This window comes from Chryseobacterium ginsenosidimutans (assembly GCF_039536845.1).
Classification (GTDB): Bacteria; Bacteroidota; Bacteroidia; order Flavobacteriales; family Weeksellaceae; genus Chryseobacterium; species Chryseobacterium ginsenosidimutans_B.
In genome coordinates this window covers 1-115,343 of sequence record NZ_BAAAZJ010000003.1, presented here as the reverse complement: position 1 = coordinate 115,343, position 115,343 = coordinate 1, and the positions used below count along the sequence as shown (strand labels likewise).

Annotated in this window: 107 protein-coding genes and 1 tRNA gene (1 of these 108 running past the window's edge); 54 read left to right on the top strand and 54 right to left on the bottom strand. The window is 34.1% G+C overall.

What is annotated here, in order from left to right:
- The 5 genes in view from ABD745_RS00640 to pyk are tightly spaced (at most 34 nt apart) and all read left to right on the top strand, a layout consistent with a single transcriptional unit that may run on beyond the window.
- A protein-coding gene (locus tag ABD745_RS00640; RefSeq protein WP_002976354.1) for an acyl carrier protein crosses the window boundary here: on the top strand, window positions 1-62 show its end. Its footprint begins 178 nt before the window's first position; only the last 62 of its 240 coding nucleotides appear in the window; the start codon falls outside the window, past its left edge; the stop codon is at window positions 60-62.
- 34 nt (window positions 63-96) lie between these two features.
- Window positions 97-1,341, top strand: coding sequence for a beta-ketoacyl-ACP synthase II (gene fabF / locus ABD745_RS00635; RefSeq protein WP_344823635.1), 1,245 nt, complete (start codon window positions 97-99; stop codon window positions 1,339-1,341).
- Window positions 1,342-1,350: 9 nt separating this feature from the next.
- A complete protein-coding gene (gene rnc, locus ABD745_RS00630; RefSeq protein ID WP_344823631.1) occupies window positions 1,351-2,112 on the top strand; it encodes a ribonuclease III in 762 nt (253 codons plus the stop codon).
- On the top strand, window positions 2,090-2,563 hold the full coding sequence (locus tag ABD745_RS00625; RefSeq protein ID WP_344823628.1) for an IPExxxVDY family protein: 474 nt from the start codon (window positions 2,090-2,092) through the stop codon (window positions 2,561-2,563). Before rnc ends, ABD745_RS00625 begins: the two co-directional genes overlap by 23 nt.
- Complete coding sequence (gene pyk, locus ABD745_RS00620) at window positions 2,556-4,001, top strand: pyruvate kinase (protein WP_047399327.1); 1,446 nt, start codon at window positions 2,556-2,558, stop codon at window positions 3,999-4,001. The genes ABD745_RS00625 and pyk overlap by 8 nt, the downstream gene beginning before the upstream one ends.
- Window positions 4,002-4,073: 72 nt before the next feature.
- On the opposite strand, the gene ABD745_RS00615 is transcribed toward pyk, so the two are convergent.
- From ABD745_RS00615 to ABD745_RS00600, 4 genes are all read right to left on the bottom strand, one after another.
- Window positions 4,074-5,366, bottom strand: coding sequence for an aldehyde dehydrogenase family protein (locus ABD745_RS00615; protein WP_344823622.1), 1,293 nt, complete (start codon window positions 5,364-5,366; stop codon window positions 4,074-4,076).
- A 139-nt stretch (window positions 5,367-5,505) separates the two neighbouring features.
- Entirely contained in the window at window positions 5,506-6,426 is a 921-nt protein-coding gene (gene hutG / locus ABD745_RS00610) for a formimidoylglutamase (RefSeq protein WP_344827167.1), read from the bottom strand.
- 89 nt (window positions 6,427-6,515) lie between these two features.
- On the bottom strand, window positions 6,516-7,739 hold the full coding sequence (gene hutI, locus ABD745_RS00605; protein WP_344823620.1) for an imidazolonepropionase: 1,224 nt from the start codon (window positions 7,737-7,739) through the stop codon (window positions 6,516-6,518).
- Window positions 7,740-7,773: 34 nt separating this feature from the next.
- Window positions 7,774-8,142, bottom strand: coding sequence for a four helix bundle protein (locus ABD745_RS00600; protein WP_344823617.1), 369 nt, complete (start codon window positions 8,140-8,142; stop codon window positions 7,774-7,776).
- 177 nt (window positions 8,143-8,319) lie between these two features.
- Here ABD745_RS00600 and ruvB point away from each other — a divergent pair, with 177 nt between their 5' ends.
- From ruvB to coaE, 4 genes are read left to right on the top strand one after another with little or no spacing between them, the layout of a single operon-like run.
- Window positions 8,320-9,342, top strand: coding sequence for a Holliday junction branch migration DNA helicase RuvB (gene ruvB, locus ABD745_RS00595; RefSeq protein ID WP_344823614.1), 1,023 nt, complete (start codon window positions 8,320-8,322; stop codon window positions 9,340-9,342).
- Window positions 9,343-9,345: 3 nt separating this feature from the next.
- On the top strand, window positions 9,346-9,957 hold the full coding sequence (locus ABD745_RS00590) for an FMN-binding negative transcriptional regulator (protein WP_344823611.1): 612 nt from the start codon (window positions 9,346-9,348) through the stop codon (window positions 9,955-9,957).
- A gap of 23 nt (window positions 9,958-9,980) precedes the next feature.
- On the top strand, window positions 9,981-10,847 hold the full coding sequence (locus ABD745_RS00585; protein WP_344823608.1) for an MBL fold metallo-hydrolase: 867 nt from the start codon (window positions 9,981-9,983) through the stop codon (window positions 10,845-10,847).
- Window positions 10,848-10,856: 9 nt separating this feature from the next.
- Window positions 10,857-11,492, top strand: a complete 636-nt coding sequence (gene coaE / locus ABD745_RS00580) for a dephospho-CoA kinase (protein WP_344823604.1) — start codon at window positions 10,857-10,859, stop codon at window positions 11,490-11,492.
- Window positions 11,493-11,642: 150 nt separating this feature from the next.
- Here the strand turns inward: coaE and ABD745_RS00575 are convergent, their stop codons facing one another.
- The 12 genes from ABD745_RS00575 to ABD745_RS00520 all read right to left on the bottom strand — a co-directional run bounded on the left by ABD745_RS00575 (window position 11,643) and on the right by ABD745_RS00520 (window position 33,121).
- Entirely contained in the window at window positions 11,643-18,098 is a 6,456-nt protein-coding gene (locus ABD745_RS00575; protein ID WP_344823601.1) for a GEVED domain-containing protein, read from the bottom strand.
- Window positions 18,099-18,418: 320 nt separating this feature from the next.
- Window positions 18,419-21,433: a reprolysin-like metallopeptidase gene (locus tag ABD745_RS00570; protein WP_344823598.1), complete on the bottom strand. Its 3,015-nt coding sequence runs from the start codon at window positions 21,431-21,433 to the stop codon at window positions 18,419-18,421.
- Window positions 21,434-21,603: 170 nt separating this feature from the next.
- A complete protein-coding gene (locus tag ABD745_RS00565) occupies window positions 21,604-24,594 on the bottom strand; it encodes a reprolysin-like metallopeptidase (RefSeq protein WP_344823595.1) in 2,991 nt (996 codons plus the stop codon).
- A gap of 178 nt (window positions 24,595-24,772) precedes the next feature.
- Window positions 24,773-25,432, bottom strand: coding sequence for a DUF6048 family protein (locus ABD745_RS00560; protein WP_344823592.1), 660 nt, complete (start codon window positions 25,430-25,432; stop codon window positions 24,773-24,775).
- Window positions 25,398-25,880, bottom strand: coding sequence for a DUF6452 family protein (locus tag ABD745_RS00555; protein WP_344823589.1), 483 nt, complete (start codon window positions 25,878-25,880; stop codon window positions 25,398-25,400). Before ABD745_RS00555 ends, ABD745_RS00560 begins: the two co-directional genes overlap by 35 nt.
- 33 nt (window positions 25,881-25,913) lie before the next feature.
- The gene (gene rlmD, locus ABD745_RS00550; RefSeq protein ID WP_344823586.1) at window positions 25,914-27,323 is read right to left on the bottom strand and encodes a 23S rRNA (uracil(1939)-C(5))-methyltransferase RlmD; all 1,410 of its coding nucleotides are present in this window, start codon (window positions 27,321-27,323) and stop codon (window positions 25,914-25,916) included.
- A 110-nt stretch (window positions 27,324-27,433) separates the two neighbouring features.
- Window positions 27,434-29,005: a TlpA family protein disulfide reductase gene (locus ABD745_RS00545; RefSeq protein WP_344823583.1), complete on the bottom strand. Its 1,572-nt coding sequence runs from the start codon at window positions 29,003-29,005 to the stop codon at window positions 27,434-27,436.
- A gap of 96 nt (window positions 29,006-29,101) precedes the next feature.
- On the bottom strand, window positions 29,102-31,192 hold the full coding sequence (locus ABD745_RS00540; protein WP_344823580.1) for a peptidase domain-containing ABC transporter: 2,091 nt from the start codon (window positions 31,190-31,192) through the stop codon (window positions 29,102-29,104).
- Complete coding sequence (locus tag ABD745_RS00535; protein WP_344823577.1) at window positions 31,179-31,703, bottom strand: TlpA family protein disulfide reductase; 525 nt, start codon at window positions 31,701-31,703, stop codon at window positions 31,179-31,181. Before ABD745_RS00535 ends, ABD745_RS00540 begins: the two co-directional genes overlap by 14 nt.
- A gap of 158 nt (window positions 31,704-31,861) precedes the next feature.
- Window positions 31,862-32,365: a hypothetical protein gene (locus ABD745_RS00530; RefSeq protein WP_344823574.1), complete on the bottom strand. Its 504-nt coding sequence runs from the start codon at window positions 32,363-32,365 to the stop codon at window positions 31,862-31,864.
- 403 nt (window positions 32,366-32,768) lie between these two features.
- Window positions 32,769-32,927, bottom strand: a complete 159-nt coding sequence (locus tag ABD745_RS00525; protein WP_344823570.1) for a hypothetical protein — start codon at window positions 32,925-32,927, stop codon at window positions 32,769-32,771.
- A gap of 8 nt (window positions 32,928-32,935) precedes the next feature.
- Entirely contained in the window at window positions 32,936-33,121 is a 186-nt protein-coding gene (locus ABD745_RS00520) for a hypothetical protein (protein WP_344823567.1), read from the bottom strand.
- A 174-nt stretch (window positions 33,122-33,295) separates the two neighbouring features.
- Here ABD745_RS00520 and ABD745_RS00515 point away from each other — a divergent pair, with 174 nt between their 5' ends.
- Window positions 33,296-33,538, top strand: a complete 243-nt coding sequence (locus tag ABD745_RS00515; RefSeq protein WP_344823564.1) for a helix-turn-helix domain-containing protein — start codon at window positions 33,296-33,298, stop codon at window positions 33,536-33,538.
- Between the two features lie 66 nt (window positions 33,539-33,604).
- Here the strand turns inward: ABD745_RS00515 and ABD745_RS00510 are convergent, their stop codons facing one another.
- The 5 genes from ABD745_RS00510 to ABD745_RS00490 all read right to left on the bottom strand — a co-directional run bounded on the left by ABD745_RS00510 (window position 33,605) and on the right by ABD745_RS00490 (window position 39,521).
- On the bottom strand, window positions 33,605-34,372 hold the full coding sequence (locus ABD745_RS00510) for a succinate dehydrogenase/fumarate reductase iron-sulfur subunit (protein ID WP_344823561.1): 768 nt from the start codon (window positions 34,370-34,372) through the stop codon (window positions 33,605-33,607).
- A 24-nt stretch (window positions 34,373-34,396) separates the two neighbouring features.
- On the bottom strand, window positions 34,397-36,409 hold the full coding sequence (locus ABD745_RS00505; protein ID WP_344823558.1) for a fumarate reductase/succinate dehydrogenase flavoprotein subunit: 2,013 nt from the start codon (window positions 36,407-36,409) through the stop codon (window positions 34,397-34,399).
- A 15-nt stretch (window positions 36,410-36,424) separates the two neighbouring features.
- Window positions 36,425-37,087, bottom strand: a complete 663-nt coding sequence (locus ABD745_RS00500) for a succinate dehydrogenase cytochrome b subunit (protein WP_344823555.1) — start codon at window positions 37,085-37,087, stop codon at window positions 36,425-36,427.
- 143 nt (window positions 37,088-37,230) lie between these two features.
- Window positions 37,231-39,000, bottom strand: coding sequence for a ComEC/Rec2 family competence protein (locus ABD745_RS00495; protein WP_344823552.1), 1,770 nt, complete (start codon window positions 38,998-39,000; stop codon window positions 37,231-37,233).
- Between the two features lie 155 nt (window positions 39,001-39,155).
- Window positions 39,156-39,521 carry a helix-turn-helix domain-containing protein gene (locus ABD745_RS00490; protein ID WP_344823549.1) on the bottom strand — a complete coding sequence of 122 codons (366 nt, stop codon included), beginning with the start codon at window positions 39,519-39,521 and terminating at the stop codon, window positions 39,156-39,158.
- A gap of 129 nt (window positions 39,522-39,650) precedes the next feature.
- Here ABD745_RS00490 and ABD745_RS00485 point away from each other — a divergent pair, with 129 nt between their 5' ends.
- Together ABD745_RS00485 and ABD745_RS00480 are read left to right on the top strand one after the other, a co-directional pair.
- Entirely contained in the window at window positions 39,651-41,036 is a 1,386-nt protein-coding gene (locus ABD745_RS00485) for a hypothetical protein (RefSeq protein WP_344823546.1), read from the top strand.
- A 20-nt stretch (window positions 41,037-41,056) separates the two neighbouring features.
- On the top strand, window positions 41,057-41,620 hold the full coding sequence (locus ABD745_RS00480) for a DUF6705 family protein (protein WP_344823543.1): 564 nt from the start codon (window positions 41,057-41,059) through the stop codon (window positions 41,618-41,620).
- A 92-nt stretch (window positions 41,621-41,712) separates the two neighbouring features.
- On the opposite strand, the gene lpxB is transcribed toward ABD745_RS00480, so the two are convergent.
- The gene (gene lpxB, locus ABD745_RS00475) at window positions 41,713-42,816 is read right to left on the bottom strand and encodes a lipid-A-disaccharide synthase (protein ID WP_344823540.1); all 1,104 of its coding nucleotides are present in this window, start codon (window positions 42,814-42,816) and stop codon (window positions 41,713-41,715) included.
- 165 nt (window positions 42,817-42,981) lie between these two features.
- Here lpxB and ABD745_RS00470 point away from each other — a divergent pair, with 165 nt between their 5' ends.
- Both ABD745_RS00470 and ABD745_RS00465 read left to right on the top strand, forming a co-directional pair.
- Complete coding sequence (locus ABD745_RS00470; protein WP_344823537.1) at window positions 42,982-43,491, top strand: DUF2480 family protein; 510 nt, start codon at window positions 42,982-42,984, stop codon at window positions 43,489-43,491.
- Between the two features lie 124 nt (window positions 43,492-43,615).
- Window positions 43,616-44,275 (top strand): DUF937 domain-containing protein, encoded by a 660-nt coding sequence (locus ABD745_RS00465; protein ID WP_047399309.1) that lies wholly within the window; start codon window positions 43,616-43,618, stop codon window positions 44,273-44,275.
- 58 nt (window positions 44,276-44,333) lie between these two features.
- Here ABD745_RS00465 and ABD745_RS00460 read toward each other — a convergent pair whose 3' ends face one another.
- Both ABD745_RS00460 and ABD745_RS00455 read right to left on the bottom strand, forming a co-directional pair.
- Complete coding sequence (locus ABD745_RS00460; RefSeq protein WP_344823532.1) at window positions 44,334-44,453, bottom strand: 30S ribosomal protein THX; 120 nt, start codon at window positions 44,451-44,453, stop codon at window positions 44,334-44,336.
- A gap of 83 nt (window positions 44,454-44,536) precedes the next feature.
- Window positions 44,537-45,931 (bottom strand): MATE family efflux transporter, encoded by a 1,395-nt coding sequence (locus tag ABD745_RS00455; protein ID WP_344823529.1) that lies wholly within the window; start codon window positions 45,929-45,931, stop codon window positions 44,537-44,539.
- 158 nt (window positions 45,932-46,089) lie between these two features.
- On the opposite strand from ABD745_RS00455, the gene ABD745_RS00450 reads away from it, so the two are divergent.
- The 4 genes from ABD745_RS00450 to aspS all read left to right on the top strand — a co-directional run bounded on the left by ABD745_RS00450 (window position 46,090) and on the right by aspS (window position 51,102).
- A complete protein-coding gene (locus tag ABD745_RS00450) occupies window positions 46,090-46,686 on the top strand; it encodes a DUF2975 domain-containing protein (protein WP_344823526.1) in 597 nt (198 codons plus the stop codon).
- 3 nt (window positions 46,687-46,689) lie between these two features.
- The gene (locus tag ABD745_RS00445) at window positions 46,690-46,896 is read left to right on the top strand and encodes a helix-turn-helix domain-containing protein (protein ID WP_039365153.1); all 207 of its coding nucleotides are present in this window, start codon (window positions 46,690-46,692) and stop codon (window positions 46,894-46,896) included.
- Window positions 46,897-47,028: 132 nt separating this feature from the next.
- On the top strand, window positions 47,029-49,206 hold the full coding sequence (locus ABD745_RS00440) for a S41 family peptidase (protein ID WP_344823522.1): 2,178 nt from the start codon (window positions 47,029-47,031) through the stop codon (window positions 49,204-49,206).
- Window positions 49,207-49,347: 141 nt separating this feature from the next.
- Window positions 49,348-51,102 (top strand): aspartate--tRNA ligase, encoded by a 1,755-nt coding sequence (gene aspS / locus ABD745_RS00435; RefSeq protein WP_344823519.1) that lies wholly within the window; start codon window positions 49,348-49,350, stop codon window positions 51,100-51,102.
- A gap of 102 nt (window positions 51,103-51,204) precedes the next feature.
- On the opposite strand, the gene ABD745_RS00430 is transcribed toward aspS, so the two are convergent.
- Window positions 51,205-51,645 (bottom strand): hypothetical protein, encoded by a 441-nt coding sequence (locus ABD745_RS00430; RefSeq protein ID WP_344823516.1) that lies wholly within the window; start codon window positions 51,643-51,645, stop codon window positions 51,205-51,207.
- Window positions 51,646-51,772: 127 nt separating this feature from the next.
- Here ABD745_RS00430 and ku point away from each other — a divergent pair, with 127 nt between their 5' ends.
- From ku to ligD, 3 genes are all read left to right on the top strand, one after another.
- Window positions 51,773-52,558, top strand: coding sequence for a non-homologous end joining protein Ku (gene ku, locus ABD745_RS00425; RefSeq protein WP_344823513.1), 786 nt, complete (start codon window positions 51,773-51,775; stop codon window positions 52,556-52,558).
- The gene (locus tag ABD745_RS00420) at window positions 52,558-53,157 is read left to right on the top strand and encodes a DNA polymerase ligase N-terminal domain-containing protein (RefSeq protein ID WP_344823510.1); all 600 of its coding nucleotides are present in this window, start codon (window positions 52,558-52,560) and stop codon (window positions 53,155-53,157) included. The genes ku and ABD745_RS00420 overlap by 1 nt, the downstream gene beginning before the upstream one ends.
- An 80-nt stretch (window positions 53,158-53,237) precedes the next feature.
- Window positions 53,238-55,124, top strand: a complete 1,887-nt coding sequence (gene ligD, locus ABD745_RS00415) for a DNA ligase D (protein ID WP_344823507.1) — start codon at window positions 53,238-53,240, stop codon at window positions 55,122-55,124.
- A gap of 93 nt (window positions 55,125-55,217) precedes the next feature.
- Here the strand turns inward: ligD and ABD745_RS00410 are convergent, their stop codons facing one another.
- The 4 genes from ABD745_RS00410 to ABD745_RS00395 all read right to left on the bottom strand — a co-directional run bounded on the left by ABD745_RS00410 (window position 55,218) and on the right by ABD745_RS00395 (window position 57,998).
- Window positions 55,218-55,952 (bottom strand): SDR family NAD(P)-dependent oxidoreductase, encoded by a 735-nt coding sequence (locus tag ABD745_RS00410; RefSeq protein ID WP_344823504.1) that lies wholly within the window; start codon window positions 55,950-55,952, stop codon window positions 55,218-55,220.
- Between the two features lie 247 nt (window positions 55,953-56,199).
- Window positions 56,200-56,568 (bottom strand): preprotein translocase subunit YajC, encoded by a 369-nt coding sequence (yajC, locus tag ABD745_RS00405; protein WP_425549775.1) that lies wholly within the window; start codon window positions 56,566-56,568, stop codon window positions 56,200-56,202.
- Window position 56,569: 1 nt separating this feature from the next.
- Complete coding sequence (locus ABD745_RS00400; RefSeq protein WP_344823501.1) at window positions 56,570-57,079, bottom strand: DUF1573 domain-containing protein; 510 nt, start codon at window positions 57,077-57,079, stop codon at window positions 56,570-56,572.
- Between the two features lie 13 nt (window positions 57,080-57,092).
- On the bottom strand, window positions 57,093-57,998 hold the full coding sequence (locus tag ABD745_RS00395; protein ID WP_344823498.1) for a transcription antitermination protein NusB: 906 nt from the start codon (window positions 57,996-57,998) through the stop codon (window positions 57,093-57,095).
- Between the two features lie 91 nt (window positions 57,999-58,089).
- On the opposite strand from ABD745_RS00395, the gene ABD745_RS00390 reads away from it, so the two are divergent.
- Together ABD745_RS00390 and ABD745_RS00385 are read left to right on the top strand one after the other, a co-directional pair.
- A complete protein-coding gene (locus ABD745_RS00390; protein WP_344823495.1) occupies window positions 58,090-59,751 on the top strand; it encodes an ABC transporter ATP-binding protein in 1,662 nt (553 codons plus the stop codon).
- Between the two features lie 99 nt (window positions 59,752-59,850).
- Complete coding sequence (locus tag ABD745_RS00385; RefSeq protein WP_034701927.1) at window positions 59,851-60,186, top strand: DUF3276 family protein; 336 nt, start codon at window positions 59,851-59,853, stop codon at window positions 60,184-60,186.
- 181 nt (window positions 60,187-60,367) lie between these two features.
- On the opposite strand, the gene ABD745_RS00380 is transcribed toward ABD745_RS00385, so the two are convergent.
- The 11 genes from ABD745_RS00380 to ABD745_RS00330 all read right to left on the bottom strand — a co-directional run bounded on the left by ABD745_RS00380 (window position 60,368) and on the right by ABD745_RS00330 (window position 70,863).
- Window positions 60,368-60,443, bottom strand: a tRNA-His gene (locus ABD745_RS00380).
- Between the two features lie 35 nt (window positions 60,444-60,478).
- The gene (gene bshB1 / locus ABD745_RS00375; protein WP_344823491.1) at window positions 60,479-61,198 is read right to left on the bottom strand and encodes a bacillithiol biosynthesis deacetylase BshB1; all 720 of its coding nucleotides are present in this window, start codon (window positions 61,196-61,198) and stop codon (window positions 60,479-60,481) included.
- Between the two features lie 81 nt (window positions 61,199-61,279).
- Window positions 61,280-62,929: a tetratricopeptide repeat protein gene (locus tag ABD745_RS00370; protein WP_344823487.1), complete on the bottom strand. Its 1,650-nt coding sequence runs from the start codon at window positions 62,927-62,929 to the stop codon at window positions 61,280-61,282.
- A 95-nt stretch (window positions 62,930-63,024) separates the two neighbouring features.
- Window positions 63,025-63,897 carry a PstS family phosphate ABC transporter substrate-binding protein gene (locus ABD745_RS00365; RefSeq protein WP_344823484.1) on the bottom strand — a complete coding sequence of 291 codons (873 nt, stop codon included), beginning with the start codon at window positions 63,895-63,897 and terminating at the stop codon, window positions 63,025-63,027.
- Complete coding sequence (locus ABD745_RS00360) at window positions 63,887-64,084, bottom strand: C4-dicarboxylate ABC transporter (RefSeq protein WP_185100026.1); 198 nt, start codon at window positions 64,082-64,084, stop codon at window positions 63,887-63,889. Before ABD745_RS00360 ends, ABD745_RS00365 begins: the two co-directional genes overlap by 11 nt.
- A gap of 77 nt (window positions 64,085-64,161) precedes the next feature.
- Window positions 64,162-65,004: an energy transducer TonB gene (locus ABD745_RS00355; RefSeq protein WP_344823477.1), complete on the bottom strand. Its 843-nt coding sequence runs from the start codon at window positions 65,002-65,004 to the stop codon at window positions 64,162-64,164.
- 24 nt (window positions 65,005-65,028) lie between these two features.
- Window positions 65,029-65,601, bottom strand: coding sequence for an ExbD/TolR family protein (locus tag ABD745_RS00350; protein ID WP_344823473.1), 573 nt, complete (start codon window positions 65,599-65,601; stop codon window positions 65,029-65,031).
- 12 nt (window positions 65,602-65,613) lie between these two features.
- Window positions 65,614-66,222 carry an ExbD/TolR family protein gene (locus tag ABD745_RS00345; protein WP_344823469.1) on the bottom strand — a complete coding sequence of 203 codons (609 nt, stop codon included), beginning with the start codon at window positions 66,220-66,222 and terminating at the stop codon, window positions 65,614-65,616.
- 59 nt (window positions 66,223-66,281) lie between these two features.
- Window positions 66,282-67,145, bottom strand: coding sequence for a MotA/TolQ/ExbB proton channel family protein (locus ABD745_RS00340; RefSeq protein ID WP_047399289.1), 864 nt, complete (start codon window positions 67,143-67,145; stop codon window positions 66,282-66,284).
- A gap of 240 nt (window positions 67,146-67,385) precedes the next feature.
- On the bottom strand, window positions 67,386-70,199 hold the full coding sequence (leuS, locus tag ABD745_RS00335) for a leucine--tRNA ligase (RefSeq protein WP_344823462.1): 2,814 nt from the start codon (window positions 70,197-70,199) through the stop codon (window positions 67,386-67,388).
- A gap of 190 nt (window positions 70,200-70,389) precedes the next feature.
- Window positions 70,390-70,863 (bottom strand): lipocalin-like domain-containing protein, encoded by a 474-nt coding sequence (locus tag ABD745_RS00330; RefSeq protein ID WP_344823459.1) that lies wholly within the window; start codon window positions 70,861-70,863, stop codon window positions 70,390-70,392.
- Between the two features lie 198 nt (window positions 70,864-71,061).
- Between ABD745_RS00330 and ABD745_RS00325 the strand changes: the two genes are divergently transcribed.
- The 3 genes from ABD745_RS00325 to ABD745_RS00315 are packed head-to-tail and all read left to right on the top strand — an operon-like array spanning window position 71,062 to window position 73,457.
- Entirely contained in the window at window positions 71,062-72,039 is a 978-nt protein-coding gene (locus ABD745_RS00325) for an acyltransferase family protein (protein WP_344823455.1), read from the top strand.
- Between the two features lie 23 nt (window positions 72,040-72,062).
- Complete coding sequence (locus ABD745_RS00320) at window positions 72,063-72,821, top strand: glycosyltransferase family 2 protein (RefSeq protein ID WP_344823452.1); 759 nt, start codon at window positions 72,063-72,065, stop codon at window positions 72,819-72,821.
- Window positions 72,822-72,830: 9 nt separating this feature from the next.
- Window positions 72,831-73,457, top strand: a complete 627-nt coding sequence (locus ABD745_RS00315; protein ID WP_344823448.1) for a deoxyuridine 5'-triphosphate nucleotidohydrolase — start codon at window positions 72,831-72,833, stop codon at window positions 73,455-73,457.
- Here ABD745_RS00315 and ABD745_RS00310 read toward each other — a convergent pair.
- The 6 genes from ABD745_RS00310 to ABD745_RS00285 form a co-directional block, all read right to left on the bottom strand.
- A complete protein-coding gene (locus tag ABD745_RS00310; protein WP_344823445.1) occupies window positions 73,449-74,678 on the bottom strand; it encodes a 3-deoxy-D-manno-octulosonic acid transferase in 1,230 nt (409 codons plus the stop codon). The genes ABD745_RS00315 and ABD745_RS00310 overlap by 9 nt on opposite strands.
- 12 nt (window positions 74,679-74,690) lie before the next feature.
- Window positions 74,691-75,029 carry a cupin domain-containing protein gene (locus ABD745_RS00305; protein WP_344823441.1) on the bottom strand — a complete coding sequence of 113 codons (339 nt, stop codon included), beginning with the start codon at window positions 75,027-75,029 and terminating at the stop codon, window positions 74,691-74,693.
- Window positions 75,026-75,493 carry a DUF1648 domain-containing protein gene (locus ABD745_RS00300; protein WP_344823438.1) on the bottom strand — a complete coding sequence of 156 codons (468 nt, stop codon included), beginning with the start codon at window positions 75,491-75,493 and terminating at the stop codon, window positions 75,026-75,028. Before ABD745_RS00300 ends, ABD745_RS00305 begins: the two co-directional genes overlap by 4 nt.
- 17 nt (window positions 75,494-75,510) lie before the next feature.
- Window positions 75,511-76,227 carry a C40 family peptidase gene (locus ABD745_RS00295; RefSeq protein WP_344823434.1) on the bottom strand — a complete coding sequence of 239 codons (717 nt, stop codon included), beginning with the start codon at window positions 76,225-76,227 and terminating at the stop codon, window positions 75,511-75,513.
- A gap of 88 nt (window positions 76,228-76,315) precedes the next feature.
- A complete protein-coding gene (locus ABD745_RS00290; RefSeq protein WP_344823430.1) occupies window positions 76,316-76,963 on the bottom strand; it encodes an O-methyltransferase in 648 nt (215 codons plus the stop codon).
- A 390-nt stretch (window positions 76,964-77,353) separates the two neighbouring features.
- A complete protein-coding gene (locus ABD745_RS00285; protein WP_047399279.1) occupies window positions 77,354-78,187 on the bottom strand; it encodes an OmpA family protein in 834 nt (277 codons plus the stop codon).
- 85 nt (window positions 78,188-78,272) lie between these two features.
- Here ABD745_RS00285 and tilS point away from each other — a divergent pair, with 85 nt between their 5' ends.
- The 6 genes from tilS to ABD745_RS00255 all read left to right on the top strand — a co-directional run bounded on the left by tilS (window position 78,273) and on the right by ABD745_RS00255 (window position 84,603).
- Window positions 78,273-79,610: a tRNA lysidine(34) synthetase TilS gene (gene tilS, locus ABD745_RS00280; protein WP_344823426.1), complete on the top strand. Its 1,338-nt coding sequence runs from the start codon at window positions 78,273-78,275 to the stop codon at window positions 79,608-79,610.
- Between the two features lie 6 nt (window positions 79,611-79,616).
- Entirely contained in the window at window positions 79,617-81,686 is a 2,070-nt protein-coding gene (locus ABD745_RS00275) for a protein-disulfide reductase DsbD family protein (RefSeq protein WP_344823422.1), read from the top strand.
- Between the two features lie 215 nt (window positions 81,687-81,901).
- Window positions 81,902-82,435, top strand: coding sequence for a biopolymer transporter ExbD (locus tag ABD745_RS00270; RefSeq protein WP_344823419.1), 534 nt, complete (start codon window positions 81,902-81,904; stop codon window positions 82,433-82,435).
- Window positions 82,436-82,498: 63 nt separating this feature from the next.
- A complete protein-coding gene (locus ABD745_RS00265) occupies window positions 82,499-83,008 on the top strand; it encodes a hypothetical protein (RefSeq protein WP_344823416.1) in 510 nt (169 codons plus the stop codon).
- Between the two features lie 11 nt (window positions 83,009-83,019).
- The gene (locus ABD745_RS00260; protein WP_344823411.1) at window positions 83,020-83,802 is read left to right on the top strand and encodes an alpha/beta fold hydrolase; all 783 of its coding nucleotides are present in this window, start codon (window positions 83,020-83,022) and stop codon (window positions 83,800-83,802) included.
- A gap of 3 nt (window positions 83,803-83,805) precedes the next feature.
- Entirely contained in the window at window positions 83,806-84,603 is a 798-nt protein-coding gene (locus tag ABD745_RS00255; protein ID WP_344823408.1) for a patatin-like phospholipase family protein, read from the top strand.
- Window positions 84,604-84,808: 205 nt separating this feature from the next.
- Here ABD745_RS00255 and ABD745_RS00250 read toward each other — a convergent pair whose 3' ends face one another.
- The gene (locus tag ABD745_RS00250; protein WP_344827161.1) at window positions 84,809-85,816 is read right to left on the bottom strand and encodes a DHH family phosphoesterase; all 1,008 of its coding nucleotides are present in this window, start codon (window positions 85,814-85,816) and stop codon (window positions 84,809-84,811) included.
- Window positions 85,817-86,056: 240 nt separating this feature from the next.
- On the opposite strand from ABD745_RS00250, the gene rpmH reads away from it, so the two are divergent.
- Window positions 86,057-86,215 (top strand): 50S ribosomal protein L34, encoded by a 159-nt coding sequence (rpmH, locus tag ABD745_RS00245; protein ID WP_039365072.1) that lies wholly within the window; start codon window positions 86,057-86,059, stop codon window positions 86,213-86,215.
- 153 nt (window positions 86,216-86,368) lie between these two features.
- Complete coding sequence (locus ABD745_RS00240; RefSeq protein ID WP_344823389.1) at window positions 86,369-87,079, top strand: cell division ATP-binding protein FtsE; 711 nt, start codon at window positions 86,369-86,371, stop codon at window positions 87,077-87,079.
- Window positions 87,080-87,149: 70 nt separating this feature from the next.
- Here the strand turns inward: ABD745_RS00240 and ABD745_RS00235 are convergent, their stop codons facing one another.
- Genes ABD745_RS00235 through ABD745_RS00225 form a run of 3 tightly spaced genes read right to left on the bottom strand, consistent with a single transcriptional unit; the run spans window position 87,150 to window position 89,887 of the window.
- Window positions 87,150-87,845 carry a tRNA1(Val) (adenine(37)-N6)-methyltransferase gene (locus tag ABD745_RS00235; protein ID WP_344823386.1) on the bottom strand — a complete coding sequence of 232 codons (696 nt, stop codon included), beginning with the start codon at window positions 87,843-87,845 and terminating at the stop codon, window positions 87,150-87,152.
- Window positions 87,845-89,299 carry a sensor histidine kinase gene (locus ABD745_RS00230; protein ID WP_344823383.1) on the bottom strand — a complete coding sequence of 485 codons (1,455 nt, stop codon included), beginning with the start codon at window positions 89,297-89,299 and terminating at the stop codon, window positions 87,845-87,847. Before ABD745_RS00230 ends, ABD745_RS00235 begins: the two co-directional genes overlap by 1 nt.
- 3 nt (window positions 89,300-89,302) lie before the next feature.
- Entirely contained in the window at window positions 89,303-89,887 is a 585-nt protein-coding gene (locus ABD745_RS00225) for a riboflavin synthase (protein ID WP_344823380.1), read from the bottom strand.
- 48 nt (window positions 89,888-89,935) lie between these two features.
- On the opposite strand from ABD745_RS00225, the gene pdxA reads away from it, so the two are divergent.
- From pdxA to ABD745_RS00160, 13 genes are all read left to right on the top strand, one after another.
- Window positions 89,936-91,027, top strand: a complete 1,092-nt coding sequence (gene pdxA / locus ABD745_RS00220) for a 4-hydroxythreonine-4-phosphate dehydrogenase PdxA (RefSeq protein WP_344823377.1) — start codon at window positions 89,936-89,938, stop codon at window positions 91,025-91,027.
- An 84-nt stretch (window positions 91,028-91,111) separates the two neighbouring features.
- On the top strand, window positions 91,112-91,627 hold the full coding sequence (locus ABD745_RS00215; protein WP_344823374.1) for a YceD family protein: 516 nt from the start codon (window positions 91,112-91,114) through the stop codon (window positions 91,625-91,627).
- Window positions 91,628-91,686: 59 nt separating this feature from the next.
- Complete coding sequence (gene rpmF / locus ABD745_RS00210; protein WP_007843326.1) at window positions 91,687-91,890, top strand: 50S ribosomal protein L32; 204 nt, start codon at window positions 91,687-91,689, stop codon at window positions 91,888-91,890.
- Between the two features lie 127 nt (window positions 91,891-92,017).
- The gene (accB, locus tag ABD745_RS00205) at window positions 92,018-92,500 is read left to right on the top strand and encodes an acetyl-CoA carboxylase biotin carboxyl carrier protein (RefSeq protein WP_047399267.1); all 483 of its coding nucleotides are present in this window, start codon (window positions 92,018-92,020) and stop codon (window positions 92,498-92,500) included.
- A gap of 98 nt (window positions 92,501-92,598) precedes the next feature.
- The gene (gene accC / locus ABD745_RS00200) at window positions 92,599-93,954 is read left to right on the top strand and encodes an acetyl-CoA carboxylase biotin carboxylase subunit (RefSeq protein WP_047399266.1); all 1,356 of its coding nucleotides are present in this window, start codon (window positions 92,599-92,601) and stop codon (window positions 93,952-93,954) included.
- Window positions 93,955-94,196: 242 nt separating this feature from the next.
- Entirely contained in the window at window positions 94,197-94,652 is a 456-nt protein-coding gene (locus tag ABD745_RS00195) for a hypothetical protein (RefSeq protein WP_344823364.1), read from the top strand.
- Window positions 94,653-94,782: 130 nt separating this feature from the next.
- Window positions 94,783-95,292 carry a hypothetical protein gene (locus ABD745_RS00190; protein WP_344823361.1) on the top strand — a complete coding sequence of 170 codons (510 nt, stop codon included), beginning with the start codon at window positions 94,783-94,785 and terminating at the stop codon, window positions 95,290-95,292.
- Window positions 95,293-95,465: 173 nt separating this feature from the next.
- Window positions 95,466-96,713, top strand: coding sequence for an ornithine--oxo-acid transaminase (gene rocD / locus ABD745_RS00185; RefSeq protein ID WP_344823358.1), 1,248 nt, complete (start codon window positions 95,466-95,468; stop codon window positions 96,711-96,713).
- A gap of 3 nt (window positions 96,714-96,716) precedes the next feature.
- The gene (locus ABD745_RS00180) at window positions 96,717-97,502 is read left to right on the top strand and encodes a glycosyltransferase family 2 protein (RefSeq protein WP_344823354.1); all 786 of its coding nucleotides are present in this window, start codon (window positions 96,717-96,719) and stop codon (window positions 97,500-97,502) included.
- Between the two features lie 95 nt (window positions 97,503-97,597).
- Window positions 97,598-98,263 carry a polysaccharide deacetylase family protein gene (locus ABD745_RS00175; protein ID WP_344823350.1) on the top strand — a complete coding sequence of 222 codons (666 nt, stop codon included), beginning with the start codon at window positions 97,598-97,600 and terminating at the stop codon, window positions 98,261-98,263.
- Window positions 98,264-98,292: 29 nt separating this feature from the next.
- A complete protein-coding gene (locus ABD745_RS00170) occupies window positions 98,293-99,054 on the top strand; it encodes a glycosyltransferase family 2 protein (RefSeq protein ID WP_344823345.1) in 762 nt (253 codons plus the stop codon).
- 4 nt (window positions 99,055-99,058) lie between these two features.
- A complete protein-coding gene (locus tag ABD745_RS00165; RefSeq protein WP_344823339.1) occupies window positions 99,059-100,042 on the top strand; it encodes a WaaS/CpsH family glycosyltransferase in 984 nt (327 codons plus the stop codon).
- Window positions 100,039-100,977 carry a glycosyltransferase family 2 protein gene (locus ABD745_RS00160; protein ID WP_344823334.1) on the top strand — a complete coding sequence of 313 codons (939 nt, stop codon included), beginning with the start codon at window positions 100,039-100,041 and terminating at the stop codon, window positions 100,975-100,977. The genes ABD745_RS00165 and ABD745_RS00160 overlap by 4 nt, the downstream gene beginning before the upstream one ends.
- A 3-nt stretch (window positions 100,978-100,980) precedes the next feature.
- Here ABD745_RS00160 and ABD745_RS00155 read toward each other — a convergent pair whose 3' ends face one another.
- Complete coding sequence (locus ABD745_RS00155) at window positions 100,981-102,243, bottom strand: glycosyltransferase (RefSeq protein ID WP_344823328.1); 1,263 nt, start codon at window positions 102,241-102,243, stop codon at window positions 100,981-100,983.
- A 123-nt stretch (window positions 102,244-102,366) separates the two neighbouring features.
- Between ABD745_RS00155 and gmd the strand changes: the two genes are divergently transcribed.
- Window positions 102,367-103,401, top strand: a complete 1,035-nt coding sequence (gene gmd / locus ABD745_RS00150; RefSeq protein ID WP_344823323.1) for a GDP-mannose 4,6-dehydratase — start codon at window positions 102,367-102,369, stop codon at window positions 103,399-103,401.
- A complete protein-coding gene (locus tag ABD745_RS00145; RefSeq protein WP_344823318.1) occupies window positions 103,385-104,278 on the top strand; it encodes a GDP-mannose 4,6-dehydratase in 894 nt (297 codons plus the stop codon). The genes gmd and ABD745_RS00145 overlap by 17 nt, the downstream gene beginning before the upstream one ends.
- A 4-nt stretch (window positions 104,279-104,282) precedes the next feature.
- Here ABD745_RS00145 and ABD745_RS00140 read toward each other — a convergent pair whose 3' ends face one another.
- Both ABD745_RS00140 and ABD745_RS00135 read right to left on the bottom strand, forming a co-directional pair.
- Window positions 104,283-105,095 carry a class I SAM-dependent methyltransferase gene (locus ABD745_RS00140; RefSeq protein ID WP_344823315.1) on the bottom strand — a complete coding sequence of 271 codons (813 nt, stop codon included), beginning with the start codon at window positions 105,093-105,095 and terminating at the stop codon, window positions 104,283-104,285.
- Between the two features lie 128 nt (window positions 105,096-105,223).
- Window positions 105,224-105,568 carry a phosphomannose isomerase type II C-terminal cupin domain gene (locus ABD745_RS00135; RefSeq protein ID WP_047399258.1) on the bottom strand — a complete coding sequence of 115 codons (345 nt, stop codon included), beginning with the start codon at window positions 105,566-105,568 and terminating at the stop codon, window positions 105,224-105,226.
- 123 nt (window positions 105,569-105,691) lie between these two features.
- Here ABD745_RS00135 and gltX point away from each other — a divergent pair, with 123 nt between their 5' ends.
- Together gltX and ABD745_RS00125 are read left to right on the top strand one after the other, a co-directional pair.
- Complete coding sequence (gene gltX / locus ABD745_RS00130) at window positions 105,692-107,416, top strand: glutamate--tRNA ligase (protein ID WP_344823310.1); 1,725 nt, start codon at window positions 105,692-105,694, stop codon at window positions 107,414-107,416.
- Between the two features lie 48 nt (window positions 107,417-107,464).
- Complete coding sequence (locus ABD745_RS00125; protein WP_344823307.1) at window positions 107,465-108,421, top strand: acetyl-CoA carboxylase carboxyltransferase subunit alpha; 957 nt, start codon at window positions 107,465-107,467, stop codon at window positions 108,419-108,421.
- Window positions 108,422-108,484: 63 nt separating this feature from the next.
- Here the strand turns inward: ABD745_RS00125 and ABD745_RS00120 are convergent, their stop codons facing one another.
- Window positions 108,485-109,192, bottom strand: a complete 708-nt coding sequence (locus tag ABD745_RS00120) for a DUF6759 domain-containing protein (RefSeq protein ID WP_344823304.1) — start codon at window positions 109,190-109,192, stop codon at window positions 108,485-108,487.
- A gap of 145 nt (window positions 109,193-109,337) precedes the next feature.
- Between ABD745_RS00120 and tsf the strand changes: the two genes are divergently transcribed.
- From tsf to ABD745_RS00105, 3 genes are all read left to right on the top strand, one after another.
- The gene (gene tsf / locus ABD745_RS00115; RefSeq protein WP_047399252.1) at window positions 109,338-110,165 is read left to right on the top strand and encodes a translation elongation factor Ts; all 828 of its coding nucleotides are present in this window, start codon (window positions 109,338-109,340) and stop codon (window positions 110,163-110,165) included.
- 195 nt (window positions 110,166-110,360) lie between these two features.
- A complete protein-coding gene (locus tag ABD745_RS00110) occupies window positions 110,361-113,705 on the top strand; it encodes a T9SS type B sorting domain-containing protein (protein WP_344823296.1) in 3,345 nt (1,114 codons plus the stop codon).
- 80 nt (window positions 113,706-113,785) lie between these two features.
- On the top strand, window positions 113,786-115,343 hold a 1,558-nt coding region (locus ABD745_RS00105), incomplete at its 3' end, for an IgGFc-binding protein (protein ID WP_344823293.1).

The window sequence follows — 115,343 nt, the reverse complement described above, 5'->3', positions numbered from 1 at the left end:
CTGAAAAAATTACTACTGTAGGTCACGCTATCGCTTATATCGAAGAAGTAGTAAATAAATAATATTCTTCAACAAAAAAGAAATTAAACAAAGTTTATGGAATTAAAAAGAGTAGTTGTAACCGGTTTTGGAGCAATAACACCGATTGGAAATAATGCAAAAGAATACTGGGAAAATCTTCTAAAAGGTGAGAGCGGTGCCGCTCCGATTACTCTTTTTGATGCCACAAACTTCAAAACAAGATTCGCTTGTGAAGTAAAAAATTTCAATCCATTAGACCATTTCGATAAGAAAGAGGCTAAAAAAATGGATAGAAATACACAACTCGGGCTTGTTGCTGCAAGAGAAGCAGTATCACATTCAAGAATTATTGAAGACGGTGTAGATAAAAACAGAGTCGGAGTAATCTGGGGATCAGGAATCGGAGGTTTAGAAACTTTTGAAACTGAAGTTTTAGGATGGGCAAATACGGAAATTCCGAGATTCAACCCTTTTTTTATCCCTAAAATGATTGCTGATATCACTCCTGGACATATTTCTATTGAATATGGTTTCCATGGACCGAATTATACAACTGTTTCTGCATGTGCCTCTTCAGCAAATGCTTTAATTGATTCCAAAATGCTGATCCAACTAGGAAAAGCAGACGTAATTGTATGTGGAGGCTCTGAAGCAGCCGTTACAGCAAGTGGTGTCGGTGGATTCAATGCAATGATGGCACTTTCTACAAGAAATGACGACCCTAAAACAGCTTCAAGACCTTTTGACAAAGACAGAGATGGTTTTGTATTGGGTGAAGGAGCAGGAACGATCATTCTTGAGGAGTATGAGCACGCAATAAAACGCGGTGCTACAATCTATGCAGAATTAAAAGGTGGAGGTCTTAGTGCTGATGCACATCACATGACAGCACCTCATCCTGAAGGTTTAGGAGCGTATCTGGTAATGAAAAGTTGTCTAGAAGATGCAGGGTTAACTGCTGATGAAGTAGATCATATCAATATGCATGGTACATCTACTCCATTAGGAGATATTGCAGAATCTAATGCAATTTCGAGATTATTAGGAGAGCACGCTTACGACATTCAGATTAATTCTACAAAATCAATGACAGGTCACCTTTTGGGTGCGGCCGGAGTTATTGAAGCTATTGCTGCGTTGGGAACTATTATTCATGGTATTGTTCCTCCTACCATCAACCATTTTACTGATGATGAAAATATCGACAGCAGACTGAATTTTACATTCAACGAAGCTGCGAAAAAAGATGTAAAAGTAGCCATGAGCAATACTTTCGGGTTTGGTGGGCATAACGCTTGCGTTCTATTTACGAAAATCTAAATTTACTGAATGGAGTTAAAGAAATACTTTTCTAAATTCCTTCTCAAAAAAAGAAAAAGAAAATTATCCGAGAGAGATTACTTTCTCAGTGCAGAACTCAGTAAAATAATTGGTACTGAGGTGCAGAATGTTGCGCTTTACCGCGAAGCTTTTTCTTTAAAAAACTCTTCTAAAAATAAAGACAGTAATTACGAAAGACTTGAATTTTTAGGAGATTCTGTTTTGGGTACGATTATTTCTTGTCATTTGTTCCATACTTATCCTCAAGCTAATGAAGGATATTTGACACAAATGAAATCTAAGATTGTTAATAGGAAAAATCTTAATAAATTAGGAGAAGATTTAAGACTGACAGATCTTTTGCAGAAGCAAAATTCTGTAGCTTTAGGTGAAAATATCTCCGGAAATTTATTCGAAGCTTTAATCGGTGCTATTTACTTGGACTTTCAATATGAAGCCTGTAAAAAGATCATTTTGGAAAGACTTCTGACGGCTACCGAAATCAACAAGCTTGAGAATAAAATTGTAAGCTACAAAGGTCTTCTGCTCGAATGGAGCCAGAAGAAAAAAGTGAATATAAAGTACGAGACTTGTGAAGAAATTCAGGTGAATAAATCAATTGTTTTCCGTTGTCATGTGTGGCTTGGAGAAGAAAAAATTGCGAATGCTACTGAAACTTCCAAGAAGAAAGCAGAAGAAAAATCAGCACAAAGAGCATTTTATATTTTAAACAAAAAGGAAAATATACTTGGAAATTCAAAAGCTTTATGATTTTGATGATATAGAATTTGAAGATATTGCCATAACGTTGGTAAGATTAGCAAAAAATGTACCCGATCATGAGTTTTTTTACCAAGTAAATAAGATAAACGACCTTACTTTTAAAAGAATTGAAGATCTCATTTTTCACGGATCTTATTATGATTATTATTTTCCGAGATTTGAGGCTTACCACAAGTTTACAAAAACATGTTTTACTTTCATTTCAAACAAATCTTCTGAAAGTAAACAAAAAAAATTACAGACTGAACTCTTCTCACAAGAAGAAAACATTAAATTTTTATTAAATAATCAGGTAGAAGTGCAATATATTTTGCATAGTTCGGAACAGTTTCCTGATTTTTCCGTAATTTTGCTCCCTGAAAATCTTGTGTTTCCAATTCAAGACTACATACTAGGTTCTGAAGAAGAACTTTATCAAATTATCCAGTATTATGAATAAGTATTTAAAGAAGACAAAAATTATCGCAACACTTGGACCGGCTTCATCGTCGAAGGAAGTAATGTTAGGGTTAATGAGAGCAGGTGTTGATGTTTTTAGAATAAATTTCTCACACGCAGATTACGACTTGGTTCGTTCAAATATTGAAATCATCAGAGAGCTTAATAAAGAATATGGCTTTTCTGTTGGTATTTTAGGAGACTTACAAGGTCCGAAACTAAGAGTAGGTGTAGTAAAAGAAGGTTCTTACCTTAATCCTGGAGACATTCTTACTTTTACTAATGAAAAAATAGAAGGAGATTCTACAAAAGTTTTCATGACTTACCAACAATTTCCACAAGATGTAAAAGTTGGTGAAAGAATCCTTATTGACGATGGTAAGCTTGTTTTAGAAGTCACTGAAACCAACGCAATAGACACTGTAAAAGCAAAAACAATTCAGGGGGGACCTCTAAGTTCTAAGAAAGGGGTAAACCTTCCGAATACAAACGTTTCTCTTCCTGCTTTAACGGAAAAAGACATTCAGGATGCTAACTTCATGCTTGATCAGGAAGTTGACTGGATCGCACTTTCTTTCGTTCGTCACGCTCAGGATATTATTGATTTAAAAGAATTAATTTCAAAACATCCGAACGGTAAATTCAAAACTCCTATTATTGCGAAAATTGAAAAACCTGAAGGGGTAAAAAATATCGACGAAATCTTATTGGAATGCGACGGATTAATGGTTGCCCGTGGAGATTTGGGTGTTGAAGTTCCGATGGAAGAAGTTCCGGCGATTCAGAAAACTTTAGTTGAGAAAGCAAGATTCTATTCTAAGCCTGTAATCATTGCAACTCAGATGATGGAAACAATGATCAATAGCTTAACGCCTACAAGAGCAGAAGTAAATGACGTTGCTAACTCTGTATTAGACGGTGCAGATGCGGTAATGCTTTCAGGAGAAACTTCTGTTGGTAGATATCCTGTTCAGGTTGTTGAAAATATGTCAAAGATTGTTAAGAACATCGAAATGACAAATTTCTATCAGCACAAAAACGAACCGATCGAAAAAGACTTCAATTGTATTGATGAGAGATTCATTACGAACAGAGTTTGTCTTGCTGCTGTAAGAATTGCTAAAACTACAAATGTTGCAGCGATTGTTACTTTAACAAGTTCAGGATACACAGCGTTCCAGCTTGCTGCTCACAGACCAAATTCTCACATCATTGTATACAGCGGAAATAAAAAAGTAATTACAATGCTGAATCTTCTTTGGGGTGTTCATGCTTATTATTACGATATGAACAAATCTACTGATGAAACGATTATCCAGGTAAATATGCTTACTCATAACTATGGATTTATCGAATCCGGAGATTTTGTAATCAACATCAATGCTACTCCATCTTACGAAGGCGGAAAAACAAATACATTGAGATTAACGAATGTGTAAACAGCAAATTGCTTTTATATAAAACAAAAACTCCCGAAAATTTTCGGGAGTTTTTTATGTTTAGATTAAAAATTAATTTCCAACAATAGTCTTTGCAGTCACAAATTCTTTTAAAGCCAATAAAGAAAGCTCTGTTCCATAACCGGAAGCCTTTGTTCCACCGAAAGGAAAACGAGGGTCAGAACTCGTCATTCTGTTAATATTCACCGTTCCCGATTCTAGGTTTTCGATAAAGAATAACTGACGGTCTTTATTTGCTGTCCAAACAGAATTTGAAAGCCCAAAAGGAATATTATTTGCCATTTGTAAAGCTTCATCATCATTTTTAGCGGTCATGACAATTCCAAGAGGACCGAAAAGCTCTTCCTGCAAAATTGGATTCCCCTGTTGTACTCTTATTAAGCCTGGCTTAAATTCATTATCAGAAATTCTTTCTAAAGGAATAATGATTTCCGCTCCGTTTTCTAATGCTTTTGTAAATTGTTTTTCCAATTCATCTGCCAAATCCGGTCTTGCCATTCCTGCAATAACAGTATCCTTGTTCATAGGATCTCCCAAAACATACGTTTGATATTCTGCAATGAATTTCGGAAGAAATACATCTTCAATTTTTTCATCAATGATAAATCTTTTTGCGGCAGTGCAAGTTTGTCCACAATTTTGAAGTCTGGACTTCACTCCAGCCGCTGCAGCTTCATCCAAGTCTGCATCATCTAAAATAATAAAAGCATCACTTCCACCCAATTCAAGTAAAGACTTTTTGATGTTCAATCCGGCTATTGAAGCCACTTCACCTCCTGCTTTTCCGCTTCCGGTTAAGCTTACACCTTTTACAGTATCATGTTCAAGAATCTCCTTTACTTCCTTATGTCCGACTTCAAGATGCTGGAAAACACCTTCCGGAAAACCTGCTTCCAAAAGAACTTCTACAATAGCATTTCCGCTTCCGAAACAAATGGAAGCGTGTTTCAAAACTATTGTATTTCCTGCTAACATTGCGGGAACAGCAAACCTCAAAACCTGCCAAAAAGGAAAATTCCAGGGCATTACTCCCAAGATTACACCTTTTGGAACATAATGAACTTCAGAGTAATTAAATTCAGAATCAATTTTTTCCGGCTTCAGAATATTTTCAGCGTCTGCATAATAATTCATCATTAAAGCGCACTTTTCCACCTCAGCAATCGACTGCGAAATCGGTTTGTTCATTTCGGTTGTAATGATTGTACCAAATTTTTCAGAATTATTTTTTAAGATTTCCGCTGCCTTTGCAATGAGTCTCTGTCTGTCTTCGAATGGTACTTTTTTCCATTCTGAAAATGCCTTATCTGCTTTAATAAGTTTATTTTCAATTGATTGTTCCATAATGTAATTTCTATTTTAAATTCAAAAAAAATTGAATTTATTAATGCTTTATATAAAGCATTTTTAGAGCTACAAAATTAGTTCCTTTATATGAAATAAAATAATGATTTTCTCTATGAAAAAAATATAATTTTTCGGTTTAAATCATAAACCATTCATTCATAAGACATGCCGCCAATCTCGCCGTCCTGTCCTCAATATCGTAGCTTGGATTAACTTCTGCCACATCTAAGGCTAATAATTTTTCATTTTTTAAAATATGTCTGTAAAAATGCATAAATGTTGCATCCGCAAAAATCCCGTTGTAAGCCGAAGCCGAAACTCCCGGAGCAATTGAAGCATTAAAAACATCCATGCAAATCGTTAAATAGGCATAATCTACATTCTCCAGCAATTCATCGATCCGTTGATAAATTGAAGCTAGATTTTCAAAAAAAAGCTCGTCTGCAAGAATATATTTCATTCCATATTGATGAGCGGTATCAAATAATTTCAGCGTATTAGAATTTCTTTGAATTCCGATATGTAAAGAATTAATTTGATCTTCCTGAGCAATCTGCCAAAATCCGGTTCCGGAAGTCGCTCCTACTCCATTTTCAGGCTGCCTGTTATCAAAATGGGCGTCAATATTGATGATCCCTATTTTCTGTTCAGGAAAAGCAGTTTTTACCCCTAAATAATGAGCATAGGTAACTTCATGTCCGCCACCTAAAACCATTGACTTTCCACCTTTCAATAAAACTTTTGAAACATTTTTGGCAAGATTATTTTGAGTGTTCTCCAAATTTCCGTCATCACAGGTAATATTTCCAAAATCAAGTAATGAAAAATCAGGCAGAATCACGGGAAAATTCGACATATTTTTCCTGATAATATCCGGAGCATCTTTTGCACCCTTCCTTCCTTTATTTCTTCGAACACCTTCATCCACGGCAAATCCGTGTAAAACGAAATCATTAGTTGAAATCGCATCGTAATTATTCTCTTCTCTTACTCTTTGAAACATCCTGTGATAAAGAAGCTCTTCACCATCTAATCTTCCTTGCCAAATATTATTCATCATTAATTTTATTTTGTGTGTAGTTTATGCTGAAATATTAAAAAAATTCTAGAAACGATAATGTATAATTTGTTTACGCATAATTTATTTTAAATTTTATTTCCATCAATATAAACATTCTCAGTCTTCAAACTTCCTTGATTATAAAGAACATTCTGGAAATTATTTGTTTTAAAAGTTACAAAATCTGCCTTCAAACCTTCTTCTAATTTCCCCCTGTCTTCCAAATCCAATGCAAAAGCCGAACGGAAAGTCATTCCAGCTAAAACTTCTGCGGTTGTCAGTTTTTCAAAAGTTGCTAAAATGGAAGCTTGTGTAATCAAATTTCCCATCGGTGCAGAACCGGGATTCCAGTCGCTTGCAATGGCTACAATTGCTCCTGCATCCAATAATTTTCTTGCCGGAGTAAATTTTTCACCTAATCCTAAACTTGCACCCGGTAAAGCTGTCGCCACTGTATCTGATTGTGCTAAAAACTCAATATCTTCATCAATTGTTGCTTCCAAATGATCCGCAGATTTTGCACCGACTTCCACTGCAATTCTTGAACTTCCCGGCGTGAACTGGTCTGCATGAACAGTAATATCAAAACCTAAATCTTTAGTTTTAAGTAAGAACTCTTTACTTTCTTCAGGCTGAAATGCTGATTTTTCAATAAAGATATCAACACGTTTTGCTAAGTTTTCTTCTTTTACTTTTGGTAAAATTTCAGTCAAAATATATTGTAAATATTCTCTATTATTTCCCTCAAAATCTCTTGGCTTCAAATGCGCAGACAGACAAGTCGGAACCAAAGTTGCTTTTGTCTTTTCCTGTGCTTTCCTGATAATCTGAAGCATTTTCAGTTCGTTTTCTACATCCAAACCATAACCGCTTTTTACTTCAATCGTTGTTATTCCTAGAGAAATTAAAAAATCAATTCTTTCCAGTAACGTTTTTAATAATTCCTCTTCCGAAGCATTTCTTGTATGCTGAACAGAACTCCAGATTCCCCCTCCACTTTCAGCAATTTCGAGATACGTTTTGCCAGCATTTCGCATTGCAAAATCATTGGCGCGGTTTCCCCCAAAACAAATATGCGTATGAGAATCTACGAAAGCAGGCAGAACGATTTGCTCTTCTTCAATCGTTTCAATTTCTATATTTTGATTTTCAGATTTTAATGTTTCAAAGTTTCCTACTTTCTGGATTTTATCGTTATTAACTAAAATTCCACCATCAACAATAATTTCAAGTTGTTCGTCAGAAAGTTTTCCTCTTAACGGAAGATTGGCAAGTGTTATGACTTGTTTGAAAGGACCAATTAATTTCATGAATTTAAGATTTAGATTAAGGCTAAGGTTTAGATTAAGGTTGAATGGTATTATTGAGACGATTGGTGATTTTATTCAAATCATGTATAACTTCTCCTATCAACTTTATTATTTCTGAACAATCTCCTTCCGAAAAATATTTTATTCTATTTCCGTATAACAAATGACTTTTTGTTTCAAAAGCAGAACCTCTGGAAATATCATAGAATCTACTTTTATCTTTTGCAGTTCGTCTTCCAAAACCTTCAGCAATATTAGCAGAAATACTTTGTGCAGCTCTTCTTAATTGTGAGGTAAGTGCATAATCTTCCTTTTTGGGTAGGCTTTCAGACATATGGAAACATTTCTCAGCAATATCCATTGCTTTTTGCCAAACAGGCATTTCAGTGAAATCTTTTATCAATTTGTTATTACTAATTTTTCCTCTCAAAAATACTTAAAATATCTCAATCTATTAAATCATTAAAAGCTTCACTTTTAACCTTAGCCTTAATCTTATCCTAGACCTGAAATTAATCTCATCCTCAACCTCAATCTTAACCTCAATTTTTCTATCTTTACAGTAAATGAAATTGAATTAATGCCTGATTTTTTACATCCAGACAAAGACAATTATTCCCGTGAAGAGCTCATACAGGAAGAAAAGATTCGTCCCCAGAGCTTTAAAGATTTTGCAGGACAGAGAAAAACTTTAGAAAATCTTGAAGTTTTCGTGACTGCTGCCAAGAAACGTGGTGGAGCGCTTGACCATGTTTTGCTGCACGGCCCTCCAGGTTTAGGTAAGACAACTTTGGCGAATATCATTGCGAATGAATTGGGTGTAAACTGCAAAATTACATCCGGTCCTGTTTTGGATAAACCCGGAAGTTTAGCTGGCTTATTAACCAATCTGGAAGAAAACGACGTGCTTTTCATCGATGAAATTCACCGTTTGTCGCCTGTTGTGGAAGAATATCTGTATTCCGCAATGGAAGATTATAAAATTGATATTATGCTGGAAACCGGTCCGAATGCAAGAAGTGTTCAGATTGGTTTAAATCCTTTTACACTGGTTGGAGCAACGACAAGAAGCGGAATGCTGACAAAACCGATGTTGGCAAGATTTGGAATCCAAAGCAGACTGGAATATTATACGATTGAGCTTTTATCAATGATTATTATCCGAAGTGCAAGGGTTTTAGGCGTAAAAATTTATGAAGATGCAGCGATTGAAATTGCAAGAAGAAGCCGCGGAACTCCCAGAATTGCCAATGCCCTTTTGAGAAGAGTCCGGGATTTTGCTGAGATAAAAGGTAATGGAGAAATTGAAATTAACATTACAAAATATGCTTTAAATTCTTTGAATGTTGATGAATTCGGATTAGATGAAATGGATAACAAAATCATGCGGGTAATGATTGAAAATTTCAAAGGAAAGCCTGTCGGAATTTCAGCTTTGGCAACATCTATTGCAGAAAATCCTGAGACATTGGAGGAAGTTTATGAGCCGTTTTTGATTCAGGAAGGATTTATTATCAGAACTCCAAGAGGCAGAGAAGTTACTGATAAAGCCTACAAACATTTGAATATTGCAATACCTAGAAATCCGGGAGAATTATTTTAAATTATGTTTATTCCCAAATTATATAAAAGTGAAGATTACCATTTGATGAAAGAAATCATCAGAGAAAATTCTTTTGCTTTATTAATTTCTTCAGTTGATAAAATCAGAGCCACCCATTCAATGATGCTGCTGAATGAAGATGATACAGAAAATGTTTATATTGAAACTCATATTTCGAGAGCAAATCCGCAAGCGAAAACTTTGAAAAACGGAGATGAAGTTCTTTGCGATTTTTTGGGAGCGCATACTTATATTTCGAGCAGTTGGTACGATCACATCAATGTTTCAACCTGGAATTATGAAGCTGTCCAGATCTATGGGAAAGTTGAGTTGATGAATTCGGAAGAACTGTACAGTCATTTAGATAAATTAACTTCCAAATACGAAAAATTTCAGCAATGTCCGATGATGGTGAAAGATATGGGAAAAGAATTTGTAGAGAAAGAAATGAAAGGAGCTTTTGGATTAAAAATTATTCCGACTGAGATTTTCATTAAACAAAAACTTTCTCAAAACAGAAAAGAACACGACTTCCAAAATATCATTTCAAATCTTGAAAATGGAGATGAAAACGGAAAGAAAATTGCTGAGAAAATGAAACTATTAAATAAATAATACGTTATAAAACTTAATATTATATGAAATTATATCCAATACAATGTGGGAAATTTAAACTGGATGGCGGCGCCATGTTTGGAGTCGTCCCAAAGAGTTTGTGGGAAAAAACCAATCCTGCAGACGAAAAAAACTTAATCGAACTGGGAACACGTTCCCTTCTTGTGGAAGACGGAAAAAAATTAATACTGATTGATTGCGGCCTTGGAAATAAGCAAGACGACAAATTCTTCGGTCATTATTCTCTTTGGGGAGACGATAATTTAGACAAAAACCTAAAAAAATATGGTTTTGTAAGAGAGGATATCACAGATGTTTTTCTTACTCACCTTCATTTCGACCATTGTGGTGGTGCCATCGAATGGAATGATGAAAGAACAGGCTACAGACCCGCTTTCAAAAATGCACAATTCTGGACAAATGAGAATCATTGGCAATGGGCAACAGAACCCAACCCAAGAGAAAAAGCAAGTTTCTTAAAAGAGAATATTTTTCCGATCCAGGAAAGTGGGCAATTGAACTTTTTACCTCTTCCTAAAAACGGAAATTATGGTTTTGCCCCGGACTTGAAAATGGATGTAATCTTCGTTGACGGTCATACAGAAAAACAAATGCTTCCGGTGCTTCAATATCAGGATAAAACGATTGTTTTTGCAGCCGATCTGATTCCTACTTCCGGACACATCAATCCGGTTTACGTGATGGGATATGATACGAGACCCCTTTTAACAGTAGAAGAAAAAGGGAAATTCCTGAAACAATGTGTGGATAATGAATATCTGTTGTTCTTTGAACATGATGCACACAATGAATTAGCAAGTCTTAAAATGACCGAAAAAGGCGTAAGACTTGATGAGACTTTCAGTTTTAATGATGTTTTTGGATATTAATTTTTAGGTATGGAAGAATTACACCCAGAAACCCAGAAAGCAGAACCTGACCCATTATCAACACCAAAAATCATTGGTTTAACAGGCGGAATAGGTTCCGGAAAAACTACGGTTGCTAAATTCATTGAAGATTGCGGATTTCCGGTTTATTATTCGGATGACAGAGCAAAAGATATTGTGAATGACAGCGATGATTTGAAGGTAAAAATCAAAGAACTTTTAGGAGAAGAAGCTTACGATAAAAACGGTCTTTACGACAGAAAATATGTCGCTGAAAAGGTTTTTAACAATAAAGATTTACTTCACGAATTAAATGAGATTATTCACCCTGCTGTTCGAATTGATTTTGAAGATTGGACAAAAAAACAAACCAAGTATTTAATTTTTAAAGAGACAGCATTGTTATTTGAGTTAAAATTAAATAAGCAATGTTACAAATCTATTTTGGTGACCGCCGAAGATAATATCAGAGCTAAAAGAGTGATGGATCGGGATGGCAAAACCTACCGGGAAGTAGAAGCTATCATGGAAAAGCAGATGCCTGAAAAAGACAAGATAAAACTTGCAGACTGCATCATCCACAACAATACAAATTTAGAAGATCTAAGGGAACAAACTGAAAAAATAATCTTCGATATCGAATAAAATTAAGCTCGTTGGATTGACTTCTAACGAGTTTTTTTTGCCTTAAATCTCAACTTTCATTTCATTAATCTTTATTTTTTATCATATTAAAAAGAAAAATAGGCTCCCATTTCTGAGAGCCTATTAGTGGATTAATGATTAAATGTTATATTATTCTTTGATAAATTTCTTCTGAACAGAAATTGCATCTCCATCCTGAATGTCTATTACATAAACACCATTTATCAATGCGTGTACATCAATCTTGTTATTTAAGATGATTCCGCTTGACGTTAATTGTCCTGCCGAATTGTAGATCTTATAATTAGCTTTTTTGCTAATATTTTTCACATACAATACTGTACTAACCGGGTTAGGATAGATTAAAATATCCGTTTGGTTAAGTGGGTTAGGAACAATTGTCTTAGATATTCTCACAGTATAATCTTCAACCTCTCCATTAGGGAAACTTGTACAACTTACCGGGATAGCATCTTTCGCCATTGCAACTCTCATTACTACATATTTGTAGTCTGTTAAGCTGATGAACGCATCTGCAGGTACAGTAAATGTTCCGCTGGCAGTAGCATCTGCATTTGAAGGAGCAGCAAGGATTCTTTCATTGATATCAAAATATCCATTTCTGTTGAAATCGATCCAAACAGCAACTCCTGCCTGAGCGTTACCCGTAAGTTTTTTATCAATAGTGATCTTATTGTTCGCAGAACCCTGAACCAATTCGATAAACTTATTAGTAACACCAGTATAATCTGTATAGTTTGAAGCCAATGATGGGTTCGTCATTTCAGGTTTACCATTTGGAGTAACGGTAACTTTTGAAATATACTCTGTAGTTGCAGTTGTAGATCCCATCTGACAATAAACGACAGTAGATGTTGTGAAGAAATACGGTAGTGTATATGTTCCCGGTGTACCGCTACATACATTTGCTACCTGCATTTCATACTGTGTCAACTCTGTTAAATTTGTTAATGTATAAGTATTTGTAGAAACAGGAATTGATGTCCAGCTCGGAATACCTACTTTTCTATATCTCAAGATATAAGTTGCTCCCGGGAACGGATCCCAAACAACTACAGCAGTAGTCGGAGTAAGATTTGTGATTGTTAATCCCGGAGGAGGTAATTCACAAGTTCTTTCCGTAGTAAATACTTTAGGATTAGACCAAGGGTTTACCGTAGTCTCACCATTACAAATATTTGCAACCTGTACTTCATATGTAGTATATGGAGTTAAGGTTGTAAGTGTATAAGTATTTAGAGGAGCTGCTGTAATATTTACTGTAATCCAAGTTGCAGTTCCTACTACTCTATATCTCAATACATATGTTGCACTTGGTACAACCGGAGCCCAAGTTACCACTGCAGAGTTTGTAGTAACAGTACCAATTGTAACTGTCGGAGGTGTAGGATCACATCTCGTCGTGAATGTCTGAATAGGTGTAAATGTTCCAGAAGTAGTGCCACAACTTGCTGCGATTTGCACATCGTAAGTTGTTGCAGGAGTTAAACCTGTTAAAGCCAATGGTGGATTTCCAGTTAATGTTGAAGCAACAACATCTGTCCATGTACTAGTACCGGAAACTCTATATCTGACAATAAATGTAAGACCACCTGCAGGTACAGTCCAAGTAACATTAGCAGAATTATGAGTAATCGTGTTGAATGCTAAGTTTGTCGGCACGGTTGTAGAACAAGGCCTTAATTTCACCGCATAGTCTTCAACTTCCCCATTTACTGCATTCTGACACATTACAGGAGCACTTGTACGCTTAAGAACAACTCTCATTGTAGTTGTTAAAGGTCCGTTATATGCTGTTGCAGGTACATTAAACAACGCCGTAACAGGAGTCGTTGTACTTGCTGCAGAAGTCATAATTTGCTCTGTAGTTTCGAATACACCGTTTCTGTTAAAGTCTATCCAGGCAGATACAGCATCACTCTGCGTACCTGTAGACCAACCTTTAGATACAGAAAGCTTATTATTATTAGAACCAATTTCTAAGTTAATAAGTGTAGCCGGAGTTGTATAACTAATATAATTCGTTTGAACTGATGTATTACTCATCGGAGGAATACCTGGATTCACTGAAGTCATTGTAACATTTGAAATGAAATCAGTTGTTCCGGTACCTGTCATACTACAATAAGTAATCGGTGTAGTTGTAAATAGCGTAGACGTAGACCATGGTCCTTGAGTTCCACCACAAATTGTAGCAACCTGTACTTCATATGCAGTTTGTTCTGTAAGACCCGTAATGTTGTAAGTGTTACCAGCAACTACAGGAGAAGTAATCCAAGCTCCAACTGGGCTAGTTGTTCTCCATCTTACTAAATAAGTAGCACCTGTAGAAGAGATCCAAGACACTGTAGCTGTAGTAGCAGCAATGTTCGTCATTGTGATACCTGTAGGAGCTGCCGTAGTACAAGGCTGAATATCTACAAATTTCACTTGATAATCCTCAACTTCTCCGTCACTTGTAAGCGGTGAACATGCATTGGTAGGCGTCAAGAAATACACAATTACACGCATTTTCACTTTATTCGTTCCAGAATAAGCACTAGCCGGAATAGCAAAAGTAGCAGTAACAGGCGTAGTAGAAGAATATCCTAATGCCATGATTCTTTCACCGGCTCCAGTACCAATTGGATTATTATCAAATACTCCATCTCCATTAAGATCAAGCCAAGCATAAGTAGAATATGTACTAGACAAGATTGTTCTACCTACTGAAAGTATATTACCTGTAGAGTTACGAGCTAATGTGATAATTTTTGTAACATCATTAGAGTAATCTGTATAAGTACTAGGACCTGAGTTGTTAGACATCATTGGTGTGTTAGTACCTGTTACAGTAATATTATTAATATAACCATTACTAACACTAGTAGTAGTTGGTGTACAATAAGTACTCGCAAGAGTTGTAAAGTTTACTGAGCTAGACCAAGCACCTGTAGTACCACCACAAATAGTTGCTACCTGCACTTCATATGTAGTAGAAGCATTTAGGTTAATAATAGTATAAGGGTTGGTTGCTGCAACAATAGTTGTCCAAGCACCTGTCCCTGTTCTATATCTTAATGTATAAGTAGCACCTGTAGCATTGATCCAGGAAACCAAAGCTGTAGAAGCAGTAACGTTAGCAACAACAATCGGAGATGGTGGAGCTGTTGTACAAGGCGCAAGATCAATAATCTTAACCGCATAATCTTCAATTTCACCGTTAGCAACTGTTGCACAAGGGTCACTAATTGTAGTTGTAGAGAAAATTACTCTCATTCTAAGCGTTAACGGACCATTGTAAGAAGTCGCAGGAACCGTAAACGTAGCAGCGATAGGTGTTGTTGTACTCGCTGTAGTATTTATTACTCTTTCAGTTGTTTCAAAAATACCATTTCTGTTAAAATCTATCCAAGCACCAACAGCTAATGAAGATGTAGTGGTTGTTAACCAAGATTTAGCAACAGAAATACTGTTATTTGTAGAGTTACGAACCAATGTAACTAATTTCGCAGGATCAGCAGAATAGTTAGTATAAGTATTCGCTCCCGTATCATTGCTCATCACATAAGAATTCGTAGGAGCAATCGTTACATTAGAAATATAACCGTTCGTATTATTAGTAGAAGTGATATTACAATAAGTAACTGCAGGAGTAGTAAACTGATAAGGAGCAGTAAACGTACCCGTTGTACCAGAACAAACATAAGCTACCTGAACTTCATACTGACTCTGTTCTGTTAAACCAGTAATAGTATAAGCACTGGTTGTTAAAGGAACTGTAGTCCAAGTTGGAGAACCTAGAGGTCTGTACTGTAATATATATGTAGCACCTACAGCAGGATCCCACATTACATATGCAGAAGTTGCTGTAATATTTGTAACAGAAAGGTTTAATGGAGCATTACTTGTACAAGGAATCGGCTGAATTAACTTTACAGCATAATCCTCAACTTCTCCGTCACCAAAACTTGTACACATTACAGGAGAAGAGAAATATTGCATTGCAACTCTCATTCTTGTCGTCGCAGGACCGTTATACGCAGTTGCAGGAACATTGAAAGTAGCTGAAACAGGAGTTGTCGTACTAGATGGCGAATTCATCACCTGCTCTGTTGCTTCAAATACTCCGTTTCTGTTAAAGTCAATCCAAACACCAACTGCTTCACTCCAGATTGTACTAGGGAAGAATTTGGTAACAGAAACTGTATTTCCTGTAGATCCGATTACCAAGTTTACTAAAGCACTTGGTGTAGCAGAATAATCAGTATAAGTGGAACCTACAGAATTATTACTCATTACCGGAGCACCTACGGGAGTTACGGTAACATTAGAAATATATTCTGAAGCAAAATTACTAGACGTCATTGTACAGTAAGTAAGACCTAAAGTGGTAAAGTTCGTAGAAGCAGAGAAAGGTCCCTGAACACCTGAACAAACTGTAGATACCTGTACTTCATATTGAATACCGTCATTTAAACCTGTAAGGTTTATCGTATTTGCTGTTGCAGGAACAGTAATCCAAGTCGTACTTCCTAACGGACGATACTGAACCACATAAGTTGAGTTAGCAGTAGCCGTCCAAGTAACTGTTGCCGTACTTTGTGTAATCGCTGAAACAACAATACCTGTTGGAGCAGCACCTGTACACGCCGTCAAAGAAGTTATTGTAGCACTGCCAATCGCATAGAATACGTTTCCAATTGAGCTTACTCTGATTTTCACAGTACCCCCAACTGTAAGACCAGTTAAGTTTAACGCTTCAGTTCCATCATTAGCTGTAGAAGCAGAAGCTACTGTCCAGGTTACACCGTTATCAATTGTATAGTCAATTTTTACATTTGCAACACTATAAGGAGCAGCTGTAGTATTTACAACATCCCAGGTTACATTGGTAGGACCATTATTATAAGCCGTAGTAGTAGTCACTTTGAAAGGACCGTCATTCCCAACAATAATCTGCTGATTTGCAAATTGAGTTTGTTGTTGAGTTGCTACCGGATTATTGTCTCTAACTGTTACTCTGAAATTTGTAGTTCTTGCAAGGGTAGAAACAGATTCCCAACCATTATTCGAATTATTTAAAACTCCAGCCAACACAGAGGCTAATTTAGGGAAATATCTTGTTGGGCTTGTCGTCGGATTGAATGATCTGAACGTAGCACCAGTTGAAGTTGTTCCTAAATTATTTTTATTAATTGTAACACTTGCGTTGTCTACTTCTTCCCAACAATAAGTCATCGGATCATTCTCAGCATCTGTTGCGGAAGCTGTTAAAACAAATGCCGTTCCTTTAGGAATATTATAAGTAGGTAAAGCAGCAATTACTGGAGGATTGTTTGTAATTGTAGTTTCAACATCACATGTTTTACTCGTAAGATTATTTTGTACCTGAGTAATAGTTACTGCATGAAAATAAGGATCAGAGTGCGCCTGAATATCAGTATTTGCACCTGTGATACCTGCATAACCCATAATAGTTGAACCAGACCCAGGTTCAACGTTCATTCCTGAGCCTTCAAGAGCGTGAGAGAATGTGTGGTTACCTCCTAATTGGTGACCAATTTCGTGGGCAACATAATCTATATCAAAATTATCTCCTTGAGGAATACCATCTGCAGGAGAAGTAAATCCTGAACCTTTACCTTTTGGCACACCGGTAGTAGGATCTACACATACACAACCAATACAGCCGGCATTACCACCACCTCCACTGGCACCAAATAAGTGACCAATGTCGTAATTAGCATTTCCTACATTGGCAGTCAAAGTACTCTGTAATTCTGTATTCCAGGCTCCGGCAACACCAGCCGCTGCAGCCGAATAAGGGTCAGTAGCAGGGTTTGTGTAAATTACCCCTGGATAGTTTTGTAAATTTAGGTGTAGTGCAAAATCTTTTTCAAATACACCATTTACTCTTGTTAATGAAGCATTGATTGCTACCAAAGCATTTGCAACAGTTCCCCCAAAATATTGAGTGTATTCTCCTGTTACAGACATTGCCAATCTCATCGTTCTGTATTTCTTGTCAGAAGATTTCGCAAAATTGGTTGTTTGATTAGCGAACGCCTTTCCTGTTGTGTAAAGATTTGCTATCTCTTGTTTAGATAGTCTATCTTCGTTCATAGAGCATAGAAAGCCTTCATTACTTTTATCAGTTTTTGGGTGCACTCCATAAACAGTTTTGTTCTTGTCGGCAGGTTCTATGAATTCGTATACACCATCTTTGATGATCATCGACTGAAAATCATCTGGTGCCAAACTAAATCTCAGATATTTGCCGGGATCGTCGACCCCTACACCTACATAAGATCCTAATTGATACTCATTTGCCAGTTCCTTCACTACCACAGGGAAGCTGTAAACGGCAAATTTTTCAATTTTCCCTTCTAAAGTTGGCAAAGAAATCGTGACGGGTTTTGCATTTTTTCCCGTCTCTTGTGCTTTTGCCAATTGAGACTTTAGTAGAGAAATGTCTAGAGAGTAATAATTCCTAATATCGGAATTTGCTCTGGATTTTTCTCCTCTGAATGTTGTCGGACTCCATTGTGCACTGGTTATCGCAAACAGAAAGAGGAAAAAGAAAGAAGTAAAATTTTTCTTCATAACTTTCTCAATATATTATATTAATTATACAAATCTAACGATTTTTTGTTATTAATTTATAAATATATTTAATTTTTACATACAAATTTCACAACAATTCAAATTAAGCAGTTAGAATAAAAAAATAACAAATAATATATGGGCGCTCTATTATTTAAAGTGTTTTTTTACTGTTTTTAATTATTTCAGAAGTAAATACATCTTTTTCTATTGCCTAAAAAAATTTCCGATAACATTTCTTTACATCTAAATAAATACAAAAAAAATCCTCAGGTTAACCTGAGGATTTCTTAATATTAAAAATATTTTTAATTATTTCTTTATTTCTTGATAAATTTAGAAGTGAATGGTTCTCTTCCTTTATCTTCAATTGTAATCACATATCCGCCTTTAATTAGCTCAGAAACATTAATCTGTCCGTTAGAAATATTTCCTTGTTTTACCAACTGACCAACTGCACTATAAATTTTGTAAGTCGATTTATCAGAAACTTTAGTAATGTTTAAGATATCTGATACTGGGTTTGGATAAACTTGAATATCATTTTTAGGACCTGCTACATCACTTGTTGCTAATGGTGTTGATGTAATTAAAACATTGTAATCTTCTACTTCCCCGTATCCATAAGTACCACAACCTGCAAATGTTGAACCTAAAGAAAGACCAGCATTAGCAGCACCAGCATAATAAAGAACAACTCTCATTCTTAACGGCTGATTGGCTACAGCTGTAGCCGGAACAGTAAAGTTTCCAGAGATAGGACCGGTTGGAAGCGCTACAGGATAATTATATACTCTTTCTGTAGATTCAAAAGTTCCATTGTTATTATAATCAATGAATACCAATGCCGTATCATAATCAGCATCCGTAATAGTCATTGAGAATGCATATGATGTATTTAAAACTAAGTTTGGCTGAAGAGCTGTACTTATTGTATAATCTGTATAGGTAGAAGGACCGCTAGAATTATTCAATACAACTGCGTTTGTAACATTGTTAGTAATTTTCACATTAGAAATATATTCAAATTGTGGAGAATTAGTAGCTGAAAGCGTACAGTAAGTAACCGCTGCCGTAGTAAAAGTAACACTAGCCGAAAATGGTCCTTGTGTACCACAAACTGAAGCTACCTGTACCTGATAAGCCGAATTAGCTATAAGGCCAGATAAATTCACATTGGTAGTTGTAGACGTTGTTTGCTGCCATGAAGCGTCAGTTGTTTTTTTATACTGAATTAAATATGATGTTGCTCCAGTAACAGGCGCCCAGTTTACAGTTGCCGCTCCCGAAGTTATAGCCGTAACATTTACCCCTGTTACTGCAGCTCCACAAGCAGCTTGTGTAGTTACCATCATTTTTTTAATTGCATAGAATACATTTCCTATTGAAGATATTCTCACTGCAACAAACTGTCCGTTCAATGATGCAGGAACGCTAATAGTCTCTGAACCGTCATTAGCCGTACTTGCTAGTAGAGTCGTCCAGTTTACCCCATTATCTACAGAATAATCTATCTTAACATTTGGAGAATTATACACTCCTGTTGCAGTATTTGCAACATCCCAAGTTAAAGTATTACTAACATTAGAATATAAATATGCAGAAGTATTTGATACTCTAAATGGACCGTCGTTTCCTACAATAATCTGTTGTGTCTTAGAACTTGTTTGCTGCTGATTGCCGAATGTATTATTATCTCTTGCAGTAATAGCAAAATTTGTAGTTCTAGCAACTTGAGAAACAGCCTCCCAAGTATTATTGCTATTATCTAAATATCCATTAATTACAGATTCTAATTTAGGGAAATAACGAGTTGGACTTGTACCTGGATTTACAGATCTAAATGTAGCACCACTTGTAGTTGTACCTAGATTAGTTTTATTGATAACAACACTTGTATTGTCTACTTCTTCCCATGTATATGTCATAGGATCATTTTCAGGATCTGTAACAGCAGCAGTTAATACAAAAGCAGTTCCTTTAGGTATATTATATGTTGGCAGATCAGCAATTACCGGAGGATTATTAGTAGTGGAAGTTTCTACATCACACGTTTTAGCAATTAAATTAGTTTGAACCTGATCAATACTTCCTTTAAAGAAATAAGGATCTGAATGAGGCTGAACATCTGTAGTTGCCCCTGTAATACCTGCGTATCCCATAATTGTTGAACCCGATCCCGGCTCCATTTGTACAGGACTTCCTTGCATTGTATGTGCAAATGTATGATTTGCTCCTAACTGATGTCCCATTTCATGAGCAACATAATCAATATCGAAATTATCTCCTGATGGAGGATTTGCTGCCGTAGGGTTTACACTACCTGTAGCCGGAGAAGTAATACCAGATCCTTTACCATAACCCACAACAGAGTCATAACCAGTACCTATAGGACTCATACAAACACAACCAATACATCCCGCGTTACCCCCACCTCCGGAAGCTCCGAACAAGTGACCTATATCATAATTAGCTTGTCCCACATTGGTAGCCAAAACATCACGAAGAGAAGTATTCCATGTTGATGGTGGCTGAGCTGCATTTGTAACCGCATCATAAGGATCTGTTGCTGGATCAGCGTAAATAAGTCCAGGATAACTTAATAAATTTAAATGGACTCCAAAATCCTTTTCAAAAACACCGTTTACCCTAGTTATTGTTGCATTAACCTGAGCTAAAGCACCCGCAACACCTCCAAAAAACTGAGTATATTCACCCGTAGTAGACATTACCAATCTTAATGTTCTGTATTTTTTATCAGAATTTTTAGAGAAGTTTGTCGGCTGATTAGTAAAAGACTGGCCTGCTTTTAGCATCTGATCGATCTGTTGTTTAGCTGTCGGACCTTCTTCTGTAGAACATACAAATCCGTTTTCATTCTTATTGCTTTTAGGATGAACCCAATAAACAGTTTTATCACCTTTTGTAGGTTCAATAAATTCATATTGCCCCTTATTAATTACCATAGACTGGAAATCATTTGGTGCAAGAGAAAACCTTAGATATTTTGAAGGATCATCAATTCCCACACCTACGTAAGATCCTAGCTGATATTGATCTGCAAGATCCTTAGACATTACTGGAAAACTATATACAGCAAATTTTTCAATTTTCCCTCTTAAAGTAGGCAGAGAAATTTCGATTGGTTTTGCGTTAGGACCCATTTCCTGAGCACCTCTCAGCTGACCTCTAATTTGATTGATATCTAGCTTGTAATAATTTTGCTCGAGAGAAATCTCATTTTGAGAACTTCTCTTTTGTATTGATGGAGACCACTGTGCAAAGGCAGTACCTCCAACTACACTACACATTAAAAGAGTAATAAGTTTCTTCATACTTCAAATAAATTTACGCGCCAAATATAAGTATTTTAAGCTATGAATATCATATTTCATCAATAATTAATTAAAAAAGGTATTTTCTCTATCATAATTCTATAAAAAACAAATAATCCTCAGGTTTTCCTGAGGATTATTTTATCATTTAAAATTCGATTAAATAATTGTTACTTTTTGATGAATTTAGAAGTGAATGCTTCTCTTCCTTTATCTTCAATTGTAATTATATAACCTCCTTTAATTAATTCAGAAACATTAATTTTTCCGTTGTTAATATTTCCTTGTTTTACCAATTGACCAGGAGCGCTGTAAATCTTGTAAGCAGCTTTATCCGAAACTTTAGTAATATTTAAAATATCTGAAGTAGGATTTGGATATAGCTGAATATCATTTTTAGGTCCAGCTACATCATTTGTTGCTAGTGGGTTCCCAGAAATAACAACGTTATAATCTTCTATTTCACCATAATCAAAGTTGTCCCCACATACATAATCTGCAGGTAATGATGCTCCTGCACTACTAGAACCAACATAGAATGCTACAACTCTCATTCTTAAAGGCTGTCCTTCTACCGCATTAGTTGGAATTGTAACCGTTCCACTAACTACAGTTCCTGGTGGTGTTAATGTTACAGGATAATTTAATACTTTTTCTGAATCACTGAAAACACCATCTTTATTAAAGTCAATGAAAGCTGCTACTACGTCATAATCGGCAACATCAGGATTACCAACAGTAACAGAAATAGGATAAGCAGTCCCTTTTACTAAGTTAACTTGAAGTGCTGTATTTGTAGTATAATTAGTATATGTACTACTTGCTGAAGAGTTGTTCAAGTTTCCAACTGTTACATTTGCAATATATTCATAGCTTGAATCAGTCGTACTTGCAGCACAATACGTAACTGCCGGTGTACTAAAGTTTACTGAAGCAGAATATGTTCCTACAGTAGTACCACAAACTAAAGCAACCTGTACTTCATAAGTTGTACCGTCTAGTAAGTTACTTATGTTAATTGAAGGAACAGTTGTATCAAATTCTGTCCATACAGTTGTACCTGTTTTTCTGTAACGTACTTTATACGTAGCACCCGTATAAGACATCCATGATACACTCGCTGTAGATACAGTGATATTACTTACTACCACATTTGTTGGTGCAGCACTACTACAAGCAGCAAGAGGTCCTATTGTCACAGGTCCAACTGCATAAAATACATTTCCTATAGAAGAAATTCTCACTTTAATAGTTTGTCCGTTCAAAGAGGTAGGAAAAGTAAAGTTTTCAGTTCCGTCATTTGGAGTTGAAGCTGACAATACCGTCCAAGTTGTTCCGTTATTCGTAGTATAATCAATCTTTACATTAGCTACATTATAAGGAGCAGCATTAGTATTTGCTACAATCCACTGAATTGGGGTTGGCGTATTCACATCAGCATATTGATTCGCTAATCTGAAAGGACCATTATCTCCAACAATAATCGTTTGAACTTTAAAGTCTGATTGCTGTTGAGCAACATTTGGATTATTATCTCTTACAGTTACTGCAAAGTTCGTAGTTCTTGCTTTAGTTGATACCGCTTCCCATGTATTGTTTGAGTTATTTAACACTCCATTCATTACAGAAGTAAAGTTAGGGAAATATCTTGTTGGGTTTGTACTTGGAGCAGCAGATCTGAATGAAGCACCTGATGTAGTATTCCCTAAGTTATATTTATCAATAGAAATTGATGCATCATCTACTTCTTCCCAAGAATAAGTTATTGGATCATTTTCAGGATCTGTAGCCGAAGCCGTTAAAACAAAAGCAGTTCCTTTAGGAATATTATAAGTAGGCAAAGCTGCAATTACAGGTGGATTATTGGTGATTGTAGTTTCTACATCACAAGTTTTAGCGATTAGGTTGGCTTGAACTTGACCGATACTTGCTTTATGGAAATAAGCATCAGAATGTGCCTGAACATCCGTATCAGGTCCTGTAATACCCGCATAAGCCATAATAGTAGTACCAGAACCTGGCTCCATATTTACTCCGCTTCCCTCTATGTTGTGCGAAAAAGTATGGTTTCCTCCTAATTGATGCCCCATTTCGTGAGCAACATAGTCGATATCAAAGTTATCTCCCTGAGGAATTGCATCTGCAGGAGAAGTAAATCCTGAACCTTTTCCTAAAGGCACAGCTGTTGTAGGACTAACGCATACACATCCGATACATCCTGCATTTCCTCCACCTCCTGATCTACCGAACAAGTGACCTATATCATAATTAGGATTACCAACATTCGTTGTAAGTGTTTGCTGGAGCTGCAAATTCCAATCTGGGCTTCCTCCACTTGAAGCCGGTGAATAAGGATCTGTAGATGCATTCGTATAAATTATACTCGGAAAGTTCTGCACATTCAAATGTAATGCAAAATCTTTTTCGAAAACTCCGTTTACTCTGGTCATAGTAGCATTAATCGCAGTTAAAGCACCTGCAACTGTCCCACCAAAATAAGCTGTATATTCTCCCGTTACAGACATTGCCAATCTCATGGTTCTGTATTTCTTATCAGAACTTTTAGCAAAATTTGTTGGCTGATTAGAGAATGACTGCCCTTTTATCAATAAATCATCTATTTGCTTTTTAACAGCAGGAGATTCATCTGTTGAACAATAGAAGGCACTTCCATTCTTTTTTGTTTTGGAATGAACAGCATATACTGTTTTATCCGTAGAAGTTGGTTCAATGAATTCATATTTACCTCCATCAATGATCATCGATTGAAAATCATTAGAAGCAAGACTGAATCTTAAATATTTATTAGGGTTATCAACACTTGCTCCAACATAAGACCCTAGCCCATACTGATCTGCCAGTTCTTTTACAACAACTGGAAAACTGTATACATTAAATCTCTCAATCTTCCCATCTATAGTAGGAAGAGAAACTACAACGGGAGTAGCATTTGCTCCCATTTCCTGTGCATTCTTCAACTGAGATCTTAGTAAGTCCAGGTCTAGTTTATAGTACCCATTAGCTCTTACATTTGATCGATTTACGTTAAATTCTGTACCTCTTTTCTTGTCGTCTGCTTTTTTAAAGGAAGTTGGTGTCCATTGACCGAACACAGCTCCCCCTACCAAAGTAAACATTAAAGTAGTAAGTAATCTTTTCATAAATTAATTTAATTATAATTTCCTCCAAATGTAGCCATTTTAGACATTATATCATTAAAAATTATTGTATTTTTTTATAATAACCCTGTTAAAATAAAGTTTATCATTAAAAAAATAAAAACTCTAGCACAAACTAGAGTTTTATTATATGTATATTTTTTAAACTAATAATGTCTATTTAAAACTTATATGCAAGATTCCATGCAAAGCCCATATTGAATTTAGAGGAACTTTTTCCGAATCCCGGTACGATCATAGGTTGAATATCATCTTGCTTTGTAGTGAAAACCATATATCTGGGCTGAAGATTTACGTCAATATAAAAATTAGATTCAAATAATTGAACCCTGCCTCCAATTGTTCCTTCCAGCCAATATGAAGATTGTGAAGCTGAAGGAAAAGATACAGAAGAGCTGCTTCCTCCATAACCACGAACCGGAACAGCCATGTATTCCTGCTTATAAAATGATCCACCTACTTTTCCACCTGCGTAGAAACCATTAAACTCATTTTCAGGATCTTTTGCCAACATATAAAATGCTCCTAATTTTAGAAAAGGACCATTCGCTTTTGCATCATAACTGTTTTTCTGATAAACATTAGACTCAAAACCAGCTTCGATAATACCATGAATATTATCTTTTACTTTTGAGGAAATAAATCCCTGAAGAAGCTGTCTGTCTGAAAAAAAAGAAACACCGCCGTTAAGAACGTCAAAACCAACCATAAAATTCGGTTCATATTTCCATTTTTCCTTTTTGGTTTCCTTATTTTCCTGAGCCAAACTCAAAAAACCAATTAAACTAAAAAAGAAGGTAAAGATTAGTCTTGTCTTCATTCTCTATAAAATTTTGTCCGGGTTCTATACTTTTCACCGGAGTAGTTGTTGTAGGATCTAATATCGAATTTAGGTTCTCATAAGTCTTTTTGACTCCACATCCGGGTGAAACATAAATAGATTTTGTTGTATAATTTATTCTGACTTTAGATTCTGCTCCTTTGTTTGTTATTCTAAAATAAATATCTGTATATGGAGAATCATCCACTCTTAAAGGAATTATTCTTGAAGTAATCTTTGCCTGCCCTCCTAGCTGAACTTTTCCGGAACCGTAATCTACTGCCACATACAAAGAATCCACAGTCTTTTCTTTTCCTGTATCAGCATTTAAGAAAGAGACTTTCATTCTGGGAGTTCCTTCACCACTTTCGCAAATATCATCGTCTCCACCACATGAAAGCAGCAAACCTAGAAAGCATACAGCTATAAATAATTTAAAATATTTCATATTAAGATTTGATCGTATTCAAATTTAAATAAATTATTTCTTAATTAACAACGCAATATTTTCAACATGATGCGTTTGCGGGAACATATCTACGGGAAGAATTTTCACTACTGTATAATGTTCTTTCATCAAAGCCAGATCTCTTGCCTGAGTTGCAGAATTACAGCTTACATAGACTACTTTTTCAGGAGCAAGTTTTAAAATCTGTTCCACAACTTTCTGGTGCATTCCGTCTCTTGGAGGATCTGTAATCAAAACATCAGCTTTTGGGTGGTTTTCCATAAATTCGTCATTAAAGACATTTTTCATGTCACCACAATAGAAAGTTGTATTCGTAAGACCGTTCAATTCCGCGTGTTCAATAGCTGCATCGATGGCCTCCTGAACAGATTCAATACCGATTACATGTTTTGCATTTCTAGCAACATATTGAGCGATCGTTCCTGTTCCTGTATATAAATCGTAAACCACTTCATCGCCTTTTAAATCAGCAAATTCAAGGGTTTTTCTATACAATTCTAAAGCCTGTTTATAGTTGGTTTGAAAGAAAGATTTCGGACCGATTTTAAACTTCAGCCCATCCATTTCTTCCATCAAAAACCCTTCTCCAAAGTAAGTATTAACATTTAAATCGTAGATAGAATCATTTTGTTTTGGATTAATTGCATATACTAAAGTCTTGATCTGCGGGAATTTATTCAGTAAGAATTCAAAAAGCTTTTCTCTGTTTTCTTTTTCTTCTCTGTAAAGCTGAAAAAGAACCATCCATTCTCCTTTTGAGTTTTGTCTCATCATTAAAGTCCTCAAAAAACCTTCCTGATTTCTTACATCAAAAAAGTCTAATCCGTTATCAACCGCATAATTTTTAACGGCCAAACGAATTGCATTTGAAGGATCTTCCTGAAGAAAACACTCTTTAAGATCCAAAATTTTGCTCCACATTCCCGGAATATGGAAACCTAGCGCGTCTTTGCTCCCGAAATTCTCTTCCGAGCTGATTTCATATTGTGTAAGCCAACGAGCATTGGAAAAAGAAAACTCCATTTTATTTCTGTAGAAGTATTGTTCTGCAGAGCCTAAAATCGGTAAAGTTTCGAAGTTTTCAATACCGCCGATTCTTTTAATATTATTGTAAACTTCTTCCTGTTTGAAATCCAATTGCTTTTCATAGCTCATATTCTGCCATTTGCAACCACCGCAAACTCCAAAATGAATACATTTAGGCTCCACTCTGTAAGGCGATTTTTGCAAAATTTCTGCTGCTTCACCTTCATAATATTTTGATTTTGACTTCTTGACCTTTACATTTACAATATCTCCGGGAATCGCTCCGGAAACCATTACTGTCTTTCCTTCCTCGGTTCTCCCTATTGCAATACCTTTTGAGCCTGCATTTAAGAGTTTGATATTTTCAAGAACTATATTATTTTTCTTCTTTCTCATTAAAGCTAATTTCTATTTTTTCTAATTGGAAACCTTACGTTTCAGTTTGCAAAAATACAATAAAAAAAACCTTATCCGAAGACAAGGTTTTAATCTATAATTATTTTAAATTATTTTGTCGGAGCAGGAGCAGGCTGTGGATTTGCCTGTTGCTGAGCAGCTTGCTGCTGAGCCGCCTGTTGTTGAGCTACTACGGCAGGATCCATTCCCATCCCTTGTTGCAATTGAACGTTAGGATTTACTTTTGGAGCAGAAAGACCTGTTTGTTTGTCTAAAACAACTACCAATTCTGGATCTCCTAAGTTGAAGAATGGCTTACTAGCAATTTTACCGTCTTTATCTACAACGATGAAGCAAGGTAATTTGAATCCGTAAACACCGTATTTTTTAGCAATATCAGAATTTAATCCGCCTTCACCATATACCTGAGTTCCTGCGATTCCTTTTAATAAAGAGTTGCTTGTTTTTACAAACTGATCTTTTGTATCATCAACGTTTACAAAAACAAAGTTCATTTTAGATTTGTAGAAATTTACAACTTCTTTCAATACAGGGATCGTAGATTCTCCGATGTAAGGATTCCAAGAAGCGTAGAATGATAAAAGATAAGGTTTTCCTTTATTTTCAGAAAGGTTGTAAGCTTTCCCGTCTTGTTTTACCAATGTTCCTTCAGGAGCTAATTCTCCAATTTTGAATCCGTTGATAGCAAACTGGATTTTTTTCAAATCTTCTTTAATTCCAGCATCTTTAATATCTGTATCAATAATCTTTTTGATTTTTTCAACAGTTTTATCAGGGGAACCCGGGTGAATATCTGACTGAGCCATTACAAAAGCCAATAAATAATCTTTAGCTGTTTGTGAAAGATCTTTTTGATTTTTCTTTAAATATTCAGTGAATAATTCTGAAGTAGTAAGATCTGTTTTTCCGGCACCGTTTGCCTGAGCATACTTTTGGAAATCAGGGCTCATCTTACCTAGAAGGTATTGTCTGTAGTAAGGATTTTCCTTTACCATAACATCTTTATTCTCCTGAAGTTTATTTTCAAAATCTGTGAAAGCTTTAGTCACTTTGAAAGATGGATTACCCATTTGCTTGTGGCTTAGCTCATACTGATTAAGAATTGTAAGCAATGTACTTGAAACATCATTTTTCTTCCAGTTAACAATTTCGTTATCAGGATTGAATTTTTTAACGTTTTCCTCGATATTCTTATTAATATCAGCCTGAACTTTTTCAATTCCTTTTAAGAACGTTTTTTCATCTTTCATAATTAGCTCGTTCATATTAACAGTCTGAGCATATGTAGAAAGATATTTTTGAGTTGCTGTAAAGAAATCGTTGTTGTTCTTCGCATCTCCAGTGATCACATATTCTGATGGGAAAGTCATTCCATTACCTGAAATCTCAAGTTTCTGACCTCCTTTCAAATAAATTAAATTTTGTTTTCCAGCATAAGACATCACATACATCCCGCTTTTAGGAGCATCAAAACTTCCTGTGAAAGTTCCGTCCTTATTAATACCAATATTAATTAAAGGTAAAGTGGCAACTCCTGAAGCCTCAATAAATTCGATTCTCTCTAATGGAGAACCTCCGGTGATTTTTCCTTTTACTTCTACTTTTTTAGAGCAAGACATCGCAAAAACCGCGATGATAAACAATAAAAGATATTTTTTCATTTTGAATTTTATAATTACGCAAAAATAGTTTTTTTAGGTACAGAAAAAAATTAATTAAACAGTTTTATTATCTTTTTAACAAAAACTGAGCTTAAACTATTGTTTTATCAGCTTTTTATTTTTTAAATGAAAAATATGATTAGAAATTATTTCCAAACTTTCCAAATTATGACTAATAATTAATATAATTTTATCTTTTTTAATTTGTTCAATCAAACTATAAATGAAATTTCTATTTTCTCTATCTAATGAAGATGTAGGCTCATCAAGAATTAAAAATTGCGGATTATGATATAGCGCTCTCATCCATCCCAATAATTGTTTCTGCCCTCCTGACAAATTAATTCCCTCTTCGCCCACAATAGTCATTACATTTTGCGGAAGAGAATTGATAAATGGCTCAAAACCTAAATTTATAACATTTTTCAGTCTATGCTTGTCTAGATTTTCCTCCAAAATAATATTATCTAAAAAAGTTGCATTAAATAACTGTATGTTTTGTGGAACAATAGAAATTTTGCATCTCCAATTGGCAGTAGAAATATCCTTCAAAAAAATCTGATTATTAATGATAACTTTTCCACTTTCTTGCTCGTAATTTTTTTGTAAAATCTCCGCAAATGTTGTTTTGCCGCTTCCACTTTCACCTAAAAGACAGGTAATTTCGCCTTTTTTCAATGTTAATGTAATATTGTCTAATAATTTGCTTCTTCCCTTAAATCTAAAGTCTAATTGTTGAACTTCTACTTTTTCTATATCCTGAATTTCTAATCCTTCTAATTTCTCTTTTGGTATTGATGAATATTCGAACATCCTGTCGAAAGCCACTTTTGCTTCCTGAATAGGAATGCTTACTAATGCCAGATTGGTAATTGAACTCAGCAAAGAACTAGAAATCCCAATAATAGCCATTAACTCACCAATTTTCATTTCATTATTGAGAACATTATAAGATGAAAAACTCAGAATAGTAATAAGAAAAATAACTAATGCTAAACCAGCAGAAAGTCCGATTTTTAAATTAAGTTTTCCAAGATCAAATATTTTGGTTTGAAAACCTCCAAAGATTAAGAAATTTCTCTTAAGAAATAAATCTTGTTTTCCAAAACCTTTTATAACATCTATACCTCTTATACAGTCAATATAATTTGCTTCATTGATGCTGTAAGATTGCATTACATTTTTTTGAGATACTAAAATTTGCCTATTGAATCTAAAAATGAGGTAAAAGATTATTGGAGAAAAGAGCAAACATACCAAAGCTAATTTCCAAGAATAATAGAATAGAAAACCTATAGAAATCAGTACTCCCAAAATATCTACGGTAGTATTTGTTATCAAATGCTTTATTACACTTTGTATTCTTTGGGTATCGTTTAGTCTTGCGACAAAATCTCCAATTTTTCTGGTATCGAAAAATATTTTCGGCAAAAATAACAATGAAGAGAAAAAGCTTTTATTAATTCTTTGGTTAAACTCTTTATTTTGTTTTATGATATAGAAATCTCGCAGAACTTGTATGATAACTCTTGCAAACAAAAGGAAACTTAAAAACCCAATGCTTAATAAAAGAATATTCAGTTTCTTTTTTGGTAAAATATCATCTATTAATTTCTGAGAAAAAATAGACATAGACATCCCCAGTAATGTAAATATAACACCTAAAATTATAATCGTGTAGATTGCTTCTTGGTCTTCTTTAACTAAATTTAAAAGCCATTGCTTTTTCTCGGAAACAATTTTGTCTTTTTTTTCGAAATTTTCGTTGGGATAGAGTGTGAGACAGGTTTTAGAAACCCACATATCTTGTAATTTCTCTTCGCTCCAATATTCTAAATCTTTGCCAGGGTCCCCAATAAGAAATTGATTATTTTTAGCAGAATCTCTATGATAACAGACCACATAATGTTCGTATTTATTTTCTAAAGTTATATGTAAAATTACAGGCTGATTGTGCTCTACCAATGCATCAATATCTGCTTCACAACCTTCCGCATCAAAGCCAATTTCTTTGGCACATTGGTAAAGCCCTAAAAGCGTAGTCCCTGTTTTGCTTGTTCCGCTTTTTTCTCTTAAAGATTCTATAGAAATATCTCCCCCATAATACCTTACCAAAGACTGAAGACATCCTACGCCACAATCTGTTTGGTCTTTTTGAAGGGAAAAGGTTTTTCTAATGTTTTTCATAGGTATTTTCTAATAGCTTTGTAAGTTTAATGGCTCCTGAATTCCTATTTATAAGATGATTCTTTTCATCATATACTAAAAAATAGGGAACACTTTTCATTTGAAATCTCCTGTAAAAATTTGCCTTATCATCATAGCACCAATGAATATTTTTATAATTATGTAGTTTATACTTTTCCGCAAACGTTTTTATCTGCTTCAAAGGTTCACTGGCAATCCAAATCCATTCTGTGTTTTTATAATTCTTATACATTACACTTAGCTCCTCCGCTTCTGCCTTACAAAAATGGCAATCTGGGCTGAAATAAATAATGACTTTATGATTTTCGCTATTTAGATTTTGAGATGTAAAAGAACTTCCATCAATAGTTTGTAGTGTAAATGAAGGAATATTTTCTAACTGTTTTATTTTTTCTTTTTTCTCTTGAAAATTAAAAAATAGATAAACAATTATTCCTATCACCAAAACAGGAATAAGAATTGCAAATATTTTTAAATATTTATTTTCCATTTTTACGATAATTGAGATAGTATATTAATGAGAGTAAAAAAAAACATATAGATGTTAAAAGCCTCCAAATATTAAAGTTATCGCTTGATAGGTTAAGAATTAAATAGAAAAAAGAAATTGTAAAAAAAAAATAAGCAAGATTTCTTTTGTATTTCATTCTAGTATTGTGCATTAAGGATTAAAAAACATACTGTCGCTGTCCAGAATAATAAACCTATACCGTAAGTTACAGCAACCAAACCAAATGACTTTAAATAGTTTATTTTCTCTTCCAAAAATTCTCTTACACCCCAAGCAAGAAGAACCCAATAAAATAGTTCGAAAAGATTGACTAACTGTAAAGGATATGCTAACCATTTTTCTGTAGAAATATTTTCCTTAAAATTTAATAATGATAATGGATAATATGTCTGTACGTCTTCCAAGGTATACTCTGTATTAATCCAATAGAAGTAAATAAACTTATAAAAACCGCCGATTACAAAAACAGATTCTGCAAGGAGCGCAAGAAAAAGAAAATCTCTAAATTTGACCTGATCAACTTTAGGAAGATCAAATAATTTTAAAAAATTAAGACAGAAAGCTACTAATAACACTTTAATACCCACAAAAAAAGGTGTTATTACATATGCCAACCACCACCATTTTTTCTGGCTATCCATATAGTTTTGTACTATATCACTAGGATAATCTTTTGAAAGAAAATCAAAAATTTTAGAGTTGGTTGTAACGAAGTGTTTATCTAAATATGTTAATAATGAATAACATAAAAAAATAACTATAAAGATTGTAAAATTTTTCATCATTAATGTAAAAGAGAGGTAAAAACCTCTCCACTATATTATTAATCAAGTATAAATAGTTCTATTTATTTTTTTCCATTTTTTCTCTTAGACTCTATTATTATAAAAAATAAGAATAAAACACTTGTAAAAAATGATAAATATTTCTTTGTTCCATCATTAAAAATTTTAAAGCAAATATCAGCTAATAAAATTATAGTCAGTAATGCAATACAGATAATATAATAAATAGTTCTTTTATTACCTTTCATAATTTAATGTCTTACGAATTCCAACATTTAACAGCATATGCGCCAGAAGCAACTCCTACGATCCATGCAGGTCCAGTTATTGCGAACAATCCAAGTCCAGCTGCAAAGCACAATGCTCCATTCACTCCTCCTGAAATTTTTTCCATTTTATTTAATTGTAACTGTTTCATGTGATAAATTATTTAAAACATCCATTTGTATTTCCAGCATAACCTCCAGCAACAGCCGCCGCAGCTCCTACTAATGGTCCTCCGATAGCAAAACCAATTCCTATTCCCAAACCTGTCAGTATACCATCAATTAAGCACGTTCTGTTATTACCTCCTTGCAAATTTTCCATTTGCGAAACATTTAATTTTTTCATAACATTTATAATATTTTTTGTTTATGGCTTTCACTCTGAAAACCTTTGACAAATTTGTATAGAAATTTACAAACAACCTATTCTATTTTAGAATATTCGTTTATAAACAGAAAAAGATTTTTGGGGGATTGAAATTAATTTTTATTTTTGCAATACACAAATGATGATAAAAAAATGACAGATAAAGATCTCGGTTTTAAGCTTAGAAAACTCCGTGAAGAAAATGGAGTTTCTCAACAAACATTGGCGATAGATTTAGATATTTCCCAAAGCAAAATTTCTAAAATAGAAAATGGAACAGAAAAACTAACCGTACCTTACTTTCTTAAAGTTTTAACTTACTTCTCTTTATCAGCTGATGAAATCGTACAATTCTTAGAAAATACAAAAAATAATAAGCCCTTACCTCATATTTAATCATGGGATAAATAAAAAAGCTTCAAAATATTTTTTGAAGCTTTTTAAGTTTATTAAGTGATTACATTATCCTCTGTCAGCAAGAGCCGCCATATATTCTCTATTCATTCTAGCAATGTTTTCAAGAGAAATTCCTTTAGGACATTCCACTTCACAAGCACCAGTGTTTGAACAGTTTCCGAATCCTTCTTCGTCCATAGCTTTTACCATGTTCAGAACTCTTCTTTTCGCTTCTACTCTACCTTGTGGTAAAAGGGCGTACTGAGAAACTTTAGCTCCAACGAATAGCATTGCAGATCCGTTTTTACAAGTAGCCACACAAGCTCCACAACCGATACAGGCTGCAGCATCCATTGCTTTGTCTGCATCTTCTTTAGGAACCAGAATTGCATTGGCATCCAAAGTATTACCTGAAGTGTTCACCGAAATGAAACCACCTGCAGCCATTACTCTGTCGAATGCGCTTCTGTCTACCATTAAGTCTTTAATAACCGGGAAAGCAGCACTTCTCCAAGGTTCAATAACGATGGTTTCACCGTCTTTGAACATTCTCATGTGAAGCTGGCAAGTCGTAATACCTGTATCCGGACCGTGCGCTCTACCGTTGATGTAAAGAGAACACATTCCGCAGATACCCTCACGACAGTCGTGGTCGAAAGCTACCGGCTCTTTTCCTTCGTTAATAATATTTTCGTTCAGGATGTCTAACATTTCTAAGAATGAAGAATCTGTAGAAACATCCGATATTTTATAGGTCTCAAACTGACCTTTAGTTTTACTATTCTTTTGTCTCCAAATTTTCAGCGTAAGATGTAAGCCTTTTTTTGCACTCATAATGTTATATTTATAGGTTGGAGATTATTTATAACTTCTAGTTTTAACCTCGATGTTGTCATATATCAAGTCTTCTTTGTGCAACACCTCATTTTTGATGTCTTCACCTTGATATTCCCAAGCTCCGACGTATTTGAAGTTTACGTCATCTCTTTCTGCTTCACCATCCGGTGTAGAGTGGTCTTCACGGAAATGTCCACCACAAGATTCATTTCTATGCAGTGCATCGATAGCCATTAATTGTCCAAGTTCAATAAAGTCTGCTACTCTGAATGCTTTTTCAAGCTCAGTGTTCATACCTTCTGCATCTCCGGGAACTTTTACGTTTTTCCAGAAATCTTTTTTCACTTCGTCAATTTCTTTGATTGCTTCTCTTAAACCTTCAGGAGTTCTTCCCATTCCTACTTTATTCCACATAATGTGTCCTAATTGTTTGTGGAAATGATCTACTGAATGCGTTCCTTTATTATTTAAGAAGAAATCAATTTTATCTTTAATCCCCTTTTCAGCCTGATCAAAATCTGCTGAATTTGTAGGAATCGCTCCCGTTCTGATATCTGCAGAAAGATAATCTGCGATAGTATAAGGAAGTACGAAATATCCGTCTGCCAAACCTTGCATCAAAGCAGAAGCTCCCAATCTGTTTGCTCCGTGATCCGAGAAGTTAGCTTCACCAATTACGAAACATCCCGGGATTGTAGACTGAAGATTATAATCAACCCAAACACCACCCATTGTGTAGTGAACTGCAGGATAAATCTTCATCGGAGTTTTGTAAGGATCATCAGCAGTAATTTTTTCGTACATAACGAATAAGTTACCATATTTCTCCTCTACCCAACTCTTACCTAAGTCATACAATTGCTGATCTGTAGGATTATGAATATGTTTTTCAATAGCGGCTTCTTTACCTTTTTTCATGATCTCTGTAGAGAAATCCAGGTAAACACCTTCTTGTGTATCATTATTTTCAATTCCGAAACCAGCATCACATCTTTCTTTAGCAGCTCTCGACGCAACGTCTCTAGGTACTAGGTTTCCGAATGCAGGATATCTTCTTTCCAAATAATAATCTCTATCTTCTTCTTTGATATTTTCAGGTCTTAATTTACCTTCTCTGATCGCTACTGAATCTTCAATTTTCTTAGGAACCCAGATTCTTCCTGAGTTTCTTAATGATTCAGACATTAAAGTAAGTTTAGACTGCTGTGTTCCGTGAACAGGAATACAAGTCGGGTGAATCTGTACATAACAAGGATTTGCGAAATACGCTCCTTTTTTATGAATCTTCCAAGCTGCAGAAACGTTTGATCCCATTGCGTTTGTAGAAAGGAAATATACGTTTCCGTATCCTCCCGATGCAATTACAACTGCGTGTGCTGAATGTCTTTCTACTTCACCTGTTACAAGGTTTCTTGCAATGATACCTCTTGCTTTTCCGTCAACAATCACAAGATCAAGCATCTCATGACGGTTGTACATTTTAATTCTACCTTTACCGATCTGACGGCTCATTGCAGAATAGGCACCTAATAATAACTGTTGCCCAGTCTGTCCTTTTGCATAGAAAGTTCTCTTTACCTGAACCCCGCCAAATGAACGGTTATCTAATTGACCGCCGTAATCTCTTCCGAAAGGAACTCCCTGAGAAACGCACTGATCGATAATATTTGCAGAAACTTCAGCTAATCTGTAAACGTTTGCCTCTCTTGCTCTGTAGTCACCACCTTTGATCGTGTCATAGAATAATCTGTAAGTAGAGTCACCGTCTCCCTGATAATTTTTAGCAGCGTTGATACCTCCCTGAGCTGCGATAGAGTGTGCTCTTCTTGGAGAATCCTGATAGCAGAATGCTTTTACATTATATCCTTGCTCAGCTAAAGTAGCTGCAGCAGAACCACCTGCCAAACCTGTACCAACAACAATAATATCAATCTTATCTCTGTTGTTTGGTGCAACAAGGTTCATATGATCTTTATGATTTTTCCATTTATCCTTTAAAGGACCTGCCGGAATTTTAGAATCTAATTTACTCATACTATTATATTGATATTATTGAGTTACAAAGTGAAAAATTGCAATTAAAACAAAACCTGCAGGAATAAGAATAGAATACCATTTTCCCAAAGCTTTAATTACCGGAGTATATTTTGGATGTCTTGCTCCAATAGATTGGAAAGACGACTGAAAACCGTGAGCCAAATGTAATCCTAATAAAACAAAAGCAATTACATATAAAGCCACTCTCCAGATATCCGCAAACTTCTCGTGAAGTTCCGGCCAGAAACGTTCTGCATCAGGAGAAATACCTTCTACATACTTGTAATCAATTTCATGCCACCAGAAATCATAAAAGTGAAGTGCCAAGAAAGCTAAAACAACAGCTCCGGAAATAATCATATTTCTAGACATCCATGATGAGTTCACAGAAGGATTGTTTGCAGCGTACTTTACAGGACGCGCATTTCTATTCTTAATTTCCAATACAAATCCCATAATGAAATGGAAAAAAACTGCAAAACCAAGAATAGGCTGCATTAAGAACTGCACAAAAGGATTATAGCCCATAAAATCTGATGCCGTATTGAACGCATCACGATTCAGGACTGATAACAAATTGGTCGTCAAATGCAGTATAAGAAAGATCAGCAAAAATAAAGCTGATAATGCCATAGCATATTTTCTACCTATCGTAGAACTCGTTAAACCTGCCATATAAGTTTAAATTTGAATTTCCACAAAATTAAGAAATGTTAACTATATCAAAAAGTGAGAAATCTCACAATTAGACAGTTTGTAATCTTTCTAAATAAGAGCACAAAAGGTTATAAATAAAGGAAATCTGAAAAAATTTACAATTATTCTAAGTTGTAAATTTTGTTCTTATAAACGATCGTTACGGTAGAATCTGGAAAAGTCTTTATTTCAAAATTATTTAATCGTCTTGCAGAACAGTAAGGATTGATAATAAATCGGGTAATTTTCTCTTTGTCTGAATTTTCTTTAATCCAAAAACATGCTTGATTTCCTTTTTTTATCGATAAAACTTTATTCTTAGAAAAATTATGCAGTAAAATTTCTGTTTTCTGATTTTCATAAAAATTAAAACCTACCCTTACAATAAAGAATCCCAAAATTGCCATTGCCAACCTTGCCGAACTTTTAAAGTCGAGTTTTAAAATGGCAAACCTCATCAGATAAGCAATTAGAAATAACGAGAAAACTTCAGAAAGATTCATTGGGATGTTTTCAAAAAACAAAGTATTAAAATCTGCAAACCAATGAATGACTTTCAATAATATTTGAATAATGAAATCGTAAACCTTATTTATTAATCCAAAATCAAGCTTAAAAGCAATTAAAGTGGTCATTAAAAACGAAAAAACAATGATAGTTTCAGAAAACGGAACAATAAAAAAATTAGCTATAATTGAAATAAAAGAAAACTGATGAAAATAATACAGAACTAATGGAAGTGTCGCTAATTGAGCAGAAACCGATATCGAAATCGTGTTGAAAATTAACTTTTTAAACCAATTATCCTGTCGTGGGAAATAATTTAAAATCGGCTGATTCAACCAGAAAATTCCAAGAACTGCAAGAAAGCTCAATTGAAAACCTACATCAAAAATCTGCCGGGTATCAAAAATTAAAATAATAAAAGCTGATAATGCCAAAGAATGTAACAAATCGGGTTTTCTTTGAAGCAATACATAGATAAAATACACCGTTAACATGATACTGGAACGAACAACCGAACTTCCAAAACCAATAAAACTTGTAAAAAACCAGATGAAAATTAAGCTCGAAATAATTGCATATTTTCTAAATTTTAATGGTAAAATTTTAATCAATAAAAAATAAAACAATCCAAAAATCACAACAATATGCGTTCCCGAAATTGCCAGGAAATGCACCAATCCAGACCTATTAAAATCCTGAACAGTTTGCGAATCAATTTCCGTACGGTCGGCGAGAATAATTCCTTTTAGAAACTCTCTTGATTGAAAAGAGATTTCCGTTTTATCAATATTTTGAAGTACTTCCACTCTTTTTTGCAAAAATTTTTCGTTAAAACTAAGATCATTTCTTTCTGCAAAAGAAATCTCACCATTTATATAACATTGGTATTCAATATGTTTTCGTTTCAGATATTTCGCATAGTCAAACTGAAAATTATATTGTGGAGATTCCGGTTTTGAAATATAAGTTTCAGCTTTATAAAAATAATTAAAATCCAGTTCTTTGTCACCTTTCGGAACATATAAAATGGCATTAAAGCTTTCTTTTCCTACTTGAGCAACTGCTTCATACTTTTTATTTTTCTCATTGGAATTCAGCTTCCTGGAAATTTTGAAAACAATCGTTTCATTTTTAGAAAAAGAAATATTCTGAGGAGAAAAAGAATTAAAAAAATGCAGAACAACTCCGATTCCGAAAAACATCAAACCCAGCAAATACGGTTTTGTTTTATGTAAAAAATAGCTTTTGAAAAACGTGGAAATTAAGATAACGAAACAAGCTCCGACAATCGGATAAATAAATTTTTCATCCAAAGAAAACCCATCCTGGAAGAAAATCCCAATGATAAAGCAAATGACAAGAATAAGAAGCGGTTGTTTATTCAATTCCAAAATTTGTGTGATCCAAAAATATCTATTATGATAAAAATTTGCAAATCAATATCTTGAAATTTTCAAAAACAGGCTCAATCCTTCGTAGAAAAGAAAAATCGTAGAAAATTTTTCTACGATTCTTTATAATTGGTTTAAATTTTTAAGTTTTATTTTTTCAGAAGTGCTTCAATTAATTTATTTTGAGATTCCATTAATTTTGCCATCTGTTCCTGGTTTTTTAATAAGCTTTCTATTAATTCCGGTGATTGCATATTAACAGTACCATTAACAAGGTTAACATCTGCCTCAATCTTTTCTATATGGTTGTAATTTGTGAATTTTTCTTCAAACAATTCATTCATATCGATTTCCAATTCTTTTGCAATTCCACTTAACAATAAAGAATTAGGAACACTTTTATCTGATTCTATATTCGAAATCGTACTTTGTGTAACATCTAAACGTAAAGCTAAATCGTCCTGAGATAATCTTTTTGCTTCTCTAAATTGTCTCACCTTTGTTCCTAAACTCATAATATTAAAATTTTAATCAAAAATATTAAAATATTGATGATGTTGAGAAAAAATTTATTTTAGTTTTGTCCTGATCATATATAGATCGAATTTTTTTATATATTTAACCCATAAAACAAACAAATGATTATGACGAAAAAATTTATTTCGTGGCTGTCGTTCATGGCAGTCTTTTTCTGTCTTTATTCCTGCAAACAGGAGCTTCTTTCAACAGAAGATTCCAACTCTGTAAATAGAACAAAAATAGAATGGATTAGCAAAAGCCAGATCGAGCAAAACCCAAACCTGTCCGGAAAATTACAGAGTCTTTCTAAAAAAGATCCGAAATCCGATATCAGAAAGATCTATACGGATCAGGAAAACGGCTTCACGATCGATACCGAACGTGCTCTTCTTATGGAAGATGAAAAAAGAAAGAAAACATACACCTTCAAAATTGATAGAGAAATAAACGGAGCACTGGCACTGGAAAATCTTGTCCTTACGGAATCCGGCAACGGATATTTTGATGCAGCTATCATAAAATATGCGCCCCAATTATTAAACAGCAAGCAGAATCTTACCAATGAGCAGGTAAATCAGTACATCACGATCGATTATCTTGGGAAGAAATCTTCTGCAGAGATTTTTTCAAAGATACAGACCTGCTATACTACTGTACAGCAGCAAATGTATGTTCCGGGTAGTACATGTGCATCAAGCGATCATCACCAGTACGGTGATTCGTCTTGCCAGCTGAGCGGATGGCAGGCTGCAAGCCCCGGATATTGGACGACGAGCTATACTTTCATAATGTATTCCTGTGATGACGGAATGCCGGGAGGAGGCTTTGTAACAATTCCCACCGGAGGCGGTGGAGGAGATCCTAACAGCTCGGGATTAGATGATCTTTGTGTACAATTAGAATCTACTAGTCTTGGTATTGCGGACAAGATTACTGATCTAAAAGGCAAGGTAACCTTAAAAACGGAAACAGGATATATAGAAAAAACTGATGGTAGTTTCGACTATAAAGACATTGCAGCAACAAACTCAAATTCTAATTCACTTACGTTAGGTGATCCTACCGCGGATATGACGGGCTATTTGCATACCCATGTTAATGATTTTGAAGATTCTGAGGGAAGAATGAGAATTGGCTTTAAAATATTTTCCCCTGCAGATGTTATTTATTTTAACCAGATGGTTGGTCTTGCACAACAGAATGGTATTCCGTTAAATAGCATTTATGCCGTCATGGTTTCAGCTAATGTGAACTATCAGATACGTTTTACAGGAAATGTGAATCAGATAAAAACGATGTATACCAACACAAAAGAACAGTATAATGAGATGTATCTAAATTATTTTAAAGCAAATTCTAAAGCATCTAATGAACTAAATTTTCTTAAATTTATCGATGAACAAATGTATGTGAAAGGCATTACCTTAGTTAAAATGAATAGTAACGGAACTTTTACGAAAAAAACATTGAATGCTGATAAAACCCAAGTAATTGACACAGATTGTCCTTAATTTTAAATACAAATAATATTATGAAAAATAAAATAATTTACACTTTCTTATTTTTAACAACAATTCTTTCATGCAAAGCTCAGACAATATCTTTAGATCAACTTTCCCAGTGTGAAAACAAACCTGATTGTCCTGATTATATTTATCTTAAAGACACCAATAATCGCCTAGATAAATTTGTAGGAGTTTGGAAAGGGACTTATACAGATGGTCGGACTTATGAATTTCATTTTACTAAGAAAGAAAACAATTATACATTTGGCAAATATTGGGATATAATTAAGGGACGTTTATTAATTAAAACCCCAAATGGTCAAGAATTAGCCAATACACTTTCTGCTTCTGACGATAATACATTATTTGGAGGTTTCATATTTGATAAAAATCTTATAAGATATCAAATGTATTATTCCGGCAATGCAGAATGTAATGATAAGGGATATGTTTATCTTTCTATAGATCCTAACAATATTAACCAGATGAAACTGTATTTTATGCAGGATATGGATATTATCGCAAGTTGTCCTAATGGTTATAAAACGGTGATACCGGATGCAAAAACACTGACATTAACAAAACAATAAGTAAGAGCCTCTAAAATTTATGATATTTCCGTAAAAGAACAATTTAAAATAAGTACAAAAAAGACTGCTTGTTATTGGGCAGTCTTATATTTTTACACCTTCAAAATCACCTCCGCCGCATTTTCACTCGCTCCTTTTCCTCCAAGCTTTTCCCGCAACAATTCGTAATCTTTCAAAAGCTGGGATCTTTTTTTGCCTTCCAGAACCTTTTTCAATTCTTCAACGAGGTTTTTAGTATTCAGATCATTTTGGATTAATTCCTTTACGACTTCTCTGTCCATTATCAAATTTACGAGAGAAATATATTTGATATTTTTAACCAGTCTTTTCGCAATAGCGTAGGAAACCTTACTTCCTCGATAGCAAACCACTTCGGGAATTTTCAATAAAGCGGTTTCCAAAGTTGCAGTTCCGGAAGTTACTAAAGCTGCCTTTGAACACCTCAGCAAATCATAGGTCTTATTGGAAACAAAATGCACATTATCATCGACATAACTTTGATAAAATTCTTTAGGAAGACTTGGAGCTCCGGCAATCACAAACTGATATTCCTTAAAATAAGGTCTCACGGAAAGCATTATTTCCAGCATTTTTTCAACTTCCTGTTTTCTGGAGCCCGGTAATAATGCAATAATTTCTTTATCGTTTAAACCATTTTCTGCTTTAAAATTTTCAACAGAAATATCCTTAAGTGTCGAAATCGCATCCAACAACGGATGTCCTACAAAATGCGAATGAACACCATGTTTTTTATAGAAATCTTCCTCAAACGGAAGAATCACCATCATTTCATCAACATACTTTTTGATGATTTCCACTCTACCCTCTTTCCAGGCCCAAAGTTGTGGAGAAATGTAATAAACGACTTTTATGCCCAGTCCTTTAGCGAATTTTGCAATCCTTAAATTGAATCCCGGGTAATCAACCAGAATCAAAACATCCGGTCTGTTATTTTTTATATCTTCTTTACAAAATTTAATATTATTCAGGATGGTTCGCAGATTTTTGGCAACTTCCAAAAATCCCATAAAAGCCAGATCACGGTAATGTTTCACTAATGTTCCGCCTTGTGCAGCCATCAGATCACCACCCCAAAATCTGAATTCTGCGTTGGGATCTTTGTGTTGTAAAGCTTTCATTAAATTACTTCCGTGCAGGTCTCCGGATGCTTCTCCAGCAATAATATAATACTTCATTTCTTCTGAAATCTTTTATTTTTTTAATGCCATCAGTAACCTCCTTTTAAATTTTTACTTTACCGACAAGCGTAAGTTATGGGAGGTTTCTATAACAGGAATAGAGAACAAATAAGACGTTGTACGATCTTAATTTGTAAATTTGTTCAAAGATAATGATAAAAAATGTCAGAAGAATTTGAAATCCGAAATAAAGTTGCAGAAAGCGGTCTTATCAATTTTGATCTTACAGACCTTATTCCTAAAGGGGTAAGAAAAGGGATCGACCTTAAAGATTTTCTTTTTATGGAAATGATCTTAAAAGAGAAAGATTTCCGCGAAAAAGTAGCAGCTATTGATGTTGAAGAATATCGTGATACTTATGTTTATATTTACAATTCAGCGGATGCAATCGTTCCGTTGTGGGCATATTTTTTAATCACCGCCAGACTTACCGAGGTAACTAAAAAGATCGTTTTCGGAAACCGCGAAGATTTGGAAGTAATCTTAATGCACAATGCTGTTCAAACGCATGATTTTGAGGAAATGAGAGGTAAAAGAGTTTTGGTAAAAGGCTGTTCAGATAAAGAAATTCCCGAAAACGCTTATATTGAACTGGTAGAGCAATTAAAACCGATCGTAAAGTCTTTAATGTTCGGGGAAGCTTGCTCAAACGTTCCTATTTTGAAAAATTAAGCATTAAAAATCAACAACTTATAGAAAACAACAAAATTTCTTTCAAATTTTAATTAAAAAAAATTATTGGGGAATATTTTTTGATAACTTTGGTGTACTTTAACAATTAAAATAAACACAAACTATGAGTTTAATTGACCTACTTACAGGTAACACCGGCAATCAGGTTGCTGAACAGGCTGAGAACAAATTCGGGATCAGCAGAAATCAGGTTATTGCGCTACTTGCCGTAGCTGCACCGTTAATTATTTCGTACCTTAGGAACAAGTCACAGGATTCCAACGAAGCTGAAGCGCTGAACAATGCTTTAGATAAAGATCACGACGGAAGTATTCTGGATGATGTTTCTCAGGCAGATGCAAGACAGACAGAAGGAGGATCAATTCTAAGCCACATTTTTGGTGGGGACAAACAAAATGTAGAAAACCAGTTATCTCAAAACACAGGAATTTCTATTGACAAGATCGGTCCGATTTTATCAATGTTAGCTCCGGTTATCATGGGATATATCGGAAGAGAAAAACAACAGAATAATGTTGGAGCAGGAGGTTTAGGAGATCTTTTGGGAGGAATTCTCGGAAATGCCTCTAATCAGGCTCAAGCTCAGCAATCAAGCCCACTAAATGATATTTTAGGAAGTGTTCTTGGAGGAGGGCAGTCTCAATCTTCAGGCAATCCTTTGAATGATATTCTGGGAAGCGTTCTTGGTGGCGGAGGTCAGCAGAAGCAACAAGGCGGAGGCGGACTTGGAGATATTCTTGGAAGCTTTTTAGGCGGAAAATAATTTAATTTGTAATAACAAAAAAGACCGGAGATTAATTTCTTTGGTCTTTTTTATTTTATTACGCTTTAGGTTTCTCTGAGGATGCTACAAAAGATTTTGAAGCTTTTCTCGGCCTCTTTTTACCGTAGCTCCCTGAATTGATTTTGCCTTTTCTTGATTTTTTGTCGCCTTTTCCCATAATGATAAATTTTGTTGATTTTAGCTAATTTAGGAAATATGCATTAGAATTCAATCAATTATGATGTTAAAATTTATATAAAGCTAAACTTTCACGGTTTTCCATTTCCCTCTTTTAAACAAGATAAAAGCAACAATCGTAATTAAGGTTTCCGCGGCTGGAATTGATATAAACACACCTTTCGGACCCATCTCTAAATATTTTGAAAGAAAATAAGCCAACGGAATCTGAAACAGCCAAAACCCGAAAAGATTCACCCAAGTCGGTGTCCATGTATCTCCCGCCCCATTGAAGGCATTAATCATCACCATTCCGATTCCATAGAAAATAAATCCTACAGCCATTATATGTAATGCATTGGTTGCAATATTTTTAATTTCAATTTCATTCGTGAAAAACCCGACTAGAAAATCACCCATAAAAAAGAAAATTACACTTACTGTCACCATAAAAATTACATTATATTTTATAGTTTTCATGACAGACTGTTCGGCTCTCAACATTTCGTTAGCTCCCATGTTTTGTCCGACTAATGTTGATGCAGCGCCACTCAATCCCCAAGCTGGAAGCATAAAGAACATCATTAATCGTAAAGCCGTCTGATATCCGGCAGAAGCATTTTCCCCGCCTGTTGTGGCAACCAGTTGAGCAAGGAAGATCCAACTGCAGGAAGCAATGACAAACTGAAAAATTCCTGGAGTTGCAATTTTTATGATTGATTTTATTAAGTCGAATTTTGGTTTGAAATACTTTAACTGAATTCTCACCTGCGTATCTGCAATCAAAAGATGGTACAACTGGTAAATTACCCCAATACTTCTTCCGATCGTCGTTGCTAGCGCCGCTCCCGTTAAACCCATCGCCGGAATCGGACCAAAACCTTTAATTAAAACCGGACAAAGAATAATGTTGGCAATATTGGCAATCCAAAGAGATTTCATAGCGATTGCAGCATTTCCCGCTCCCCTGAAAATCCCGTTGATTAAGAATAAAAGCATGATAATAACACTGCTTCCCATCATAATTCTTGTAAAATCTTTCCCGAAAGCTGCTGCTTCAGGTTTAGAACCCATCAGAATCAACATATCTTCGGCATAAATCACTCCGAATAAGCTTAAAATAAAAGTAACAACAAAAGAAACCAATAAAACCTGCGCTGCACTTCTGGAAGCCTGCTCAGGATTTTTCTCTCCGATTCTTCTGGCTACTAAAGCCGTTGCCGCCATACTCATTCCGATCGCAATAGAATACATGACAGAAAGCACAGATTCCGTCAAACCAACCGTCTGAATCGCAAAACCACTTTCTTTCAAATGTCCTACAAAATATAAATCTACTAATGCAAATACAGATTCCATCGCCATTTCCAGCATCATAGGAATCGCCAGAAGAAGCACTGCACTTCTTATGCTTACTTTCGTGTAGTCGACATCTTCTCCGCTTAAAGCTTTCTTAATAAATTTTATATACTTAGACATTTGTGTCATTTTAGTTTACAGCAAAAGTATTAATTCAAAAATGATTCAAACTTGGCATATGAAAAGTTTTGGAAAATAAGTGAAAATAAAAATTTCGATAAAATTATATCGTAAAACAATAATTAATTATATATTTGCAATAATAAAATAGTAAACACATGAAAATTATCGGAAAAAATTCTGTTTCTCAGTACATCAGTTATCTTCTTTTATTGCTGGCTGTTCTTTTTGCAATTCAACTTATTTATATCATGATTGGCTTTACCGTTTCTTTTTATAATTTTAAAACAGGAAACAATATCCTTTCAGATTTTTTTATCATCGGAACAGATGTCGGCTGGTCGAAAAATGAATGGACACAACAGGTAGATCACATGATGAAATTTAAATTTTTTGTTCCTTTTACCGAGCAGAATGTTCTTACTGGCATGTTTAATTTAGGAAGTGTCTTAAATCATATTTTTGGAGCAATTTTTATAACGTTGTTTTTTTACATCAGTTATAAATTTTTAAAAGAAATCAGTAAAGAAAACGTATTTAATGCCAATGCTTTACTTTGGCTGAAAAGATTCGGATGGCTTAATATTATTTATACTGCAGTTACATTGGCTACAGTTCCTTTTACTACAAAGAATATATTTGCAGTAACATATTCTGTTATCATATTCTTATTTTTCGGAGCATTAATATTATTCATTGTCGAATTCTTCAAAAAAGGACTGGAACTTCAGGAACAAGTAGATCTAACAATTTAAACTATGCCAATAATAATCAACGTAGACGTCATGTTGGCGAAAAGGAAAATGCAGTCGCAGGAACTTGCCGAAAAAATAGGCATCACGCAAGCCAATCTTTCAATTTTAAAGACAGGAAAAGCCAAAGCGGTAAAACTTTCAACATTGGAAGCTATCTGCAAAGCACTGGATTGTCAACCCGGAGACATCCTTGAGTACGTGAAAGATTAAGACTCTTTAAGAATTTTACTTAAAATAATCTGTTAAAATTCTATCTGAACATTATAAATTACCTTAAAACCTAAATCATACACCATAAACAACAGATCTAACTCATTAGATTTGGAAAAAATTTAGTTAATCATGAAAAGTTATTTCATAATCCCATTAGCACTTTTGGGCATGACTTCTTTTGCCCAAAACAAAATCGAAAATCTTAATTTCGAAAGTACTGAAAACAATCTTCCAAAAATCTGGAAAATCATTGGAGACAACTCTGCAAAGGTATTTACAGACACCAAAGAAAAACAGGAAGGAACAACATCAATTCTGATCGATGCCACAGAAAATGGTTTCAAAGGATTAATGTACACGCTGCCAAAAAATTACGTCGGTAAAAAAATAACACTTTCCGGCTACATCAAAACTGAAGATGTTTCTGACGGTTTTGCAGGACTCTGGCTGAGAATTGATCCCGAAATTGGCTTTGACAATATGAATAAGCAAGGATTAAAAGGAACAAACGACTGGAAAAAATATGAAATAACCCTTGAAATGTCACCCCAAAAAACAGACAAAATAGTTTTCGGAGCATTGTTAACCGGAAAAGGAAAAATGTGGGTAGACAACCTGAAAATCACCGTTGATGGAAAAGATATTGAAAATGCCAAAATCTTCGAACAGAAAATAAACAAAGTAAATTCAGATAAAGAATTTGATAACGGCTCTAAGATCGCAAATATTAGTCTGGATAAAAATAATTTAGAAAACATTAAAAGCCTTGGTTTAATTTGGGGTTATCTTAAATATTATCATCCAAGTGTTGCAGAAGGCAATTACAACTGGGATTACGAACTGTTCAGAATTTATCCGAAAATTACAGGGGTTTCTGCAGATCAAAGAGATAAAATTCTGTCTGACTGGATTAAAAGTTTAGGAGAATTTCAAACTGTAAAAAATTCTGAGCCAAAAGACATTAAAATAAAACCGGATCTTGACTGGATAACAAATTCAGGTTTCTCAAAAGAACTGACGGATCAGCTTTTAAGACTTAAAGATGCCAAAAGACCGAAAACAAATTATTATGCAGACTTCTTCGAAGGTGTCAAAAATCCTGATTTTAAGAATGAAAATGCTTACAAAAACATGAGCTATCCTGATGAGGGCTTCCGTCTGTTGTCATTGTACAGATATTGGAATATCATTCAGTATTATTTCCCTTATAAAAACCTTATCGATGAAGACTGGAAAGGAGTTTTAACAGAATTTATTCCAAAATTTATCAATGCAAAAGACGAAACGGAATACACTCTTGCCTCATTAGAAATTATCGCGAGAATTCATGACACTCACGCCGGAGTTTGGGAGAACAACAAAGCTCTTACAAAATATTTCGGTGAAAGGTATTCTCCGGTAAAATTAACTTTTGCAGAAAACAAAGCGGTTGTCAATGATTTTTACAATAATGATTTAGGCAGGGAAAGCGGACTTCAAAAAGGAGATATCATTACAGAGATCAATGGTGAAACCGTAGAAAACATTATCAAAAATAGATTAAAGTACACTCCTGCTTCAAATTATCCGACTCAGTTAAGAAATATTTCTTACAACCTTTTAAACAGCAATTCTGAAACGATAGACATTAAGTTTTCAAGAAACGGAAAAGAAGAAAGTAAAACGATAAAAACATATACATTTCCTCAGCTTAATTATAAAAAAGAAGAAAAAGATTTCTTCAAAATGCTCGATCATAATGTGGCTTATGTTTACATGGGAAGCGTCGATTCTAAAAAACTTGATGAAACTTTTAAGCAAATTAAAAATACAAAAGGACTTGTCATTGATTTCAGAAGTTATCCTTCAGATTTTGTGACTTTCAAAATGGGAAGATTATTAAAACCCAACTTAACAGAATTTGTAAAATTTACAAACACTGATAACAGTCAGCCAGGACTTTTCACTTTTACTCCAACCCAAAAAATTCCCGGAGAAGGAAAAAGCTCTTACCAGGGAAAAATCGCGATTTTAATAAATGAAACCACTCAAAGTAGTGCAGAATTTCATACAATGGCTTTCAGAACAGCACCTAATGCAAAAGTTTTCGGATCGACAACTGCAGGAGCGGACGGAAATGTTTCGGATATAAAACTTCCCGGAAATATTTCAACCATGATCAGCGGAATCGGCGTTTATTATCCCGACGGAAAAGAAACCCAAAGAATAGGAATTGTTCCTGATTTGGAAGTAAAACCAACTATTGACGGAATCAAAAATAACAAAGACGAAGTCATGGAAAAAGCAATTGACTGGATCAAAAGCTAATTTTAGAATTCAATTATATCAAAAAACTTCCGAAAGGGAGTTTTTTTGTTTTAAAAACTTTCAAAAACCTTATCTTTGCCAACGAAAAATTAGGCGCATAAAAGTCTAATATCTAAAGTTTAATATAAACATCTAAAACAAATGTTTCGATCGCACACAAACGGAGAATTATCTCTTCAACATCTTAATGAAGAAGTTACACTTTCAGGATGGGTACAAACCATTCGTGATAAAGGATTTATGATTTGGATAGATCTTCGGGATCGTTACGGAATTACTCAGTTGGTTTTCGATCAGGACCGTTCTTCAGCGGAACTGATGGAAAATGCAAAGAAATTGGGACGTGAATTTGTGATTCAGGTGACAGGAAAAGTTATCGAAAGAGTTAGCAAAAATCCTAATATTCCAACGGGAGAAATTGAAATTTTAGTTGAAAAATTAGAAATTCTTAATGAATCACAGCTTCCACCTTTCACCATTGAAGACGAAACGGACGGTGGTGAAGAATTAAGAATGAAATACCGTTATCTGGATATCAGAAGAGCCCCGGTAAGAGATAAATTGATCTTCCGTCACAAAATGGCACAGAAAGTGAGAAACTATCTTTCAGACGAAGGATTTATCGAGGTTGAAACTCCGGTTTTAATCAAATCTACTCCGGAAGGAGCAAGAGACTTCGTTGTACCGAGCAGAATGAATCCCGGACAATTTTACGCATTACCACAGTCTCCGCAGACTTTCAAACAATTATTGATGGTTGGTGGAATGGATAAATATTTCCAGATCGTGAAATGTTTCCGTGACGAAGATTTAAGAGCCGACAGACAGCCGGAATTTACACAAATCGACTGCGAAATGGCTTTTGTAGAGCAGGAAGATGTGATGAATGTTTTTGAAGGAATGACCAAAACATTAATTAAAGACATTACAGGTCAGGAATTCGGAGCGTTCCCAAGAATGACGTTCGCCGATGCAATGCAGAAATACGGAAACGACAAACCGGATATCCGTTTTGGAATGGAGTTCGTGGAATTGAATGAATTAGTAAAAGGAAAAGATTTCAAAATATTTGATGATGCAGAATTGGTTGTCGGAATCAATGTTGAAGGATGTGCAGATTATACAAGAAAACAGATCGACGAGCTTGTAGATTGGGTGAAAAGACCTCAAATCGGCGCATCAGGAATGGTTTGGGTTAAATTCCAGAATGATGGGGTGAAAACTTCTTCTGTCAATAAATTCTATAACGAGGAAGATTTATCAAAAATCATCGAGAAATTCGGAGCGAAAGAAGGAGATCTAATGTTAATTCTTTCAGGAAACGAGCACAAGGTAAGAACTCAGCTTTCAGCTTTGAGAATGGAGCTTGGAAACCGTTTGGGATTAAGAAAAGGAGACGTTTTCGCACCACTTTGGGTTGTTGACTTTCCTTTATTGGAATTTGATGAAGAAAGCGGACGTTATCACGCAATGCACCACCCTTTCACCTCTCCAAAACCGGAAGATATTCATTTACTGGAAACCGATCCGGGAAAAGCAAGAGCCAACGCTTACGATATGGTGTTGAATGGAAATGAAATCGGCGGCGGTTCTATCAGAATTTTTGATAAAGATTTACAGTCAAGAATGTTTGACTTATTAGGATTCTCAAAAGAAGAAGCAGAAGCTCAGTTCGGATTCCTTATGAATGCCTTCAAATACGGAGCACCTCCTCACGGTGGTTTGGCTTTCGGATTTGACCGTTTGGTAGCAATTCTTGACGGAAACGAAGTGATCAGAGATTATATCGCTTTCCCTAAGAATAATTCAGGGCGTGATGTGATGATCGATGCTCCGGCTGCAATTGCTGACGAACAGCTCGATGAATTGGAATTGAAATTAAATTTAAAAGCATAAATTAGAAGCGGAGATTTTTTCTCCGCTTTTTTATTAATTATCAAGTTTAAACCTTTAGATATGTTTCTCAATAACAAAAATTGTATGCCAATATATTTGCAATTATCTGACTGATACTATTAATTCTTCTATATTTAATTCCAAATTTGATTGTAGAATATCATTCATAAGGAAAAAATTAGTCTCATTATATTTATTAGTTTTTAGTTTTTTAAATAATTTATTAATGTTAGATAAATCATCATTAGAAAACTGAGCAAAAGTATTATAAATTGAATTCTTAATTTCTTCAAACTTTATAACTTTATCTATATTTGCAATGGCTTGTTGAGTTCTTGTTTCATTCCAATTATTTCTCGCTGCAGTTTGATATATTCTAGTTCTACAATACTCATGAACATACTTATCAAAATCTGCAATTTTAATCAGATTATCAATTAAGATCTTGTTATCATTTGTTGGTTTTAGAGCTGCTGGAGCAGTTTGTGCTAAACCAAAAGAAAAAACACAAAAAGCGAACGTAATAAAAATTTGTTTTCTCATAGCATTTGTATTTAAAATAATTGTTTTCTAAATTTAATAAAAATAACATAATTTTATCAAACCAAATAGAATATTATTTTAATTCAACGGCACAATCATTGCAAGTTCTTACACAAAACGTAAGACAATGAAAGCAATTTGGAACGGTGCCATTGGCTTTGGTTTAGTCAATATTCCTGTGAAGATCTATTCTGCCACGGAAACCAGTAAATTGGATTTGGATATGCTTGATAAGTCCGATTTTTCGAATATCAAATTCAAAAGAGTCAACGAAAAAACAGGTAAAGAAGTAAAATGGGAAAACATTGTGAAAGGTTATCTCATGGATGATAAATACATCATTCTCGATGAAGAAGATTATGAAGCCGCAAGTCCTGAAAAAAGCAAAATTCTTTCTATCGATCAATTTGTAAAAGAAGTTGAGGTCGATTCCGTTTATTTTGAAAATCCTTATTTCCTCGAGCCTCAGAAAAATGGGGAAAATGCTTACAGGCTTTTGTTAAAAGCTTTGTCAGAAACAAAAATGGTCGGTGTCGGAACTTTTGTCCTTCGTGAAAGTGAAGCTATCGGAATGATTCGACCTTACAATGATGAGGTTTTAGTTTTAAATCGATTGAGATTTGCCCAGGAGATCAGAGATTATAAAGATTTAAAAATCCCCGAAAAAAAAGCACCGAAACCCGCCGAACTCAAAATGGCGGTAAGTCTTATCGAACAGCTTTCCCAAGAGTTTGACCCCGAAATGTATAAGGATACTTATGCTGAAGCTTTGTTGAAAATCATTAAACAAAAAGCGAAAGGCAAAGGCGTAAAAGCGAAAAAAGCCGAACCTGCAAAAGAAGGCAAAGTGATCGATTTAATGGCTCAATTAAAAGCAAGTTTACAAAGTCCGAAATCTAAAAATGCATCGTAATGGCTCTTAAAGATTATAACGAAAAACGTAAGTTCGACGAAACCACCGAACCCAAAGGTAAAACAAAAAAGAGTAAAGACCAACTTATTTTTGTGATTCAAAGACATGCCGCATCGCGTCTTCACTATGATTTCAGGTTAGAAATGGAAGGTGTTTTGAAAAGCTGGGCAGTTCCGAAAGGTCCGTCGCTGGATCCTAAAGACAAACGTCTGGCGATGATGGTGGAAGATCATCCTTACGACTATAAAGATTTTGAAGGAAATATTCCGGAAGGAAATTATGGAGCCGGACAAGTGGAAGTCTGGGACAGTGGAACTTACGAACCTTTGGACGAAACCAGCAAACTTTCGAATGAAAAAGAACTGTTGAAAGAATTAAAAGCTGGTTCATTAAAATTCATTTTACACGGCAAAAAACTGAAAGGTGAGTTTGCTTTAGTTAAAATGAAAAATGCAGAAAACAACGCCTGGTTACTAATTAAACATAAAGATGATTTTGCAGAAGAAAAATACGATGCAGAAGAAAATACCTCAAAAAATTCTCAGGTCACCAAATTTTTAGAGGAAAAAAAAAGTCTAAAAAGCAGCAAAAAGAAGTAATAACTGCAGAAACAAAGCCTAAATTTCAACGATTCAATTCATTAGTTGACGAAAAAAAATTAGAGAACTTCATTAAACCAATGCTTGCCAAATCTTTTGAAAAAGCATTTGATGATGAAGACTGGATTTTTGAAATAAAATGGGACGGTTACCGTGCTGTTGTCGATCTCAGCAATGAAAAACCTCTATTCTACTCCAGAAATGGAATCTCTTTTTTATCAAAATTTGACAAAGTTTCGCAAGATTTTGACCAGCAGAAACATAAAATGATTCTCGATGGAGAAATTGTAGCTTACGACGAAAACGGAAGACCTAATTTTCAATTATTACAGCAAATCGGAGACAATCTTGATTTAGTTTTGACTTATCAGGTTTTTGATATTTTGTGGCTCAATGGTCATTCTACGGAAGAACTTCCCTTAATTCAACGGAAAGAACTGTTAAAAGAAGCTTTGATTGAAACTGATGTCATCAAATATTGCGATCATATTCCGGAAAAAGGAATAGATTTTTTTAATCAAATGAAAAAAATACAGTTGGAGGGAATGATCGCCAAAAAATCAGACAGTCTTTATATTGAAAATCACAGAAGCTCAGATTGGTTGAAAATAAAATTTACCAATACTGAAGAAGCTATTATTTGTGGATTTACTGAACCGCGCGGTTCGAGAGAAGGTTTCGGAGCATTGATTTTAGGAAAGTATACAAATGGAAAGTTAATTTATTCCGGACATACAGGAACAGGTTTTAATAAAGAATCATTGAATCTGCTTCATGAAAGGCTGAAAAAATTAGTTACAAAAACTTCCCCGTTTGAAACCATTCCTAAAACGAATATGCCCGTAACGTGGACAAAACCTGAGTTGGTCTGTGAAATAAAATACTCTGAAATTACCAAAGACGGAATTTTCCGGCATCCAGTTTTTGTTGCGATCCGTGAAGATAAAAATCCTGAAGAAATTGCAGATTCGACGAATAAAATGAGCCAAATTAACGAAAAACCTAAAGAAATGAAAGCCAAAACACCATTAAAAAAGACTTCAACTTCCGAAAAAGAAGAGGAAATCACTTTAGACAAACACCAAGTAAAGCTGACCAATCAGGATAAAATTTATTTTCCGAAAGATGAGATTACAAAAGGTGATGTGATCGAATACTATCAATCTGTTTCAAGTTATATTCTGCCCCACTTAAAAAACCGTCCATTGTCATTAAACCGCTTCCCAAATGGAATTGAGGAGCAAAGCTTTTATCAGAAAGATGCAAGTGACAATATTCCCGATTGGATTAAAACTACACAGGTTTATTCGGAATCTAATGATAAATACATCGATTATATTTACTGTAATGACAAGGCAACTTTGGCTTATCTGAATAATTTAGGCTGTATCGACCTGAATCCTTGGAACTCTTCTCTTCCTGATTTGGAGCATCCTGATTTTATGGTTTTAGACCTTGATCCTTCGAAGAAAAATAGTTTCGATGATGTGATTGAAACCGCTTTGCAGGTGAATGAGGTTTTAAATTCAATTAAAATTAAAGGCTACTGTAAAACTTCTGGAAGTACGGGAATTCACATTTATATTCCGATGGGTGGAAAATATGATTTTGACCAAGTAAAAGATTTTGCTCATATTTTGATGAAACAAGTCAATGAAAAACTCCCGAAAATCACCACTTTAGAAAGAAGTTTACAAAAAAGAGACGACAAGAAAATCTATCTCGATTATCTTCAAAACAGAACCGGACAAACATTGGCGAGTGCTTACAGTTTAAGACCAAAAGAAGGCGCTTCTGTCTCTATGCCTTTGGAATGGGAAGAATTAAAGCCAGGTTTGAAACCAACTGATTTTAATATTCATAATGCTTTGGAAAGAATTAAAGAAAAAGGTGATTTGTTTAAACCTGTTTTGGGTAAAGGAATTGATATGATGAAGGCGTTGGAATTGTTGCAGAGAAATGGATAATATTTTTAACGTAAAGAACACAAGTTTTTGACAAACTATATGTTTTAAGTTTAAAGGCGTTTCACTCAGCAAAGAAAAATTGATTGTTAAAAATTAAGGTAATTTCGCCACCAAACTCTCCGGCAACATTTTCAAAATCAAATAAATAATTTTCCATTTAAAATTCGGAACAATGGTGAAAAAATTTCCGGCATTGACAATATGTTTTGCTACATAATCAGGTTCCATGATTAAAGATTCATTCAATTGTAATCCTTCGTTAATTTTTGTTCTGATATAACCGATTACTAAAGCATTGACTTTAATATTTCTTGAAACCAGTTCCTGTCTCAAGCCAGCTAAATATGTTGTAAAAGCCGCTTTTGTACTTCCATAAACAAAATTACTTTTTCTACCTCTTACCCCGGAAAGTGAAGAAAGCCCGATGATTCTTTCTAAATTTTTATTGCTTTCATCCATTGCAATGATATTCAGAATGGAAACTGCTCCCATATAATTGGTGATCATCATTTGTTGAGCACCCTTAAAATCTCTCAAAGCTTTTTCATTATCAACTAAAAAACCAGCTGCGTAAACTGTGATATGAGGTTTTATTGGAAGTTCGTTATAAAATTTTTGATGTGAATCAAAATCTGCCGCGTCAAAATATAAAACCGTGATTTTTGATTGATCTACATTATTGGAAACTATAAAATTTCCCAATGATTTTGTATTTCGGGAAGCTGCAATAATAGAAAACCCCTTTAATAAATATTGTAAAATAGATTGTTTCGCAACATCAGAATTGGCGCCTAAAATGAGGACGGTTTTGTTTGTGTTTTGATTCATGCAACAAAGATATTTTTTAAACACAAATTTCACAAATGTTTTCACGAATAACACAATTAATCTTAAATACGTAAAATTGAACATTTTTCGTTTGTCATTCCGTAGGAATCCAAACAATTATGGTTAATTACATTGTATAGATTCCTACAGAATGACAAACAGGAGTGGATAATGATATTGTTATAAAAAAGATTCGGCGCGGTGAGCTTTGCTCACCGCGCCGATTTGAATATTTTAAAACTAAAAATTATTTATTTTCAGTTTCGATTTCTTTTTTGTCTGTTTTTTCTGCTGTTTTTGCTTTATCTCCAAAACGGTTTTCTGTAAATTCTCTCGAAACAGCTGCTTTTTCAAACTTTAGTTTTCCTGATAATGTTTCAATAACGAATCCATCATCCTGAACCTGAGCAATTCTTCCGTGAAGACCAGAAGTAAGGACTACTCTAGTTCCTACTTTCAAAGTTTCCTGAAAGTTTTTCTCTTGTTTTGCTTTTTTCTGTTGAGGCCTTATCATTAAGAAATAAAAACCTACAAACATTACCCCCATCATGATAAGCATCATTGGAGATGACCCTCCACCCGGAGCTGCCTGTAAAAAGATTGATAATAGAGTCATGTTATGGTTGAATATTTGCCGTGAATGTTAATTTTATAGGAGCCTTTTCTACGTTAGCAAAAACATCCGCATATTTATCTACGTTTCCGTCGAAGTTTGAAGAATCAAAATGTAATGTTATTTTACCTTTTTTACCCGGCATAATCGGTTCTTTTGTAAAATCCGGAACAGTACATCCACATCCAGGTTTTACTTCAGAAATTACTAAGGGGTTAGTTCCTGTATTTGTAATTTCATAAATGTGCTGTACCTTATCTCCTTTTTTAACGTTTCCGAAATCGAAATTGCTTTCAGAAAGAGCGATTGTAGTTGATGGCTGGTTTGAAACCGGAGCTGCAGCTGATGTTTCAGCTGAAATCGGCGCAGCAGTAGAATCTCCTGAAGTTGCAGCAGCTGTAGGATCTGTAGAAACAGCAGTTTCTGTACCCGGAACTGATTTGTTTTCTTTTTTACAAGAAACCAAACCAAAGCCTATGATAGACAAAGCGATAATTGATAATGTCTTTTTCATATTTAAAAATATTTTATATTCTATTTAAATCTTTACAATATTTATCCAAAATCCCGTTAATGAAGATATTTGATCTGTCGGTTGCAAAAACTTTTGCAATCTCGATATATTCATTAATAATAACTCTTGAAGGTGTAAAAGGAAAGTTGTCCAGCTCCGCGATTGCTGTTGATAAAATTACTTTATCCATTAGTGAAACTCTTTCCAGATCCCAGTTTTCCAGTCTTTCTGAAAGTTTCTTTTCATTGTCTTCCCAACCGTCCAAAGTATTTCTCAAAAGCTTCATAGCGAAGGTTTTATCCTCATCATCTTTAATCATTTTAATTAAAGTTCTGCTTTCTTCATTTTCTTTCAGGAAACCAATCGTTTTTTGAACCATTGAATTGGCAATGTGCATATCATCATACCAGGAAAGTTCTTTATCGCTAAGATAATCATGAAAATCATCATTTTCAGCAATATATCTTAGGTACAATTTCCCGATGAATTTCTGATCTTCTTCAAAAGAATATCCTTCTTCTTTCATGAAATCCTGATAACGTTTCCCCGCAGACATTCTTTGGAAAGTTTTAACCAGCAAATCATCATGCAAATCCCATTTCAACTGTTTGTGCTGTCCTGTAAAAAATAATCTCTCAGGATTTTCTTCCAGTTTAATTAAAACCTGATTGTTGATGAATTTTTGGTTAGGGTTAATGTTGGCTTCGGTTTTAATGTACTTATTTTTACCAATCTCAATTTGATTTTCTGCCAATTCCTTAAGAGAAACCAAAAAATTAAGTTGATAAATGTATAGATTATAGATTTTCTCTATTCCAGAAAACATATTTTTCTCTAATACATCAAATTTTACAGGATTCTGGTAGTATGAATACACAGTCTGTACCACTTTTTCACGGATTTGTCGTCTTCCTAACATTCAAAGAGCTTTTTTATGGGTGCAAAGATACAAAATTTAAAATTGATGAAATTCGTAATCTGCTCACATTTTCGTAATTTTGTAAAAGTTTATGAAAGCGTTAAAAACCCTAAACCCCTATTTCTGGAAGCACAAAATATTATTATTTTGGGGGGTATTATTCATCATCACAAGCAATTTTTTCAATATATATAAAGTTCAGTTTGTAGGAAAATCAGTCGACGAACTTACAAAGAACGGTAATCTTGGTTTTAACAAACAGGTTTTAATATATGTTGCCATTATTGTGGGTTGTTCATTATTAACAGGATTCTTTACATTTATGATGCGCCAGACAATTATCGTAGCATCAAGAAGAATTGAATATGAACTTAAAAATAAAATCTACAGACATTATCAGGATTTATCTTTAACAGATTATAAGCAAACAACAATCGGAGATTTGATGAACAGATTAAGTGAAGATGTTGTAGCAGTAAGAATGTATTTAGGACCCGGAGTAATGTATGTTGCGAATTTGATCGTTCTGGTTGTTATCACCGCAATTTATATGGTGAAAACGGATGCATCAATGACACTTTGGACCTTGCTGCCTCTTCCAATTTTATCATATGCTATTTATAAGGTAAGTTCAATCATTAATAAAAAGTCGAAGATTATGCAGAAAAGCCAGTCTGCGATTTCAACTTTTGTACAGGACAGTTTTTCGGGTATTCGTGTGGTAAAATTTTTCGCTAAAGAAAATTATATCAAAAAGAATTATGGCGCAAAAGTAACCGATTATCAAAATAAGGCTCTTGATTTAGCGAAAACGGAGGCATATTTCTTTACCATTATTATATTCGTAATCGGATTGTTGAACGTTGCCATTATTTGGATTGGCGGTCAAAAATACATTAACGGACAGCTAAGTATTGGTAAAATCGCAGACTTCTTCATGTATATCAATACTTTGATCTTCCCTTTCTCAATGGTAGGCTGGGTAACTTCCGTTAATCAAAGAGCAGAAGCTTCAATGCAGAGGATTAATGAATTTATGGATAAGAAATCTGAAATTGTTAATAAAAACTTTGAAAACTATCCTATTAAGGGAGATATTGAGTTCAGAAACGTTTCTTACGTTTATCCAAATACAGGAATCAGAGCTTTAGATAATTTAAGCTTTACATTAAAAGCAGGAGAATCTTTAGCCATTATGGGAAAAACCGGAAGCGGAAAATCTACAATAGCATTGCTCCTTTGTCGTTTAATTGATCCGACTGAAGGAGAAATTTTAATCGACGGGGTAAATCTTAAAGAGCATAATTTAGAAAATTACAGAAATTTTATAGGATATATTCCACAAGAAAGTTACCTCTTCTCCGACTCTATCGAAAATAACATCGGCTTTGCAATCGACAAACCTACTCACGGAAAAGTAGTTGAATATGCCAGAATCGCAGACGTTGATAAAAACATCATTGAGTTTAAAGAACAGTATAATACAATGGTTGGTGAACGCGGGGTAATGCTTTCGGGAGGTCAAAAGCAAAGAATTTGCATCGCAAGAGCCTTAATTAAAGATCCAAACATTATCATTTTCGATGATTCCCTGTCAGCTTTGGATACAGAAACCGAGCAGAATATCCTGGAAAATATAGATAGAAAAATCCACAACGCAACCTCTATAATCATCACGCACAGAGAGTCTAGCGCTCAGAGAGCCGATAAAATACTTAACCTTACTGAAATTACCAATTCCGTAACCGCATAGCATATTCATTCACAAATGTTAAATAAATCATAAAAAAAATTTTGTGATTAAAAGAAAACTTTTATATTTGTTCTTAACAAGATTAAAAAATATCTAACAATGAGTGAATACAAGGAACGCCATGAAAATGAAATTTTCACGAAGGTGTTAAAAGCAGGGAGAAGAACTTATTTCTTTGATGTGCGCGAGACGAAAGCAGGAGATTATTATCTTACGATTACAGAAAGTAAGAAAAATTTCGGAGAGAATGGAGAAGCAACATTCGAGAAACACAAAATTTACCTTTACAAGGAAGATTTTAAAAGTTTTCAGGAGATGTTTAATGAATCCACAGATTTCATCATTAACGAAAAGGGTGAGGATGTAATATCAGAGAAGCATGACAAAGACTTCAAAAGCAAATCTTTTACAATAGATTCTGACGACGAAGTTTAAAAAAAGAATAATTCTAAAAACACAAGCATCTGAAAAACGATGCTTTTTTTTATGCCCGACAGCCAGATAATTATAAATTTAAATAAAATAATTTAAATTTATTTGATGATTTTGCCTGATAAATAGACTCTTAAAATGGTATAAAATAAAAAAGTACACTTCTGAAAAGTGTACTTTTATAGGGTGAATGAGGGGTCTCGAACCCCCGACCTTCGGAACCACAATCCGACGCTCTAACCAACTGAGCTACAATCACCGTTTTGTGAGTGCAAATATAGGGAAGATTTTTTAATTACCAAACAATTCCATCAAAATTTTTCATCGCAATTAACTTCTCAGACGTAAATCCCTCAGCATAAGTCACTCCCGAAAGTCTTCCTAAATCCTGAGCACGATATGTCAAGCTTTCATAAAAGTCTCTTGATGTAATTGGAGTTTCCGGTTCTTTAGAAGTTGGATCATAAAACTGGGTTTTGAAAGCCATACAAGCTGCAATTTTCTTGTCAAGATGCTCTGATATGTCAATCACAAATTCCGGATTGATATTTTTCCACTGAATATAATGGAAAATCTGCTTCGGTCTCCACACTTCCTGATTTTCTCCATCCAAAACTGTTTCAATTTTCCTTAAACCAGCTAAAAAGCACGCATCTGACACTAATTTTGCTCCTTTTGCATGATCCGGATGTCTGTCATCAACCGCATTGGCTAAAACGATTTCTGGCCTGTATTTGCGAATCATTTTTACGATCCTCATTTGATATTCTTCTGAATTCTCAAGAAAGCCATCTTTCATTCCAAGATTTTCCCGTGCAACAACACCTAATATTTTTGCTGAATCTGACGCTTCCACTTTTCTTATTTCATCCGATCCTCTTGTTCCGAGTTCCCCTTTTGTAAGATCTACAATCGCACATATTTTTCCTTCCGAAACCATTTTGGCAATTGTTCCTCCACAACCTAATTCTACATCGTCAGGATGAGCACCAAATGCAAGTATATCTGTTTTCATATTTTCAAAGATAAGATTTAAACAAAAACTTCCCAAACATTACGAATGGGAAGTTTTAATATTTATAATTTAAACTTTGAATTATTTATTGATCTCTGCGTTCAATTTTACAGCATCCTGATAAGTCGGATCCAACTGAACAGATTTAGCTACATAATCCTTAGCTTTAGCTACATCAGAATCTTTAGATAAATAAGCTACTGCGAAGTAAGCATATGCCAAAGTCTGCTTATTGGCATCCACTTCAGCAGGTTTTACCGTACTGATATATTTTTCGTAAGATATTTTCGCAGCATCATTGTTTCCAGCCTGCTGATAAGAATATCCTAAACTGTAATAAGCAGGAGCCCAATCCGGAAGAATTGTACTCATTTTCTGCCATGTCTGGATTGCTCCATTCCAATTTTTAACATCTTGATAAGCTGTTGCTAACTTGAATAAAGAATCTGTATCCTGAGCATTTGCAGCTACTTTTTGTTTTAAAGCATCAATCGCAGGGTTGCTTGGTCCGGCATCTACATCAGCCTGAGAAGCTCCTCCTCCAGCAATTTTAGCCAGTTCCATATCCCATTTCATTGTTTCGTCTTTTGCTCCTTTTGCAATTGCAATTTTTTGCTGAGCTTCAGCTGTTAAAGCAGATTTCTTAGCCGCATCAGTTTCTGTTTTAGCCAATCCAGCTGCGATCAAACCTTGAAGACCCTGATCTGCAGGCTGTACTCTTGACTTTTCAGCCTGGGAAACGAAACTATCCATATTCTGTTTAGCTTCAGCATATTTTCCGTCAGCAAATAATTGATAAGCTCTTAATTTAAACTTAATAGGATCATTAATTTTATCAAAGATTTTATCTAAAACCTGCTTAGAGTTTGCGTAATCTTCATTTGTAAAATAAAGTTTAGCAATTTCTAATTGTGTATATGGATCTTCATCAGCATATTTTGTATAGTTGATAAGATCTTGAGTTGCTTTTGCATTCTGCTGATATCTGATGTCATATGCAGCCAACGCTTTGTAAGCAGGCGCATAAGACGGATCTGTTGAGATCGCTTTTTCGATACTTGTCTTAGCTTGTTGCCACTGTTGAGCAGCCATCCACAAAGTACCGATTCTTGTATAAACAGAAGCCTTGTTTTTAGCTAAAGGAAGTGCTTTATCATAAGCTGACATTGCATCTCCAGGCATTCTCTTCAATCTGTAAGCATCACCTAAAGTATAGTAGTAATGAGCAGGAACTTCTTTTTTCGCAGCTCTTTCAATAGCTTTATTCAAGAATTGAATTGCTAAGTCTGGAGAGTTATTTTTTTCGAATAATGTTAAAGCTTCAGCAGCTCTGAACAATACTTCAGCATCTTTTTCTTTTGAATCAGTTACAATTTTCTGAATTTCAGCAATTGCATTTTTATCACCTTTTCCAAGTTTTACAGTAGCCAAGCCTAATTTGTTCAAATAGCTTTTGCTATCTGCCGCAAGACCTTTGTTAAAACTATCTGTAGCTGCTGCAAAATCCGGTTCACCTTGCTTTAAAAATGTATTTCCTAAGTAGAAATAATTTTCAGCAGTCGGAGCCGAAGCAATCATGTTCGTAAAATTAGTTTTTGCTTGAGCAAATTTATCACTATCAATGCTGTTAATACCATCCTGTACTGTCTGCGCAAAGGCAAAGTTGGTAAAAAACACCACAGCTGCTCCAAAAGCAATCTTCTTTACATTCATATTCATTATATCTTTCATTTTATATTTTCTAATCTAAATTCGATTTATACTATACACAATTTTCAGACCAAAATAATATTTTTATTTCGGGTAAAAGGTTAATTTAATACTTTTTAACGCATTTGAACTTCTCTTCTGTACATATTGTATGGTTGCAACCCTTCCTTTTGTACGATCATTTGCCCCAATTGTGTACAAGAATATCTTATAAAACCATTGGCTATATTAAAATTTCCTTCGTTTGTTAAAAAGTACAGAACTCTTGTAAAAGGATAATCCATTGTGCGTAGATTTTCAAAATCGGTGTTATACAATTTTCCTTTATATTCCACAGGAAGAATTTTTACCATGCTTTTTAGCTGTTCAGACTCTTTATCATAAGGACGACTAAATGTATTAAGACCAATAACTCCGATTTTATCCGGATATTTATTTAGTTCTTCAATGATATTTTTACTTCCCGGAATTATTGAAAATTTTAAATCTTTCGGTTGTTTTTTAAGTTTCTGGGCAACGAAATTTAAGTTACTTGAATTAGCTCCATCAAAGATAAATTCTTTATTATCAGACTGCATTCCCTGTGAAATTTCTTCCATAGAGATGCTTTCTTTCGGAGAATCTTTCGGAACGATGAAAACAACAGCATCTGCTGCGAATTTTGAGGGTAAAAACTTAAGATCAACCTGTTCTTCATAAGTTTTAATTTCTTCCGGAGATAATTCTTTAGACATTACAATAATTCTCGCTTTATCTTTTAATAAATCAAGAAAACCCAAATCTTCTTTTTTTGTAACAACTTTAATTTTTGTTTCGGGGTAATTAATCATATATCCTTCTGCTAAAGCTTCTGTGACGCCTTTAAAAGATTCATCCGTAAGAATTGTCATTTCTCCTTTGTGATATGACGGAGATAGGTCTTCCTTTTTGCAGCTTACTGCTATAATACTAATAAAAAATAGCACTATAATTTTAATACTATTCTTCATTTCCTGAACTTTTAATTTTTGAAATCGCTCTATAAATCCTAAAGATACCGTAAAGAATAAGAAGAGCACCCATTGCGTAAGCTACGCCCGGCTCCAGAATCGTAAAAAAGAATTTATAGTAAATCACTACAATTCCTAAAACGATATAAAACAATCCCGTAACTAGGGATAACCAATTGAACATCATATAACAAAAATACCAAAAAAAATAAAAAGAGAAGCATATGCTTCTCTTTTTTAATTATTATTTAAAGATAAATAATATTATCCTTCAAAATTCATTGTTAAAGGTAATCTGAATCGGTAACGAACAGATTGTCCGTTAATCTTAGCAGGAGTCCATTTATTTTTAATAGACTTGATCGTTCTTATTGCCTCAGCATTAAAATCCGAATTTCCTCCACTAGCTTTAACGTCCGTAATACTTCCATCTCTTTCAACTACGAAAGTAACTTCAGCTTTTACAGTACCTTCATCACCGTTCATCGCAGAACCATCAAAGTTACTAGATACTTTGTTTCTGAAGGCATTAATACCTCCAGGGAATTCCGCAGTCTGTTCTACCTCTGTATAAACTTGGTTTTCATTAACTTGAGGCTTAACTTCAGCTGTTGAAGCTTTTGTCCCAGTTGATGGTGGCGGTGGTGGTGGTGTGTAAGCCGGAGCTTTTACACCTTCCTGAGCTACCAAACCTGTTTGAGTTTCTAATTGCTTAGAAATTGGCGGAGGTGGAGTTTCAATTTTCGGAGCTTTTACAGGCTCCGGAACCACGTTCTGAATAACTTCAATTTTCTCTTCCTCTTTTGGTGGAGGTGGTGGAGGTGGTTCTTCTTCTTTAGGCTGCTCAATAATTTTATCTTCCTGAAGAATCTCAACCAAATCAGCCTTCACTTCTTGCTTAGGTGGTTCGGTAAGTCTCTTAATTGTAAGATAAATAAAAGGAGACAAAGCCGCGATAAGGAATAATGTAGTTCCTACGATAAAAGATTTTGTCAGAAGTTTTGGATACTTATGTCTTAAATCGTATGCACCATATTCCTTGTTTCTATTTTCAAATACAATCTCATCTAAAGTAAGATTTGGATTGTACGCATTTTCATTTGCCATAGATTTACAATTTTATGGTTTAAATTACTTTGTAGCAGGTGCTGCAGGAGATCCTGTATTACCCACTTTCTTGTCATAAATAGCTTTTTCCCAAGGCTTAAGATCAGTAACACCGTACTGTTCACTCTTCGTAATTGCCATTTCGTCAAGAATATCAACAAAGTTTTTATACACAGCATCATCAGTCGGTTTGATAATAACAGTAAATTTTGTTTTATCTGCCGCATTTGCTTTTGCCTGCCCTATTACTTTTCTAATTCCTTCTCTATCGAAAGTAGTTTCGTTAAGATTCTGATCTGTCAAAGATGTATTATCTTGTTGGTGCCAAAAAATCTTATTGTCTTTACCTAATAATAAAGAAATAGAATTTGAAAGTTTAATTTCAGTCGGAGGTGGTTTTGGTTGATCTTCTTTCGGTTTTGCCGGAAGCCCCAAATCCATTACATTCGGTTTAGAGAATGTGGTTGTGAACATAAAGAAGGTAATCAAAAGAAACCCTAAGTCCACCATCGGAGTCATATCTACGCGGGTATTCTGCTTCTTGGATCGAACCTTTCCGCCTTTCCCGCCTTTTTCCTGTACTTGTACTTCTGCCATTTCTAAATGATATTATTCATTAGGTTTACCTTCTTGTGATGTAATCAACCAAAATTTAAGAAAATCAATATCTCTTAAACCTTCAAATAGGCTTTTAACTTTTGGATATTCAGTAGTAACGTCACCCTTAATAGCTAATTTGTATTCAGGATTTACGTTTAAACTCTCTTTTACCCAGTCTACTAACTGCTTATTTGTACTATCCATAGGAATCCCAGTAGGACTCTTAAAATTCTTCTGCTCGTCATCCGGCATATCAAGATAGCTCTTTAGCTGGTTCATAGGAACCCCAATCGCTTGTACTTTTTGGAATGCAACTTTTTCGTTATTGTCAAAAGTAATACCATACTTTTTACCCATATTGTCTAAAAGCTGTAATCTCTCAGATGCATTTTCTACCGGTTGGAAATAAAATTTTCCGTCCGGAGTAGCGTTGATTGTCATCAAACTTGCATCAGGAAGTAACTTCTCTGATATTGAAGATGGCGGTTTGATCTGCTCCACGTCAGGTTTTTTAAACTGAGTGGTCAAGATAAAGAATGTAAGCAGTAAGAACGCAACGTCACACATTGCCGTCATATCCGTCACTACTCCATGTCTTTTTGGTTTGACTCTCGCCATTATTATTAATGATTTTTAATTAAACTTCTTTTTACTTAATGCAAATTCCTTGCTAATTCTTAGTTGAATTCAGCGAAAGACTGTTGGATACTCATAGCGATCTCGTCAATCTTGTAAGTTAATCCGTCAATTTTAGAAGTAAAGAAGTTATAAAGCATGATAGCGATAGCTGAAGTACCAATACCTAATGCCGTGTTAATCAAGGCTTCAGAGATACCTGTAGAAAGTGCAGCAGCATCTGGTGTACCTCCACCTGAACCTAATGCGAAGAATGCTTTGATCATCCCGATTACTGTTCCAAGTAGTGCAATTAGGGTAGCAACTGTACCTAGAGTAGAAAGAATCATCATGTTTTTCTCAAGCATTGGCATTTCAAGAGTTGTAGCCTCTTCGATCGCTTTGTTAAGCGCTACCATTTTTTGCTCTTTGTTTAGAGTCGTATCGTGAGATAAAGCTTTGTAAGTAGTAAGACCTTCTTTTACTACGTTTCCTACAGAACCTTGTTGTCTGTCGCACTCTTCTAAAGCTTCGTCAACTTTGTTTTGGTTTAGTAAGCTTCTTACCTGTACAACGAAGTTGTCTAAGTTTCCTTTTCCAGCCGCTTGGCTAAGAACGAAATATCTTTCAAAAGAGAAAACGATTACAGTAATCATGAACGTAATCAAGATTGGTACGATTACACCTCCTTTGTAGATAATTCCTAAGAAAGAATCTGGGTGAATGTCTTTTCCTTCAACATCCGAGAAAGCTACAGACGCTCCACCAAGTTTTTCGGCATCTTTAAAATTTCCAGGGTTACCTAAAACGAATAAATAAATACAAATTCCTATAGCTAAGATGATAGGAATAATAATAGCTGGGTTTAAACCTCCCGCTTTTCTAGCAACTACTTGCTCATCATTTTTTGAAACATTCATTTCCATATTTAACTAAATTATATTGTTTTAAAATTTTACAAGGTGTAAATTAAAGGCAAAATTAATTAAAATACAATAGTCTCAAATAAACATTTCAGTTTTTTTCGACAATGAAATTTTAATACGATTTCGATATTATAATTATTTTCTCTTTTTTTGGCAATATTCCTCAATTTTAACGATTACGTTAAAAAATTAAAAAAATTAAGCCCTCATTTTTTTTAATTTGCCAATGTTAATTTTTTTTTAAATTACTATATTCACAATTCTGTGATGCACTACAATAATTTTTTTCGGTGCTTTACCTTCCAAAATCTGTTGCATCTTTTCATCCTGAAGAACCAAATCTTCCACTTCTTTAGCAGAAAGCTGAGCAGAAAGAGAAATTTTAAACTTCATTTTACCATTTACACTTACCGGGTATTGGATTTCGTCTTCAACCAAGTAATCCTCATTCAATACTGGGAATTTCTCAAATTCTACAGACTCATTATTTCCTAACAAACTCCAAAGCTCCTCGCAGATATGTGGGGCGTAAGGGGAAATAATAACGGCTAATGGTTCTAAAATATTGCGCTTGTTACATTTTAATTTTTGTAATTCATTTACAGCAATCATAAATGATGACACAGATGTATTAAAAGAGAAGTTTTCGATGTCATAAACTACCTTCTTTATTAATGTATGCAATACTTTATATTCTGCTTTTGTAGGCTCTTCTTCAGAAACTTCAAAATTATCTTCGTTAAAATATAAATTCCAGAATTTTTTCAGGAAACCGTAAACTCCACTTAGACCTTGCGTGTTCCAAGGTTTGGATTGTTCCAACGGACCCAAAAACATTTCATACAATCTTAAACCGTCTGCTCCGTATTCTTCACAGATATCATCAGGATTTACAACATTGTATTTTGACTTAGACATTTTCTCTACTTCACGACCTGTGATGTATTTCCCGTCTTCTAAAATAAATTCTGCGTCTGTATAATCAGGTCTCCAAGATTTAAAAGCCTCTGTGTCTAATTCATCAGAAGTTCCTTTTAATAAAGATACATCAACGTGGATTGCCTGAGTCTGATAATCTTTTGCTAAATTTTTAGATACATATTGATTTGTACCGTCAATTCTATACACAAAAGCACTCATTCCCAAAATCATTCCTTGATTAATCAATTTCTGGAAAGGCTCATCATTATTAATGTATCCTCTATCCTTCAAAAACATATTCCAAAAACGGGAATATAATAAATGACCGGTTGCGTGCTCGCTACCTCCAATATATAAATCTACCTGTCCCCAGTAATCGCTAAATTCTTTATTAGCAAAAACCTCACCATTATTAGGATCCATATATCTTAGGAAGTACCAAGAGCTTCCTGCCCAACCCGGCATTGTAGATAATTCTAAAGGAAAAACAGTTTTATCATCGATTAAATCTGTAGCAACAACTTTTTGGTTCGCTTCATCCCAAGCAAAAGTTTTTGAATTTCCTAATGGTGGATCTCCGTCTTCCGTTGGTAAATATTTTTCAACTTCAGGAAGTTCCAAAGGCAATGCTGAAGTTGGCAACGTGTAAGGCATTCCATCCTTATAATATATAGGAACCGGTTCGCCCCAGTAACGCTGTCTTGAGAAAATCGCATCACGCTGTCTGTAGTTTGTAGTTCCGTGACCGATTCCTCTTTTTTCTACGGCTGCAATGACTAGAGCTTTCGCTTCATCATAAGTTAAACCATTTAAGAAATCTGAGTTTACACAAACGCTGGTTTTAGAGTCAAAAGATTTTTCCTGAACGTCTTCTTCAGTTTCTACAACTTTTTTAATTTCTAAATTAAATTTCTTTGCAAATCTGTGATCACGCTCGTCATGTGCAGGAACAGCCATTACAGCTCCCGTTCCATAGCCCATCAATACATAATCTGAAATATAGATCGGCATCTTTTCATTGCTGAAAGGGTTGATCGCATAACTTCCTGTGAAAGCACCCGAAACGTTTTTCACATCAGACATTCTGTCTCTTTCGGTTTTTTTGGAAGTTTCTTCAATATAATTGTCTACCTCAGCTTTTTGTTCCGGAGTAGTAATTGTTTCCACTAAAGGATTTTCAGGAGCCAAAACCATAAACGTTGCTCCAAAAATTGTATCAGGTCTTGTCGTGAAAACCTCAACGATCTCATCATGACCTTCAACATTGAATCTAACCTGAGCTCCCTGAGATTTTCCGATCCAGTATTCCTGTGAATCTTTTAAAGGTTGTGGCCAGTCCAACGTTTTAAGACCCTGTAATAATCTTTCAGAGTATGCAGAAATTCTCATGCTCCACTGCATCATTTTCTTTTGGAAAACGGGAAATCCTCCTCTTTCGGATTTTCCGTCTTTCACTTCGTCATTTGCTAACACTGTTCCCAAAGCAGGACACCAGTTTACAGTCGTTTCTGCTCTGTAGGCTAAACGATAATTTAATAAAATATCTTCTTTATCGATCTCAGAAGCATTTTTCCACTCTTCTGCGGTGAAATTTAATTCATCGTTTTGATTGGCATTTAAATCTGCTGTCCCTTTTTCTTCAAAATGCTTGATTAAAGTTTCTATAGATTCTGCCTTGTCTGTATTTTTATTATACCAGGAATGGAACAATTCAATAAAAATCCATTGAGTCCATTTATAATAGGAAGCGTCAGAAGTTCTTACTTCCCTGCTCCAGTCAAAAGAAAAACCGATTTTTTTTAATTGCTCTTCGTATCTGGTAATGTTTTGTTCAGTTGTAATCGCAGGATGCTGCCCTGTCTGAATTGCATACTGTTCAGCAGGAAGTCCGAAGCTGTCGTAACCAACCGGATGGAGAACGTTGAAACCTTGATGTCTTTTGTATCTCGCATAAATATCCGATGCAATATATCCAAGCGGGTGACCTACGTGAAGCCCTGCTCCAGATGGATATGGAAACATGTCGAGAACATAAAATTTCGGTTTGTCTGTGTTATTGGAAGTTTTATACGTTTGGTTTTCTTCCCAGTATTTCTGCCACTTTTTTTCTATCTGCTGATGATCGTAAAACACTTTTTATAATAGATGTTAGATGTTAGACTTTAGACATCGGGCTTAAATTTTATACTTAATTCCAATTCTAATTTTCACAAAAATAATGATTTTAAAAGAAATGGAAATTTAATTTTAAATTAAATATTTTAAAAACAAAAAAATCCCACCCGAAGATGAGATTTATATATTTTTAAAATGAAAATTCTGCTTATGGCTGAACAATTCTCTTCATTGTATACGTTACAGAATGATATTCCGTAGGATCTGTACTATCTTCAATCGTAAGGTTTAAAGTAGTATCATTTAGTAAAGTCACTTTACCTTTATCCGGTTCTACGATTCCCTGATATTTTATCTGAATAGCTTTAGTCCCTTTATCATATGTATATGTGAAATTACGGTCATTCGTTATAGCACAGGTTCCCGGAGTAGCAGTATCTCCCCAAAGCGTTCTTTTTCCTGAAGTTTCGGTATTGAATCTCCATCTTGATTCTTTTTGACAAGTTGTGTAAGTAATCTCATCCGAAACGGGAGGATCTCCTACAGCAACTGTAGTTACAACTTCTTTAATCGGCTGCCAAACTCCTGTAAGTGGAGCTTCCACAACTTCATCGTCGTCGTTATTACATCCTGTCGCTACAAATAATGATAAACCTGCAAATAATAATGCTAATTTCTTCATATATCAAATTTTTCAAGCGCTAAAATTATGATTTATTTATATTATTATACAATTTTTTTTAAAAAATATTATTAAAATTTACTATTTCCTATTTATTGGCTTTATAACCACCTCAAATTACCTTTATTTAACAAACATTCATTATGTGAAATATCCTCTATTCTGCGAAAAAAACTATTTTTGCACAAACAAATGCAAATGCAAGACATAACGAAAAACAATTTTGACTTTATCCGTGTTCTCCTGGCTTTTATTGTTTTCCTGGGACATCTAGGAGCATTGAGTGCTTCTCAGGAGCTTAAGTTTCTTGAACACAGTCCTATAGAAATTGCTGTTTTCGGATTTTTTGTGGTCAGTGGGTTTCTTATTGCAAGAAGCTACGACAGATCGTCAAGCTTAAAAAGTTATTTAAAAAAGAGAATCAAAAGAATTGTTCCCGCCTATTTATTGGTTGTTTTTTTATGTGCGATTCTATTAAGTTTGGTAAGTACTTATTCTTTTGCAGAATATTTCAGCAATACACAGGTTTATAAATATCTTTTCTGGAACTCTATATTTTTAAACTTCAAAGCACCCTGGCTTCCCGGAGTTTTCGGAAATCAGGCTGTGAATGGGGCTCTTTGGACACTTAAAATAGAAATGTGCTATTACTTCTGTGTTCCGTTGCTATTTTTGCTTTTTGGTAAAAACAACAAATACAGGAATATCAGTTTAATTATCCTGTATTTTATATCACTTGTTTACCTTAATTATTTTGAATCATTAAACAAAATTTCAATAGCAAAACAACTTCCGGGAACGTTGTCTTATTTCATTCCGGGAATGCTGATTTATTTTAATTTTGATAAATTCATTAAACATAAAAATCTACTCTTCATCATTGCTATTATTACCGTTTGGATCGATTTATTTTTAAAAATACAATTATTCTCTCCGATGATGATTGGTATTATTGTACTTTACATTGCCTATTCATTTAAGTTTTTAAATAATTTCGGGAAATACGGAGATTTCACATACGGGATCTACATTTTCCACTTCCCTATTATCCGGACTTTTACGACTTTAGGACTGTTTGAAGATTATAATCCATTCTTAATGGCATTTGTCTGTATGTTGGTTGTAATTGCTGTTGGCGTGAGTTCCTGGCATTTTTATGAAAAAAGATTTTTATAATTTAATTAAAATTTGAAACACAAATGAAAGAACTTGTTTCCATCATCACTCCCTCTTATAATTCCGCAGAATTTATCGAGGAAACGATACAATCTGTTTTAAACCAAACCTATGAAAACTGGGAATGGCTGATCAGCGATGACCGCTCTAAAGATAATACCGTAGAAATCATTAAAAAATACAATGATCCAAGAATAAAACTGCAGGTTCTCGAACAAAACGGAGGCGCAGGAAATGCAAGAAACAAAAGCCTAGAAAGAGCTCAGGGAAGATATATCGCTTTTCTCGACTCCGACGATTTCTGGTATCCCGAATATCTGGAAACAATGACCGATTATATGCAGGAAAATAATGCAGAACTGGTCTATTGTAACTATTCCCGATGTGACGAACATACGATGAAACCGATTTTGAAAGATTTTGAAGCTGATAAGATTGTTACTTTTTCTAATTTGCTTAAAACGTGCAGACTTGCTCCGGTCTCTACGATTTATGACACCAAAAGAGTCGGGAAATTTTTCTTTCCTGTAAAAAGTAAGCGTGAAGATCATGTCATGTGGCTGAATCTGTTAAAAGAAATTCCGAAAGGTTATCCTCTAAAAAAGACGTTGGCAAAATACAGAATGCGCGAAAACAGCGTTTCAAGAAAAAAGCAGAATATTATTAAAGATCAATATTTGGTTTATAAAGATTTTATGGGGTTTTCAACTTTAAAATCCTTGTATTATACGGTAAATTGGGCTGTAAATGGATTTTTAAAATATTCTAAAATTTTTAATTAAATTAAAAAAATGGAATATTCAAAAGAATTTAAAGCTGCATTAAGTGCATTTTCCAGCATAGAAAAAGACCGCCTGATTTTCAGATTACTAAAAAAGGATAAACTTTTGTCCAAAAAACTATACTTTGAGCTAATCGATCCGGAAACTACTGATAATAAACGTGATGCAATGGAAGAAATTATTGAGGAGAAAGTTTTATTAGCCTCAAAATACATTGGAAATCAAAAATATTTTCTGGGAATCATTAGAAAAATAAGTGCAGAAATTACCGAACATGTAAAAATTACGACAGATAGATTCGGGGAAGTTTCGCTTAATTTATTATTGATTAATAAGATTTTAGAATATAATGAAGATCTTAGCCGACAAAGATTTGACAATGTTTACAAGCTTTATCTTTACATCATCAATAAAACAGTAAGATCACTGGCTTTGATAAAAAAAATGGATGTAGATTACTGGATGGAAATTGATGAGCATTTGGACAGTCTGAAAGAAAAAATGCATCAAAATAACTATTTATCAAAACTTTTTATCAACAACGGAATAGATTTCAACTGGCTGACAAGCGATAAAATTCCGGAAAATTTTGATCAGATTATAAAAGAAATAAAAAATCAGGGATTTTTACGATAAAATTTTCCTGATGATTAATTCTGTAGAATTTGGCTTTTCTGTGACAAATTTTTCTGCATTTTCAGACATTGTCTGAAGCGAATCTTCATTATTAATCAAAAACATCACAAAATCTGCTGCTAAACCTGCATTTTCAAAAGATCTTCCGCCGTCAACGGAAATTAGCTCATCCGCTTCAGGATTTTTTCTGTAATGATTTCCAAAAATTACAGGAACTCCAAAAGTCGCAGCTTCTAAAATATTGTGCAATCCCGCATCATGAAAACCACCGCCAACAACTGCGATATCCGCATAAGAATATAATTTTGAAAGCAAACCAATACTATCAATAATTAAAACTCTTGATGGATTTTTTTTAATTGACTTATTAATTTCACTGTATAAAATTGCATCAGGAAAGAACTGTTTCAAGTGTTGTACTCTTTTCAAATCGTGAGGTGCAATAATCAATTTTCCGTATGGATTTCCACGCAAAATGTCTTGTGCAATTTTTTCTTCCGCCTGCCATGAACTGCCAAATACAATTGCTTTATCTCCCCCAATAAAATCTTTGATAAAATCTACGTGATTGTCACGATTTCTCAATTGCTTTACCCTGTCAAATCTTGTATCTCCTGTCACAGAAGACTTTGAGAGACCAACACTTTTTGCCAATGCAAAAGACATCTCGGTCTGATGGAAAAACCAATCGATATTATTTTGCAATTGCTTTACAAACCATTTTCCATAAGAAGTAAAAAATGATTGACTATCATAAAATAAAGCTGAAATCACATATGTTTTTGCACCTTGATTTTTTAATTCTGTCAATAAATTATACCAGTAATCATACTTCACCGTAAAAAATAGTTTAACGGAGAATTGTGAGGTAAATTCTTTCACGTAAGATTTTTTATCAAAAGGCAGATAACAGATCACATCGGCAATATTTTTCTTTTTAATAACATTTTCATATCCCGACGGAGAAAAGAAAGTTACCAGAATTTTACATGTCGGAAATTTATCTTTTAACTGTTCCAAAACAGGTAATCCCTGTTCATATTCACCCAAGCTTGCAGCATGCATCCAAATTATCTCATCAGACTTTGTGAAGGCAGATTTCACCTTTTGCAAAGATTCTTTTCTTCCTTCAACGCCTTTTTTAGTTTTATCATCAAACAGCGAAAAAACCTTCATTCCGAAGATCAGTAAATTGATAAATATGTTGTAAAGAAAAGCCATCTTAATTTATTTTTAAATTTCTATTCTGTCGTTATCAGCTGAAGGGCTTGAAATAACCAAAAACTCCAAATCTTTTTCTGATTCATTAGAAATATAATGTTTTAATTTTGGTAAAATAGAAATACTTTCACCCGTTTTTACAGAAAATTTTTCTTCGTTACTATAGAAAACAGCTTCCCCTTTTAAAATATAAAAAAACTGTTCTGCATTTTCATGAAAATGTAATTTTTCAGAAGTTCCTGAAGGCATTATCTCCTGTTTAACTGAAAGATTTGCGGAAGCCTTCAAAACCCAGCTGTCACAATTGTTTCCCCAAATATAATGTTCGGAATTATTTTTAGATTTAATCATTTGAATTGCGCTGTAATTATCAAAACAATCATTACACTCACAAGAACCGATAAAATTGCTGTTGTCATCGGAACTCTCGGTTTTACATTCTCATCACAAGAATACCTGAACATATAATCCTGGCTATTCAAAAAAATCAGTGTAATAAGCACGAAAAGCCATCTGATGAAAATTTTCATGATAAGAAACTGCACCCATTCATTCTCTTTTGTAATTTTTACAGGGAAATTTGCAGACGCAGGATCTCTTATTGTAAAGGCAAAAAGAATAAAAAAAGCAGTCGCCAAAACAGGCATTAAAAAAGAGTATTTTTTGCTGCCAAAATTATCTGCCTTACCGTCGAAATCAAAATGAACAGGAATTGTCTGAGGTAAAGTTTTATAATGTTTTATGGTAAACCACCATAAAAAAACAAGCAATCCAAAATTAAAAATATCAAAAATTGTGAAGAGAATATTCTCCATTTCAGATTAATTTAAAATTACAAAACGTTTTTTATAACTCTTAATTTATGAGTGTGCTTATTCATTTCCTTATTAAAAATCCCAGTAGAATCCAACGTATCAATCCTTACTTTTCCGGAAGCATGAATAATTCTTTGATTATCGAGCATGATCCCGACATGAATAATTTTACCCTCCGGATTTTCAAAAAATGCTAAATCTCCAGGCTGACTTTCTTCAACAAAAGTTAATGATTCACCAACTTCAACTTGTTGAGAAGTGTCTCTCGGCAGCTTTATATTATGGATTTTGTAAACTAATTGTGTAAAACCGGAACAATCAACCGCAAAAAAGCTTTTTCCGCCCCACAAATAAGGAACATTCAGAAATTCTTTGGCCGTTAAAGCAATACTTTCACGAACCTCGTGACTTCTTCTGGAAGCTACAGCAGGAAATTCTACTTCCGAACCCATGGAAAGTAATGTTTTCCCATCATTCATGATCACAGAAGAAAAATCTTCAGTGACAATCGTAACTTTTCGTTTTGCAAAATCTTCGTCTGTTACAGGCTTTAGCTGTTTCGTATCCATCCACCCTTCATAGCCGTCGTAGTGCATTTTTATTTTGGTCCAGTTTTTATTGACCTCCAAAATGTCTGCACTTTCGCCAAATAATATCTCCGTAACAATTTCCGCTTTATCAGAACCTTCCGAACGAACGGGAGCTACTGTAACATTACAAATTCCTTTATTCATTTATATTTTGATTAAAAGATTCAAGAATTAAAAATTAAAAAATTAGAGATTGCTAACCTTTTAATAATTTAATCTTTTAATAGTTTAATTATTTTCTGCGTAGAAAATTTACACCATCCCGCAAAGGTAAAATAAGATTTTCAAAATCGTCATCTTTTGCAATCAAATCATTTAGTTCCTTGATAATCTGTGTAGATTTCTGTTTCGGATTTTCTTCCAATACTTTTCCGTACCAGAGAACATTGTCGAACATTACAACAGATCCGGATTTTGTTCTTGGCTTAATGAGTTTAAAATATTCAGCATAATTTTCCTTGTCCGCATCAATAAAAATCAAATCGAAAACCTCATCAGTTTGTCTTAAAAATTCTTTAGCGTCCTGAAGCTTAAAATCAATTTGGTTTGAATATTCACTTTCCGCAAAATATTTTTTTGGTAAATAAGCTAAATCCTCATTCACATCCAGCGTGGTTATCTTTCCGTCTTTTGCCAGACCTGTCGTAAGGCAAAGTGTGGCATATCCCGTAAAAGTTCCGATTTCAAGAACGTTTTCCGGTTGTATCATCTGAGAAATTATCGTTAATAACCTTCCCTGCTGATAACCGGAAATCATGTGTGGCTGTGTTGTTTTCTGATATGTTTCCCTTCTCAATTTTCTCAGAATTTCAGGCTCCGAGGAAGCATGTGTTTCCAGATACCTGTCCATTTCAGGATTAGTTTCTTCAAAAAAGCTCATTCTACAAATTTTTGTTATTCAAATTTACTTAAATATAAGGAAAAAGTATGAGAAATCCCAAACATTCTAAGACATGGGAAAATCCACATATCAATTACCGTAAAAATACGGATAGCACATCCTCACAGATTGCCCTACCTTTGCAATGAGGGGTAAAAACACCAAGAAAAAAAAGCAAAATGAATGTCGGGGAAAAACTAATTAATAAGGAGAATCGGAAGACCGCTGTGCTGAAAGGCAAAGCGGATTCTTCCTTAAAAAAAACTAAGCCGGAAATATCCAATTCACTTTTTCAAAGAATTATTTCATTACTGAAAAAGGAAGAACTAATTTGATTAAAAAAAATCCCGAATTACTTCGGGATTTTTTATTGATTGAATGCTGTTTTAATTATTTCTTTGGCGTGATATCCATTAATTTCATGAATTCATCAAGCTTCGGCATAATGATAATCTCTGTTCTTCTGTTTTCAGCTCTTCCTGAAACGCTCATGTTTGTCGCTTTAGGATTATACTCAGAACGTCCGCCTGCTGTAATTCTAGCCGGATCAACACCGAACTGAGTCTGTAAGATTTTAGCTACTGCCGTACCTCTTAAAGCAGAAAGATCCCAGTTGTCTCTTGGTAAACTTGCGGACGCCAATGCAGCATTATCTGTATTACCTTCGATCAATACTGAATATTTATCGTAATCGTTGATTACTTTAGCAACTTTTCCCAGCACTTCCTGAGCTGCCGGAAGAATATTGTAGTCACCTGTTTTATACAGCATTTTGTCTGAAAGTGAAATCATTACCACTCCTTTCAATACTTTCACCTGAACATCTCCGTCTGCTACGTTATCCAAAGATCTTTTTAACTTGTTCGACAAAGCTAAATTCAAGCTGTCGTTTTTAGCATTGCTAGAAATCAACTGTTTGATATAAGAATTAGAAGAATTGATCTCTCCTACTAATTTATCGATATTTGCAGAGCTTTTCCCTGTATTTGCAAGACATGCGTCTAGTGAAGATTTTAAAGCATCATGCTGACTTTTCAGTAAATTATTTTCACTTGACAAAGCAGAGTTACTAGATTTCAACTCTTGAATTTCTCTTTGTCTTTCCCCTACATTTTCAATACATTGCTTATAATTTGAACTTAAAGCATCGTACTGTTTTTTGCTGATACAAGAAGTCATTCCCAGCGCCATTGCAGAAACTGCTAAAATTTTAAAAATTTTCATAAATAATCATTTTTAGACGCCCAAAGGTAGGAAAATTCATTTTAATTATATGGCTTATCTTTGTGCAAAGAAATTCTCAACACAGATGTTGAAAACATTACACGTTAAAAATCAATTAGAAAATCTTGTTCATTCTCCAGAAAACCACACCTATCTTTTGGCAGTGAGCGGAGGCGCCGACTCTATGGTTTTAGCACATATCTTTAAGGACTTAGGAATTGATTTTCATATTGCACACATTAATTATAAACTTCGCGGGGAAGACTCTGATCTGGATCAAAAAACAGTTCAGGATTTCTGTAAAAAGAATCATATTAAATTTCATTTATATGAAGTTTCAAAAAAAGACAACAAGCCGGAAAATTCGATTCAGCTTTGGGCGAGAGAACTTCGGTATAATTTCTTTAAACAAATCCAGGAAAAAGAAAACCTGAAATTTCTGGTAACCGCTCATCATTTGAATGACCAGCTGGAAACCTTTATCATCAATCTTTCCAAAGCATCCGGAATTAATGGCTTGAGTGGAATTCCTGCGAATGATAATAAAATTTTAAGACCGCTTTTAAATTTCACAAAAGAAGAGATCTACGAATTCGCAAAAGAAAACAAAATTGAATACCGTGAAGATCTTTCCAATAAAAAAAGTGATTACTTAAGGAATAAAATCAGAAATGAAATTGTCCCAAAATTATTGGAAACAAATGATCATTTTCTTGAAAACTTCAAAAAAAGCATTTCTTATTTAAATCAAACTAAAGATTTTGTTCAGCAGCAAATTCAGGAAATCGAAGAAAGAATTTCAATTTTTAACAAAGAGTATAAAATTCTATCCAAAGAAAAGCTGAATCAGGAAAGTGATTTTGTCAGGTTTGAGATCTTAAAAAAATATGGTTTTAACCAAGAAGAGGAAATTCCAAAAATTTTTAAAGCTGAAAATGGAAGCTCTTTTTTTTCAAAAGATTATCAATTGATCGTTAATTATGATGAATTAATTATACGTGGAAAGATCGAAAATGGAAGATGGAAATTTAATGACAGAGACAAAAACACGAAAGATGAAATTCTTTTGATTGAAAAATTTGACTTTTCTGCAAACCAAATCGCCATTAATCTCGAAGATACTATTGAAAGCATTGACGGAATCAATAAAACTTTTGAATGGGATTTTGACGCCGATAAACTCCAGTTTCCATTGCAATTAAGGAAGCATGAAGAGGGTGATGAATTCTATCCGTCGGGGTTTTCAGGGAAAAAGAAGGTTTCTAAATTTTTTAGGGACGAAAAATTATCTATTTTAGCGAGGCAAAAAATCTGGATTTTGACTGATGGCAAAAATTCCGTTCTTGGAGTTATACCTTTCAGGCAGGACAGACGATATGCGAGGGATGAGAAAACGAAAAATATTCTCAAAATTTTTAATTAAAGTAAAATGAAATTTAAAAACTGGTTTTTATTAATTCTGTTATTTTTAGCAACGGGGATTAATGCACAAATCAAAAATCCTGTAAAGTTTAAATTTACAATCAACGAATTAGGAGACAACCAATACGAAGCTGTTTTGAATGCAACGATGGAAAGCGGTTGGCATATTTATTCAAGAGACATTCCGGAAGATACGGGAATTCCGACTGAGTATAAAGTTTCCGGAAAAAATATCGAGTTGATCGGAAAATTTGTTGAAGTTGGTAAAAAGCATGAAGAATTTTCTGAGGCTTTTGGAGGAAAGATTATTTTCTATTCTAATTCTGCCGGTTTTAAGCAAAAATTTAAATTAAAAGACGGTGCAAAACCTGCCGATGTAGTTGCCGAGATTACGTATCAGACCTGTGACGACAGAGTTTGTCTCGCTCCGAATACATTAGAATTTAATCAAAAAGTTACGCCAAAAGGTGCAACAGAAGCAGCCACCACGGAAACAACTGCCGAAACGGTAAAAGATTCTGCAAAAACTGCTGAAGTTACGGTCGTTGCTCCGGCAAACTCGAAAGTTACCGTTACAGAAAAACCTGAACTTGATCCAAAACAATTAAAAATACCATCTATTGATTTCCAAAAACCTTTGACAGATTGCGGAACGGCAGCTATTAAAGACAGCGAAAATTATTGGACATATTTATTCCTAGGATTTATCGGAGGATTGATTGCATTGCTGACGCCTTGCGTATTCCCGATGATTCCTTTAACTGTTTCATTCTTTACAAAAGGGAATAAAAACAAGGCAAAAGGTAAAAGAGACGCATTTATCTATGGATTTTTCATTCTTTTGATTTTTGTTTTATTAAGTGTTCCTTTTCATTTAATTGACGGAATTGCAGGAAACGTCTTCAATGAAATTTCTACAAGCATTTGGCTTAATATTGTATTCTTTATCGTATTCATCTTCTTTGCAGGAAGCTTCTTCGGATATTACGATATTTCGTTACCAAGTTCCATTGCAAACAAATCTTCAAAAGCGGAAGAAGCAGGTGGAATCATCGGTATTTTCTTTATGGCTTTAACTTTGGTGATTGTATCTTTCTCTTGTACAGGTCCTATTCTGGGAAGTTTATTGGGTGGTTCATTATCCGGATCATCTCATATTCCGACGCTTTTAACTTTAGCTTTAACAGGTTTTGGCTTGGCTTGGGCAATCATTTTCGGATTATTAGCGTTATTCCCACAAGCTTTACAAAGTCTTCCAAAATCCGGAGGATGGATGAATACAGTGAAGGTTGTTTTAGGATTTATCGAATTGGCTTTAGCGTTGAAATTCTTGTCAAAAGCAGATTTAGTTTCTAAAACTTTCTTATTAAAAAGAGAACTTTTCATCGCAATCTGGATTATTATAGGAATCGGTTTAGCTTTATATTTATTTGGATTAATCAGATTCCCGCACGACGATAAAAAGCCTAAAATTTCCATCACCAGAAAAGTATTAGGAGTGTTAGGAATTGGTTTTGTAATATATATGATTCAGGGATTAATTCCTGCTGAACGTCCGAAACTGCAATTATTAAGCGGAATTTTACCTCCGTTAAATGTAAGTTATTTCCACAATGAAAAAGACGGGATTTTGGGAATGCACCCTGAACACGATTTCTTTAAAGCTGTTGAATTAGCTAAAAAAGAAGACAAACCGATCCTAATTGACTTCACAGGTTACGGTTGCGAAAACTGTAGAAAAATGGAGGAATTCGTTTGGAGCGAACCGGATATTTTACCGATCCTTCAAAATGATGTTGTCTTGGCTTCACTTTATGTTGATGATAAAGAAGAACTTCCTGAAGATCAAAAAACGAAGATTGATTTGGGTGACGGACAAGTGAAAAAAGTAAAAACGATTGGTGACAGATGGAGCTTGTTCCAACAAGTGAATTTTAATAATAATTCTCAACCGCACTACGTTTTGGTAACTCCGGATGGAAAAGTGATTAATGCTCCCGTTTCAGGATATATGCCGAAGGAAGATTTCAAGAAATTCCTTGAATGTGGGGTAAATTATTACAAAAAAAATAAGTAATTCTCACAAAAAAAATACAGCAAGCCTTATCAATTTTATTGGTAAGGCTTTTTTAATGCATTGATTTTAACAATATTTAAGGATAAATTTTTAATTAAATTACGAAATTAATATCATTTTTAAATTTTAGGTACAAACTTTGTATAGATCTCACAAAACAACTAGTAAGTTTTTACTTTTAATTGTACCGTTTAACATTTTAAAAACTATTAATTATGGCTGAAGTAATTGCACAAGAAAAGCAAGGAGGAAGCAAACAAAGAAAAAAACCAATCAGAGTTGATATGACTCCAATGGTAGATCTGGGATTTTTATTAATTACATTCTTTATGTTTACCACAAATTTCACAAAACCCAATGTGATGGATTTGGGTTTACCGGCGAAAGATCATTCACCTAATCCTGTTCCACAACCACCAATTGATATTGATGTAAATAATCAAATTACATTTATTCTTGGTAAAAACAATAGAGTATTCTATCATCAAAGCAGTAAAGAAGATTTAAATTCAAGTAATTTAAAAGAAACAAACTTTAGTGGAATTAATATTTCTAAAGTCATTTCCGAAGCTTATAACAAAGCTCCGAAAAAAGAAATCTTCACAATTATTATAAAACCAACAGATGATGCAAACTATAAAAATTTCGTAGATGTTTTGGACAACGTTGCAATTTCCAAAAAAGAACGCTACGGAGTTACCGACATCAAACCTTGGGAAAAGAAAGTTTACGAAGAATTAACCAAATAAGATCAAAGGGCATTTTCAAAATGCTCTTTTTTTATTTACATTTGAGTATAATTTTATTTTTTAATGAAAAATTTTTTAACCGCTTTAGCCATTACAGTCTTTCTTATTTCCTGTTCTAAAAAAGAAGCAGCTTCCACTTCAAACAAAACGGACAGTACAAAAATTGTTGATTCTATTAATGCTGCAAGAACTAAAATAAACGACAGCATCAAATCCAAAAATCATTTTAAAGATTTTAACGGAAGCCACAAATTCACACATAATTCAATAAAGACTTCAGGATCCGTTGATTTCAAAAAAATCGATGGAGAAGCTGATCATTATAATGTAACCGGAGATATAAAATCAGGTAAAAGCTACGTACATATCGATGGATTTATGGCGGTGGTATCCGACAAACACATGAATTTCACAGGAGACATTTCTGAAAGTGTGTCTGAAAACGAAAATGGAAAACTATATGTAAGAAAAGGTACAAAAACCTTTATGTCTAAAGATGGCGGAAAAACATACAGACTTCAGGACATGGTGAATGGTTCGGGATTTGTTGAGTATATTGATATTCACTTTTAATTGTTGAAATTATGCTAAACTTCGAGAGAAAAGGAAACGGAAAAGAAACTTTGGTTCTGCTTCACGGTTTCATGGAAAATCTTCACATTTGGAACGACATGGAACCTTATCTTTCTGAAAATTTTTCATTGCTAAAAATCGATCTTCCCGGTCATGGACAGTCGGACATTATTGCGGAAGTTCAGACAATGGAACTGGTCGCAGAAGAAGTGAAAAAAGTTTTAGATCATTTACATTTAGAAAAAATTCACTTATTAGGACATTCGATGGGTGGTTATATTTCTTTAGGTTTCGCCGAAAAACATCCCGAATATTTAAAAAGTTTAACATTATTTTTTTCCACTTATTTTCCGGATGATGCCGAGAAAAAAGAACAGCGCATAAAAAGCTATCGGATTATAAAAGATGCTTTCCCACATTATGCAAGAGCAGGAATTCCTAATCTTTTTAACCCAAACGAAAGAGATGTTTTAGAAGGAAAAATAGAAACTGCTCTGGAAATTGCTCTTTCTACAAACAATTTGGGCGCATTAGCTTCAGTAAAAGGTATGGTGGAAAGAACCGATAAAAAACACATTCTGGAAAGCCTGGAATCAAAAATTTTAGTAATCGCCGGAAAACACGACAATGCCGTAAAAACAGAATTACTGATCAAACATCTTCCTGACAGAACCAATATCAAATCTTACGTTCTCGATTGCGGGCACAACGGACATTGGGAAAAACCGAGTATTTGTGCGGAAATCATCAATACCGAACTTCTTCATCATATGCCGAAACATTTAGTTTTCTAAATTATGATGGATTTTTTTTCTTTCAAAAAAAAGAAACCGATTATCGGCTTGACACTTTCGGGAGGAGGAATGCGCGGAATCGCTCACATTGCAGTTTTGAAAGCTTTGGAAGAATACAATCTGAAACCTGATATTATTTCAGGAACAAGTGCAGGGTCAATCGTCGGGGCATTTTATTCTTTCGGGAAATCTCCGGATGAGATGATGGAAATTGTAAAACAGACTACTTTTTTTTCAAGATCATATTTAAAACTTTCTAAAAACGGGATTTTTAGCTCTAAGTTTATTTTAAAATTGCTCACCGATTATTTTCCTGAAGATAATTTTAAAATATTGAAAATTCCTGTATACGTTGCCGCTACAGAAATGACTCACGGGATTGTTGATTTCTTTTCGGAGGGTGAACTTTTCGCTCCTTTATTGGCTTCTTCAAGTGTTCCTTTTATCCTTCCGCCTGTAAAAATGGGAGAAAAAATTTATGTTGATGGCGGAGTTTTAGATAATTTACCAATTGAACCGATCGTTGATAAATGTGATTTTTTAATTGCTTCACACGTTAATTCCATCAGTTATGATAGTTTGGAAAAGATGAGTTTAATGAAAGAATTTGACAGGATTTTACACTTAGCCATCGCAAAATCGGTTTATTCTAAAGCAAAATCATGCGACATATTTTTGGATCCTCCGAAAATGACAAAATTCAGTTTATTTAATAAAAAATCTTTTGATATCATGTTTCAGGAAGTGTATGAATACACCTGTAAAGAACTGGAAAAAAAGGGATATTCCAGATTTTCTTGAGTTATAGAGTAATGTGTCTGAGGGCTTTAGTGTGAGAGGATTTTAGAGTTTTTCTAAGCTTAAAACCTTTTTTGTTAAAGATAAAATACATAGTTTGTCATTCCTTAATAATCTCTGCAAAGGTATTTTTATAAAAATTTATAAATAACGCTTAGATTCCACGCTACACTTTGTTTCGCTCTGAATAACAAAAACATATATCAAACTACAAACTCTCCTCCCCTTCTATTCTGTTTTTGAAAGTTGCAATCGTTCCCTGCAAAGATTCATTAGATTTTCCACCGGCTGCATTAATATGCCCACCTCCACTGAAATATTTTCTCGAGAATTGATTAACATCCATATCATCTTTACTTCTGAAAGAAATTTTAATGAAGTCTTCATATAAATCTTCCATGAAAAACGCTGCCATTTTTACGCCAAGAATACTTAAACCATAATTTACAAAACCTTCTGTATCTCCTTTCTGGAAACCATATTCTTTAAGTTCTTCTCTTGTAAGGTATAAAACTGCCACTTTTCCGTCTTTTACAACCTCAATTCTACCTAAAATCAACGCCAACAAATGAAGACGCGAAACTGTATTCGTATCCCAGGTATTTGAAGTGATCATTGCAGGATCTGCTCCGTTTTCAATTAAATTAGCAATAATTCTATGCGTTGTTGCACTTGTAGAACGGAAACGGAAACCTCCTGTATCCGTCATGATTCCTGTGTAAAGACATTCTGCAATATCTTTATTTACCAAATTTTCGTCGCCCATCGCTTCAATAAAATGATAAATCATCTGGCAAGTTGCAGGAATTACCGTATCAGAATATACATAATCAAATGGTTCCGGCTGTTGGTGGTGATCGATAAGGATTTTTTTTCCTCTAGCTTTTGTAAGCCAATCGCCCAACAAACCGATTCTTGAAGGAGAATTAAAATCAAGACAGAAAATAACATCCGCTTCACTGATAAGATCAAAAGCAATTTTTCTTTTGTATTCGGCGATCAAAGCTTTTTTCGCTTCAGGCATCCATTTCAGAAACTTCGGGAAATCGTTGGGTACAATCACCTCAGCAAAGATCCCTTTTGCCTTTAAATAATGTTTCAAACCAAGACTCGAACCAATAGCATCACCATCCGGATTATAGTGTGTAAGAATTACAATTTTATTTTCCGGGGTAAGTAAAGTCTTGATTTCTGAAAGTTCTGCTTGTGTAAACATCATTATGTTTATTTTTTTCTTTAATTTTGGGTTTCCAAAGATAGAGCTTTTAAATAAATCATTAATATTATTTTTGATAACAAGAAAATTCGTTTAGCAATCGGGCTTCATGAATAAGGTTATTAAAAATCAAGGCAAAAAAATTAAAAAAAAGATTTGTAATATTTGTATCTTATAAAAAAATCTATATCTTTGCAACCTGAAAAATATAATAGATAATTACGATTTAAACATATAGTAATGAGTAAAAGAACATTCCAGCCATCAGAAAGAAAAAGAAGAAACAAACACGGTTTCAGAGAAAGAATGTCTACGCCAAATGGAAGAAGAGTTTTGGCTGCGAGAAGAGCTAAAGGCAGAAAGAGTTTAACTGTAAGTGCTGCGCGCGCTAAGAGATAATCTTTTTATTATCATATACAAATCATGCTTGAGAAGAAGTTTTTCAAGCATTTTTTGTTGTTAAAATTTACTAAAATTTACCTTCCTTACAGTTCTTTTTACTATTTTTAAAAGTTGAAAATATTTTTAGAAACAGTACTTTAAAATTGAATTATGCCACATACAAATATCTCCGGAGATAATATCATAAGTTTACAACACGCCAAGATTGCGCAAAAAAACTTCACGGTTCTTTCTGATGTGAATCTTAATATCAAAAAGGGAAGATTCTGCTATCTTATCGGAAAAACAGGTTCAGGAAAAAGTTCACTTTTAAAGACTTTGTACGGACACATTCCTTTAGCAGCAGGACACGGAGCTGTTGTAGGTTTTGATCTGGAAAAAATGAGAGCTTCAGATGTTCCGAATCTAAGAAGAAAATTGGGAATTGTTTTCCAGGATTTCCAATTGCTTTCTGACAGAACAGTTGAAAAAAACCTAATATTCGTTCTTGAAGCAACAGGCTGGAATGATAAAGTAAAAATGGAAGACCGCATCAACGAAGTTCTTGGAAGCGTAAATATGAAGAGCAAAAAACACAAAATGCCTCATGAACTTTCTGGAGGTGAGCAACAGCGTATAGCGATTGCAAGAGCTCTTCTTAATCATCCTGATTTAATTTTAGCGGATGAGCCTACAGGAAATCTCGATCCTGAAACATCTAACGAAATTATGACATTATTGAAGCAGGTTGCCCTTGAAAACGGCGCTGCAGTTGTAATGGCAACACATGATTACCACATGATCCAAAACTTTCCGGGAGAAGCCATCAGATGTGAAGATGGAAAAGTTTCTGTATTGGATACGGCGGAATTATTTGAATAACTGATAATTAAAAGATTAAGAAATTTCGAGATTATGATGCTACTAACTTCTAAAATCTAATTTCCAACTTCTATCCCTTAAAAACATGAAACTCTTTCGTGAGTTCAAGATATGGGTCCGAGTATTGTCTCGGACTTTTTTCTATGATAAATTCTGATTCTGCAAATATATCTTGAGTTAATGAAAATTCCAGGATTACCCTTTTTATTTTTGAGTTTTCTATTCCTTTAATATTAATTTTTCGGATTAAAAACAATCTATTTTCTTCACAGATTTCAACAAAATCATTTCCAGGTTCAGCCGGGATTATAACAGAAAAAATTCCGTCTTCAGAAAGCAGTTTTGATGATTTTGAAATTAGCTCACTAAAATTTAATTCTACAGTCTGTCGGGCAATTTTATCTTTATCAGAATCCGAAGCTTCAAAATAAGGTGGATTTGAAGCTATTAAATCAAATTTTTCTTCCGTTTCAAAATTTTTATAATCTTGATGAATATTTTTCAACCTTGCTTTAAAAGGAGAATTTTCAAAATTTAATTGAGTAAGATTTACGGCTTCCTCATTAATATCAATTCCTAAAAATTCTGCATTTGAATTTCTCTGAGCCAACATTAATGAAATCAAACCTGTCCCGGTTCCTACTTCCAAAACTTTGGAGGCATTATTTACATTAGCTAAAGCACCCAACAAAACTCCGTCTGTTCCTACACGGAAGACATTTTTTGATTGTCGAATTTCGAATTGTTTAAACTTAAATGATTTCACTATAAATTTGTCGGCAAAGTAATGATGAATGTTGACCCTTTTCCAACTTCAGATTTTACGGTAATTTCGCCTTTGTAATCTTCCACCATCTTTCTCACCATTGATAAACCAAGCCCCATTCCGCTGTTTTTGGAGGTAAAATTGGGTTCAAAAATTCTTTCATATATACCCTCTTCTATTCCAATTCCGTTATCCTGAACAGAAATCATTACTCTTCTCTGATGTTGCTCAACATCAACATTAATGATCAGCTTTCTTTCTTCACTTTCCGCCTGTCTCGCATTAGTAACAAGGTTTGTGATAATTCTGGACAGATAAATTCTATCCATATTGATCATAATATTCCCTTTGTTAGAATGCATGAAAATACTATCATCATTGAAAACACGAAGAATATCTTCTACTTCTGTATTCAGATTAATGACTTCATTATTTTTTTCGGGAAGTTTTGCAAATTCTGAGAAAGCAGAAGCAACAGTCGCAATTAAATCGATCTGATCAACCATTGTTTTACTCATTTGCTTTACTCTTTCTCTGATATTCGGATCTTCGGGATCAAATTTTCTTTCAAAATTCTGAATGGTCAATTTCATTGGAGTCAAAGGGTTTTTGACCTCATGTGCAACTTGTTTTGCCATTTCCCGCCATGCTTCTTCCGAAGCTTTGAAACGGAGCCTTTCTTTCTGATCCTGGATCTGAAGAATCATTCTGTTATAAGCTCTTGCCAAAGCATTTAATTCATCGTTTTTATAATATCTGATCGGGCGCATCTCATTCTCAAACAATGTGATACGTGTAATCATATCAGAAAATTTAGTGATATTTTTTGCCAAGCTATTCGACATGATCCAACTGAACCAAATACTGAATAAAATCAACAAAATATCAACTAAAACAATATATTTCACATATGTATTAAGAACACCGAAATAGGCAGATTCATCGTGATAAAGAGGAATATACACAATCGCAATCGGCTCCAGATCATTATTCTTCAGAAGTAAATACGAAGAAGTAAGTACTGCGTCTTTAGCAGGATCATAACTTTTGATGTCAACTCTTGCATTAGTAGCTAAAATCCTGTTTACTATGTTAATAGGTACAGCTTTTTGCTCCACAAGACTTTCTTCTCTATTAGACAAAAGATAATTCCCTTTCAGATCATACAAAAAAATATCGTGATGATTAATATCCGCAATCTCGAAAATTTTACTCTCCAAAACTTTCTTCAGATCATCGGTTTTCACCTGTGTCCTGCTCACCGCATAGTCAAGATATCCAATTACAGCACCTGTTTTGCTCTGCATATCAATCTCACTTTGCTTTTCAGAATTTTGTTTTAGAACAAAATAAGGAACCAGCGAAGAGGCTACAACACTTAAAAGACATACCAACAAGAAACCGAAAAACACACGATTCCTTAAGCTATAACCTTTATACATATTAATTGACATCCTCTATTTTTTAATTAACTTAGCAATATACTTACCAATTATATCAAATTCTAAATTAACTTTATCTCCAGCTTTTAAATGTTGCATATTTGTAAATTCCCATGTATAAGGAATAATGGCCACAGAAAACTGAGTGTCTTCGCTTTTTGCAACTGTTAGACTAATTCCATTTACGGTAATCGAACCTTGCGGAACAGTTACAAAACTTCCGTTATCTTCATATTTCATGGTAATAAAATAACTTCCGTCTTTATTTTCAATACTTACAACTTCACCAGTTTTATCAACGTGCCCCTGAACAATGTGACCATCCAGTCTTCCATCCATTTTCATACAGCGTTCAAGATTCACTACAGAGCCTACTTCCCATTTTCCAAGGTTTGTTTTTTCAAGCGTTTCGTTGATTGCAGTTACAACATATTGATGCCCGTCAATTTTCACAACCGTCAAACAACAGCCGTTGTGCGCCAGACTTTGATCGATCTTTAATTCATCTGTAAAAGGACATGTAAGAGTAAAATCAATATTACTTCCGTTTGTTTCTATTTTCTCAATAACTCCAACTGCTTCAATTATTCCTGTGAACATATTATTTTTTGCTAAATTTGTAAATTATAATGTTCAAAGATAATCAAAATGAGCCCAAAAAACCATAAAGTACGAGTAGGAATTTCAATCGGAGATTTCAACGGCATCGGTCCCGAAATCATCATGAAATCCCTTGCAGACAAAACCATTACGGATTTTTTCACGCCAGTAATTTTTGGTTCGGGGAAATTATTTACCTATCAGAAAAATATTTTCAAGCTTAATGTAAACTTCAATTACATTAATGAAGCTTCACAGGCACAGGCAGGAAAACTAAACATGGTAAATCTTGTGAAGGAAAATTCTATGGTAGAATTAGGAACTCCAACAGAGGAATCCACAAAAATGGCAATTGATTCTTTAGAAGCCGCAACAGAAGCTTTAATAAAAGGAGAAATTGATGTTTTGGTAACTGCACCGATCAATAAAGATGAAATGATGAAAATGGGCTTCAAACACGCCGGTCATACAGGATATTTTGAAGAGAAGTTTAACAAAAAAGGGTTAATGTTTTTGGTAACGGAAGATCTGAAAGTAGCTGTTTTAACGCATCATATCCCGATTGCTCAGGTTGCCGAAAATATTTCTAAAGAGAAAATAAAAAAACAGATCCGAGTTTTAAACCAGACTTTAATTGAAGATTTTAATATTTCAAGACCAAAAATTGCGGTTTTAGGACTGAATCCGCATTCCGGAGACGGCGGTGTGATCGGCAATGAAGAAATTGAGATTATTTCTCCGGCAATCAAAGAACTTTCAGACAACGGAATTCTGGCTTTCGGGCCTTTCCCGGCTGACAGTTTTTTCCAGCCGAGCAAATACAAAAGTTTCGATGCAGTTTTAGCGATGTATCACGATCAGGGTTTAGCTCCATTTAAAACTTTAGCTTATGAAGAAGGGGTAAATTATACAGCTGGACTTCCTTTTATCAGGACATCTCCCGATCATGGAGTTGCTTACGATATTGCAGGAAAAAATGTTGCAGATGAGCAGAGTTTTACCGAAGCCATATTCACAGCTATTAAAATTTTCAAAAACAGAAGTGAATATAACGATTTGATGAGCAACCGAATGCAGCCAAGAAAAATGGCAGTAGATAACGGAATCGATGAAGATTTACCGGATGAAACTGATGCATAAATCTTTAATAAAGATTTTAAATTAATTTGTTGGAAATTTTATTTGTTATTATAAAAAAATTGCATATTTTTGCACACTCATTTTATGGACAAGTTAAGAAACTATGACGTAAGCTTTTCCGGACTGAAAACCGGGAAACATCAGTTCAAATTTGAGATAGATAGAGAGTTCTTTCAATTATTTGATACTGAGCAGGAATTTACAAATCCTAAAATTACAGCAGATGTTTTATTAGATAAACATTCTACTTTTTTAGAATTTGATATAAAAGTAAATGGGACTGTAGAATTGGTTTGTGATATTACCAACGACAATTTTGATCATCCTATTGAAAACCAGATCAGGGTTTTGGTAAAGTTTGGAGAAGAATATGATGACAGCGAAGAAGATGTTATCACAGTTCCTGCCAACGACCATGCCTTCAATATTGCACAATTGATTTACGAAAGCGTGGTACTTTCAATTCCAATGAAAAAGATATCACCGAACGTAAGCGATGAAGATCTGGAAATTCTTGAAAAATTCAGTCCAAAAGAAGCTGAAGAAGAAAAAAGCGATCCGAGATGGGACGCACTAAAAAATTTAAAGAATAAAAATTAAATAGTTTAATGATGAGATGATGAATCTCATCGCTCATCAATTAAAAAAGTTATTACAAAATGGCACATCCAAAGAGAAGACAGTCGTCTACAAGAAGAGATAAGAGAAGAACTCACTATAAAGCTGTAGTTCCTCAATTGGCGAAAGATGCAACAACAGGAGAACTTCACCTATACCACAGAGCTCACTGGCATGAAGGAAAACTATACTACAGAGGAAAAGTAGTATTGGAAAAAGAAGTAGCAACTACTGAAGAAAACTAAGAGTCGCTTTTCATTGAAAAACACTCGTTTTTATACAAAAACCGCCCGATTTTTATAAAATCTGGCGGTTTTTTGTTGTTTTTTATGTTTTTTTGGTATCTTTGGGACAAAATCAAATATCAAATTTATGGACATTAAAGACATCCAAAATCTTATCAAGTTTGTATCTAAGGCTGAAGTTTCTGAAGTGAAGTACAAAACTAAAGATTTCGAAATCACTATTAAAACTCCATTAGCCGGAAGCGACGCTGTATATGCTCAACCTGCAGTTTACCACACTGCTCCTCAACAAATGGCGGCTCCTGCACAAGCTCCGGTTGCTGCATCTGCACCTGTTGAAAAAGCTGAAGCTGCGTCTGATGACAGCAAATATATCACCATCAAGTCTCCAATGATCGGTACTTTCTACAGAAAGCCATCTCCAGATAAAGATGTATTCGTAAACGTAGGAGACGAAGTTTCTGTAGGAAAAGTAGTTTGTGTAATTGAAGCAATGAAATTATTCAACCAGATAGACTCTGAAGTAAGCGGAAAAATCGTTAAGATTTTAGTTGACGATGCTACTCCTGTAGAATACGACCAACCTTTATTCTTAGTAGATCCATCTTAATTAGAAGTTAGATGTTAGACATTAGATGTTAGATTAAATTCTACATTAAAATAACATTATCTAATTTTTCAAATTATCTAATTTTCAAATTAAAGAAGATGTTCAAAAAAATATTAATTGCCAATCGTGGCGAAATTGCAATGCGTATTTTACGTACTTGTAAAGAAATGGGAATCAAAACTGTTGCAGTATATTCTACTGCCGACAAAGACAGTCTTCATGTAAGATTTGCTGACGAGGCTGTTTGTATTGGTCCTGCAATGAGTAAAGACTCATACCTAAAAATCCCTAATATTATTGCTGCTGCAGAAATCACAAATGCAGACGCCATCCACCCGGGTTACGGATTCTTATCTGAAAATGCTAACTTCTCAAGAATCTGTCAGAAAAATGGCATCAAATTTATTGGTGCTTCTCCTGAGCAAATTGAAAAAATGGGAGATAAAGCAAACGCTAAAGCTACGATGAAAGCTGCAGGTGTACCTTGTGTACCCGGTTCTGACGGATTAATCGAATCTTACGAACACGCTGTAAAAATTGCTGAAGAAACAGGATATCCTGTCATGATCAAAGCAACTGCAGGTGGTGGTGGAAAAGGCATGAGAGCTGTTTGGAAAGCTGAAGACCTTAAAGATCATTGGGAATCTGCAATTCAGGAAGCTGTGGCTGCATTCGGAAACGGAGGTATGTATATGGAAAAACTGATTGAAGAACCTAGACATATCGAAATTCAGGTCGCTGGTGACCAATTTGGAAAAGCTTGTCACCTTTCCGAAAGAGACTGTTCCGTACAAAGAAGAAACCAGAAATTGACGGAAGAAACTCCATCTCCATTCATGACAGACGAACTTCGTGAAAAAATGGGTGAAGCAGCTGTAAAAGCAGCAGAATTTATTTCTTATGAAGGTGTTGGAACGATCGAATTCTTGGTAGACAAGCACAGAAATTTCTATTTCATGGAAATGAACACAAGAATTCAGGTAGAACATCCAATTACTGAGCAGGTGATAGATTATGATCTGATCAGAGAACAAATTCTTTTGGCAGCAGGAACTCCTATTTCCGGAATTAATTATTATCCGAAATTGCATTCAATCGAATGTAGAATCAACGCTGAAGACCCTTACGCTGATTTCAGACCTTCTCCGGGGAAAATCACAGGACTAAACATTCCTGGTGGACACGGTGTAAGAGTTGATACTCACGTATATTCAGGATATACAATTCCTTCCAACTATGACTCAATGATTGCAAAATTGATTACAACAGCACAAACTCGTGAGGAAGCTATTGCAAAAATGAGAAGAGCTTTGGAAGAATTCTATATTGAAGGAGTAAAAACTACGATCCCTTTCCACAGACAATTAATGGATAATGAAGATTATCTTGCAGGAAACTATACGACAAAATTCATGGAAGATTTTGTAATGGATAGAAAATACGATAATCATTAAGATTATTTTAAAAATAAAACATTGAAACTGTCTCTTTTTGAGGCAGTTTTTTTATGCCTGAAAATTGAATTGATTATAAAGAAAATATATTTCAAAACTATTTAAACTCTTAAAATTTTCTTAAAAAAATAGCCCTTTTGTGTGATTGTGACATTCTTCTGTTTGGCTTAAATTTGATAAAACCCTTTCTATCAATAATTTATAACCTAAAAACTGTTACCATGAAAAATTTACAATTACTATTGCTCTGTCTATTTGCCAACATCCTTTTTGGCCAGACAAAATTCGACAATGAAAAACTGGTGCTTGTTCAGGATATTTTCCATAATTCTACCAAGAAGAATATAAATTCATTCATGAAAGATAAAGGTTATACTGTAGGCGAAGTTGAACAAGGAGGAGAAGATGGCGATGCTCATAACTTCAAATCGGAGTTTAGCCGAGTGCAGGTGCTCTATACTCCGAAAGGCGAAATCGATGGGATTGTAATGCTTTACGCAGGAGCAATGAATAACACTTTTATAGAAATGAAAATTAGAGATGCCGGATTTACATTCGTAGAGCATTCAAACGTCATCGACGGGGTAGATTTTACAAGAAAACAATGGAGTAAAAAAGGTCAAAAAACTTCTTTTGTTACCTATGCAGATAGTGAAGAAAAAATTGGTTTTCTAGGCTATGGAGAATTTAAGGATTAAAAATTAAATCAATTAAAATAATTTGTAAATCCCACAATTTACTGATTGTGAGATTTATAATTTTAGACATTACTTAAAATTATCAAAAAAATTCATGCCGCTTTTAAACCAAATAAAAAACAAACACAAAATGAAACAAAATAATATAAAAAGATTATTGACATTCATACTAATCTTCGGGATTTGGAATATCACTTTTGCTCAGGAAAAAACAATCATTAAAATTCTGAATCGAGAGTTGAAAAGAGAAGTAAAAAATCAGCTTAAATCATCAAATTTTAATGGCGATACCATACGTATTATTAAAGAATTCAGTATTGATAATAATAAAAACCTGTCGTTTCAGATAAAGAAAACAAGTCCATATCTTATCGGATATCAAATTATAAAACAGACAGTTTCTCTTAATAAAATTTTAAAAATAGGAAAAGATATTCAAATCATTCTGGAAACAGAAAAAGATGCTGTTACAACAGAAGTTATCAGCTCGGATGGCGACGAAAAAGAACAAACCATAAAAGAAAACCTGTTTTTCCTTTATCTTTCCAGCGAAAAGCAAAATGATGATCTAGGTATTGAAATACAAAAAGCCTTTCAAAAAGCCGGTATTGATGTAATTAAGGAATATTGGTATGATTAATAAATTTCTACCCGAAAGATATAATACCTACAACGTTCTATTAATCTGGGCAATATTTTCTAAGGCATTTATTTTAACATCAAAAATGCACTTAAATCAAGCCCTTCCTTAGTATCTGGTTTCTGTTTATGCATCTCATTAATAATGTTTACATTTGTGGAAAACCTAAATTTATGTCAACAGTAGAAACAGCAAAAAACTCACAGTATTTTATTGACCTTGAAGACAAACACGGCGCACACAACTACCACCCTCTTCCAGTAGTTTTAGACAAAGGAGAAGGTGTTTTCGTTTGGGATGTGGAAGGCAAAAAATATTATGATTTTCTTTCAGCATATTCTGCTGTGAACCAAGGACATTCTCATCCGAAAATTGTAGAAGCTTTGGTAGAGCAGGCAAAAAAATTAGCCCTTACTTCAAGAGCATTTTACAACTCAAACTTAGGAGAATACGAACAAAAAATAACGACTCTATTTGGTTTTGATAAAGTTCTACCAATGAATTCCGGAGCTGAAGCGGTGGAAACTGCAGTAAAATTAGCAAGAAAATGGAGCTATGAAGTAAAAGGAATCACTGAAAATGCGGCAAAAATTGTTGTTTGCGAAAACAACTTCCACGGAAGAACAACCACAATTGTTTCTTTCTCAAACGATCCTGACGCGAATCAGAATTACGGTCCTTTCACTCCTGGATTTATTAAAATCCCTTACAATGATCTTAAAGCCTTAGAAGAAATTTTAGCTCAGGATGCTCAAAATATTGCTGCATTTTTAGTTGAACCTATTCAAGGGGAAGCGGGAGTTTATGTTCCGGATGAAAATTTCCTTAAAAACGCTTCTGAATTATGTAAAAAATACAACGTTCTTTTCATTGCTGATGAAGTTCAAACAGGAATTGCAAGAACAGGGAAATTAATTGCATGTCATCACGAAGATGTACAGCCTGATATTTTAATCTTAGGAAAAGCGCTTTCTGGTGGAATGTATCCGGTTTCGGCTGTTTTAGCAAATAACGAGATCATGAATGTGATCAAACCCGGGCAACACGGTTCTACTTTTGGAGGAAACCCAATTGCATGTGCAGTTGCAGTTGCTGCCTTAAATGTTGTTGAAGAGGAAAATCTTTCTGAAAGAGCAGAAGAATTAGGAAAATTATTCAGAGCTGAAATTGAAAAAGTAATTGATAAATCAGAATTAATTACAAAGGTGAGAGGAAAAGGTTTGTTAAATGCTATTTTAATCAATGACACTCCGGAAAGCTCCACAGCATGGAATATTTGTTTAAAATTAAAAGAAAACGGATTACTGGCAAAACCAACTCACGGAAATATCATCAGACTAGCTCCGCCATTGGTCATTACTGAAGAACAATTACTGGATTGTGTGAGAATTATTGAGAAAACTGTTTTAGAATTTAAATAAAAAATGGCCCTATCGCTTGCTGTCATTACTTATAACGAGGAAGACAATATTGTCAGACTTTTGGATACTTTTTCAGATTCAGCTGATGAAATTATTATTGTAGATAGCTTTTCTACTGATAAAACAAAAGAAGTTTGTGCAAGATATCCTCAGGTAAAATTCTTTGAGAAACAATTCAATGGGTATGGAGAGCAAAAAAATCATGCCCTTAGTTTATGTACTCAAGACTGGGTGCTCTTTTTAGATGCAGATGAAGTTCCCAATAAGGAAATGAAAGAATCTATCCTCGCCATTGTTACCTCTCCGAATACTGATTTTAATGTTTATAATGCAAAATTTATTAATCATCTGGGTATTTATATTATCAAGCACGGAGGTTGGGGGAATGTCGTTCGGGAAAGACTTTTCAAGAGAAATGCAGCAAGATATTCTGATGATAAAGTGCATGAGTTTTTAATCACAGATGAAAAATCCGGAATATTAAAGGGAAATATCGATCATTACACCTACAAAAGTATTCACCACCATGTTACGAAGATTAATAGATATTCGGATATGATGGCTGAAAAAATGTTTGAAAGAGGTAAAAAAATCAAGCGCTATAAAGTTATTTTAAGTCCTTTTTATGAATTTAACAAGGTATTTTTCATCAGATTGGGTTTTCTGGATGGTTTTGCCGGATTTTATGTTGCCAAAACGATGTCTTATTACACCTTTCTGAAATACATAAAATTACGCGAAAAGATAAAATTAATAGAACTTAAAAAAAAGCACATCAAAGTAACATGATCTTACCTATCTGCTTATTTTTACTAATACTATTCATTATCGTCTATTTCAGACTGTATCTTTTTCTTGTGCCAAAAAACAGGCTCATTATTCTGATGTATCATCAGATAGAAAAACAAACTCATGAAGATCTTACTGTAAGCCTTGAAAATCTTGAACAGCAATTTGTCTATTTAAATAAAAACAATTACTCGGCAAAATTTTTCAATGAGATACATACCTCGGCTAAAAAAAGTATTATTCTTACCTTTGATGACGGATATAAAAATAACTTTGATTATTTACCTTCATTACTGGAAAAATATAATCTGAAGGCTACAATTTTCATTTCAACCAAATTTATTCAGGAAGGATACAAAAAATATGAAATGATGACTTTCGAAGAGATCAGAAGTTTAAATGAAAATTATTTTGAAATTGCTCTTCACAGCCACAATCATCAAAATTTCAGAAATATGTCTGCCGACAGTATAGAAAAAGATCTGAAAAATAATATGCAAATCCTTGATTCTGAAAACATCACCTATTCAAAAGTTCTCGCTTATCCGTACGGAAAATATGACAAGAAAAATTCGAAAAAAGCGAATCTTTTTTCTGTTTTAAAGAATACAGGGATCGAATTTGCAGTAAGAATAGGAAATAAAATTAATTATTTTCCTACGCAAAAACCTTATGAACTGTGCAGAATAGACATAAAAGGAAAAGATTCGCTAATAAAATTCAAATTAAAACTTATCTTTGGTAGACTAAAACTGTTTTAAAATTAAGAAATTATTAATTCTATTTCTGAATGAGACAAAATGCTGCAATGGGTATAAGTGGTTTAATCATAACATATAACGAAGAAAAAAACATACAGCAAGTTATCGAATGTTTCAATTTTTGCGACGAAATAATCGTTGTAGATTCATTCAGCACAGACAAAACTGTAGAAATAGTACAAAAGTTTCCTAATGTAAAGGTTATTCAGCATAAGTTTGAAGACTTCACGAAACAAAGAAATCTGGCACTGGATGCTGCAAAAAACGATTGGGTTCTTTTTCTCGACGGTGATGAAAGAATTACCCCTAAATTAAGAAAAGAAATTATTAAAGAATTAAATAAAAAAGAGCAAAAAGATGCCTATTACTTTTATAGAAAATTCTTTTTTGCCGGTAAGCCAATTCATTTTTCAGGAACACAATCTGATAAAAATTTCAGACTTTTCAGAAAATCAAAAGCAAGATATATTGAAGGGAAAAAAGTACATGAAACCTTAAACGTAAAAGGGACAGTGGGAATTTTAAAAAATAAATTACTTCATTATTCCGTTGCAGATTATGAGTCTTATAAAAAGAAAATGATTCATTATGGAGTTCTTAAAGGACAAGAATTGGCTGCAAAAGGAAAAAAATTCAATCTTTTAATTCAATATTCCAAAACCGTCTTTAAATTTTTTAAGGCATACATTTTGCGTTTAGGTATCCTGGACGGAAAAGAAGGGTATCAACTTTCTTATCTGCAGTCATTAAGTGTGTTTGAAACTTATGAATCATTAAAAGAGCAAAATTAGTTGAATGAAGGTTTGTGTAATCAGTTTCGATTTTTGGGGGTATGATGCTCATATTGTAGAAGCTTTATGCTCGAAGGGTATCGACGCTCACCACATTAAAATTGGCGATGTCACACATTCTAATTTTAGTGAAAGGGCAACGAATGCGGTAAGCAAAATTTTCTTCAATAAAAATCTAAAAACAGAAAAGAGACAAAAATTTGTCTTAGATTCTCTAGAACAACTTGGACATCAGGATCAGATCCTAGTCTTAAATCCCGACACTTTTGATCTATCTACATTAGAGAAAATCAGACAATATTCAGACAGACTTATCACCTACCTCTATGATAGTTTAGACAGATTTCCTGTGGAGCAAGAAAAGTTATGTCTTTTTGATAAAATTTTCTCTTTCGACATTGAAGATGTGAAAAAATATGATTTTGAAAAATTAACAAATTATATATATTTACCTCACCTATGCTATAAAAAACAAAATCCTGAAATGGATCTTTTTTACATCACTTCTTATGATAACAAAAGAGTTGATTTCATTAAGCATCTTACAAAAAGACTTTTAGAATTAGCTTTAAAATTTCAGATCATTGTTATTGGAAAAAAAGGCTGGAAACATCAATTAAAAAATATTTTCATTCAGGTTCCTGAAAATCTACATATTATTTTCAGTATTAAAAAAATAAGCCACGAAAAACTTCCTGAATATTATAAGAATTCAAAAGCTCTTTTAGATCTTACGAGAGAAAATCAATATGGATTAAGTTTTAGAGTATTTGAAGCGATGGCACTGGAAAAAAAGATTATAACCGATAATGAATTTATAAAAAGTTATGATTTTTACAATCCAAATAATATTTTGGTTTTGAATGAAACTTGCAGCAATCTTGATCAATCTTTTTTTGAATTACCTTACGAGAAAATTCCTGAAGATATTTATTGTCAATATACTCTAGACTTTTGGGTAGATAAGATTTTTAATCTAAAATCATGAAAATATCAATAGCTCTTTGCACTTATAACGGAGAAAAGTTTATCCGGGAACAAATTGATTCTATTCTAAAACAAACTCAAAAAGTTTCCGAAATTGTAATTTGTGACGATGGGTCTGTCGATTCTACTATTGAAATTCTACAAAATTACAAAAATCGATATCCGGAAATTTTCAAAATTCATATCAATAAAAAAAACCTGAAAAGTGTAAAAAATTTTGAAAAAGCCATTGCTCTTTGTACTGGTGATATAATATTTTTAAGCGATCAGGATGATATTTGGGAAAGAGAAAAGGTAAAAACTTATTGTCATTTTATTGAAAATCATTCTGATATATCCGTAATATGTTCTAATGGTTTTATAATAAATGAAAATAGTAAAAAAATTGATCAGTATACAATTTGGGACATTCCTAAGTTTTTTAAAGAAAAAAACGAAATTGTAAATTATTATGAAATAATTGCATTTATCTCCAATATTGCAACAGGAGCAAGCATGGCCATAAGAAGAGAATTTATAGAAAATATTTTACCAATTCCTGAAATTGAAGGTTTTCATCATGATGAATGGATTGCATTAATAGCTGCTTATGAAAATAAATTCGCTATGATAGATGATAAATTATTCAGCTACAGATTTCATGAAAATCAGCAAGTAGGAGGTGTTTTTGTGGAAAAAAATGACTTTTCTAAAAAAGACCTTTTAAAAAAATTTTACAGCCAAGAATATTCTAAAAATCCATCCGTAAAATTATCTTTTTTGAAAAGATTGAAAAGAAGAGAAAGAAAACTAAAAGAAGTTTATTTATCAACAGATAACAAAATATTCAATAGTATATTGTTAAATATTCAAGCAAAAAGAAATGAAATTACAGAAGAATTAAAGTCTGATAACTTTATTCTTTTCGTTTTGTACAAAATTTTGGGGAAAATATAAGTTTTATTTTTGTTTTTTCCGGTTTCTGAAATACAATTTGATATTATAAATAAACATTACCAGTTTACTTTTCTTAAGAATGTATAATTCATGTTTCATTTTTTCATTATCAATAAATAAATTGATCAATTCATTCTTTATAGGATTTGGTTCGAAAGTCTTAATAATGTTATTTACTCTGGTGTTTACAATTTCTCCTATTTTTTTTACAGAAAAATCACTAAGCATAGTTTCCTGTCCTTTCACTGCCTTATTTTTTACTATATCTGAATTTTCCTTTACCTGCTTCATAAGTTCAGCAGCATGATCTACATTTGGCTCAGACCAAACCGTATTGCTATCATAGTTAATAATTGACGAATCTATTTTAGCTTTTTTAAAATCAACTAAAAAGCTGTTTTCATCATTCATAAACTCAAGATTTCCGGAGTAATTTGTTGCAATTACAGGCTTACCAAAAAACATAGCTTCTGCCATTGTAAGCCCGAAACCTTCTGATCTATGCAAAGAAACATATGCATCACATCCTCTTATAATCTTATATAAAGTTTGCTTATCGTATATTTTTTCTACAATTTTTATATTTTGAAATCCACTGATACGAGATTCAAGCAGTTCTCTTTCTTTTGCAAATTTGGTAGATTTTGATGTTTTAATGGTCAAGGAAACACTTTTATCTGTCTTACCAAAAGCTTTTTCAAATGCATTGATTAGATTAAGCGTATTTTTTCTTTCTAATGTACTGTTGTAATCAAACATAAAAAAGAAATTAAAAGAATCATTATTATAAAAGTTTTCTGATTCTTCGTCCTTCTTATCATCAACTTCAATTTCAATGGGATAAGGAATTACATTAACTGGAAGGTCACAATACTTAACCAAAATATCTTTACAATATTGAGCAGGAACCCATATTTCATCATAAAAATTTAGATTATCAACATATTCCTGAGGAATATATTCCGATTCCCAATTAAGATAAAAAATATTATACTTATTTTTAAAGAAATGTTCTGGATAATGTGCCAATATTTTTTTACCTTCAGATGGTCCTAATAAAACCAAATTAATAGGATATACAGCATCATTACTATAATCTTTAAACGTACTATCTTCATGTCGATGATTAGTTTTAATGTCATAGTTAATTAATGAAACAGGAATTTCGGCTTTATTTAGTGCCTTTATAATTAATCTTACAGCTTCCCCCAAACCAAATTCACCTCCAATGAAACCAAATACATTTACTCCTAATTTTTTTTCCATAATAAAAGTTTATGTTTTCCGTCTTCTAAATAAGTATTTAACTGCAAAGATAATCGTTTTTGTATATTTTGGTTCTGTGTTTATCGAAAAAACGTAAATTTGCAAAATCGTTAATTAGTTTATATGAAAAAAGCAATTATAACAGGGATTACAGGTCAGGATGGAGCTTATCTGTCGCAATTATTACTAGAAAAAGGGTATGAAGTATTCGGAACTTACAGAAGATCAAGCTCTATGAACTTTTGGAGAATCGAAGAACTTGGTATTCAGGATAATCCCAATTTGCATTTATTAGAATATGATCTGAATGATCAGACAAGTAACATAAGACTAATTGACAAAGTACAACCAGATGAGATTTACAATTTAGCAGCCCAGAGTTTTGTTGGTGTCTCTTTTGATCAACCCTTATCAACTGCACAAACTACAGGGATCGGAGCTTTACATCTGTTGGAAGCGATAAGAATTATCAATCCTAAAATAAAATTCTATCAGGCAAGTACGTCGGAGATGTTCGGAAAAGTTCAGCAGGTTCCTCAAACAGAAGACACTCCGTTTTATCCAAGAAGCCCATACGGTTTTTCTAAATTATTTGCACATTGGGCAACCATCAATTACAGAGAAAGTTATGATATATTCGGCGTAAGTGGTATTTTATTTAATCATGAGTCTCCGTTACGAGGTAGAGAATTTGTGACAAGAAAAATTACAGATACCGTTGCTAAAATAGCCTTAAAAAAACAAAATATTTTAGAGTTGGGTAACTTAGATGCTCAAAGAGATTGGGGATATGCTAAAGAATATGTGGAAGGAATGTACAAGATGCTTCAGTATGAACATCCTGAAACATTCGTTTTGGCAACAAATAAAACCTTTACCGTAAGAGCTTTTGTGGAGCTTTCATTTAAACAAATCAATATCGACATTGTTTGGAAAGGCACAGGTGTTGATGAAAAAGGTTACAACAAGGATACTAATGAGTTGCTAGTTGCAATTAATCCAAATTATTTCAGACCTGCAGAAGTAGAGTTATTGATTGGAGATGCAAAAAAAGCCAATGAACTATTAAACTGGGTTCCTCAAACCACTTTGGATGAATTATGCTCTATCATGGTAAATGCTGATTTGAAAAGAAATGAAAATGGATTCTCTTTCTAATAAAGTTCTTATCACAGGCATCAATGGTTTTACCGGTAGATATCTTTCAAACCATTTTGCATCTCAAGGATATGAAGTCTTCGGAATTGTTAATAATAAAACTTCTGAAAAGAATATTTTTTCGTGTAATCTATTAGAAAAGGAAAAACTATCACAAATTATCACCGAATTACAGCCAAATATTGTTATCCATTTGGCTGCAATATCATTCGTAGGGCATCCTAATATTGAAGATTTTTATAGTGTAAATATTATAGGAACACAAAATCTGCTAGAAGCCCTTAAAAATCATGGTAAAGAAAGCATTAAAAAAATAATTTTAGCAAGTAGTGCTACTGTTTACGGGAATCAGGAAAATTATGAACTCTCTGAAACAATGTGTCCTAATCCAAATAATCATTATGGAATAAGCAAATTCGGAATGGAACAGGTTGCAAAAAATTATTTTGATTTTTTACCTATTATTATAACAAGACCTTTTAATTATACAGCTCCAGGGCAAGACATTAATTTTGTGATTCCTAAAATAACAAACGCGTTTAAGGAAAGAAGTAAAACAATAGAACTGGGAAACATCAATGTTTTCAGAGAATACAACTCTATTGATTTTGTGACTGAATGCTACTATAAATTGGCAGTAAGTGAATACAAATCGGAAATCGTTAATTTATGTTCCGGAAAAACATATTCATTGGAAGAAGTTATTAATTTATCCTCAAAGATTACAAATCATAAAGTGGAAGTCCTGATAAACCCAAATTTTGTAAGAAAAAATGAGATCTTTAAATTATCAGGAGATCCTGCTAAATTGTACAAAATGATTGATCTCGGAACGAAAAATTTCGAATTACAGGATACACTCAATCTATTTTTATAAAATTTTATGAATTAAGAATTTTCTTGATTTGGAGATAATCTCTCATTTGATATGATTCTCTCCAAATCTTAAACATTTTCTTATATTTTTTCTTTTTCAGACCAAAAAAGGATTTTTTAACGTCCACATCATTCAAAGCATACTCTATTTGATCTTCAGTAAAAGTCTTGGTTGTATAAATATGCAGATTGCCTTTTCTGTAATAATTTTTATTAAATTTTTTCGCAATGATTTCTAAAGATTTTTCAGAGTAAAAGGCAATATGCTGACCTGTTTCCTGAGAGATATATACCCAGTTTTCTATATCTTCTGTTCTGTCCGGAACTACTTCGGTAGAAAAAATTAGGTGATCAGAGTACTTTAAAATTCCTTCAATCTCTTCAAGAGGTTTAGGCAAATGTTCAAATACTTCGAAAGCTGTTACAATATCGAATTTACTAATATCTGTATCTTCTATATCGAAATAATTTGCAAAAAGATTTTCGCAATAAACATCCTGTCTGTAGAAATCATACCCTATATCCCTCATAGATCTTGTAAAAAGACCATATCCTCCTGCATAATCAAGAAAAACCTTACCTTCACTATAACAAGAATCAATTATTCTTGAAATATTCTTTATTAAAAAAGAATTTCTGATTAAAATTCCAATATCCAGCGAAGTGATAGCATTATTGTACGCTTCCTCAAGCCAAAAAGGCTCATCGGTCTGTACAAAACCACAATTCGAACATTGATGATAATTTACAGGGTATTTGCACAGAACCGTTTTCTCAAAAATTTTACGAGAATCATGGTTACAGATTTTACATTCCATTTAGAATTAAATTTAGCCAAATTTATACATTTTTTTAGAACTAATATAAATGAACTATATCCAATATATTAAAATTCCGAAGTAAAATGTACCTCGGAATTTTATATTAATTGGTAGAAAAGAAGTATTTAACTCCTATCATATTCATCCTCAATTCTCACAATATCATCTTCACCAAAATAAGTTCCTGTCTGAACTTCGATGAAAACAACAGGCTTTTCAGAAAGATTCATCATTCTATGTCTTGCACCAAGCGGGATGAAAATACTTTCACCATATTTCAGGTTAATTTCTTTATCATCCAAAACAACAGTTGCGTCACCTTCAATGATTGTCCATTGCTCTTGTCTTTTATGGTGGTATTGATAAGATAATTTCTGTCCCGGATTTACTTCAATCCTTTTTAATTTATAATTTGGTTCATCCGCCAATACAAAATATTTTCCCCACGGTCTTTCGCCTATTTCTAACATATTATATTTCTTTTTAATTTATACAAAAGTAAATATTCAAATCAAGAAACCCAACAACCTGGATATTAATCATTCTTAAAAACACATAATTTTAAGTAAATTTGCATCAAAATTTTAATTGATATGGAGAAAGTAAGAGTTCGTTTTGCTCCAAGTCCTACCGGACCTTTGCATTTGGGAGGCGTAAGAACCGCATTATATGATTATCTTTTTGCTAAAAATCAGGGTGGAGAGTTTGTATTGAGAATTGAAGATACAGACACTGCAAGATATGTAGAAGGAGCAGAAGATTACATCGAAGAAGCATTAGAATGGTGCGGAATCATTGCGGATGAAAGCCCTAAAAAAGGAGGGAAATTTGCTCCATACAGACAATCTGAAAGAAGAGATATTTACGACAGATATACGGAAGAGATATTAAAAACAGATTATGCTTATATTGCTTTTGATACAGCAGAAGAATTGGATGCAATCCGCGCCGAATTTGAAGCAAAAGGAGATGTTTTTTCTTATGATAACAAAACGAGAAACCTTTTAAGAAATAGTATTGCCCTTTCTGAAGAAGAAGTTCAAAAATTATTGGATGAAAAAACGCCGTATGTTGTAAGATTTAAAATGCCGATTGACAGAACTTTAAATCTTGAAGATATCATTCGCGGACATTCTTCTGTAAATACAAATACTTTAGACGATAAAGTTTTAGTTAAAAACGACGGAATGCCGACTTACCACTTTGCCAATATCATCGATGATCACGAAATGGAAATTTCTCACGTTATCCGTGGTGAAGAATGGTTGCCATCTTTAGGTTTACACACTTTATTATATGAAGCAATGGGTTGGGAAGCCCCACAGTTTGCTCACCTTTCATTGATTTTAAAGCCAGATGTTTCAACATTAATTAATAAAGATAATATTGACAGTATTACAAAATCTTTCACCGAAGAATTTGTGATGAAAAACAGTCAATTTTCTTTTGATGAATCTGCCGCAATTATTAAGTCATTCTTTTCAGAAGTGAAAAGTCCGAGATTTAAATCTATGCTGAATGAAAACGAAAAGGACAACGAAATCACTGCTTCTGTAAAACAATTTTTAAAGAAAGGACTTTCAGGAAAATTAAGCAAAAGAGACGGTGATAAATTCGGATTCCCTGTGTTTCCTTTAGATTTTAAAGATCCCGCAACAGGAAATATCTCTAAAGGTTACAGAGAAAACGGCTATCTTCCTGAAGCCTTCATCAATATGGTTGCTTTATTGGGTTGGTCTCCTGCAGATGATAAAGAAATTTTGTCTTTGGATGAAATGGCAAAAGAATTTGATCTGAATAAAGTTCATAAAGCCGGGGCAAGATTCAGTAAAGAAAAATCTGAATGGTTTAATCACCAATATATCCAATTAAAATTGGACGAAGAATTGCTTCAAATTTTAAAAAATTCAGATTTAAATTTAAATATCGAAGATGGAAAATTACTAAAGATTATTCATCTGATGAAAGAAAGAGCAACGTTCCCGAAAGATATTTACGAAAACGGAAAATTTTTCTTCGAAGCACCGATTTCTTATGATGAAAAAGCTTCCAAAAAAGCCTGGAATGAAGAAACTTCTGCTATTTTAGGGGAATTGGCTTCAAATCTTGAAGGTACTGAATTCAATGCTGAAAATTTAAAGCAAATCGTACATGATTTCGCGGAGAACAAAGGCTTAGGAATGGGTAAAGTGATGATGCCTTTACGTTTAGCTTTAGTTGGAGAACTGAAAGGTCCTGACGTTCCAGACATTATGGAACTTATTGGTAAAGAGGAAAGTATCTCCAGAATAAACAATGCAATCAATAATTTTAAATAGATTCTCATAATTTTTCATAAATTTGAAAGATTTAATTTACTTCAAGAAATGGAATATTTAAGTTTCGAACTCCCTATTAAAGAACTCATGGATCAACTTCAGACTTGTTCTTTAGTAGGAGAAGAAAGTGGTGTTGATGTAAAATTAGCATGCAGCCAGATTGAGGACAAGATCATAGAAAAGAAAAAAGAAATCTATTCTAATCTTACGCCTTGGCAGAGAGTACAACTGTCTCGTCACCCGGATCGCCCATATACATTAGACTACATCAACGGAATGGTAGATAAGGGAAGTTTCTTGGAACTTCACGGAGACAGGAATTTCGCAGACGATCCTGCCATGATTGGCGGTTTAGCTACGTTGGATGGTCAGAAAGTGATGATCATCGGAACCCAAAAAGGGAGAACAACCAAAGAAAGACAGCACAGAAGATTCGGAATGCCGAATCCTGAAGGGTACAGAAAAGCTTTACGACTGATGAAACTTGCTGAAAAATTCAAAATCCCTGTGGTAACTTTGGTAGATACACCGGGAGCATATCCAGGGTTGGAAGCTGAAGAAAGAGGGCAAGGTGAGGCAATTGCGAGAAATATTTTCGAAATGACGATGCTTAAAACTCCTATTTTCACTTATATTATTGGTGAAGGAGCAAGTGGCGGTGCATTAGGAATTGGCGTCGGTAACAAAGTATACATGTTGGAAAACACTTGGTACACTGTAATCGCACCGGAAAGCTGCTCATCAATTCTTTGGAGAAACTGGGATCACAAAGAAGATGCTGCCAACGCATTGAATCTTACTCCAAAAGATGCTTTAAGAGAAAAATTCATCGACGGAATTGTGGAAGAACCTCTTGGGGGAGCTCATTACGACACTGAGACAACTTTTTTAAATTTGAAAAATTCAATTTTACAAAATATTAAAGCTTTCTCAAAATTTACAGGACAAGAACTTGAAACCCAAAGACAAGATAAATTCATTGCGATGGGGCAGTTTAAAGGATAAAAATAAAAACCGGTTAAGAAAATTTCTTAACCGGTTTTTTTATGTCTGATTTTCTGTAATATTTTAATCGTCACTCAGGTTTAATTCAATCTCAATATCCTTATTAATTTTCTTTAAAGAAGAGTATTTTGCATCACAAACCATTGTTGTTAAAATATATTCTCCTTTTTCTACCAGTAAAAAATTTTGTCCGTTGGCAGGAACATCAAGGTTGTAATATTTTTTCCCGTTAATTTTTACAATCAGATTACATTTTGATCTGTTTTTAATATTAATGTAAGCTTCCCTATCCATCGGATCATTATTGAAAAGATGGGTCAACATTGCTGCTGTTTTTTTATTTTGCTCGCTTGATCCCGATTTTTTACTCGACGCCCCTCCTACACTTGCATAATTAACCGTTCTTTCAGGAACTGCTGCCCCCGCATTTGCTGCAATTGTTTTAGAATTATTAAGACTATTGTTGTCTAAAACCATTTGTTTGATCTTATCTTCACTTAATGTCTTGATCGTAGGTTTTGCTTCCGGAGAATTACCTGCCATAATAATATCGATCAATCTTCTTTTAAAAAATTCTGTTCTTGCGTGTCCTGGATTTTGTTTTAAGAAACCTGCAATTACTCTTGTTTCTTTCGAAGTTTCAGCATCACTTTCTGTATAAATGATTGTAGTTTCTTTTTCTACAATGGCTTTGGTTTTGGCTTTTTTCTTTTTTTGCGAAAAACCAAGAGTGAAAATACATAAAAATATAAGAAGAAATATTTTTTTCATTAACTAAGCATTTAAATTTTATTAAATATAACAAATAACGCAAAAACTCATTTTTTAGTTTATCATTAAAATCATTATCTTTGCACTGCTTTAAAATTAAGCTAAAAATTAATACTAATCTTAAATAAAAAAAATAATAGATATTATGTCTTATACACCAGCTGCTGCAGACGTAGCAAAATTGAGAAACCAAACAGGTGCAGGTATGATGGACTGCAAAAAAGCTTTAGTTGAAGCTGAAGGAGATTTCGAAAAAGCAGTAGATATCCTTAGAAAAAAAGGACAAAAAGTTGCTGCTAACAGAGCTGACAGAGAGTCTACAGAAGGTGCAGTAATCGCAAGAGTAAACGAAGACAACACTTTAGGTGCTGTTATTTCTCTTAACTGCGAAACTGACTTCGTTGCTAAAAACGAAGCTTTCATCGAACTTGCTTATGAATTAGCTGAAATGGCTATCACTGCTGCTACTAAAGAAGAACTTTTAGCTACAGATTTCCACGGACTTACTGTTGCTGATAAATTAATCGAGCAGACAGGAGTTATCGGTGAAAAAATCGAGATCGGTGCATTCGAAAGAATCGAAGGTCCTTACTTAGGAGCTTACATCCATGCTGGAAACAAAATCGCTGCCATCACAGCTCTTTCTGCTAAAGTAGACGGAGGTGACGAAGCTGCGAAAGCTGTTTCTATGCAGGTTGCTGCAATGAACCCAATCGCTCTTGACGAAACCAGAGTTTCTCAGGAAACTATCGATAAAGAATTAGAGATCGAAAGACATAAACTTACTGAAGAAGGTAAGCCTGCAAACATTATCGATAATATCTTGAAAGGTAAAATGCAGAGATTCTACAAAGACAACACTTTGGTACACCAAGATTTCATTAAAGATGGAAGCGTATCAGTTGCTGATTATGTAAAGTCTGTAAACGGAGACCTAAAAGTAACAGGATTTGTAAGAGTAAGCTTAGCTTAATCCTCTATCAAAACAAAAATATTGATCTCGGTGAAAAATTTCACCGAGATTTTTTTATTCACAATTACGAGATCTTTGCAAATATTAAAAAAATATTAAATATTCAGCAATACTGAACATTATAGAAATTCCTTATCAAAATTTATGTAAAAAATTGATTTTTAATACTTACATTTGCATCCCTTATTGAGAAAAATGAAAAAACTACTACTAACCATTTGCACTTTTCTTTGTTTATTATTCAATGCACAGCTTGATACAGATCATTGGTTTGCTCCAATGGCGGCAAAAGCGGGAAATGTTGGGCTTCAGGGATATTTATATCTGTCTACAAATGAAACCACACCATTTGATGTACAGATTTTTAATAATAATACACTATATACAACCGTACAGGTTAGTAAAGGAAGTCCTGCAGAAGTAATTATTCCCAATTATTTTTTGATTACTGTCGATCAATCTGATCTTTTTACACCAAATTCGATGGGAATGTATGTAAAAGGTTCAAAAAAATTCTTTGCTAATTATCGTTTTTCACTCCAAAATCACGCGGAAATCATCACATCTAAGGGTTTAGCAGGTCTTGGAAAAACATTTTATGCAGGAATGGCACCTTTAACCGGTGTAGCTTATTATGTAAACTCAACTATAGGAATTACGGCTACAGAAGACAATACATCAGTAGTAGTTTCCGGATATAATCCGAATGTAGTTTTCTCGGATGGAAGTTCTTCACCCACAAAAACTTTTACATTAAATAAAGGACAATCTTACGTCATGGATGCGGCAAGCACCGATTCAGGTTATAATCTTGATGGATTAATCGGAGCAAAAATCGAAGCCACAAAACCAATTTCTGTTACAAATGGAAACTTTAATGGTATTTATACCAGTTTAAATTTTACCAATAATGATGTATTGATGGATCAGGCTGTTCCTGTCGACAGATTAGGAAAAGACTTTGTTGTTGTAAAAGGTAACGGCTCTGTCTCTTCCGGAATGGAAACAGCTTTAGTGATTGCAACTGAAAACAATACACAATTAACCATTAACGGGGTAACTTCAGGAATTACACTGAATGCGGGACAATATTACATGGTTCCAAGCAGTAATTATATAAATCAGGGAAGTGGAAATTACAACATGGGAATTTCTTCAAATAAAAACATTTATGTTTATCAGTTTTTGGCAGGAGTGTCCAGCGGTAATGAATATCCAACCGGCGGTATGAATTTCATTCCTCCCTTAAGTTGTTTTATGCCAAATAAAATTGACGAAATAGGGTTCATTAACAGAATCGGAAGCCAGACTTACAGCACAAGATTAAATATCATCACTCAAACAGGAGCAACTGTTACATTAAACGGAAATCCCATTGCAACAGCAAACGGACCTTATCCGGTAAATGGAAACTCAAACTGGGTAACTTATTCTGTACCAAGTGTTACAGGAACAATTACAGTAAATTCCACAAAATCTGTAACCGCAGGAATTGCTGCAGGAAGCGGCGCTGTTGGATATGGAGGATATTTTGCTGGGTTTTCTTCAATTCCTGTGATCTCAAAAACAGGAGACTGTTATTTAGGAATCTTATTACAGGTAGATAACACTTATGACGCTTATCAATGGTATCTCAACGGAACTCTTATTTCGGGTGCCACTTCATATTCCATTAATCCTGAATTGTATGGAGCAGGAACTTACACTTGCCTAGTTACAAAAAACAATTGCGAATCCAAGCTTACAACAGGTTATAACTATACAATGTGTCCGCCGATTACAACAACAACTTATAATATCGGATCTTGTAACACAAAAGTAATTTCACCAGCTTTTACAACTGCTACACAGACAATTGTACCTTCTAATACCAATATTATTCTGGCGCCAACTTCGGGAACAGCAACAGTAAATTCTACAACGGGGCAAATCACTTACACTCCGAATCCCGGACTTACAGCCGACGCAACAGATTCATTCATCTACTATGTAGAAGGCAACGGAAGCCCTGCTGATTTTGAATATTTTAAAATCATTGTTAATATTGATGTATTACAAACTACAAACGGATCTTTAGCCGCTTGTGCCGATACAAATGGAAACGGAACTTATAATCTTACTTCGGTGAATGTTACTCCAGATTCCGGAACTACGGTTCAATATTTTACAAATTCTACATTGACAGGAACTCCAATTGCAGCTCCTGCCACTTATAATGGACCAGCCGGAACAATTTATGCTAATGTTACCTCTCAATATGGATGTACAAAAGCGGCTCAGATTATTTTAACGACTACTCCACTTCCAAATATCAATACAAGTAATTTTAACGCAACACTTTGTGATGATAATTTTGATGGAATTGTAAATGTTAATTTTTCAAATATAACACCTGTCATTGTAACAAACTCTGCCAGTTTTAATGTAAGATACTATCTACTTCAAGCTGATGCTAATGCAGGAAATGCAAATAATTTACCCGTAAACTGGACTTATACAACCAATACAACAGTTTATGTGAGAGTAGATGCCCTTGCCGGAAACTGTCCTGCTGCTTTTGGCCAGATTAATTTCAAGATCGGAAATAAAATTACACTACTTACCGGAACAGCAACAACGGATGTCTGCGATAATGACATTAACAGCTCTGAAAGTGTGAATCTTAACGATTATAAAAACTTATTTACAACAAATCCGGGAGTTTCCTTAACCTTCCACTCTACTTTGGCAAATGCTCAGGCAGGAACTAATGCAATTTCTTCAATTCAGACAATCACTTCTATAAGTACGTTTTATATTAGGTTTACAAGTGCAACAGAATGTCCGAATACCGGAGTTTTAACAATAACTTTAAAAACACCAAAAAAATCTGACAGACTAAAAGATATGGTTGTCTGCGCAAATGAAAAAGCAACTTTAGACGCAGGAGCCGGTTTCACTTCATATGCATGGAGCACAGGTGCAACAACTCAATCGATAAATGTAGGGGTGGGAAGTTATTACGTTGATTTAGGTTTCAATGGTTGTATCTATCGCCAAACTGTGAATGTTACAACAGCTCAATCTCCAACGATTACAAAAATTGAAGTTTCAGGATACAACGCAACTGTTTCCGTTTCAGGAGGAACGCCTCCTTATCAATATTCATTAAATGGAATTGATTATCAATCTTCTAACATTTTCACAGGATTATCGAGAGGAATGCATACAGCATATGTTTTAGGAGCTGATGGCTGTTCTCCCGTAATTAAAGAATTTTTAGTACTAAATCTTATTAACGCTATCACTCCCAATGGAGACGGCCTTAATGATGTATTAAATTATTCTGATTTAAGAATTAAACAGGATGTTACGATAGAAGTTGTAGACCGTTATGGAGCTCCGGTTTATAAATCTACTAATAAAGACTATATCTGGGATGGTAAGGTAAACGGAAGACCGTTATCTACGGGGACTTATTGGTATCTATTAAGATGGATCGAGCCAGATACCAAATTACCAGTTTCGTACTCAGGATGGCTATTAATTAAAAATCGTTAACGAAATCCAAAAATTCTTTACATTTAATTAACAATATACCAGATATTATTTTAAATTTGTAGAAATCCTAAACCATGTATATGAAAAGATTTCTACTATCTTTTGTATTAATGTTCTTTACCATTAATACTCTTTTCGCACAAAGGGATACGGACCATTGGATAGCTCCTTTTTATGCATCCTTATCGGGATACACAAATGCAGTATATCTTTCAACGGACTCTACGACTCCTTTTGATGTAAAGATTTATAACAACAATAACTTAATTCAAACAGTATCAGTTGTTAAGGGAACACCTGTAGCCTACACTGTCCCTGTTAATCTTATTAATGGAACAACAACGGCAGATGCATTCACTGTAGGCACAAAAGGTCTATATTTAAAAGGTGATAAGCCATTTTACTGCACTTTAAGATCCGCTCAGGGATCTCATGGTGAAATCATCACCTCAAAAGGAAAAGCAGGAATCGGTAAAAAGTTTTACGTTGCTGCAGCTCCTAACTCAACGAACAGCGCAAGTAATAATTTTACGTCCGGAATTTTAGCCACAGAAGATAATACTCTTGTTACTGTATCCTGGAATACTTCAGGATTGGTTTTCATTGGAGGAACTCCTGGAGGAAACTCTCAGTCTTTTACTTTAAATAAAGGACAATCGTATATTTTAGCAGGTAATCATTCTACGACCGCAAACCAAAACGGATTTATCGGAGCTAAAGTAGTCGCTGACAAGCCCGTGACACTTACAAACGGGAACGCAAATGGAAACTTTGGAACAAGTACTATAGATGGCTCAGATTTAATTATGGACCAGTCGGTTCCTGTAGAGAGACTGGGAAATACCTTTGCTATGGTAAAAACCAAAGCTACCAATCCTGCTTTAAATATGGAAGGCGGAATTGTTATTGCAACAGAAGATAACACGGAGATCTATATTAACGGTGCAACTACACCTATTGCAACTATTAATGAAGGGCAATGGTACAGAATTAATGAAACCAGCTATGTAGAACAGACTGTGGGAAGTGGTCACTATAATATGTTTGTGACTACCTCTAAAAATGTTTATTTATATCAATTCATTGGAATACAAGGGTTTTCATATAATGGAGGATACAATTACATCCCGCCGTTAAACTGTTTCTTACCTAGAAAAATTGATGAGGTGGGTAAAATTAATGAAATGCCTGGTATCGCAACTTCTACTATCACTTTCTTAAAATTGAATATCTTAACAGAAGCCGGAGCTGCTGTTACTTATAGCATTAATGGCGGAGCACCTACAACTCCAACTGCTGCACAAGGTCCTTACCCGTTAACAGGAAATACAAACTGGGTAACTTATGCCATCGAAAACCCTTCCGGGAATGTAACTATCACCTCAACGAAAGCGGTAACTGCCGGAGTAAACGGTGGATATGGTACAGCAGGATACGGTGGATACTTTGCAGGATTCTCTTCAATCCCTGTGATCGCAAAAAAAACCGGAGAATGCGTTCCCGGAATTATCCTGGAGGTAGACGACAGCTATGAAACATATCAGTGGTATTTAAATGGGGTTGCCATTACGGGAGCTACACAAAATACCTTCACTCCTGTAAATGCAGGAAACTATACGGTAAAAGTAACTATGGGAA

Bases quoted from the DNA above. Each gene is read 5' to 3' on its own strand.
- ABD745_RS00240 (WP_344823389.1), top strand. From the start codon at position 86,369: ATGCCACATACAAATATCTCCGGAGATAATATCATAAGTTTACAACAC.
- ABD745_RS00170 (WP_344823345.1), top strand. From the start codon at position 98,293: ATGAGACAAAATGCTGCAATGGGTATAAGTGGTTTAATCATAACATAT.
- ABD745_RS00180 (WP_344823354.1), top strand. From the start codon at position 96,717: ATGGCCCTATCGCTTGCTGTCATTACTTATAACGAGGAAGACAATATT.
- ABD745_RS00140 (WP_344823315.1), bottom strand. From the start codon at position 105,095: ATGGAATGTAAAATCTGTAACCATGATTCTCGTAAAATTTTTGAGAAA.
- ABD745_RS00295 (WP_344823434.1), bottom strand. From the start codon at position 76,227: ATGAATAAAGGAATTTGTAATGTTACAGTAGCTCCCGTTCGTTCGGAA.
- ABD745_RS00125 (WP_344823307.1), top strand. From the start codon at position 107,465: ATGGAATATTTAAGTTTCGAACTCCCTATTAAAGAACTCATGGATCAA.
- ABD745_RS00160 (WP_344823334.1), top strand. From the start codon at position 100,039: ATGAAAATATCAATAGCTCTTTGCACTTATAACGGAGAAAAGTTTATC.
- ABD745_RS00350 (WP_344823473.1), bottom strand. From the start codon at position 65,601: ATGGCAGAAGTACAAGTACAGGAAAAAGGCGGGAAAGGCGGAAAGGTT.
- ABD745_RS00465 (WP_047399309.1), top strand. From the start codon at position 43,616: ATGAGTTTAATTGACCTACTTACAGGTAACACCGGCAATCAGGTTGCT.
- ABD745_RS00315 (WP_344823448.1), top strand. From the start codon at position 72,831: ATGGAATATTCAAAAGAATTTAAAGCTGCATTAAGTGCATTTTCCAGC.
- ABD745_RS00250 (WP_344827161.1), bottom strand. From the start codon at position 85,816: ATGTTTACACAAGCAGAACTTTCAGAAATCAAGACTTTACTTACCCCG.
- yajC (WP_425549775.1), bottom strand. From the start codon at position 56,568: ATGACTCTATTATCAATCTTTTTACAGGCAGCTCCGGGTGGAGGGTCA.
- hutG (WP_344827167.1), bottom strand. From the start codon at position 6,426: ATGAATAATATTTGGCAAGGAAGATTAGATGGTGAAGAGCTTCTTTAT.
- ABD745_RS00260 (WP_344823411.1), top strand. From the start codon at position 83,020: ATGCTAAACTTCGAGAGAAAAGGAAACGGAAAAGAAACTTTGGTTCTG.
- ABD745_RS00485 (WP_344823546.1), top strand. From the start codon at position 39,651: ATGACGAAAAAATTTATTTCGTGGCTGTCGTTCATGGCAGTCTTTTTC.
- ABD745_RS00540 (WP_344823580.1), bottom strand. From the start codon at position 31,192: ATGAAAAACATTAGAAAAACCTTTTCCCTTCAAAAAGACCAAACAGAT.
- ABD745_RS00470 (WP_344823537.1), top strand. From the start codon at position 42,982: ATGTCAGAAGAATTTGAAATCCGAAATAAAGTTGCAGAAAGCGGTCTT.
- ruvB (WP_344823614.1), top strand. From the start codon at position 8,320: ATGCCTGATTTTTTACATCCAGACAAAGACAATTATTCCCGTGAAGAG.
- ABD745_RS00440 (WP_344823522.1), top strand. From the start codon at position 47,029: ATGAAAAGTTATTTCATAATCCCATTAGCACTTTTGGGCATGACTTCT.
- ABD745_RS00290 (WP_344823430.1), bottom strand. From the start codon at position 76,963: ATGAGCTTTTTTGAAGAAACTAATCCTGAAATGGACAGGTATCTGGAA.
- ABD745_RS00445 (WP_039365153.1), top strand. From the start codon at position 46,690: ATGCCAATAATAATCAACGTAGACGTCATGTTGGCGAAAAGGAAAATG.
- ABD745_RS00225 (WP_344823380.1), bottom strand. From the start codon at position 89,887: ATGTTCACAGGAATAATTGAAGCAGTTGGAGTTATTGAGAAAATAGAA.
- coaE (WP_344823604.1), top strand. From the start codon at position 10,857: ATGGAAGAATTACACCCAGAAACCCAGAAAGCAGAACCTGACCCATTA.
- ku (WP_344823513.1), top strand. From the start codon at position 51,773: ATGAAAGCAATTTGGAACGGTGCCATTGGCTTTGGTTTAGTCAATATT.
- ABD745_RS00395 (WP_344823498.1), bottom strand. From the start codon at position 57,998: ATGTTAGGAAGACGACAAATCCGTGAAAAAGTGGTACAGACTGTGTAT.
- ABD745_RS00175 (WP_344823350.1), top strand. From the start codon at position 97,598: ATGTATCATCAGATAGAAAAACAAACTCATGAAGATCTTACTGTAAGC.
- rpmF (WP_007843326.1), top strand. From the start codon at position 91,687: ATGGCACATCCAAAGAGAAGACAGTCGTCTACAAGAAGAGATAAGAGA.
- ABD745_RS00305 (WP_344823441.1), bottom strand. From the start codon at position 75,029: ATGATTAAATCTAAAAATAATTCCGAACATTATATTTGGGGAAACAAT.
- ABD745_RS00560 (WP_344823592.1), bottom strand. From the start codon at position 25,432: ATGAAGACAAGACTAATCTTTACCTTCTTTTTTAGTTTAATTGGTTTT.
- ABD745_RS00155 (WP_344823328.1), bottom strand. From the start codon at position 102,243: ATGGAAAAAAAATTAGGAGTAAATGTATTTGGTTTCATTGGAGGTGAA.
- ABD745_RS00585 (WP_344823608.1), top strand. From the start codon at position 9,981: ATGAAATTATATCCAATACAATGTGGGAAATTTAAACTGGATGGCGGC.
- ABD745_RS00265 (WP_344823416.1), top strand. From the start codon at position 82,499: ATGAAAAATTTTTTAACCGCTTTAGCCATTACAGTCTTTCTTATTTCC.
- rocD (WP_344823358.1), top strand. From the start codon at position 95,466: ATGTCAACAGTAGAAACAGCAAAAAACTCACAGTATTTTATTGACCTT.
- ABD745_RS00545 (WP_344823583.1), bottom strand. From the start codon at position 29,005: ATGAAAAAATATCTTTTATTGTTTATCATCGCGGTTTTTGCGATGTCT.
- ABD745_RS00480 (WP_344823543.1), top strand. From the start codon at position 41,057: ATGAAAAATAAAATAATTTACACTTTCTTATTTTTAACAACAATTCTT.
- ABD745_RS00450 (WP_344823526.1), top strand. From the start codon at position 46,090: ATGAAAATTATCGGAAAAAATTCTGTTTCTCAGTACATCAGTTATCTT.
- ABD745_RS00535 (WP_344823577.1), bottom strand. From the start codon at position 31,703: ATGGAAAATAAATATTTAAAAATATTTGCAATTCTTATTCCTGTTTTG.
- pyk (WP_047399327.1), top strand. From the start codon at position 2,556: ATGAATAAGTATTTAAAGAAGACAAAAATTATCGCAACACTTGGACCG.
- ABD745_RS00530 (WP_344823574.1), bottom strand. From the start codon at position 32,365: ATGGATAGCCAGAAAAAATGGTGGTGGTTGGCATATGTAATAACACCT.
- ABD745_RS00505 (WP_344823558.1), bottom strand. From the start codon at position 36,409: ATGAGTAAATTAGATTCTAAAATTCCGGCAGGTCCTTTAAAGGATAAA.
- pdxA (WP_344823377.1), top strand. From the start codon at position 89,936: ATGAGCCCAAAAAACCATAAAGTACGAGTAGGAATTTCAATCGGAGAT.
- ABD745_RS00330 (WP_344823459.1), bottom strand. From the start codon at position 70,863: ATGAAGAAATTAGCATTATTATTTGCAGGTTTATCATTATTTGTAGCG.
- ABD745_RS00565 (WP_344823595.1), bottom strand. From the start codon at position 24,594: ATGAAAAGATTACTTACTACTTTAATGTTTACTTTGGTAGGGGGAGCT.
- ABD745_RS00390 (WP_344823495.1), top strand. From the start codon at position 58,090: ATGAAAGCGTTAAAAACCCTAAACCCCTATTTCTGGAAGCACAAAATA.
- tsf (WP_047399252.1), top strand. From the start codon at position 109,338: ATGTCTTATACACCAGCTGCTGCAGACGTAGCAAAATTGAGAAACCAA.
- ABD745_RS00360 (WP_185100026.1), bottom strand. From the start codon at position 64,084: ATGATGTTCAATTGGTTATCCCTAGTTACGGGATTGTTTTATATCGTT.
- tilS (WP_344823426.1), top strand. From the start codon at position 78,273: ATGTTGAAAACATTACACGTTAAAAATCAATTAGAAAATCTTGTTCAT.
- ABD745_RS00420 (WP_344823510.1), top strand. From the start codon at position 52,558: ATGGCTCTTAAAGATTATAACGAAAAACGTAAGTTCGACGAAACCACC.
- ligD (WP_344823507.1), top strand. From the start codon at position 53,238: ATGCTTGCCAAATCTTTTGAAAAAGCATTTGATGATGAAGACTGGATT.
- ABD745_RS00340 (WP_047399289.1), bottom strand. From the start codon at position 67,145: ATGGAAATGAATGTTTCAAAAAATGATGAGCAAGTAGTTGCTAGAAAA.
- ABD745_RS00345 (WP_344823469.1), bottom strand. From the start codon at position 66,222: ATGGCGAGAGTCAAACCAAAAAGACATGGAGTAGTGACGGATATGACG.
- ABD745_RS00110 (WP_344823296.1), top strand. From the start codon at position 110,361: ATGAAAAAACTACTACTAACCATTTGCACTTTTCTTTGTTTATTATTC.
- fabF (WP_344823635.1), top strand. From the start codon at position 97: ATGGAATTAAAAAGAGTAGTTGTAACCGGTTTTGGAGCAATAACACCG.
- ABD745_RS00355 (WP_344823477.1), bottom strand. From the start codon at position 65,004: ATGGCAAATGAAAATGCGTACAATCCAAATCTTACTTTAGATGAGATT.
- hutI (WP_344823620.1), bottom strand. From the start codon at position 7,739: ATGAAATTAATTGGTCCTTTCAAACAAGTCATAACACTTGCCAATCTT.
- ABD745_RS00490 (WP_344823549.1), bottom strand. From the start codon at position 39,521: ATGAGTTTAGGAACAAAGGTGAGACAATTTAGAGAAGCAAAAAGATTA.
- ABD745_RS00285 (WP_047399279.1), bottom strand. From the start codon at position 78,187: ATGAAAATTTTTAAAATTTTAGCAGTTTCTGCAATGGCGCTGGGAATG.
- ABD745_RS00555 (WP_344823589.1), bottom strand. From the start codon at position 25,880: ATGAAATATTTTAAATTATTTATAGCTGTATGCTTTCTAGGTTTGCTG.
- gmd (WP_344823323.1), top strand. From the start codon at position 102,367: ATGAAAAAAGCAATTATAACAGGGATTACAGGTCAGGATGGAGCTTAT.
- ABD745_RS00255 (WP_344823408.1), top strand. From the start codon at position 83,806: ATGATGGATTTTTTTTCTTTCAAAAAAAAGAAACCGATTATCGGCTTG.
- ABD745_RS00270 (WP_344823419.1), top strand. From the start codon at position 81,902: ATGGCTGAAGTAATTGCACAAGAAAAGCAAGGAGGAAGCAAACAAAGA.
- ABD745_RS00145 (WP_344823318.1), top strand. From the start codon at position 103,385: ATGGATTCTCTTTCTAATAAAGTTCTTATCACAGGCATCAATGGTTTT.
- ABD745_RS00455 (WP_344823529.1), bottom strand. From the start codon at position 45,931: ATGTCTAAGTATATAAAATTTATTAAGAAAGCTTTAAGCGGAGAAGAT.
- ABD745_RS00370 (WP_344823487.1), bottom strand. From the start codon at position 62,929: ATGAAAGATATAATGAATATGAATGTAAAGAAGATTGCTTTTGGAGCA.
- ABD745_RS00300 (WP_344823438.1), bottom strand. From the start codon at position 75,493: ATGGAGAATATTCTCTTCACAATTTTTGATATTTTTAATTTTGGATTG.
- ABD745_RS00275 (WP_344823422.1), top strand. From the start codon at position 79,617: ATGAAATTTAAAAACTGGTTTTTATTAATTCTGTTATTTTTAGCAACG.
- gltX (WP_344823310.1), top strand. From the start codon at position 105,692: ATGGAGAAAGTAAGAGTTCGTTTTGCTCCAAGTCCTACCGGACCTTTG.
- ABD745_RS00515 (WP_344823564.1), top strand. From the start codon at position 33,296: ATGACAGATAAAGATCTCGGTTTTAAGCTTAGAAAACTCCGTGAAGAA.
- rpmH (WP_039365072.1), top strand. From the start codon at position 86,057: ATGAGTAAAAGAACATTCCAGCCATCAGAAAGAAAAAGAAGAAACAAA.
- ABD745_RS00520 (WP_344823567.1), bottom strand. From the start codon at position 33,121: ATGAAAAAATTAAATGTTTCGCAAATGGAAAATTTGCAAGGAGGTAAT.
- ABD745_RS00120 (WP_344823304.1), bottom strand. From the start codon at position 109,192: ATGAAAAAAATATTTCTTCTTATATTTTTATGTATTTTCACTCTTGGT.
- ABD745_RS00215 (WP_344823374.1), top strand. From the start codon at position 91,112: ATGGACAAGTTAAGAAACTATGACGTAAGCTTTTCCGGACTGAAAACC.
- ABD745_RS00615 (WP_344823622.1), bottom strand. From the start codon at position 5,366: ATGGAACAATCAATTGAAAATAAACTTATTAAAGCAGATAAGGCATTT.
- rnc (WP_344823631.1), top strand. From the start codon at position 1,351: ATGGAGTTAAAGAAATACTTTTCTAAATTCCTTCTCAAAAAAAGAAAA.
- ABD745_RS00575 (WP_344823601.1), bottom strand. From the start codon at position 18,098: ATGAAGAAAAATTTTACTTCTTTCTTTTTCCTCTTTCTGTTTGCGATA.
- ABD745_RS00190 (WP_344823361.1), top strand. From the start codon at position 94,783: ATGAAACAAAATAATATAAAAAGATTATTGACATTCATACTAATCTTC.
- bshB1 (WP_344823491.1), bottom strand. From the start codon at position 61,198: ATGAAAACAGATATACTTGCATTTGGTGCTCATCCTGACGATGTAGAA.
- ABD745_RS00500 (WP_344823555.1), bottom strand. From the start codon at position 37,087: ATGGCAGGTTTAACGAGTTCTACGATAGGTAGAAAATATGCTATGGCA.
- ABD745_RS00525 (WP_344823570.1), bottom strand. From the start codon at position 32,927: ATGAAACAGTTACAATTAAATAAAATGGAAAAAATTTCAGGAGGAGTG.
- ABD745_RS00385 (WP_034701927.1), top strand. From the start codon at position 59,851: ATGAGTGAATACAAGGAACGCCATGAAAATGAAATTTTCACGAAGGTG.
- ABD745_RS00410 (WP_344823504.1), bottom strand. From the start codon at position 55,952: ATGAATCAAAACACAAACAAAACCGTCCTCATTTTAGGCGCCAATTCT.
- ABD745_RS00320 (WP_344823452.1), top strand. From the start codon at position 72,063: ATGAAAGAACTTGTTTCCATCATCACTCCCTCTTATAATTCCGCAGAA.
- ABD745_RS00365 (WP_344823484.1), bottom strand. From the start codon at position 63,897: ATGAAGAATAGTATTAAAATTATAGTGCTATTTTTTATTAGTATTATA.
- rlmD (WP_344823586.1), bottom strand. From the start codon at position 27,323: ATGAGAAAGAAGAAAAATAATATAGTTCTTGAAAATATCAAACTCTTA.
- ABD745_RS00510 (WP_344823561.1), bottom strand. From the start codon at position 34,372: ATGAGTGCAAAAAAAGGCTTACATCTTACGCTGAAAATTTGGAGACAA.
- ABD745_RS00325 (WP_344823455.1), top strand. From the start codon at position 71,062: ATGCAAGACATAACGAAAAACAATTTTGACTTTATCCGTGTTCTCCTG.
- aspS (WP_344823519.1), top strand. From the start codon at position 49,348: ATGTTTCGATCGCACACAAACGGAGAATTATCTCTTCAACATCTTAAT.
- ABD745_RS00135 (WP_047399258.1), bottom strand. From the start codon at position 105,568: ATGTTAGAAATAGGCGAAAGACCGTGGGGAAAATATTTTGTATTGGCG.
- ABD745_RS00430 (WP_344823516.1), bottom strand. From the start codon at position 51,645: ATGAGAAAACAAATTTTTATTACGTTCGCTTTTTGTGTTTTTTCTTTT.
- accC (WP_047399266.1), top strand. From the start codon at position 92,599: ATGTTCAAAAAAATATTAATTGCCAATCGTGGCGAAATTGCAATGCGT.
- ABD745_RS00310 (WP_344823445.1), bottom strand. From the start codon at position 74,678: ATGGCTTTTCTTTACAACATATTTATCAATTTACTGATCTTCGGAATG.
- ABD745_RS00460 (WP_344823532.1), bottom strand. From the start codon at position 44,453: ATGGGAAAAGGCGACAAAAAATCAAGAAAAGGCAAAATCAATTCAGGG.
- ABD745_RS00590 (WP_344823611.1), top strand. From the start codon at position 9,346: ATGTTTATTCCCAAATTATATAAAAGTGAAGATTACCATTTGATGAAA.
- accB (WP_047399267.1), top strand. From the start codon at position 92,018: ATGGACATTAAAGACATCCAAAATCTTATCAAGTTTGTATCTAAGGCT.
- ABD745_RS00230 (WP_344823383.1), bottom strand. From the start codon at position 89,299: ATGTCAATTAATATGTATAAAGGTTATAGCTTAAGGAATCGTGTGTTT.
- ABD745_RS00165 (WP_344823339.1), top strand. From the start codon at position 99,059: ATGAAGGTTTGTGTAATCAGTTTCGATTTTTGGGGGTATGATGCTCAT.
- ABD745_RS00570 (WP_344823598.1), bottom strand. From the start codon at position 21,433: ATGAAGAAACTTATTACTCTTTTAATGTGTAGTGTAGTTGGAGGTACT.
- ABD745_RS00400 (WP_344823501.1), bottom strand. From the start codon at position 57,079: ATGAAAAAGACATTATCAATTATCGCTTTGTCTATCATAGGCTTTGGT.
- lpxB (WP_344823540.1), bottom strand. From the start codon at position 42,816: ATGAAGTATTATATTATTGCTGGAGAAGCATCCGGAGACCTGCACGGA.